A 115343-nucleotide genomic window follows, 5' to 3' on the forward strand; every position below is an offset into this window, starting at 1 on the left:
CGACGATCTTGTCGCCGGTCTTGACGGCAACCTTCTTGCCATCGACCAGAAGGCCGGTGCGGACCTCGGGGCCCTTGGTGTCGAGCAGGATGCCGACGGGCATACCGAGCTCCTTGGAAATACGACGGACGCGCTCGATGCGACCGTGGTGCTCGTCGTAGGAGCCGTGCGAGAAGTTAAAACGGGCGACGTTCATGCCCGCCTTGATCATCTCGCGGATGGTCTCGTCGCTATCGCAGGCGGGACCCATGGTGCATACAATCTTAGTGCGCTTGTACATTCAGACCTCCATCTGACATCGTCTTGCGCTGATAGATAAACCATAAGAAATAAAACTGAGTTGATTATAACGAAATGGCGACCGAATACCCCAAAAAATCGACCGTATGCCGAATTAGAAGTTCATTTTTTGCGGAAAAACGGTATATGCAAAAACTTTACCAACCGTTCTAACCGCTGCTATCTGGGCGATATTTCAATTTGATGATGCGCCGAAGAAAAAACGTTTTATCAATGTTGAGCATCACACGGCCTGCACCGTTGCTTATGGACCATATTTCCAAATGGATTGTTTTGGCTAGACGCGTTGCTTTGGGGTACCATAGCTCCACTATCAACTGCCGCTCAGCACGGCAGCCTTGATGAGCCCTTGCCCTTCTCCTGGGAATTATGATCGGGCATCAATCTGCTGAGTGGCCCGAATCCCAGGAGGGGACTCTATATGCAAAAGGAATACCTGTCCGCCGCGGCGGAGGTGCTCAGCGACCAAGGCGTCGATGAGAACCTCGGCCTGAGCACCGGTGAGGCGTCGTCGCGCCTCGCCAAGACAGGCCCTAACAAGCTCGAGGAAGCCGAGAAGACGCCGCTGTGGAAGCGTTTCTTTGAGCAGATGGCCGACCCCATGGTCATCATGCTGATCGTTGCCGCCGTCATCAGCGCGCTCACGGGCATGGTCAAGGGCGAGCCCGACTTTGCCGATGTCGTCATCATCATGTTCGTCGTTATCGTCAACTCGGTACTGGGCGTGGTCCAGGAAGCCAAGAGCGAGGAGGCCCTCGAGGCCCTGCAGGAGATGAGCGCGGCGCAGTCCAAGGTGCTGCGCGACGGCAAGCTCGTGCATCTGCCGAGCGCCGAGCTCGTGCCCGGTGACGTGATCATGCTCGAGGCGGGCGACTCCGTTCCGGCCGACTGCCGCGTCCTCGAGAGCGCCACGATGAAGATCGAAGAGGCCGCACTCACCGGCGAGTCCGTGCCCGTAGAGAAGCACGCCAACGTGATCGAGCTTGCCGCGGGCACCGATGACGTGCCGCTCGGCGACCGCAAGAACATGTGCTACATGGGTTCCACCGTTGTGTACGGCCGTGGCCGCGCCGTCGTAGTCGGCACCGGTATGGATACCGAGATGGGCAAGATTGCCGGCGCCCTGGCCGAGGCCAAGGAAGAGCTCACGCCGCTGCAAGTGAAGCTCGCCGAGCTCAGCCGCATCCTCACCATCATGGTGATTATCATCTGCGTCGTGATCTTTGGCGTTGACATCCTCCGCCACGGCGTGGGCAACGTCCTTACCGACCCGACCGCCCTGCTCGACACCTTTATGGTCGCTGTCTCGCTCGCCGTCGCTGCCATCCCCGAGGGCCTGGTCGCCGTCGTGACCATCGTGCTGTCGCTCGGCGTGACCAAGATGGCCAAGCGCCAGGCGATTATCCGCAAGCTTTCTGCCGTCGAGACCCTCGGCTGCACGCAGACCATCTGCTCCGACAAGACCGGCACCCTTACCCAGAACAAGATGACCGTCGTCAAGCACGAGCTCGCTGCGCCCAAGGAGAAGTTCCTGGCCGGTATGGCACTGTGCTCCGATGCCCAGTGGGACGAGGAACTGGGCGAGGCCGTGGGCGAGCCGACCGAGTGTGCACTCGTCAACGATGCCGGCAAGGCTGGTCTTACTGGCCTGACTGCCGAGCACCCGCGCGTGGGCGAGGCCCCGTTCGACTCGGGCCGTAAGATGATGTCTGTGGTCGTCGAGACCCTGGACGGCGAGTACGAGCAGTACACCAAGGGCGCGCCCGACGTGGTGATTGGTCTGTGCACCCATATCTACGAGGGCGATAAGGTCGTTCCGCTGACTGGGGAGCGCCGCGCCGAGCTCGTGGCAGCCAACAAGGCCATGGCCGACGAGGCCCTGCGCGTGCTGGCGCTGGCGAGCCGCACCTACACCGAGGTTCCCGCCGACTGCAGTCCCGCTGCGCTCGAGCACGACCTGGTCTTCTGCGGCCTGTCCGGCATGATTGATCCTGTCCGCCCCGAGGTCGCCGATGCCATCCGCGAGGCCCATGACGCCGGTATCCGCACCGTCATGATCACGGGCGACCACATCGACACCGCCGTGGCCATCGCCAAGCAGCTGGGCATCGTCACCGATCGCAGCCATGCCATCACCGGTGCCGACCTCGATCGCATGAGCGACGAGGAGCTCGACGCGCACATCGAGGACTACGGCGTGTACGCCCGCGTCCAGCCCGAGCACAAGACCCGCATCGTCGAGGCCTGGAAGTCGCGCGACCAGATCGTGGCCATGACGGGCGACGGCGTCAACGACGCCCCGTCCATCAAGCGCGCCGACATCGGCGTGGGCATGGGCATCACCGGTACCGACGTTACCAAGAACGTCGCCGACATGGTGCTCGCCGACGACAACTTCGCCACCATCATCGGTGCTTGCGAAGAGGGCCGTCGCATCTACGACAACATCCGCAAGGTCATCCAGTTCCTGCTTTCGGCTAACCTTGCCGAGGTGTTCTCGGTGTTTATCGCCACGCTCATTGGCTTTACCATCTTCCAGCCGGTGCAGCTGCTGTGGGTGAACCTGGTCACCGACTGCTTCCCCGCGCTCGCGCTGGGCATGGAGGATGCCGAGGGCGACATCATGAAGCGCAAGCCGCGCAACGCCAAGGACGGTGTCTTTGCCGGCAATATGGGCCTGGACTGTGTGGTCCAGGGCTTGATCATCACCGTGCTGGTGCTGGCGAGCTTCTTTGTGGGCGTGTACTTTGACATGGGCTACATCCACATCGCCGATATGATCGCCGGCAACGCCGACGAGGAAGGCGTGATGATGGCCTTCATCACGCTCAACATGGTCGAGATCTTCCACTGCTTCAATATGCGCAGCCGTCGTGCGTCGCTGTTTAGTATGAAGAAGCAGAACAAGTGGCTGTGGGCCTCTGCCGCGCTGGCGCTGGTGCTGACGGTGATCGTAACCGTACAGCCGACGCTTGCCGAAATGTTCTTTGGACCTGTGACGCTTGAGCTCAAGGGTGTTCTTGCCGCGCTGGGGCTGGCCTTCCTGATCATCCCGCTGATGGAGATCTACAAGGCGATCATGCGCGCGGTCGAGAAGGAGTAGGTCGAAAGGCCATCCTTCCCACCGGCCCGACCGCCTGCGGGGTTTCCACGGGCACGTCCTCGCGTTTCGCGCTGCGGGATGTGCCCTTAGGAAACCCCTCCCGGCGGGCGGGCCTTCGGATAACCTCTCGGGACCATTAGCTGAGGGAAAGTATGTGAGTCGGTCGAGCGTTTGCTCGACCGACTCTTTTTTGTGGGTAAAATACCTGCTCAGTTGTGATTTGTGGTGCTGGGAGGCGCTTGTGGGCAAGGCTAAGGCTAAGGCGAAGAAAAAGACGACGGGGGCGCGGGCTAAGCGCGATCGTCGTCGGAAGCTCGCGACCGAAGCTCCCGCGTCTGCCGAGGAGCTGCTGGCAAGCGTGCCGGGACTCGATGCGCTGCAGGATGTTCCGACGTTCGACGATCTGCCGGTCGATGATGCTCAGCGGGCTGCCTTCGATGATTTTTGTGCTCGGGCTGAGGAGCCCGAGCAGATGCAGCTTGGTGCCGTGGTGCGCCTGGATCGTGGGTTTCCGCTGGTGGCGACTGCCGATGACACCTTTCGTGCCGAGCATGCCGTGGGGTTTGCCAAGTCGCGTGGCGAGGATGAGGTTCTGCTGCCCGCCGTGGGCGACCGCGTTGCGGTGCGCCGTGCACCGGGGCATGACATGGGCGTGATCGAGTGCGTGCTGCCACGCCGCACGAGTTTTGAGCGTTGGCGTGGCCGTGCCCGCGGTGAGCGTCAGGTGCTTTGCTCCAACGTGGATAGCGTGCTGATCGTGCAGGCGCTCGGCGCCGGCGAGGTACTGCTCGACCGCGTGGCGCGCTCGCTGGTGTTGGCGCTCGACTGCGATGCCGAGCCGGTGGTGGTACTCACCAAGGCCGACCGCTGCGACGCCGATGAGCTCGAACGCGATCTGGACCGCGTGCACCGCTTGGTGGGTCCGGACGTGCGTGTAATCGTGACATCCTCTGCCGAGGGCCGTGGCCTGGACGAGGTTCGCGCCTGCGTTCCCGCTGGGAGCTGCGCCATGATCCTGGGTGAATCGGGTGCCGGCAAGTCGACGTTGCTCAACGCGCTGCTGGGCCACGATACGTTGGCGACCGGCGGCGTGCGCGAGCGCGATGACCAGGGCCGCCATACCACCGTCGCGCGCGTGATGGTGGCGCTTCCGGGTGATGCCGGTGTTATTGCCGACGCCCCGGGCCTGCGCAGCCTGCCGCTCGTGGGGCATGAGCGGGGCTTGGCACGCGCGTTTCCCGAGATCGTCGAGGCGTCGCGTGCGTGCCGGTTTGGCGACTGCACGCATACCCACGAACCGGGCTGCGCCGTTCGCGAGGCCGAGGATACCGGGCAGATCGACAGCCTGCGCCTGGAGACGTTCCAAAATCTGGCGTCATCCATGCGCGTGAGTGCACAGATGCTCGATCCCGATGTCCATCTGTAATCGAATCTACCTATGACAGCCGTCTCCCAATGGTACGGGAGGCGGCTTTTTTATTGCCGATGCGCCCCTAAACGTGCGTTTTGCCGACGTGCTGACCAAAACCTTGCCACGAGCTTGACGGGCCGGTCAGCTTTTGGTCGGCAATTGGTTTGACGCTCAAAACCAAGATCGCGATCGCGTCGTTTTGCTGCTTGCCCGCTCGGACAATGGTGGTACGGGCATCCGCCCGGTGCTACCTTGAGAGGAGCGGCCGTGAACAAGAGCAAGCGCATCGCCATCAGTCTGATCGCGGGCGTGCTCGCCGCGTTGCTCTGCATAGTCTACGCATCGTCGATCCGCTCGCGGGCTGAGCAGGCCCAGGCCGAGACGCTGGCCAAGTATGGCGGCGATCGCGTCGAGGTGTGCGTCGCGGCACGCGATATCGATGCGGGCGAGACGCTCGACGAGACCAATGTCATAACCCAGGAATGGCTGGCGAGTCTGTTGCCGCGCGATGCGGCGACCGAGTTGCGTCAGGTGCGCGGCGACGTGACGACCTCACGCATCCCTAAAAATGCCGTGATTTGCGATGCCTACACCAAGGCCGAAAGCCACAAGCTCGAGGTGCCCAAAGGCAAGGTCGCCGTTTCGGTGGCGGTCGATGCCGAGCACTCGGTCGGCGGCGCCACGGGCGTGGGCAGCTATGTGGACGTGTACGTGCAAAAAGATGGCGTGACCGATCGGCTGTGCGGCGCGCGCGTGATCGATACCAGCGAAGTGGCCGGCGCCACGCGCGAAGGCAAGATCGAATGGGTGACGCTGGCGGCCGACCCCGAAGACGTTAAGGAATTGCTGGGGGCCTCGGGCAAGGGGACGGTCAGTTTGACGATTCCCGCCACGGTGCGCGGCAAAAAGAGCGGAGGCGACGAGTGATGAAGGCGATCTGGCTTGCATGCTGCGCGTGTGGTGATTACGGATTGCTGCAGCGGGAAGTCGAGGGTCGCGATGCGGGCGCGCAGGTGCTTCGCGTGGGCGACCTGGATGGGCTGGTGTCCATGGCGCGGGCGTTTCCGTCGCGTCGCGGGGCGGCGATTATCGCGGCAGCCCTGTTCGATGCCGAAGACGTGCGAAAGACTGTTGCACGCCTGACGGCCGAGGGCCGTGTGAGCCGCGTGGTCGTACTGATAGAGACGCTCGATCCTTCGGATATCGAGGGGCTGTTTCGCGCGGGGGCGACCGAGGTTATCGCTGCGCGCAGCATATGCGGCAACGGGCGCGCGGGCGAGGGAACGGTTGATTACGACCGGTGTCTGACGATTGAGCCCGATGCTTTTGTTGATAGGGAACCCGGGGCGCCTCGCGCTACAAGAGGCCCGCGTGTTGATGATTGTGGAAAAGCGGAAGCCGAGCATGGTCGGTGCCCCCGGGATCCCCTTGCATACGATGATGCCGGAGAGCCGGTGCCGTATGGCGAGGAGCTTCTGGCTGTAGATATGGGATACGTGCATGGCGTGAGCCTGGTCGATGAGCTCGACGAGGTTGAGGGGCTTGCTGGGAACGACAATATTCGTGTCGATGCGACCGTGAAGTCTCCAGACTCGGTCCCGCAGACCGAGCAACCTGCCATGCCGGCTTGGGCGCAGCATATGAGCGCTGCCGGGGAGACGGGGACGTTGCCGTCCGTGCCCGCGTCGCCTGCCCCCGCGCCGCCGGCGGATGCCGCCGCTCCGTCGCATCGAGCTCCGGTTGTCTGCGCCGTCTCGGGTTCGGGCGGTTGCGGCAAGTCGACGATCGTCGCCGCCATGTCGCACGCGGCGTCGCTGCTGGGCCTGCGTGCTGCCGTGCTCGACTTGGACCTGATGTTTGGAAACCTCTACGACCTGTTGGGCGCCGATGCCCCGCATGACATGGCGACGCTTATCGAGCCATCGGCTGCGGGCGCACTCGCCGAATCGGACATCGTGGCCGCCTCGATGCGCGTGGCCCCGGGCGTCACGCTTTGGGGCCCGGTCGCCGCGCCCGAACAGGCCGAGCTCATGGCGCGTCCGGTGGAGCTGCTGCTTGACGTCTTGCGCCGCGAATCCGACGTGGTGCTTGTCGACACCTCGGTCTTTTGGGGTGACGCCGTGGCGGCCGCGGTGGCGGCAAGCGACCGCTGCCTGGTCGTGGGCGATCAATCGGTGTCATCTGCGACGTCCGCGGCACGCGTTATCGAACTGGCGAGCCGTGTGGGCGTGCCGCGTACGCGCATGAGCGCCGTATTCAACCGGTTTGGCGCGCGCGGCGCCGACGAGGATGTCGCCATGCGCTTTGAGATTACCTGCGCGTTGAGCTCCAAGATTCGCATTGCCGACGGCGGGCAGGACTTGACGGCGCTCATGGCATTCGGCCGTGCTGACGAGGCGGTGGGCCAGACCAGCGCTTTTGCCACCAGCGTGCGCGAAGCCACGCGCGAGATGCTCGTGGAGCTGGGCTGCGCCGTCGGTCCCTGGAGTGACATGGTCACCGACCGCGCGACGCGCACCGAGCGCCCACGTATCCGTCTTCCCTGGTCGCGCGAGGGTGATTCGCGATGAGCTTGCAAACAAGGATTAAGGAAGCCGGTGCGGCCGCGGCGGCGGCGCCTGTTGATGCGGGGCGCCACCGTGCCGTCAAGCGCCGCACCAAGCGCGCCGTGATGGACCGCATGGGCTATGACGAGGTGGCGCGTATCAGCGCATACATCGATCCGGCGCGCGCCCGCTCGGAATTGCGTCCTGCGGTGGAGGCGGCGCTCAACGTGGAGGAGCCGGGCGACCTGGCGACGCCCGAGCGCGAGACCATCATCGACGAGATCTTGGACGACGTGGTGGGCCTGGGCCCGCTGCAGCCGCTCATCGAGGACGACACCGTCACCGAGATCATGGTCAACGGTTGCCGCTCGGCTTTCTTTGAACGCGGCGGCGTCTTATATCCCATCGAGCATGCATTTGAGGATGACGAGCAGATCCGCGTGCTCATCGACCGCATCATCTCGCCACTGGGCAGGCGCATCGACGAGCGCAGCCCCATTGTCAACGCCCGCCTCAAGACGGGCTATCGCGTCAACGCGGTGATCCCGCCCGTGGCGATTGATGGACCAATCCTCACCATCCGCAAGTTCTCAGATCGCATCTGTTCGTTGGACGAGCTTGTGGGCCTGGGGTCGCTGCCGCTTTGGTATGCGCAACTGCTGTCGTGTGCGGTGTCGCTGCGTCAAGATCTGGCGGTTGCGGGTGGCACGGGATCGGGCAAGACCACGCTGCTCAACGCGCTGTCGTGCGAGATATCCACCGGCGAGCGCATCGTGACGATCGAGGACTCCGCCGAGCTCAAGTTTGCGCATCACCCGCATGTGGTTCGCCTGGAGGCGCGCGAGGCTTCAATTGAGGGCGAGGGCGCGGTGACAATCCGCGATCTGGTGACCAACGCCCTGCGCATGCGTCCCGACCGTATTGTGGTGGGTGAGGTGCGCGGTGCGGAATGTTGCGACATGCTGCAGGCCATGAACACCGGGCACGACGGATCGCTCACCACGCTTCATGCGGGCACCGAGCAGGAGACCGTGGTGCGTTTGACGCTGCTTGCGCGCTATGGCATCGATCTGCCGAGCGAGCTTATCGAGGAGCAGATTGCCATGGCGCTCGACGGCATCGTGATGTCCGAGCGTCATGCGGACGGCAGGCGTTTCGTGTCCTCCTATTCGGGGGTGCGACGCGGCACGTCAGGAGGCGTGGAGCTTGAGCGCTACGTGACGTTCGATGCCGCCACGCGCACCTGGACGCTCGATCGCGAGCCTCCGTTTATCGCGGAGGGCCTGCGCTCGGGAACGCTCACACAAGAGGAGGTGGACGAATGGAGATCGTTGTGCCCCTCGTCGTAGGGGGCTTGACAGGGCTTTCTGCCGCGGTGGCGTGCGGGGCGGAGCCTCGTGTGTCGCGCGTGCCGCCGGCGGAACTGGTCAGTCATGCGCTTGAGTCGGTTGCCGAGAGGCTGCCGCGCGAGTTGGTAGAAAACGACCTGCTAAAAAAGATTGCCCGCTCCTGGGCGGCGCTGGTTCCAGCACATCGCCTTGGCCTTGTTATCGAGGATGACGAGGCGCGCCTGGCATGCTTGCTGCTATCGAGTGGTGTCTGCGGCATTGCCCTGACTGTCGTATCGCTGTCGCCCATCGGCTTTGTCCTGGGGCTGCTCGCACCGTTTGGCGTAGGCGCCGCTCGCGACACCTTCGACCGTCGCCGCGAGCAACACGATGTGGAAGAAGCCATGCCCGAGGCCTTTACGGCGCTCTCTATGTCGCTCGCCTCGGGTCATTCGCTGGCCCAGGGCATGAGGTTTGTGGGAACTCACGCGCAAGAGCCGGTGCATACCGAGTTTTTGCGCGTGGCGACGGCGATCGACTGCGGCGTCTCGGCGACTGATGCGTTGGATGACCTACTCGACCGTATCGATGCCCCCGGCCTTTCGCTTGTCACCTTGGCGCTCAAGGTGTCGCAGCGAACCGGTGCCCCGCTTGCCGACCTGTTGTCCGAGGCGTCGAGCATGGTGGGGGAGCGCATTGAGCTCAAGCGCCGCTTGGACGTCAAGACATCGCAGGCTCGTATGTCGGCACACATGGTCTCGGCGATGCCGGCGGGTATGTGCGCGGTGCTGGCGCTGCTTTCGGCCGACTTTCGCCGCGGCCTTGCAACGCCGGCGGGTGCCGGTGCCGTGGTACTGGGACTTGCCCTCAACGCCGTCGCCCTGGTGGTCATCCGACGCATTATGCGGGTGGAGCTATGAGCGCCCTGGTCGGGGTCGCGGCATGCCTGTGCGCGCTCAGCGTGTTTATCGTGACAGGGCTCAATCGTGCGGACGTATGCAAGATCGCCCAGGTCTGCAAACGCGAGGCGCTGCTGGTTGTTGCGGCTGCCCGATCGGTGACCGATGTCCTGGTAGCACGGTTGAGGGTCATGCTCGGCACGGGTGGTACGGCGCAGGTGTCGCTCGGCGAGGTGTCCGAGATGATCGACGTGGTGCGTCTGGGGCTTTCGGCCGGCCTTTCGTTCGATGCGGCGCTTGAGGTTTTTTGCGCCAATCGCCGATCGACGTTGGCGCTCCGCCTTGAGCGAGCCTGCATGGCATGGCGGGTGGGCGTAGGGACGCGAGAGGATGAGCTTCTGGCGGCCGCGCGCGACCTGGATGTGCGGGCGCTCGAGACCTTTGCCATCACAGCGGGGCAGGCGCTTGCTCTCGGTGCCCCGCTTGCCGAGACGCTGGCGGCCCAAAGTCGCGAGATTCGCGCGGCCCATCGCGCCGCGGTCGAGCGCGAGATTGAGCGTGCGCCGGTCAAGCTGCTGATTCCCACCGGCACGCTCATCTTGCCGGCGTTGCTTTTGTCCATATTGGGCCCGCTGCTGGGGGCAGGCGGGATGATGTAGGGAGGAATACATGAATACGATGACTGACGTTGTTGACAAGGTCTGGAGCTTGGCGTTTTGCCAGTCAATTCACGCTCGCCAGCGTGCCGAAGAACTGCTGCGGGAGGAGAGCGCGCAGGGCACCACCGAGTACGCCATCCTAGTCGGTGTGCTCGTGGTGATTGCCATCATTGCCATCGTCGCATTTAAGGGCAAGGTCCAAGATTTATGGAGCGCTATCAGCGAGGGCATCAACAGCCTGTAGAGGGCGCCCGTCCCGTCGGCGCGTTGCTGGTGCTCGCCTGTGCGGTCGTGGCGGTGGCAGTGGCGGTTTGGGGGCTTAACGCAGCACGGCAACAACGTTTAGGGGCTGCCGCGGATGTGGGATCGGGTTCGGCTGCGGCGTCTCAAATAGACGATGCGCGAGACGTGGCCGATGCGAATGCCGCCGTTACGGCGCAAACGTTCTTGCAAGCACTCGACGAGCGAGCGGACGCTGCAACGGATTCATCTGCAAACAATGCCGTCGCTGTTCGTCTCGCATGGTCCGAGTGCCGACCGATGACCGAGGCGGCGGCGGATATGCTGCGTGCCTATCGCGAGGTGCCCACGGCGCAACTTGCTCTGAACGGCTATCTCGACATCAAGGGCAACGTGTGGGGCGCCATCGTGCGTGACGGACGCGGCTGGGTCGATATGGTGACGGTTGCCGCGGATGCTGGTGATACTTCGTGTTGCCTGCGCGTGGTCCGCCTGACCCCGCAGACAACGAACTCAAAGGAGGGGTCGTGAAATGCATTATGTCCTGCGCGAAGAATCTGCCCAGGCAACGGTCGAATACGCCATCGTCACGGTGGCACTGCTTTCCATCGTGCTGGCGATCGCAGGGCTTTGGCGTGCCGGTGCCGATGGGCGCTTGGCGGCGCTGGTCGAGCGGACGGCATCTCACGGCGTCACCTCGACATCGGTTGTCGACGCTGCTGCGGGTGCTAAGGACATCGTGCTGTATTGATGTTGCGCGCGAGGACCGGGCTCAGTCTACGGTCGAGGCGGCATTCCTACTGCCGACGTTTCTGACGCTCGTCCTGTTGGCGCTGCAGCCGGTGTGCCTGCTCTATACACGCGCGGTCATGGAGTCTGCCGCCGCCGAGACCGCGCGGCTCATGACCACGACGACGGTGGGGGATGACGAGGATATTAAGGAGTTTGCCCGCCGCCGTCTTGCCGCGGTTCCCGACGTTTCGATTTTCCATGCCGGCGGGCCCCTGTCGTGGGATATCGAGCTTGGTCGGGCCGATGCGGGCGGCGTCTCGTCCGTTTCCGTTACCGGCGAGGTTAAACCGCTGCCTGTGATCGGTGCGTTTGCGCAGGCTATGGGTGGTACCGCCGAGGGCGGCTACGTTGAGCTCAAGGTCGATGTCTCGTATCAATCGCGTCCCGAATGGCTGGAGGGAGATTATGATTCGTGGATTGCTGCATGGGATTAGGCGCTGCCTGTTGCGGGTGACGCAAGGGTTTGCGGCCCGCCGTCGACCAGGCGCTCTCCGCAAACGAGGCGGCTTTATGGGTCGAGCCGGTGTCGATCTGTTTATCGAAGACGGCGCCTATACCACGCTTTCTTCTGCCGTGGTCATCCTAGTGGTGCTCACATTGTTGTTTTCGTCGACCGCGGCGATATGGAGCATGTCGCGTGCCGGGGATACTCAGGTGGCGGCTGATAGTGGCGCGCTGGCGGGTGCCAACGTAGTGTCGTCCTATCACACGGCTGCCACGGTGGTTGATGCGAGCATCTTGAGTCTGGGGCTGGCGGGGTTTGCCACGATCGGGACGGGCCTGGTCGCCATCCTCATCCCGGGTGCCGAGCCGGTTGCCGGCAATATGGTCGACACCGGGATTGAGATCATTAAAACGCGCAACAAGTTTGCCAAAAGCGCATCGGAAGGCTTACAGAAAATCGAGACGGCTCTGCCGTATCTGATCGCCGCGCGTGCCACGCAGGCGGTGTCGGCGCAGGATACCGATAGTGTGACCTATACCGGTACGGCGCTTGCCGTGCCCAGGACATCCGAGTCTGACTTCGCTGCGCTCGAGGGGTCCGAGATCTCGACCGATGCCATTAAAGACACATCAGATGATTTAGAGTGTGCGGCCGAGGAGCTGCGGAAGGCTTCTGAGGACACGGCGAAGGCTAAAGAGCGTGCTTGGCTGGCGGATTGTGGTGGGTCTGACAAGGGCTCGGTCGGCAGCTGTTCTTGCATGTGGGAGCGTGCGAAAAGCCTAACGGATCTCTCCGGTGTTCAAAATCCGCATTACTCATCGAGCGTTACGTGGGAGCCCCAAGTTGCCCTTGATCGCGCGAAGGACTACTACCATTGGCGTCTGACAAATGAGAAGCCCCACGGCTCGAGTGTCGAGATGAAGGCAGAGTCTGCGGCGCGTAAGGCGTTTTATACCTATGCGAGCGCGGAGGTCGATCGGGCGCATATAACCGAGAACGGAGACAGGGTTTCCTCCTATATTCCGCTGCTGCCGCGCAACTCTGATGAGGTTCGGGCGACGGAACTCTATACCGATGCGGTGTGGCCGACTAGCGTGAACGATGACAAGGCGTATCTGCATTACGGGACGACCTGCCCTAACTATAAGAAAGGGACGCCGAGCGGATTTGCTTCGGTTGCCGATTACGATGGACAGGATAAATGCAGCAAATGCCATTTTGGCGTTTTGTCGCTTGGTGCTGTTGCGGCGCCTTCAACCTCTATCGAAAACGGCTTCGAATATCACTTCGACGAGTTCAAAAAGGCCTTGGAGGAATACGTCAAATGTCGGAACAAAGAGCTTGAGCTCATGCGTCAGACCGAGGATGAGGCCGACCGTGCGGGCAATGCGTTTGACGAGGCTATTAAAGCGCTTTCGGGCGAGCGTCCGCGTATCGCCCCGCCCGGTCGCAACGGCGTGGTCGCCTTTGCGGTTTCGGGTGCCATCTCGAGCCCCGATGAGCTCAACTCTTCGTTTAACACGACAGTCAGACTTGGTGAGCGCGGTGCGATCTCTGCTGCGGTGCTGGCACCCGATGACGCGACGGCGCAGAACAACGTTCTCTCGCGGTTTTTCTCGACGTTGGAGGAACGTTCGGGTGGCGTTGCCGGCGTACTCGATGGCGTCATGGATGTTTGGGGACGGCTACTTGTGGGATACGGAGACATCCAGGGCTCGGCCGACGAGCTTATGGATGAGATGATCGATGGCCTGGGAGGGAGCAGTGGCGCGCTGGGCTCCATTGCATCGTGGCTCGGCGATACCGTTTCGGCGTCCGTGGCGGCGCTGGGCTTGGAGCCGTGCGACTTGCGCCTGCGAAAGCCGGTGCTGACCGACACCGCCAATGTCATCAAGAGCCCTGGGTCTGACATCACAGGTCTTTCTAAAGTGCAGGACAAGCTACGAAGTATTCCGCTGGGCGTGACCGACCCCAAGGCGCTTTGCGAGGCGCTGGAATATCAAGTCGAGCGCACCATCAGCGGCACGGTGTTCACGCTTGCGGAGATTCCGCTGCCCGGCGGCGGTTCCATTCCACTCACCGTCGATGTCGCCACGCTGGCGGGTGCCCTGGGCGGTGGGTCGTAATGAGCATCCGCAAGCGCCTGCGCGAGGAGCGCGCCCAGGCGACGGTCGAGATGGCCGTGGTCACGCCCGTCCTGCTGATTCTGGCGCTCATCGTGTACAACGTCATGGTCTTTGCCGGCGCGGTCGCGCGCTTCGATCGCGTGGTGCCCGATATCGTGCTAGCGCATGCCGTGGCGCCGAGCGGGGAGGGCGATGGCAGCTCCATCGATGCCTCCGCGACCGTTCAGGCTCAGATCCAACATGCCATGGAAGGCTATGACTTGCAGATTGAGGTCTCGAGCGAGCAGGGTGCGACGACATCGGATGGCGGTCTGCTTTCGCTCTCCGGCACGTTTAGGACCTATACCTGTACCATGCGCTACGAGCCGTGGCCGAGCTCGCTCAGCATCGCCGGCGTTTCGCTGGGGGCACCGGCAAAGTTGTCGCACGAGCGCGCGGTGACGGTCGATCCGTGGCGTCCGGGGGTGGTTATGTGACCGCGGCCTCATCCTACATTGCCTACGCGCGGGCGCTCAACAGGCTGGGTTGGACGCCTGCCGAGTTTGTGGTGGCGGAGTCGTTTGCCGTGCGCCTGCGCGGCATGCTGGGACGGTCTCCGATTGCCGCCAACGGGTTGCCGCTCGTCATGGCGTTCCCACGCTGCTCTTCGGTCCACACCTGCTTTATGGCCTACCCCATCGACATTGCTTTTATCGACCGCAACGGCAGCATCCTCGCATGCTACGAAAACGTCCGTCCTTGGCGCATGTGTTCCTGTCCCGGTGCCTGGGCGGTGCTGGAACGCCCTTCAATCCTCGCTACACCTCCCACCCTCCAACAAGTGCCGGCGTAAGAATTGGCGACAGCGGACTTTCGTCATACGAAACTGGGTAAGATGGAGGAGAAATTCTGGCAAGAGATCGAGCGAGCTCGGCAGAGGGGTCGATGATGAGCAAGGCGTATACGGCTGCCAATGGTCAGGTTGTAACGGATGAAATGATTGACACGTGGTGCGAGTCGTACGAGCATGGCGAGTTTCCGGACGGCGAGCATACCGTTGGGGGGATCGTGCACGGGCGGCCTCCACTTTCAAGCGAAGGTACGGCAACGCTATCGGTCAAGATTCCCCTAGGGATGAAGGAGGCGATTCGTCGACGGGCGGCGGCTGAAGGAATGACGCCAAGTGAGTTTGCCCGTGCAGCCCTGAGCGAAAAACTTCTTGCGGCGGGTTGATATCTCTAACGTGCTGTTCTATAGGATCGGACTTGTGGCTGACGCCGTGCTCAAAAACTTTTTTTAAATTCTCGGTTGACCGGAGCGCGTCCTTGGTTATACTAATCAAGCCTTGAAACAAGGCACACCTCAAATGGCTGGGTAGCTCAGTTGGTAGAGCAGAGGACTGAAAATCCTCGTGTCAGGGGTTCGATTCCCTTCCCCGCCACCTTGAATTGACTAGGACCTCTGCAAAGGGGTCCTTTTCTTTTATATAGACCCTGCACGGAATCGAACCCCGTGAGGGCGCGGAGCTGAGGAAACGCGTTAGCGTTTGCCAGCGTAGCTCGCAAGGCGCGCAAGCGCCGCAGCGGTCCGTCCGCGCAGCGCGCGGACGCGATTCCCTTCCCCGCCACCTTGAATTGACTAGGACCTCTGCAAAGGGGTCCTTTTCTTTTATGTGGACCCGCGGAAATGCATCCCGTTATTGAACGAGAAAACGGCATGCGCTTTCCGGCGCTTGCTTCCGACGTGCGTGCACATCTCGGCGCACTAGCTCGGGCCCGCCCCAGACATTCCTCCCGCTTTTGCGCCACTTTACAGACCGTTCGGTCGTCTGTCCGCACGCGCGGGTATACTCAAAACGATACTTTTCCTATGCAATACGATGCAGGCTCGGCCTGCACGATCCGAAGGGGGCAGTGATGGAGAGGACACTCGGCGTTAATCTCTCTGGCTGGTTTATTCCCGAGCCTTGGGTGACCCCGTCGCTATACGCGGCGACCGGTGCATCCAACGCGGCCGAGCTGCAGGAGGCCATGGGCACCGCCGCCTATAACGAGCGCATGCGCCGTCATTACGAGACGTTTGTGAGCGAGGACGATTTTCGCCGCATGGCGCAGATCGGTCTCAATGCCGTGCGCCTGCCGGTGCCCTGGTATGCCTTTGGCTCGCAGGAGTCCGATGCGTCCTACATCTCGGTTGTCGACTACATCGACCGTGCAATTGAGTGGGCTGCCAAGTATGACATCCGCGTGCTGCTCGATCTGGCGACGGTGCCCGGTGGCCAGGGCGATTCCAATGATTCGCCCACCACGCCGGAGGCTGTTGCCGAGTGGCATTCGTCCACCAACGGCCGTCATGTCGCACTCGACGTGCTCGAGCGCTTGGCCGATCGCTACGGCGAGGCCGAGAGCCTGCTGGGCATTGAGCTGCTGGATACGCCACAGATGAGCGTCCGCAAGAGTCTCTTTACCATGACGGATGGCATTCCGGCCCACTACTTGCGCAATTTCTATCGCGATGCCTACGAGCTCGTCCGTTCGTATATGCCCGAGGATAAGATTGTCGTCTTCTCGTCTTCGGGGCATCCCAGCGAGTGGAAGCATTTTATGCGCGGCGCCAAGTACAAGAACGTCTACATGGACCTTCACCTGTACCATTACCGCGACGAGCATGCGCTCGACATCACGAGCCCCCGCGGGCTGACGACGGCGATTTCGCGTAACAAGCGCGAGCTTAAAGAAGCGATTTCGACTGGGTTCCCCGTGCTGGTGGGCGAATGGTCGGGTGCGGCGATCTTTGCCAACTCGTCGGTTACGCCCGAGGGCCGCAATGCCTACGAGCGCGTGTTTATCGCCAACCAGCTGGCTTCGTTTGCGCCGGCTGCCGGTTGGTTCTTCCAAACGTGGAAGACCGAGAAGCGCATTGCAGCATGGGACGCTCGCGCGGCGCTCGGTACGCTCGAACGCGGCATGATTGAATAGGTTGATATGACGCAAAACAGCGCCCACACGGGCAAACTCTATGTGGTCGGTACGCCCATCGGTAACCTGGGCGACCTGTCCCCGCGCGTTGGCGAGGCGTTTGCCGCCGCCGATGCCATTTGCTGCGAAGACACGCGTGTGACGTCAAAGCTGCTGATGCACCTGGGAATTTCCAAGCCGCTTGTCCGTTGCGACGAGAATGTGATCGCCAGCCGCGCCGCCGGCCTGGTCGACCGTCTGCTGGCGGGGGAGACCCTCGCCTTTGCCTCGGACGCCGGCATGCCGAGCGTGTCCGATCCCGGCCAGGCGCTGGTCGAGACGGCACGTGAGGCCGATGTGCCCGTCGAAGTTATCCCCGGGCCCTCTGCTTGCGTCACGGCGCTCGTTTCGTCCGGCATTCCCTGTGAGCATTTTTTCTTCGAGGGCTTTTTGGGCCGAAAGCACGGCGACCGCGTGCGTCGTTTGCAGCGCCTTGCCGTGGTGCCCGGCGCACTCATCTTCTACGAGTCTCCACATCGCATCGTGGCGACGCTCGAGGCCGTGGCGGAGGTCTTTCCCCAGCGTGAGGTTGCCGTCTGCCGCGAACTCACCAAGCTGCACGAGGAGGTCTTGCGCGGGCCCGCCGCCCAGCTCGCCGAAGAGCTGCGTGCTCGCGGCGAGGTAAAGGGCGAGATTGCGCTGGTCATCGCGCCGCCGAGCGAGGACGAGGAGGCCGGCATCGTGCCGGTTGGCGCCGCGGCAGCGGATCCCGATGAGGCCCTGCGCGAGGATATCCGCGCCGCACTCGAGGAGGGGGAGCCCGCCTCTGCGGTGGCCAAGCGCCTGTCTCAGAAGTATTCGCGCCGCAAGCGCGATGTCTATGCCATGGTGCTCGATATGCAATAGATGGAGGATATCCAGCCCTTGCGCTAGAATCATCCCCTGTATGCAACGTTTTTCTGGAGGACAAACCCCATGGATCAAAGCAAGCCTTCGTTCTTTATCACGACGCCCATCTACTACGTCAACGCCGATCCGCACCTGGGCACGGCTTATTCCACCATCATCGCCGACGTTCAGGCTCGCTATCGCCGCTCCGCCGGCTATAACGTCAAGTTCCTGACCGGCATGGACGAGCACGGCGAGAAGGTCGCCGAGGCCGCAGCCAAGCATGGTATGACGCCGCAGGAGTGGACCGACAGCCAGGCCCCGCACTTCAAGGAGCTTTGGAGCAAGCTCGAGATTTCCAACGACGACTTCATCCGCACCACCGAGCCGCGCCAGCATCATGCCGTGCAGTACCTGTGGGAGCGCATGAAGGAGTCCGGTTACCTGTATAAGGGCAGCTACGACGGCTGGTATTGCGTGCCTGACGAGACCTACTTCACCGATACGCAGGTCCAGAAGGGCGACGAGGAGTACGGCAGCGTCGGCCAGCACCTGTGCCCCGACTGCCACCGTCCGCTTGAGCGCGTGCAGGAGGAGTCCTACTTCTTTAAGCTTTCCGCCTTCCAGGACAAGCTGCTCAAGCTCTATGACGAGCACCCCGACTTTGTCGAGCCTGCGTTCCGCATGAACGAGGTACGTAGCTTTGTCGAGGGCGGTCTTAACGACCTTTCCGTGAGCCGCACGAGCTTTGACTGGGGCATTCAGGTCCCGTTTGACGAGGGCCACGTGACCTACGTGTGGTTCGATGCGCTGCTCAACTATATGACGGCCGTCGGTTACGGTGTCGACACCGACGAGGCGCGTGCCGAGCTGGCCTATCGCTGGCCCGCGCAGTTCCACATCGTGGGTAAGGACATCATCCGCTTCCACTGCGTCATTTGGCCCGCCATGCTTATGGCCATCGGCGAGGCCCTGCCCGAGCACGTCTTTGCCCACGGTTTCCTGACCGTGCGCAATGCCGAGACCGGCAAGGCCGAGAAGATGTCCAAGAGCCGCGGCAATGCCATCGCTCCGCAGGACGTTATCGACATGCTGGGCGTCGAGGGCTATCGCTACTACTTTATGACCGATGTCGTCCCCGGCACCGACGGTGCCATCAGCTTCGATCGCATGGAGCAGGTCTACAACGCCGACCTGGCCAACAGCTGGGGCAATCTGATCTCGCGTTCGCTCAACATGAGCGGCAAGTACTTTGACGGTTGCGCGCCCGCCAAGCCCGCATCGTTCGATGCGTTTGACAACCCGCTGGCAAAGATCGCCGACGGTCTGGTCGAGCGCTACATGGCCAAGATGGACGTGCTCGATTACGGTGGAGCCAAGGACGAGGCCATGGAGCTCATCCACGCCGCCAACCACTACATCGAGGACTCCGAGCCTTGGGCGCTTGCCAAGGACGAGACCAAGGCTGACGAGCTGGCATTTGTGATCTACAACCTGCTCGAGGCCATCCGCATTGCCGCTCACCTGCTGATGCCGCTCATGCCCCAGACCTCTGCCGAGGCCCTGCGCCGCCTGTCCTGCGAGGACGAGGCCGCGAGCGACGACCTCAAGGGCATTTGTGCTTGGGGCCTGCTTGCTGGTGGTCAGCCTGTCGAGAAGGGCGAGCCGCTGTTCCCGCGTCTGGGCTAAGACGCCGCGCGCCATATCGGCAATTTGCTGTTTAGATGTAAGGGCATGGCCGCAACGGTCCATGCCCTTTTGTTTCAAGACGCCGCCACCATGCTAAGGAGGCAACTATGACAACTTCGCCTTTGGCAAACCCCACGGCAACAAGGGAACTGCTGGAGGAGTTTGGCCTTGCGACCAAGCATCGCCTGGGCCAGAACTTCCTGATCGACAACCATGTAATTGAGCGCATTTGCGAGCTTTCCGAGCTCACGGGCGATGAGCGCGTGCTCGAGGTTGGCCCGGGCGTTGGTACGCTCACGCTCGCGCTGCTGCAGGAGGCGGCGTGCGTCACGTCGATCGAGGCCGACCCCGAGCTCGAGCCGGTGCTCGATGCCCACGCCGCCGACTACGCCAACTTCCGCTTTATCATGGGCGACGCGCTCAGGGTGACGCCGGGACAGATTGAGCAGGCTGCGGGCGGTAAGCCGACGGTATTTGTCGCGAACCTGCCCTATAACGTGGCGGCGACGATCATCCTGCAGTTCTTCCAGACGATGCCAGCGCTCAAGCGCGCCGTCGTCATGGTTCAAAAGGAGGTTGCCGATCGCATTGCCGCAGTGCCGGGTAACAAGACCTATGGCGGCTATACGGCAAAGCTCGGCCTGTATGCGCAGGTGACGGGTCGTTTTGAGGTGCCGCCGCGCTGCTTTATGCCGGCGCCGCACGTGGACTCGGCCGTCGTGCGTATCGACCGTGTTGACGGCGTGGTGCCCGAAGGACTCGATCGCGAGTTTGTTGCCCGTGTGATTGATGCTGCATTTGCTCAGCGTCGCAAGACCATCCGCAACTCCATGAGTGCCAACGGCTTTGCCAAGGACGTGCTCGACGCCGCCTTTGAGGCTTGCGGTATCGCACCCACTACGCGCGCCGAGACGCTCGATGTTGCCGACTTTGTCCGTCTGGCCCAGGAGCTCATCCATGACGCCTAATGCCGAACGCGTGACGTTTACCAAGAAAAAGAAAACGGTTGCGTGTCCGGAGCCGCTGGCGCCGCTTGCCGATACGCATGCACACCTGCTCTCGTTTTGGGGCAAGGAGGTGCCCGAGACGCTCGTGCGCGCCAAGGCGGCGGGCGTCGACCTGTTGGTGACGGTCTTCGATCCCATTGCCGACAAACGAAGTGTGACGGACTATAACGACTGGCTGACGCACGAGATCCTGCCGATGCAGGATATTCCACAGATCAAGTATCTTGCCGGCGTGCACCCCTATGGCGCGCCGGATTATACCGACGACATTCACGCGCAGGTTGTGGCTGCGCTCGACGATCCGTTGTGTGTTGGCATCGGCGAAATTGGTCTGGACTACCACATGGACTATGACGACGATGTCGCGCCGGCGCCTCATGACGTGCAGATTGACTGCATGGCGCGTCAGCTCGAAGTTGCCGTGCGTCGCAACGTGCCAGTGGAGCTGCATCTGCGCCACGAGGACTCGGATGGGGAGCGTACCTCGCATATGGATGCGTACAACGTGCTGCGCGAGGTGGGTGTGCCTCAGGCCGGTTGCGTGCTGCACTGCTTTGGCGAGGATCGAGCCACGATGGGGCGCTTTGTGGATTTGGGCTGCTATATCGCCTATGGTGGCGCGGCCACCTTTAAGCGTAACGATGGCGTGCGCGAGGCATTCGCGGCAACCCCGCTCGATCGCATTTTGTTCGAGACGGATTGCCCGTATATGGCGCCGGAGCCCATTCGTGGTCTTGAGTGCGAGCCGGCAATGATTTCCATCACGGCAAACACGCTGGTCAACGACCGTGTCGATCGTACCGGCGAGGATGCTGAGGCAATCGCGCGAGCAGCTTGGGAAAATGCCTGCAAACTTTTTCAAAAATAGTTCTTGCGTTCGCGGTGGTGCTCCGTTATTCTAATTCCTGCACGCGGGCGTGGCGGAATTGGCAGACGCGTACGGTTCAGGTCCGTATGGGGGCAACCCCATGAAGGTTCAAGTCCTTTCGCCCGCACCATTGATTGAAAGAGCTCCCAGCAATGGGGGCTTTTTTGCTATGTGCCCATCGCAGGGACTTGAACCTGTGAAGGAGCGAGCGTCAAGAAAACGCGGAGCGTTTTTAGCGAGCTGGCGAGTCCGCCGGCAGGCGGGCGAAGCCGGTGCGGATCCGCGAAGCGGATACGCGGACGTCCTTTCGCCCGCACCATTGATTGAAAGAGCTCCCAGCAATGGGGGCTTTTTTGTTATGGGCCTCCTGTTGGTGTCACGTGGCTGCTTCGTGCGGGTATCCTAGTGCTAACGTGTGCCTATCAGAGGAGAGACCATGCTGTTGTCCGGTATTATCGCTGCTCTTACGAGCCTTCTGCTTCCCATCATCATTTTGTTGCTGCTGCTCCCCAACGCCTGCTATGTCGTTGAACAGCAGCATGCCGTGATCATCGAGCGTCTGGGCAAGTTTAACCGCATCGTCAACGCGGGCTTCCACGTGAAGGTGCCCGTGATCGACCGCAAGGCCGCCACGGTGAGTCTGCGCACCATGAAAAACGGCTTCGGCATCGACGTTAAGACCCAGGACAACGTGACCATCGGCCTTGAGGTATCTGCTCAGTACCACGTGAGCTATGACATGGGCGCCGGCCCGGCAGATTCGGGCATCTACAAGAGCTACTACATGCTGCAAGAGCCCGTCGACCAGATGCGCGATTTCATCACCGATGCCCTGCGCTCTTCCATCCCTGTCTACACGCTCGATGAGGTCTTTGCCAAGAAGGATGACATCGCCAAGGACGTCAATGCCACCGTGTCCGAGCAGATGGCTGCCTACGGCTTCACCCTCGTGTCGACACTCATCACCAAGATCGCGCTGCCGACCGAGGTCGAGAACTCCATGAACGACATCAACGCCGCCCAACGCAAGCGCGCTGCTGCGCAGGAGCTCGCCGAGGCCGACCGCATCAAGCGTGTCACCGAGGCGACCGCCGAGGCCGAGGCGATGGAAAAGGCAGGCGAAGGCATCGCCAACCAGCGCAAAGCCATCGCGCTGGGCATCAAAGATTCGCTCGAGATTATCCAGGAGACGGGCGTCGGCAACGACGAGGCTAACCAGCTGTTCATGTTTACGCAGTGGTCCGAGATGATGACGGAGTTCGCTCGCACGGGAAAAACCTCGACGGTCGTGCTGCCGAGCGATTTCTCGCAGTCGGCCTCGATGTTCGAGCAGATGCTGACCGCCGGCAAAGTTCAAAACGACTCGAAGGAGTAGACGCGCGTGAAATACACCGTCGTTTGCGTCGGTAAGCTCAAGGAGCGCTTTTGGAAGGACGCGTGCGCCGAGTACACCAAACGCCTGGGCGCCTATGCCAAGGTGGATATCCGCGAGGTGGCCGATATCGACCCGGCTAAGGCGGGCGGCGTGGATGCCGCGCGCGACAAGGAGGGGGCGGCGATCCTTGCAGCCCTGCCGCCTCGAGCGCATGTGATCCTGCTTGCCATTGAGGGCAAAGAGCGCTCGAGCGAGGAGCTTTCGGCGCGGCTCGACGATCTTATGCTGCGTGGTAACAGCGACATCGCCTTTGTGATTGGTGGATCGGACGGCGTGAGCGATGATGTGCGCACACGAGCCGACGAGATGCTCAGCTTTGGACGTATTACCTTGCCGCACAACTTGGCGCGCGTGGTGCTGCTGGAGCAAATCTACCGCGCCTGCAAGATCAGCCGTGGCGAGCCGTATCACAAATAGGTCGGCAATACGAAACAATGCCGTGGGACAATAGCCTTCGTTTTGAAGAGCGTGTCTGAGAGGACTATGAGATATGAAGATCGGATTTGTCGGTTTTGGCAATATGGCGAGCGCTATGGCCGATGGCTGGATCGCCGCCGGTGCGGCTGCGAGCGACATGTGTGCTTGCGCGGGCCGCTACAATGCCCTGGTCGAGCGCTGTGAGGCGCGTGGGATGGTTGCCTGTCGTGATGCGGCGGAGGTTGTCGCCGCATCTGATATCGTGGTCGCTGCGGTCAAGCCGTATATGATCGAGAAGGTCTTCGCTCCGCTCAAGGATGCCCTAGCCGACAAGGTTGTCCTTTCGGTCGCCTGGACTTGGGATAGCGCCAAGTGGGAAAAGGTCCTGCCGGGTGTCGCGCATATCTCGACGGTGCCCAACACGCCGGTTTCGGTGGGCGAGGGTGTTATCGCCTGCGAGAAGGCTTCCACGCTTAGCGATGAGCAGCGTGCCACGGTGCTCGGCCTGCTCGGAAAGCTTGGCACCGTCGTCGAGCTCGATTCGAGCCTGCTGTTTGTGGGCGGTACCGTGGGCGGTTGCGCACCGGCATTTGTTGCCATGGCGATTGAGGCCTTGGGCGATGCAGCCGTCAAGCACGGTATCCCGCGCGCCGATGCCTATCGCATTGTGAGCCAGATGGTGCTGGGCACGGCAAAGCTGCAGCTTGCGACTGGTCAGCATCCTGCGGCGATGAAGGATGCCGTATGCTCGCCCGGCGGCGCCACCATCAAGGGCGTCGTCGCGCTCGAGGACGCCGGTATGCGCAGTGCCCTGGTCAAGGCCGTCGACGCCACCCTCCAGTAAAACCTGCCATTTAGGGACAGGTTTATTTTGGCAGGTTTTTCCTGCGGTTTTGTCGTATATGCGAAAAGCGCCCCGCAACTGGCTCAATTCCAGTTGCGGGGCGCTTGCGTTTGCCCAGATAAAACCGACCAAAATAAACCTGTCCCTTTTTGGCGGGTTAGTCCCAGAAGCCGTCTTGATCGTCCTCGGATTTGGGTCCGCGGTCGACGTAGAGCTTATGGGTGCGCTTCTCCATTACAAAGGCAAGAATCGCAAACAGTAGGATGCCGCCGGCGAAAAGGATGGCAAAACCGGTGCGGGTGCCAAACAAAAAGGAAAAAACTGCGTCCATTGGGTGCCTTCTTGCGTAGTTGGGTTGGGTCGTAAACGCTCATAAGTATATACTTGCCCATACATGTACAAGGTTGCAACCTAAATGGAATGTATATCGCCGGAGGATCTAATGCTTGATATCAAGTTTGTTCGCGAGAACCCCGATGCCATCGATACCGCCATGGCCAACCGCCAGACGTCTTGGGATCGAGAGAAGTTCTTCGAGCTCGACGACGAGCGCCGTGCCGTCATCACCGAGGTCGAGGAGCTCCAGGCCACGCGTAATGCCGAGTCCAAGAAGATCGGCGCCCTGATGAAGGAGGGCAAGAAGGACGAGGCCGAGGCCGCCAAGGAGGCCGTGCGCACCGTCAACGAGAAGATTGACGGTCTGGCCGAGCGCCGCACCGCTCTCGAGCAGGAGCAGTACGACTTCATGGCTCACCTTCCCAACATCCCTTGCGAGGCCACGCCGTACGGCAAGGACGAGGACGAGAACATCGAGCGCCGTCGTTGGGGCACCCCGCGCGAGTTCGACTTCGACTTTAAGCCGCACTGGGACCTGGGCACCGACCTCGACATCCTCGATTTCGAGCGCGGCAACAAGCTCTCCGGTAGCCGCTTTACCGTTCTCGGTGGCGCCGGCGCCCGTCTTGAGCGCGCCCTCATCAACTTCTTCCTTGACACGCACACCAGCCGTGGCTTTAAGGAGTGGTGGCCGCCCATCGTCGTCAAGCGTCAGACCATGTTTGGCACGGGTCAGCTGCCCAAGTTCGAGGACGATGCCTATCACGTCTCGGGCGACAACTTCCTGATCCCCACCGCCGAGGTCGTACTGACTAACCTGCACGCCGGTGAGGTTCTGGACGCCGACACTCTGCCGCGCCGCTACACTGCCTTCACCCCCTGCTTCCGCGAGGAGGCCGGTTCCGCCGGTCGCGACACCCGCGGCATCATTCGCCAACACGAGTTTGACAAGGTCGAGATGGTCAAGTTTGCCAAGCCGGAGGAGTCCGACGAGGAGCTCGAAAGCATGACCGCCGAGGCCGAGTTCCTGCTTCAGCAGCTGGGCCTTCCGTATCGCGTGATTAGCCTGTGCACCGGCGACCTGGGCTTCTCTGCCCGTCAGACCTACGACATCGAGGTTTGGCTGCCGAGCTACAACGCCTACAAGGAGATCAGCTCCTGCTCTAACTGCGGCGACTTCCAGGCCCGTCGCGCCAACATCAAGTATCGCGACCCCGAGAACTTCAAGGGCTCGCGCTACCTGCACACCCTCAACGGTTCCGGCCTGCCGGCTGGCCGTACCATGGCCGCCATTCTGGAGAACTACCAGAACGCCGACGGCACCATCACGATCCCCGAGGTTCTTCGTCCCTACATGGGTGGCCTCGAGAAGATCGGGCCGGTCGCGTAGGTTGGCTGCATAAGCGATTTGCGAGGGCGCCCCTTTCCAGGGCGCCTTTTTTGTGCGCAAAGCCTTACCATATCGTGCGGACAGCTCAATAGAAAATACACGAACAAACGTTCTGTATACAGCTATCTACCTGCTATGCTTTTGTCAAATAGAAGCGAGAGGAAGGGGATGCGATGGAGCTGTTTGATGAGCGGGTAGTTTTGTTTGAGAGCGATGAAGGTGGGGAACGTCTAGCGGTAACGTGTGAGCCATCGGGCATGGGCGGTTTGGTAGTGCGGCAGACGAGTGAGGGTCCGTTGACCCAATGGTGCTTTGAGGAGTCGCCGCATGTGGTCGAGACCTTTGTGACGCACGAGGGGCTTGTGGCGCTTGAGCAGTTCTATGGAGTTGGGACTTCTAACCAGGTCGCACGCATGCTGAGCATCTCGTTTGCCGATTATGACTGTGCCCAGCGGGTGCGCTTGCTTTTGAGGGAACTCGGTGCTGGGTTCGATGTAGTTGAAAAACCGATTGATCGCATGGGGGACGTTGGCGTATGCGGAGCTGCGTGAGGAACATATTCTCGAAAAAAGTTTGAGATTGTGCTTGACTCCAACTAGCTAAAGTGGTTTTATATGTCTTGCGCTGCGGCGTTACCTCAGCTGGATAGAGGGTCTGACTACGAATCAGAACGTCATAGGTTCGAATCCTATACGCCGCACCAATCGAACTTAAAGCCTCCGGCAACGGGGGCTTTTCTTTTATGGCAACCATGCATGGATTCGAACCTCGGTCGGGGTGTGAACAGCCCAATCACCACTCCGTAAAATTTTTTCAAATTGTCGCTTGACCCATCGGGGGCTCGCGTGCATAATAATCCGTGCGTTGCGGCGTTACCTCAGCTGGATAGAGGGTCTGACTACGAATCAGAACGTCATAGGTTCGAATCCTATACGCCGCACCAATTGACTTTAAAGCTCCCGGCAACGGGGGCTTTTCTTATATGGGAGCATTGCGGAGATTCGAACCTCGGTCGAGGCGCGAGCGTCAAGAAAACGCGGAGCGTTTTCAGCGAGCGGGCGAGCACGCCGGCAGGCGGGCGAAGCCGGCGCGGATCCGCGAAGCGGATGCGCGGAATCCTATACGCCGCACCAATTGATCTTGAAGCTCCCGGCAACGGGGGCTTTTCTTATATCGCGATACGTCGAGGATCGCGCCAAGTGCTCCAAATGAGTAAAAATCAAATTCGATAACTTTTTTTGAAAAAACGCTTGACCATTATTCAGTCCATGTGCATAATAATCAACAAGTCGCGGCGTTACCTCAGCTGGATAGAGGGTCTGACTACGAATCAGAACGTCATAGGTTCGAATCCTATACGCCGCACCAATTGAACTTGAAGCCTCCGGCAACGGAGGCTTTTCTTTTACGCCGGCATCCCATGGATTCGAACCTCGGTCGAGGCGCGAGCGTAAAGCGGACGCGGAGCGTCCGTAGCGAGCGGGCGAGCACGCCGGCAGGCGGGCGAAGCCGGCGCGGATCCGCGAAGCGGATGCGCGGAATCCTATACGCCGCACCAATTGATCTTAAAGCTCCCGGCAACGGGGGCTTTTCTTATATGGGAGCATTGCGGAGATTCGAACCTCGGTCGAAGCCGGAGCGGATGCGCGGAATCCTATACGTCGCATCAATAGACTTTAAAGCTCCCAACAACGACTGCTCTTTTATATCGCGGTGCGTTGAAGATCGCGCCAAGTGCTCCAAATGAGTAAAAATCAAATTCAATAACTTTTTTTGAAAAAACGCTTGACCACTATTCAGTCCATGTGCATAATAATCAACGAGTTGCGGCGTTACCTCAGCTGGATAGAGGGTCTGACTACGAATCAGAACGTCATAGGTTCGAATCCTATACGCCGCACCAATTGAAATCGAAAGCCTCCGGCGACGGGGGCTTTTCTTTTACGCCGGCACCCCATGGATTCGAACCTCGGTCGAGGCGCGAGCGTGAAGCGGACGCGGAGCGTCCGCAGCGAGCGGGCGAGCGCGCCGGCAGGCGGGCGAAGCCGGTGCGGATCCGCGCAGCGGATGCGCGGAATCCTATACGCCGCACCATTTGAACTTAAAGCCTCCGGCGACGGGGGCTTTTCTTTTACGCCGGCACCCCATGGATTCGAACCTCGGTCGAGGTGCGAGCGTCAAGCGGGCTATTTCTTATCGACTCGTGTAAGATTCCGAGTAGGTGTCGCGGTCCATCCGCGACCACTCCTTCTTTCAACGACTGATCAGGGTGATATTTCGTGGCAGAGCGTCCGACATACAAGCTCAGGTTTCTCGACCCCAAAAAGCGTTTTCCATCGATGCCAGAGCAGCCTGCGGGGCGCTCGTATGGTGTTGTCTGGAAAGCTTTTGGCGAGGACCCCAAAGAGTCATGCTATGTCGTCGAATTCGTCGGCAAAAGCCACATATCGCTCTTGGGCTACGTGAGCGTGTCGGGCAAGGTCTATAAGGTTGATCGTCCTGTTCGGGAAGTACCGTTGCCCGAGGACCCCGACATGGAGCTGGTCCTTCACGAGTCCGATTCCAGTATTGGCGAGATTATGGTGAGGGAGGCCAACGGAGCAATGCACGCGTGTGCACGAACAGCCGGCTCTCCCGAAGGCCCCATGCGCGAGCAGTCCGACCACGAGACATGGAATTCGACTCGCGCCCTTCCTTTCGGCGAGTTTATGGCATCGATGTTCTTGCGTTACGTGATATTCGCCAACCCCGAAAGCGCTATTGCGAACACGGCGGGCATCGACGGTCTCGATGCAGACATGCAAAACGCTGTCGACAAGATCAAACTCGTAAAGTTGCCCGAGCCGGTCGAGGTGTTTTTGGGCTTTGACACGGCACCGCTCCCCGATGCTATCGAGACGCTGCTTTACCGTGTCGACCATGCCGAGAATCCGAGCGGTATCGAGCGTTACGCCGCCGCCCTTATGAGCGAGATCGACTTGCCCCGCCTGCGCACCATTGCTGCCAAGTCCGAAATGAGCCTAGCGCGCATTGACCGCTCAAAGCTGTTCTATCTCAATTTTGATCGTAGTCTGCTGGATCAGGACGAGATTGACATGCTGCTTGCCATCGAGTGCCGTCTCAACCGCCTCTCCGGCATCCTTGAGCGCATCGGGGCCGGATTGGTCCCGGCGGCATCCTCGCCGAGCCTTGAGGGCTGCGCGCTCTTTGACGCGTGGCATATCGCCAAGACGACCAACGATGTTCCCCGACTGCTCGATACGGCCTCGAGCGACAACCCGTGGGCAAAACCTGGCACGGTCGCGTGCCAGCCGGGCGGAGAGTGGGACGTGCGTACCCGCTTCGCGCGTATTGTCGAGGCGCTTAACGTGATCACACGGCTTGACTATACCTATCGGGCAAACGTTGCCGAGGGGATTATGCTCGTTCGGTTTGGGCGCTCTGTCGTGGACGCCATGCCGCAACGTGAATACGATGCCCAGGATGATGTCTGGCGCGAGTTGGACGAGGACGTGCGCGCGATTTGGGCCGCCGAGCACGACGCGCGCGTGGCACTCACGCTGGCGGCGGCTTGCTTTGCCGCAGGTGCCTGCATTACGCGCTGCTACGTTCAGATTGCGGCTCCCGACGGCGAGCAGGGCGAGCGCATTATTGCAACATATTCCTTTGGGCGTGCGGCCTATCTGGCCAATTGCGTGCCTGTCGCCAAGGATCTCGAGAGCATGGATATGGACGATATGCCGTGCAAGCGCATGCTTGAGGCATATGAGTCAGACGCGCCGGATGCGATTGAGCCCGCTGAGGTTCACGCTCGCCCGCGTGACGATCATCGTTCGCTGCCGCCGGCGTTGCGTGACCTGCTGCTTGCCGATACGGCTGATGAGCTTGAGGTCATGGAGGAGGACGATGACCCGTATGTGGCGCGCGTCGTTGAGTTGCGCGAGCAGGCCAAAGTTGACCGTGCACGTGCGTTTGAGGGCTTTTCCCGTCTTGTTGAGGAGCTGGAGGCCAAGTGTGCCGTCGCCGAGCTTTTGGCGACGGGTCCGGTCCAGACACAGTTTTGCGACAACCAGCTGGTACGTATGGTGCTGCCGGTAATGGAGGAAGACCGCTCCGTTCGTATTTTGCGAGCTCCAGATGCGCTGTACTTTGCCCAGCACGAGATTTGCAGCTTTTACGCCGAGCAGGAGGATTTTGAACGGGCATTGCCCGAGGTGCGTCATCTTTACGATCTGGCTCGCTCGTCCATGCAATCGCACTTTGCGCTCATCAACGTGCTGGCTCGCCTGGAGCGCTATGACGAGATTATCGAGGTGGCGCGCCACGGCTTGCGCATTGCCAGCGACCGCCCCTCAATCGGTTATCTGTTCTATCGCCTAGCGTTTGCCTATTGGAACTGCAACCAGCTCGAGCTCGCGTTGGCGTGCTATCGCCTCGTGCCGCGCGGCGAGGAGTCGGGTAGCAGCGCGCTGGAGGAAATGCAGGGCCTTATGAACGAGATGAGTGTCAGTGAGCCGCCGACGTTCGAGGAAGCGGTTGAGACCATCCGTAAGGCCGGGCTCGAGCTACCGCCGGTGCCCGCCGTGACCAACCAGCTGGCGGATGCTGCCGTGCAGTTGGTCGATAACGGCTTCTTTTTCCTGGCGCGTGGTTGCATCTTCCAAATGTGGCGCACCATGGGTAACGATGAGCTCGGCTCCCTCAATCGCTCGCTGGGGTAGGAGCGGCATAGAAGGGCTGGACCGCGCTTGTCATCCCATTTGCTCGCCATGCCGACAAAACGAAGGGGTTACTGCTACCGGCGGTACCGGGAACATTTGCGTATAGATAAGGTATAACGAATTAAGTCGTAACGAATTAAAGTACGAATTACTGTATCGAGCAGGTTGCCGACAAATTGAATGGAGCCATTTGTATTGGCTCAAGTGGGTGGCTCCAGCAGGACCGGTAAGGTCAAAAGCGGCTAGGTCTGCTAAACCTGTTAAACTCTGCTAAAGTTGCTAAACTTTGTTAAAGTTGTTAAAACTAGCAGAGGAGGGTCGAATGTCGAAAGCCATTAATCCCTTTAAGCCAACGGCGGGCATGAATCCGCCTGAGCTTATCGGACGTGACGCTGTTTTGGATGATTTTGCCGAGGCCCTTGAGAATGGTCCTGGTGCTCCCGATCGACTCATGCGCATCTCGGGCGTCCGAGGCACAGGTAAAACGGTGCTTCTCAATGCATTGGGTGATCTTGCGCGAAAAAAAGGATTCGAGGTTGTTGACGTCGCCTCGAATGCCGGTTTTTGCAGTAGAATCCTCGAGGCTCTACAGCGAAATGTTCGTCTTGAGTCAATGTCGATTTCCCCATCAATTCTAGGAGTCAGCCTTGGCTCCGTTGAGGTATCGAAGTCGGCATCTCATCTGGGCGAGGCAATGTACGATGCCGCGAAGCGCGGAGGTCTGCTCATTACGCTCGACGAGATTCAGGATGCCTCAACTGAGGAAATGCGCGAGCTGGGCAATGAGATGCAGCTTTTGATTCGCCAAGGGGCGAATGTCGCTTTTGCATTCGCTGGCTTGCCAACATCGGTGGATGGCGTGGTGGTTGATGATACCCTTACGTTCCTTCAGCGGGCAAAACATATCGAACTCACTCGTCTCTCTGATTTTGAAGTCGGCGGATCGTTTGAGGATACAATGAGACGAGCGGGCAAGGAGCTCGATGAAGACGCCGCTGAGCTATTAACAAAGGCTTCAGCAGGCTATCCCTTTATGGTCCAGTTGGTCGGATATTACGCTTGGCAGGTTGCTGCGCGCAGCGGGGCGGAGAGCGTGAACGAAGTGTCCGCGCGTAAGGGTATCCAAGCAGCTCTTGATAGCTTTAATGCTATGGTGATTGCCCCGGCGCTGCGCAGGGTTTCAGAGCGACAGTTTCAGTATCTCGCGGCAATGGCTCAATGCGAGGGCGATGAGATTGCCAACGGTGATATCGCCAAAAAGATGGGGCTGTCGGCGAACAAGGTCGGCTCGTATCGTAAACGTCTCATCGATGCGGGGTTGATTGAGCCTGCGGGCTATGGCTGTGTTTCGTTTGCAATTCCGTATATGCGCGACTATTTGTTGGAGGCGGTGCGGGAAAGGTAAAAATGGAATCGTTCCAAATTCCCTCTTGCTCAACCTCGGCTGTTTGGTTACTATAGAACGGCTGTTACGGAGAGCTGACCGAGAGGCCGAAGGTGCTCGCCTGCTAAGCGAGTATGCCCCAAAAGGGCATCTGGGGTTCGAATCCCCAGCTCTCCGCCAGTAAGACTTTAAAGAGGGGTTCCGAAAGGGGCCCTTTTTTAGTTGAACCACGTTAGCTGGGGATTCGAACCCTCAAAAAAAGGAGGCATCCTTTCGGACACCTCCTTTCAGCGAGCGTATTGTTCTTTAACCTTACACCTCGGGTGCCTTGGCTACGGTTTCGCTTTCTGCCGTAAGCGGGCGGTTGTCGATGCGGCGGCCCAGGCGGTCGAGTTTTACAAGGAGCCACTCAATGGGATTCGGCCCTGAGCCTTCCTCGTCGGCAACCAAATCCATGACGGCGATCTTGGTGCCGTCTTGCTTGAGCGTCACGCTACCCACCTTGTCGCCTACATGTACCGTGCCCGAAAGGTCATCATAGGTAACCTTCTCGGTCACCTCTCCGGCAAGCGCAAAGACGGTCGCCTGAGCTGCGGGATCGGCGAGCGTGGCATCGATCGTCTTGTCCGTCCAATCGGTCTGGCCAATGCGCGCGATGAGCGGATTGCCGTTGGCAGTCTTTTCCTGCGTGTTGGCGATCGCAACCGTCACCTTGTGGTCGTAGTACCAGTTGGCAAGGGCGGCCGTGTCGGCAAAGCGCTGATCGGTGGTGCTGGAGTTCAAGACGACGGTGTAGGTCTCGTCGCCATCGCGGTTGTAGGCTGCCGTAAAGCAATAGCCGGCATCGTCGGTGGTGCCGGTCTTACCGCCGATATTGCCGTCCTGCCCCAGCAGCTCATTGTGCGTATCCATGGAATGCGAATGGTCGGAACCGTCGGCGCCCGTAACCTCAATCCAGGAATCATCGCTCGCCACGATTTCGCGGAACGTATCGCTCTTCATTGCCTCCTGCATCATCAGGGCTACATCGTGCGCGGTAGAGTGCATGTCACCGGTCCACTCATCAAAGTCCAGACCGTGCGGATTCTCAAAAAGCGTTCCCGTGCAGCCGAGCTTTTTAGCGCGCTCGTTCATGGCCTTTACAAAGGTGGCCACGGCGTCCTTGGTCTTGGGGTCGATCTTTTTGCCCACGTGCTCGGCAAGCGCGATGGCGGCATCGTTGCCCGAGGGGATCATCAGACCGCGCAGAGCTTGCTCCACGGTGAGCTCGTCGCCTTCGAGCAGGCCGGCGGTCGAGTTGCCTACGGTGGCGGCAGCATTGCTCACCGTGATCTTCTCGTCCATCTTGCAATTCTCGACGGTTAGGATTGCGGTCATGACCTTGGTAATTGAGGCAATCTTGACCTGCTCGTCGGCACTTCGGGCGTAATAGACGGAACCGTCCTTGCTCATGACGATGGCGTTGGTCGCATCGATATCGGGCAGATTCTCGGCCGTGATGCCGCGGGCGTCGGCGGTCTTGCCGCAAACGATATCAGTCGTAAGCACCTGGGCGTTGGCGATAGACGGCACGCCGGCAGCAAGGGCGAGAGCGCAGGCAATGCCGGCGGTCAGTTGCGCGGAGCGCTTTACAAGAGAACTAAGGGTCTTCACAGATTTCGCTTTCGACGGGATGGTCTCTTTAGAGTTCAAAGTATATCGTTTACCGGCGCGGACAATCAGTGCGCGGGCGTGCGCGGCCCATGTCTGCGCCCGAACGGACATATAGGTGCTTAAGGTCGACTTAAACGACCGCGCTTGTTGTGTGTGGCGCGCGCTGCCTCGGGCATAATGGAGCGCGAGAGGAGCACGCATGAACGAGCGCATTTTGGTAGTTGATGACGAGAAGGCCATCGCTGACCTGGTCGGTATCTACCTTACAAAAGAGGGCTTTGATGTTCAGATTGCCTATAGCGGAGCAGATGCTGCCAAGGCGATTTTGGAGCAGGAGTTCGATCTGGCGCTGCTGGATGTCATGCTGCCCGATATCGATGGTTTTGAGTTGCTGCGTACGATCCGTTCCAGCCATACCTATCCCGTGATCATGCTGACGGCGCGTGATGCCCAGCAAGACAAGATCGAGGGCCTTTCGCTTGGCGCGGACGATTACGTGGTTAAGCCGTTCCGTCCGCTGGAGCTCATCGCGCGCGTGCACGCTCAGCTTCGCCGCTACACCAGCTACGGTAGCCGCTCGCAGACGGCCGAGTCGCCGACCATCCAGCTCGACGGCCTGGAGATCAACCGCGATGCTCGTTCCGTGGCAGTGGACGGTTCGCCGGTTCGCCTCACGCCCATCGAGTATTCCATCTTGCTGTATCTGGTCGAGCATCATGGCAGCGTGGTGGCCGTTGAGGACCTGTTCCGCGCGGTGTGGAACGAGGACTTTATGCCCGGTTCCAACAACACGGTGATGGTGCACATTCGCCACCTGCGCGAAAAGATCGGCGACGACGCACAAAAGCCGCGCTTTATCAAAAACGTCTGGGGCGTCGGCTACATAATCGAATAACGCCTTTGATGGTGGGGACGTGGATATGACAAAAGACGATAGGCGGGCATTCGAGGTGCCCGATCGGCTCTTTGAATACGTGAGGTCGGTCGTCGACAACCGCGCGCTTGCAACGGTGCTGCTCTTTTTGCTGAGCCTGCTGCTGATTGGCATCGACAACATCGTCGGAATCTTGGCGGTGCTGCTTGTCGGCTTTTTGCTGATCGATCGATTTGAGATCGTGCGCCGCTGCGTGGTGATTGGCGGCGCCGCGTGGGCCATGACGTTGGCGATTGGCGCCATGGCGCTCGGCGGCATCGAAGGGCCGGTGTTGTTCGATGCCGGCTTTGTATTCAACATGCTTGGCTTTGTGCTGGCGCTTGCCGTGTGCGTGCTGTTCTTGTGCGGCCGCGCCCTGTACTACCAGGGCTACGAGCAGGGCGAGCAGCATGCCGATTGTGTGCTGGCTGCTCGTATTCAAGATCGCCTGATCGATCACCCCGACACCTGGGACAACATCGACGGCGACTTCTTGGAGGTCGAGGGCGCCCTTAACCGCGTGCGTGACCGTGAGCGCAAGGTGCAGCAAGCTCTGCGTGACGAGTCGCATCGCAAGGACGATCTGGTCACGTACTTGGCACATGACCTACGCACCCCGCTTGCCAGTGTGGTGGGCTATCTTTCGCTGCTGCAAGAGGCTCCTGAGCTGCCGGTTGAGCAACGTGTGCACTTTACGGGCGTGGCTCTCGACAAGGCGCACCGGCTCGATGCGCTCATCGAAGAGTTCTTCGATATCACGCGCTTTGACTTCCACGATATCGTGCTCACGCGCGGCTATGTTGATCTGGGGTTGCTGCTGGCGCAGGTCGCCGATGAGTTCTATCCCATTCTCAACGAACAGCATAAGGAAGCACAGATTGATGTGCACGAGGACCTGACGGTGCTTGTGGATGGCGACAAGATGGCGCGCGTGTTCAACAACATCATGAAAAACGCCGTCGCCTATAGTTACGAAGGCTCGACCATTACGATCGAGGCCCGACGCCAAGATGACGGCGGCGTGCGCGTGCGCTTTATTAACCATGGTGACCCGATTCCCGCGGCTAAGCTCAAGGTGATCTTTGAGAAGTTTTATCGCCTGGATGCAGCGCGTGCGACCAATCGCGGCGGTGCTGGGCTGGGCCTCGCCATCGCCAAGGAGATTGTATGCGCGCATGGCGGTACCATCGCGTGCGAATCGACGCCCGAGCATACCGTCTTTACCATCGAGCTGCCTGCCGCGTAGCGTAGGCGCCCTTACAAACACCTGACAATGCGCTCACGTGCATATGAGCCGCGATTTCTACTATCGATACTGCTGAATTGATATCGATGTGGAGGTATGCGGTATGACGGCTGCTGCGGCTATGGAGCCCACGGAGCTCGAGGAGCTAATGGAGGCGCAAGCCGAGGCTGCGCACGAGCGCGAAGTCGGGGACGCGACTCGTCCCACGGCGCAGGATCTTGCCGCCTCGTCGACGCGCATCGACGTCGAGGGCCTCGATCTGTTCTATGGCGACCACCACGCGCTCAAGGACGTATCCATCAAGATTCGCGACAAGCAGATCACCTCGTTTATCGGTCCTTCGGGCTGCGGCAAGTCGACGCTGCTGCGTTGCTTTAACCGCATGAACGACGACATCAAGGACTGCCGCATCGAGGGTAAGATCGCGCTCGACGGCCAGGATATCCTGGGCGACTACGACATCTGCCGCCTGCGCCAGCGCGTGGGCATGGTGTTCCAGCGCCCCAACCCGTTTCCCATGAGCATCTACGACAACGTCGCGTATGGTCCACGCGGCATGGGCGTGCGCGACCGCGCCGTTCTGGATGAGTTGGTCGAGGACTCTCTTCGTCGCGCTGCGCTATGGGATGAGGTCAAGGACAAACTCAAGGAGTCGGGGCTGGGCCTTTCGGGCGGGCAGCAGCAGCGTCTGTGCATCGCCCGCGCGCTTGCCGTGCAGCCCGATATTCTGCTGATGGACGAGCCCACGAGCGCTCTCGATCCCGTGTCGACGCTGGTGGTTGAGCAGCTGGCCTGCGAGCTCAAAGAGACCTGTACGCTCGTGGTCGTTACGCACAATATGCAGCAGGCGGCGCGCATCTCCGACTCGGTCGCGTTTTTCTTGCTGGGTGAGTTGGTGGAGCACGCACCCACCGCTCAGCTCTTCAAAAATCCCACCGACCCGCGCACGGCGGATTATTTAACGGGACGTTTTGGCTGATACCATCTAGTAAAGGTACCTTTAGGGTTAAGATGCGGTCATGCCGGCCGCAAAGGGGTTCAACATGATCTATTACGTCGAGGACGATGACAACATCAGGGATTTGACGGTCTATGCACTGCGCAAGCAGGGAATCGAGGCCGAAGGCTTTTCGTGCGATGGCGAGTTTAAGGCCGCCGTGGCGCGACGGGTACCCGATGCCGTCCTGCTCGACATCATGCTGCCCGATACCGACGGTTTGGCAATTATGCGTCGCCTGCGCGCCGACCGCCTGACGGCGACGGTGCCCATCATGATGCTCACTGCCAAGGATACCGAGCTCGATAAGGTGATGGCGCTCGATGGCGGTGCCGACGATTATCTGACCAAGCCGTTTTCGCTCATGGAGCTTGCCAGCCGTTGCCGTGCGCTGCTGCGCCGCGGCGGCATGGTCAAACAGGCAAGCGATGTGCTCAGCGTGGGCGATATCGTGCTTTCGCCCAGCCATCGCGAAGTGACCGTTGCCGGCGAGCCGCTCAAACTCACCTTGCGCGAGTTCGATTTGCTCGAATATCTTATGCGCAAGCCCGGCGTGGTCTTTACCCGCGAGTCGCTGCTGCAGAGCGTGTGGGGCTGGGACTTCGATGGCGGCTCGCGTACCGTCGACGTGCACGTGCAGACGCTTCGCCAAAAGCTCGGCGAGCGTGCCGGCGCTATCGAGACGGTGCGCGGCGTGGGCTATCGCCTGGCGGAGCCTTCCGCCGGTAGCGATACTGAAGATGCCGTCGCTGCGGCAGCAGCATCGGAGGAGTAGTCCGTGGTCTTTGCCCCTCAGGGAAAACACACGCTCTCGCATCGCGTGTTTGCGACGATATTTGTCTGCGCTATGTCCGTCATTTTGGCGTTTACGGTGCTGGGCGCGTTCTTCGTGCAAAACACCTTGGCAGATGCCACGAGTGCCAACCTTTCGCAAGAAACCGAGCTTATTGCCGCCGCCTTAAACGAGCAGAAGGAACCCATCGCATTCTTGCGAAGTCTCGATCGCGAGGACCTTCGTATCACGCTGATCAATAAGGATGGATCGGTCGCCTACGACAACGAGGCGTCTCCTTCCACGTTGCCCAACCATGGCGATCGCCCCGAGGTCGTTGAGGCCCTTGAGAGCGGTTCGGGCTCCGCGGAGCGCTCGAGCGCCACGCTCGACGAGATTATGCTATATCGCGCCGTCGCCCTTGATAACGGTCAGGTCGTTCGTTTGGCACAGGCTCAGCCTGGCGTTGCGGCGATTTTGCTCTCGTTGGTGGCGCCGATGCTGCTTATCGCGGTGGCGGGCGCGGTGCTCTCGTTTTTCCTTGCGCGTCGCGAATCCCGTGCCATCATTGCGCCGCTGCAGGAGGTCGATTTGGACCATCCGCGCCGTAGCTATGAACATGCCTACGCCGAGATGGTTCCCATGCTCGAGCGCATTGAGTCGCAGCGCCAGGAGCTTAAACGCCAGATGGCGGTGCTGGCCGATAACGACCGCATGCGTCGTGAGTTCACGGCCAATATCACTCATGAGCTCAAGACCCCGCTTACCGCGATTTCGGGCTACGCCGAGCTTATTGCAAACGGCATGGTTGAGGGCGAGGACGATCTGCGCAACTTTGGCGGTCGCATCTATCGCGAGGCGGGCCGCCTGGCAGCGCTCGTTAACGACATCCTCACGCTTTCCAACTTGGATGAGGCGGAGCGAGCATCCGAGGGCGAGGCGGTGCCTATTGGGTCCACAGAGCCCATCGAGCTCTCTCGCGCCATTTTGACGGTGGAACAGCGTCTTGAGCAGGTTGCCCGGCAGTCGAATGTGACCATTGGGCACGAGACGAAGCCCGTGGTGATCGAAGGTGTGTCGCGCCTGATCGATGAGCTGATTTATAACCTGGCCAGTAACGCTATTCGCTATAACCAGCCCGGTGGCACGGTTACGCTTCGATGTGGGACCAATGATGAGGGCCATCCGTACCTGACGGTTGCCGATACAGGTATCGGCATCGCGCCCGAGGAGCAGGGCAAGGTGTTCGAGCGCTTCTATCGCGTGGACAAGAGCCGCTCCAAGGCACGTGGCGGAACAGGCTTGGGTCTGGCCATCGTTAAGCATGCCGCCGTGTATCACCATGCTTCGCTCGACCTATCGAGCGAGCTGGGTGTGGGGACTACCATCACGGTGACGTTTCCCGTACGGCAGGACGAATCATTTGCGTAGCAATGCAGCAAACGTGTTGTTTTGACGCCGCACCGGGGTTGCCGATGCGGCGTTATTATTGCGCAACATTGCCGTATGTGCTGTATCTTATGTATAAAGTTCGGACTTGGCAGAAAGATGCGATATCATACGAGCAGTTTTGTCGATACGAACTAGGGAAATGAAAGGCAAGCTGCATGACCCTTCTTGAACTGTTCCAGCTGCTTAAAAAGCACCTCAAGCTGGTCATTGCCCTTCCGGTGGTCTGCGCGATCGCCATGGGCGTCGTCTCCTTCGCTATGATGGATAACACCTACACCGCCACGACGAGCATGTACGTTCTCGCCAAGACCGACGATAGCGGTCAGATGAGCTACAACGATCTTTCGGCGAGCCAGATGCTTTCCAACGATATCGCCACGCTGCTCGATAGCGATAGCGTTAAGGGCGGTGCTGCCAAGGATCTGGGCCTCGCCGATCTGGACGACTACAAGATTTCCGTTTCCTCCGAGACCACGACGCGCGTCATCACACTTTCGGTGACGGGCACCGATGCCGAGGAGACGGCAGAGGTGGCAAGGGCCATGGCCAGCTCGGTGAGCACGGTCGCCCAGAATGTCGGTGCCGCTCAGAGCATCAACGTTATCGATAAGGCTAAGACCCCCGAATCCCCCAGCGGCCCCAAGCGCACGCTGTACGTCGCCGTTGCGTTCCTCGCCGGTATCTTTATCGCAGTTGCCTATGTCGTTTTGGCAGACATGCTCAATACCCGCATCCGCGGTGCCGAAGAGGCAGAAGAGCTCCTGGGTATTCCCGTTGTTGGCCGAATTCCGGCTATGAAAGGTGGTAAATAGGCATGGCTAAGGCAAAGAACACCGATAAGCTCGTTGTACAGAATGCCGCCAAGACCCTTCTGGCCAACATCCGCTTTGCGAGCGTGGACGACCCCATTCGCACCATCACCGTTACCTCCTCGATTCCCAACGAGGGCAAGTCAACGGTTGCCATTAACCTTGCTCAGGCAATCGCCACGAGCGGCAAGTCCGTGCTCCTGGTCGAGGCCGATATGCGCCGCAGGTCCCTTTCCGATATGCTCGGCGTTCGTTCGCGCGGCGGACTCTATGCGGTCCTTTCCGAGCAGATCTCCATTGACCAGGCAATTGTCGAGACGGGTCAGAAGAACTTCTACTTCCTCGATGCCGAGCCGCATATTCCCAATCCTGCAGACATCATCGTCTCCCATCGCTTTTCCAAGTTGGTCAAGGCACTGTCTGCTAAGTTCCAGTACGTCATCTTCGATGCTCCTCCGGTCGGCACCTTCATCGATGCTGCCGAGATTGCCAGCCTGACCGACGGCACGCTGTTCGTGGTGCGCGAAGACTTCACCAAGCGCGAAGAGGCGCTCAACGCTATCGCCCAGCTTAAGAAGTCCGAGAAGGTCAAGCTCATCGGTACCGTCATGAATTACTGTGAGACCGAGACCAGCGAGTACTACTATTCTTACTACACCAAGGACGGTAAGAAGGTTAAGAAGGGCTCCGCTGATCAGGGCACTTCCAAAAAGGGCATCTTCACCAACCGGGCAAACGTTTAGTTGATTAAGGCCGACCTATGCGTGACATTCATTGCCATATCTTGCCGGGTGTAGACGACGGCGCCGCCGATCTCGATGAGAGCTTGGCGATGCTCGAGGCTGCCAAGCGGGCCGGTGTAACCAGAATCGTTTGCACTCCTCACTGCCGTGATCCCTATTTTGATTACGACAAGATGTGGGATGCCTTTGAGCTATTGCAGGATAACGCAGATGGTTTTCCGCTTCAGATGGGCTTTGAGGTCAACCACCGAAAGCTTGTCGAGCTGGGCATCGACGCCGCGGAGTACCTGCATTTCGATGGCACCAATGAGTTCCTGCTTGAGCTTTCGACGCATGCTGATCCCTATGCGTTTAGAGAGTACGAGAGTACGATTTACGATTTGCAATGCCGCGGCTACCAGGTGATCATCGCTCATCCCGAGCGATATCGCGCTGTTCAAAAGGATGTGAGTGTGGCCGAGCGTCTGGTCGATATGGGTTGCAAGCTGCAGGCTTCGGCTGATTTTATTGCCGGCGGGCGCTTTGGTCGCGAGAAAAAGCCGGCGCAGCGCCTGTTTGACGAGGGCTTGTACAGCTTTATCGCAAGCGACGCCCACAATGTTCGTCACTACGATTACCTTGCAAAGGCGCGAGCCAAGTTTAGCGTGCGAGGCGCTCACTTTCGCTAAAATCTGTCCCTAACGTTTGCTTTGAACGGAGGGGCGACCATGGATATTCAAATTAAGACGGGATGCTTTGAGGATGCGGCGCTGGTGCGCCGCGCCGTCTTTATGGACGAACAGGGTTACGAAATCGAGTTCGACCAGATTGATGAGTCTTCTGACTGCATTCATGTGACGCTGTATGTTGATGGTCAACTCGCCGGCTGCTCGCGCGTGTTTCCCGAGGAGCTGGAGCGCGCGGCAGATGCGGAAGCCCCGGTGTCGCCGGCATGTGACATGGACGAAGACGTTGCGGCGGGGGAGACCTACATTATGGGGCGCGTCGCCGTGCTGCCGGCTATGCGTCGTCGCGGACTGGCGAGTGTGATCGTCGAGGCCAGCGCTGCGTGTGCACGCGATGCCGGCGCTAAACTTATTAAGCTGCATGCGCAGGAATACGTGTTGCCGCTCTATGCAAAGGCGGGCTACACGCAAATTGCCCCGGTAGACTACGAAGACGAGGGACAGCCCCATGTCTGGATGGCCAAGCGCGTTGATGGCAGATAGGGACGTTCCTTTTCTGCCGGCAGTTGGGGCACTCCTTGGCAATTGGCGCATCAGAGCGCTCTGACATACAGTTTTTCGATTCCGTATGTATATATGCGCGCTAATGGGTTATAAAATCTAAGTCTGAACATAGCAGGTCTGCGATGCGGCTCGGGCAACCGGGCCGTTTTTGCGGACGGGGGTAGCGCGAAAGGACTGCACATGCGTCAATTTAAGACCGAGAGCAAAAAACTGCTCGACCTTATGATCAACTCCATCTACACCAATAAGGAAATCTTCCTGCGCGAGCTTATCTCTAACGCGAGCGACGCCGTCGACAAGCTCAACTTTAAGAGCCTGCAGGACCCGAGTGTCAAGCTCGATCAGGGCGACCTGGCTATTCGCGTCTCCTTTGATAAAGACGCCCGCACCATTACCATCTCGGATAACGGCATTGGCATGACCGCCGAGGAGCTCGAGCGCAACCTGGGCACCATCGCCCATTCCGGCTCCGAGGAGTTTAAGACCGAGAACGCCGAGCAGCAGGGCTCCGATGTGGACATTATCGGTCAGTTTGGCGTGGGCTTCTACTCGGCCTTTATGGTCGCCAGCCATGTGAAGGTCGTGAGCCGCGCCTATGGCGAGGATACCGCCCACGTTTGGGAGTCCGACGGTCTTGAGGGTTACACCATCGAGGATGGCGAGCGTGCCGAGCACGGTACCGATGTCATTCTGACGCTGCGTGAGAACGAGAAGCTCGACGCCGACGGCGAGGCCGAGACCTACGATCGCTTCCTGACCGAGTGGGGCCTCAAGAGCCTGATTCAGCAGTACAGCAACTATGTGCGCTACCCGATTCAGATGATGGTGAGCAAGAGCCGCCAGAAACCCAAGCCCGAGGACGCCGGCGACGATTACAAGCCCGAGTACGAGGACTACCAGGAGCTCGAGACCATCAACTCCATGACGCCAATCTGGAAGAAGCGCAGCTCCGACGTTGAACAGAAGGATTACAACGAGTTCTACAAGTCCACGTTCCACGACTTTGACGATCCGGCGCGCACCATCAGCTTCCATGCTGAGGGCACGCTCGAGTATGACGCCCTGCTGTTTGTGCCGGGCCGCGCGCCGTTCGATCTGTACAGTAAGGACTACGAGAAGGGCCTGGCGCTCTACAGCTCCAACGTTCTGATCATGGAGAAGTGCGACGACCTGCTGCCCGACTACTACAACTTTGTGCGCGGCGTCGTGGATTCCGCCGACGTGACGCTCAATATTTCGCGTGAGACGCTGCAGCAGAACCGTCAGCTCAAGGCCATCGCCAAGCGTGTGGAAAAGAAGATCACTGCCGACCTTGAGGATATGCGTGACAACGACCGCGAGGCCTACGAGAAGTTCTTTGAGAACTTTGGCCGCGGTCTTAAGTACGGCATCTACTCGAGCTATGGCATGAAGGCCGATGAGCTCGCCGACCTGCTGCTGTTCTGGTCTGCCAAGGAGCAGAAGATGATTACCCTGGCCGAGTATGCCAAGGGCATGCCCGAGGATCAGAAGGCCATTTACTACGCCGCCGGCGACTCGCGTGAGCGCTTGGCCAAGATGCCCGTGGTAAAGGGCGTGCTCGACCGCGGCTATGACGTGCTGCTGCTGACGCAGGATGTGGATGAGTTCACGTTCCAGGCCATGCGTGAGTACGTTGCCGCCGATATGCCCAAGATCTACGAGGACGATGCTGCCCGCGAGGCTGCCGAGAAGGCCGTTGCCGACGGTGCTGAGCCCGAGGTCGAGGATCGTCACTTGGAGCTCAAGAACGTCGCGACCGGTGATCTTGACCTGGCGACCGAGGACGAGAAGAAGGAGGCCGAGGACGCCACCAAGGAGAACGAGGACCTCTTTAGCGCCATGAAGGAGGCGCTCGGCGACAAGGTCGAGAAGGTCGCCGTCTCTGCGCGCCTGACCGATGCTCCCGCGTGCATCACCACCGAGGGCCCGCTTTCGCTCGAGATGGAGAAGGTGCTCCAGAAGGGTCCCGAGGGCGCGCCCGACGGTATGCCCAAGAGCCAGCGCGTGCTCGAGCTCAACGCCAAGCACCCGGTCTTTGCCAAGCTCGTCGCTGCCCAGAAGGCGGGCGACACCGACAAGATCAAGCAGTACTCCGGCCTGCTCTATGACCAGGCCCTGCTGGTCGAGGGCGTTTTGCCCGAGGACCCCGTGGCCTTCGCGGCGGCTGTCTGCAACTTGATGTAGTTAGGTAGTTACGCGGTTTTACCAAACCGCGTAACAGCTCGACGCTGCAAACGCCCCTAAGCGGCAATCTGACGTTCAATCGTCGGTCGCGTACCGAAGTACGCTTCCCTCCTCTTTCGCGTCACCTTGCTCGCTTAGGGGCGTTTTCGCTGACTTATGCTCAACCAGCGACGCTTTCGTGGTCCTAAGTAGTCATTGGGGGCGTTTTTGTTTGACTAGTCGTTTAAGAACGTCCCCGATGCTATTTGAATTGCTAATTTGTGCGGGTTGTGGTTTTGTGACCTGCTGAAATTTAAGATACTGTACAACTGTACGTTAATTCGTCTTCGTAGTATATTGCTACCCGCAAAACTCAATACCATTGTGCTCTGAGACGCTAAAGCGCCTACGTACAATGGTTGTCGATAGTACGATTTGATTCAACGACAGGATGGATGGTCCAAGCGTGAGTCTCGGCAGCAAACTATCCAATGCAAAGGTCTCCTTTGCGATATTTAAGCGCGACATTAAGCGACTGCTTGTGAACCCCGTCGCCTTGGTGGTTACCCTTGGCGTGTGCGTTATTCCCTCGCTGTATGCCTGGTACAACATCGTGGCCAACTGGGATCCGTACGGAAACACCCAGGGCATCAAGATTGCCATCGCCAACAACGATCGGGGCACCCAAAACGACCTGGTGGGCGAGCTCAACGCGGGCGATCAGGTCGTCGATCAGCTCAAGGAGAACGATCAGCTGGGCTGGACCTTCGTCGATTCTGCGGCCGATGCCAAAGAGGGCGTCGAGAGCGGTGAGTACTATGCGGCCATCGTAGTCCCCAAGAACTTCTCGGATAACCTGGTTTCGATGCTCGACGGCAACTACCATCAGCCCAAGCTTACGTACTACGTCAATGAGAAGAAGAGCGCTATTGCGCCCAAGGTTACCGACACCGGTGCAAACACCATCGAGGAGCAGATCAACTCGGAATTTGTCTCCACGGTGGGCGAGACCGTTGCCAGTATTGCCAAGGATGCCGGAGTCGATTTAAAGGACAAGGCAACCCAGACTCAGGATTCGTTGGCCGGTTCGGTATCAGAGGCTTCCGATACGTTGGGCGAAGTGCGTGATTCGATTGGCGACATGAATGCCGCCATCGATAAGACGAGTGGTTCCATTGCCTCGGCAGATGCGGCACTTGCCGGTCTGCAGGGTCAGGCGCCGTCGCTGACGCAGGCGATCTCCCAGGGCAATGACCTGCTGGGCGAGGCTCGCGCCACGGCGGGCAACTCTGTCGCCTCGCTCTCCAAGGCGCTCTCGGAAGGCAGCCTTGCGCTCACCAAGACGTCAGCCTCTGCGAACGCTGCCATCGGCAAGCTGACGGGCACGGTCACATCTACGACCACCCGTATCGACAACTCGCTCGAGTCTCTCCAAGCGACGATCGACCACAATAAGGCCGTTATCGGGCACTTAGAGATTCTCGCCAATGACACGTCGACAGGTTCCGAGGAAATTGACGCGCGCATTGTATCGACCATCGATTTGCTTCGAGAGCAGAATGAAAAGCTTCAGAGCATCAAGGACGGTCTGTCCGCGCAGTCGAGCGCCATGGCGAATGACGCAGCGGCTGTTTCGGGTGCCAGTGACGCTATCAATAACGCAATTCATACCGGTGCGACCAACCTTGGCCAAGCCCAGACGGACTTGGGCCAAAACGCGCTGCCGAAGGCCTCGAGCGCGCTCGACTCTTTTGCTGCCGTTTCGGGCGACCTGACCGGTATCGTCTCGGGTATGACACCTACACTTGCAAATGCGCGCGGCACGTTGGCGCAGCTTAGCGCTACGCTCGGCCAGGCCAAGACCACGCTGTCCCAGACCGATTCCTCGCTTGCCAAGGTCCAGGACAAGCTTGCAACCGCCGCCAATGACATCGCGGCGCTGCAGACCTCCGAGTCCATGGGCGAGCTGGCCGATCTGATGGGCGTCGATGTCAATGACGTGGCAGATTTCATGGCGTCTCCGGTTGAGTTGACGTCCAAGTCAATCTATCCGGTCAAGAGCTTTGGCTCGGGCATCGCTCCCTTCTACACCAATCTGGCGCTTTGGGTGGGCGGCTATGTGCTCATCGCCATTTACAAGCTCGAGGTCGACCGTGAAGGTGTTGGCAGCTTTACGGCGCGCCAAGGCTACTTTGGCCGCTGGTTGCTCCTGGTGATCCTGGGCGCGTTGCAGGCCATTATCGTTACGGTGGGAGATCTGGTCATTGGCGTACAGTGCGTCAGTCCGCTCCTATTTGTGCTGGGCGGCATCGCCATCTCATTTACGTACGTCAACATCATTTACGCGTTGTCCACTACGTTTAAGCATATCGGCAAGGCAATCGGCGTCATTCTTGTCATCGTGCAGATCCCGGGTTCGTCGGGCATGTACCCCATCGAGATGATGCCCGGCTTCTTCCAGTGGCTGCACCCGCTGCTGCCCTTTACCTACGGCATCAATCTGCTGCGCGAGACGGTCGGCGGCATGTATTCGTTCAACTACCTGTTTAACCTGTGCATTCTGGGCGTGTTCTTGATCGTGGCGCTCTTTATCGGCCTGCAGCTGCGTCCGCTGCTGCTCAACCTTAACCTGCTCTTTGATAAACAGCTCTCCACGACCGGTATGATGATTTGCGAGTCCAACGACCTGCCGCGCCAGCGCTACTCGCTGCGCACGGCCATGCGCGTCATGCTCGATTCCGATTCGTACCGTCGCGAACTGCTCGATCATGCGGTCGCCTTTGAACATCGCTACCCGTACTACATCAAGGGCGGTTTTGCCGCCGTGGTGGGCGTTCAGGTCCTGCTCTTTGTCCTGTCGACGGTTCTCGATATCGACAATAACGGCAAGATCATCCTGCTTGTCATTTGGATCATCTCGGTTATTGCCATCTGCGGCTGGCTTATCAATATCGAATATATCCGAGCGAGCCTCAATACCCAGATGCGCATCTCGGCGCTTTCGGATGAGGACCTGCGTCGCGAGATGCGCGAACACACGGCCGCCATTCCTGCCGCCCGCCACATGTTTGGCCTCAACGCCAGCGAGCGTGGTGCCAAGGGCGGCGATCAGTCCACGGGCCGCTTGCCGCATATCGGCTCGCACCATAAATCTCAGGGCAGCGACAGCACAGCCACAAATGATGGAGATACCACCGCGCTTGGCAAGCACTCCAAAGGAGGTGAGGCATAAATGAAGAACATCCTGCATCTGTTTAAGCGCGATGTCCAAAACGTGTCTCGCTCCGTGATCGGCTTGGTTGTCGTGATGGGCCTCATTATCGTACCGTGTCTGTACGCGTGGTTTAACATCGCCGGCAGCTGGGATCCGTACGGCAACACCGGCAATCTTAAGATCGCCGTGGTCAACACCGATGAGGGTTACGAGAGCGATTTGATCCCCGTCGAGGTTAACGTGGGCGAAAACGTGACCGCCACCCTACGCGGCAACGAGAGCTTCGATTGGGTTGTGCTCAACAATCGCGAAAAGGCTATCGAGGGCGTTAAGTCGGGCGCGTACTATGCTGCCGTCGTTATCCCCAAAACGTTTAGCGCTGACATGATGACGCTTTTCTCGACCGACGTGAAGCATGCCGATATCGAGTTCTACGAGAATCAGAAGGCCAACGCCATTGCGCAGATCGTGACCGAGAAGGGTTCGAGCGCCGTCCAGAGCCAGGTTAACGAAACTTTTACCGAGACCATTACGAGCATCGGTCTTAAGACGGTGTCCAGCCTGCTCGATTACATGAGCACCGACCAGGTCAGCAACTTTATCGCCAACCTGTCCTCGACGCTCGGCGATTCGATTGAGGACCTGCGAGACGTTCAGGCAAATGCTTCGTCGCTGGCGGGCATTTTGAGCTCCACGTCCGATTCGCTGACGTCGGCGAGCGGCATGCTCAAGCAGACCGGTGCCGTCGATGAGTCGACAAAGCAGCTCATGGAACATGCCAAAAGCGGCATCGATGATTCCAAAGAAGCGCTTAAGGCGGCAAACGATGCCATCGATGCCGCAATCGATGGAAGTGCTGGTTCGTTCGACAATGTGTCTGCCGAGCTCGCGAAGGCGTTCGACACCGCAAACCAGCATGTCGACCTTACGGTGTCCCAACTCAACGATGCCGCTGCGGCCCTCAATGCGCGCGCCAAGGATATCGATGCGATGGCCGATCAGCTCCGCGGCTTTGCCGAGCAGGTCAGTGACGAAAAGCTCCAGGAGAGCCTCAAGTCTGTGGCAACATCGCTGAGCAGGATCGCGGTGGAGTATCGAAACAACGCCAAGGACCTAACGGCAACCGCTAAGTCCCTTTCTGACAGTATGGCAGAGGTCAACAGCATGCGTGCTGAGGTCGACCAGGCCATCGCCGATGCCAAGGCGGGCATTTCGGGAGCCAAGTCCGACTACGATTCCACGTTCTCGGTTAAGGCCAAGGAGCTCAAGAAGACTATTTCGGGCGTTTTGGATTCGCTCAACGGTATCTCGGGCGACCTGGATAGTGCTGTTGCCGGCCTGACCGACGCATCCGGTTCGCTGGCAAAGGGCCTCTCCAAGGCTGCAAAGCTGGTCAACAAGGCTTCCGATCAGCTGGGTGAGGCGTCGGACAAGATCAGCGCTTTCAAGGACGAGCTCGACGGCGCCTTGATGTCGGATGACCTCGCTACGATCAAGACGATGATCGGCAACGATCCCGAGGGTCTGGCCGTGTCGCTTTCCGGTCCCGTCGCGCTTGACCGCAAACCGGTCTATCCGATCCGCAACTACGGTTCGGCCATGGCACCGTTCTACACGATTCTGTCGCTGTGGGTCGGCTCGATTGTACTGGCGGCCATGATGAAGGTCTCGGTTGACGATGAGCTTATCAACGAGCTCGTCCCCGTACGCCTGCACGAGATCTATCTGGGCCGTTACCTGTTCTTTGGCGGTTTGGCTCTGCTGCAGGCAACGCTCGTGTGCGCGGGCGACATTCTGTTCTTTGGCATTCAGTGCGACAACCCGCTGCAGTTTGTGCTGGCGGGCTGGGTCGCGAGTCTCGTGTTCTCCAATATCGTCTATACGCTTACGGTTTCGTTTGGCGATATCGGCAAGGCGCTCGCTGTCGTGCTGTTGGTCATGCAGGTCGGCGGTTCGGGCGGCACGTTCCCCATCGAGATGACCGGCCCCGTGTTCCAGGCAATCTATCCGTTCCTGCCGTTCACTCATGGCATCAACGCCATGCATGCCGCCATGGCCGGCGCCTACCATATGGAGTACTGGGTTGAGCTGGGCATTCTGGCGAGCTATCTGATTCCGTCGCTGGCCTTGGGCGTCGTCTTCCGCCGTCCGGTCATCAAAGCCAACGACTGGATCATCGAAAAGCTGGAGTCGACAAAGCTTATTTAGTGTAACAGCGTGACGTTGACGAAACATCGAGGTTATTCAAGTCGGTACTTTAGTGGGCTGGATTGCGTGGGCTGCTTGATTGTTGCTACAGTAGCGGGGCGTGCCGGGGGTCCGGTGCGTCCCGTTTTTATTTGACCATGAGGCGGCACGCAGCCATACGCGTGCGGACACCACGCCCAGATTGAGTGCGAGGATGTTCCATGGCCCAATACGCTGCCAACGAAATCGAAAACATGCCCGATAGCCCTGTGGCCCGTGAGGATTTGGGCGCGGGCGGTATTCCCAGGGGTGCCGGCGCACGCTCTCCGCTGTTCTGGAAGGTTTTGCTACTTTCGGTGGCGGTCACCTGGGGCTACTCCTTTACCACTATGAAGGACGCCCTCGACACCATTCCGGTGTTCGAGCTGCTCTATGTACGCTTTCTGCCTGCAGCGTTGGTCATGTTTGCCGTCTTCCACAAGCGCATCACTGCACATTTCAACGCTCGCAATCTGATTGTTGGCCTGAGTATGGGCGTGCTTATGTGGGCGGCCTATGCGTTGCAGACGGTCGGCCTGGCGCATACTACGGCAGGCAAGAATGCTTTTTTGACGGGCACGTATTGCATCCTTGTGCCGTTCGCGAGCTATTTTCTGAGCGGCGAAAAACTCACCCGCTATAACCTGGGTGCAGCACTGCTGTGCTTGGCGGGCATTGGCCTGGTGGCGCTCGATAGCGTCGAGTTCAACATCGGTGACGCCATTACGCTGGCGGGTGCGGTCTTCTTCGCCATCCAGATGGCGGTGACCGCCAAGTACGGTCGCAAAATGGACATCAACGTCATCACGTTTTGGATGTTTGTGGGCAACGGCGTGCTGAGCCTGGTATCGTCGCTGCTCTTCGAGACCCAAGCGCCTCTATCCGTGTGGACGCCGAGCTTTATCGGTGTGATGGCGTTTCTCTCGGTGGGCTGTACGTGCGTGGCCCTGCTCATCCAAAACGTCGGCCTGGCGCATGTCCCGGCCTCGACGGGCTCGCTGCTCCTTTCGATGGAGTCGCCTTCGGGTGTGCTGTTCTCGGTGCTGCTGATGGGGGAGGCGCTCACCTCGCGTCTGCTCGCCGGCTTCGCACTCATCTTCCTATCGATCATTTTGAGCGAGACGCATTTCGACTTTTTGCGCAAAAAGCCGCGAGCGCGATTGTAAACAAATTGTTGCGCCGCCCTCCCAGGGCGGCATTTTTTATGTCATGCCCTTACAGTTGTGCCTTGCACTTTACGCTATCAAAGTGCTTGCTGCAAAAACGTTACTGGAGGGCATTTATGGCACCAGCTCTGTCCGATCTTCAACCGCAACCAGCGCCTCAGACCACTACGGTGGCGCAGGCCGCTATCGGCAATGGCCTGGTCACAGAAGCTCGGGCTTTTGCAGACGAGCTCGCTGCGTGGCGACACGATCTCCATCAAACGCCTGAGCTCGGTAACAACCTTCCACAGACGTCCGCCTTTATCCAGGCACGTCTCGACGAGATGGATATTCCCTATGCCGTGCTTGTTGACGGCTCCTGTGTCGTTGGCCTTATCGGTGCCGGCGCGGCAGCTGCTGCTCGGGATAACGGTACGTGCACGGACAAGCAGGCCGGTACGGTTATCATGCTCCGTGGCGATATGGATGCCCTGCCTGTTGCCGAGGAGTCGGGAGAGTCTTTTGCCTCTATCAATGGCTGTATGCACGCATGCGGACACGATATGCACGCGACGGCGCTGCTTGGTGCGGCGCGCCTGCTCAAGGTCCGCGAGGCCGAGCTTGTCGACGCCAATGCTACTGTCAAGCTGCTGTTCCAGCCGGGCGAGGAGACCTTTGAGGGGGCACGCGCTGCCATCGCCGATGGCTTGCTCGAGAACCCGCGTCCTCAGGCGGCTTTTGCCATGCACGTTAACAGCCAATCGCCACTCGGCCTGGTGCTCTATGGGAGCCCGGCGCTCTCGGGCGTGTACGGTTTCCGTATCACGCTGCAGGGCAAGGGTGGCCACGGTTCCAGCCCCGAGATCTGCATCGATCCCATCACGGCCGGCGTGCATGTGCACCTGGCGCTTCAGGAGCTTATCGCTCGCGAAGTGCCGGCGGCCAAGGAGGTCGCACTGACCGTGGGCAAGTTTGCCGGTGGCCAAGCGGCCAACGTCATCCCAGACACCTGCGTGCTCGAAGGCACGTTGCGCGGCTTCGACGTCGAGCTCATGGAGCACCTCAAGACCCGCATCGCCGAGGTCGTCAACGGTGTGGCCGCAACGTATCGCACGCCGGCGACTATCGAGACGCTTTCGGATGTTCCGCCGCTGGTACTCGACGACGGCATGACGCAGGCGTCGCTTGGCTATGTGGGTGCGACGCTGCCCAAGGCCGCCTTCCTGCCGTTGTTCCACGCCATGGCGAGCGAGGACTTCGCTTTGATCTCGAGCGAGATCCCGAGTGCGTACTTTACCGTGGGCGCCGCTGTAACCGATACGGATGAGCATTTTGCCCAGCACCATCCCAAGGCGCGCTTTAACGATGCCGAGCTGCCGCTCGGTGCCGCGGCTTATACCGCCGTCGCTTTGGGCTATATCGCCGACCACAGGGAGTAACCAATGCCCCTGCAACGCAAGTTCTTCCCCGGCTGGCTCGTGGTGGCCTCTGGCTTCGTGATCATGGCCACGTGCTACACGATTTTCGTCAACTGCATGAGCCTGTTCCAGCCGCTCATCGTCAGCGACCTGGGCATTTCCCTTGCGCAGTACACCATCTCCAACGCCCACGATCGCTGCGTCTAAGCAGTTTGGCATGGCCGACCTGGGCAAGGTCACGGGCACCATTACCTCGCTCGAGATGGTCGGTGGCACCGTAGGCGCCATCGTCTCGGGTGTGCTGTTCGACGCTACGGGCTCCTTTGTGAGCACCTGGATTGTCTGCTTGGCGTGCTCGGTAATCATGCTGGCGTTCTTGCGGGCGTCTGAGCCCATCGCCGCCAAGCTGCGCGCAAGCGTGGCGGGGGAGTAGACGTCCGTCGCTCTTTTCGTTCGCCCTGTTCTGTCCGTGGCTGTCCTGGAAGCCGAATGGATGCTCGTACCATCATTCGGTTTCCAAGGCGGCCACGGGCCTACGAAATGATCCGTTTTCCTCCGTCCCCAACAGATCACGTGATCCGAAGGGGACGGAGGAAAACGGATCACAAACCGCGGCGGCGCATCTGGCCGAACGAGTCCCCATACCCTCGTTCGGTCAGACGCGCCGCCGCGTTGCTGCTTTGTGCCGTATAATGTCCACTACCTATGACGCGATACAAAAGAAAGGTGTTTGCCCATGCAGGCACAGAAGGCGGAGGGAACCCGCGACCTTATCGGCGCCGAGATGCGCGCCTGGCAAAAGATGCAGCAGATCGCTGCCGGCGTGTTCGAGCCGTTTGGCTTTAAGCCCATCGAGACGCCCGCGATCGAGCAGGTGGACGTCTTTGTCCACGGCATCGGCCAGTCGACCGACGTCGTGCGCAAGGAGATGTTCCGCGTGTTTAGCGGCGCCAACCTGGAGCGCGTCTTTACCGAGGGTACCGATACCAAGCTCAAGCCCAAGCAGCGCCTGGCCCTTCGCCCCGAGGGCACGGCCGGTGTGGTGCGCGCCGTCGTGGAGAACAACCTGGTGCCCCAGGGCTCCACGCCGTTTAAGGCCTACTATGCCGAGGCCATGTTCCGCGGCGAGCGTCCCCAGAAGGGTCGTCTGCGTCAGTTCCACCAGGTGGGTATCGAGTGGCTCGGCGCTCCCGATCCGGCGGCAGACGCCGAATGCATCATCATGCTCATGGAGTTCTACAAGCGCCTGGGCTTCGATCTTTCCAAGCTTCGTCTGCTCATTAACTCGATGGGCGACGCCCAGTGCCGTCCGGCCTATCGCGAGCAGGTCAAGCAGTTCATTCTCGATCACGCCGACGAGATGTGCGATGAGTGCCGCGAGCGCGCCGAGCTTAACCCGCTGCGCGCCTTCGACTGCAAGAACGACCATTGCCGCGAGATCATGGCCGAGGCTCCGTTGATGGGTGACAACCTGTGCGACGAGTGCCGTGAGCACTACGAGCAGGTCAAGCGCTATCTGGATGCCGCCGGCATCGAGTATGTCGAGGATCCCACCCTGGTGCGCGGCCTGGACTACTACACCCGTACCGTCTTTGAGGTCGAGGCCCCCGGCGCCGGCGTCGGCTCCATCGGCGGCGGCGGTCGCTACGACGGTCTGGTCGAGCTCGAGGGCGGCAAGCCCACGGCCGGCGTCGGCTTCGCCGTCGGTTTTGAGCGCGCCCTGCTGGCCCTGCAGGCCTTTGGCAGCGACCTGGGCGCCGATGAGGCCCCGTGTGTCTACGTCGCCAACGCCGGCAAGGAGTTGCGCCAGAACGTCTTTGCCATTACGCAGGAGCTTCGCGCCGCAGGTATCGTGACCGAGGCCGACTATCAGGGCCGTTCGCTCAAGGCCCAGTTTAAGCAGGCCGATAAGGTGGGCGCCAAGCTCATCTTGGTCCTGGGTGGCGACGAGCTTGCCGCCGGCAAGGTCAAGGTGCGCGACATGGAGAGCCATGACGAGGCCCTCGTCGATCTGGCCAACGTGGTCGAGGCGGTTCGCGAGCGCCTGTAGCGCATGATTTTTGAGCTGTAGTGCCGCTGAGGTGCCCAGCTCATTGCGAGCGATTGTTACGGGGGTGTTTCGCTTTTATGCGGAATGCCCCTATTTACGTATGCCGCCCACCGAGAAATACGACCATTTAGGGCAAAAACCCTTGCAATGCAGAAAATACTTTTGTGTGGTAAAGTGCAATCAGCGCCGAAAGTTTTTGCCGAGTGCCTATAATGAATACCGCATGTTACGTGCATAGAAGGAGGAATGGGAGGAAACGTGGCTGAGAACCTAAGCAACCAGTCTGTACCCGAAGCCGCGGCGCGCGTCGCTGCCGTGGTCAACCGCCTCGTTAACCGAATCGGCTCGAATGCCGAGTCCAGGGAGCGTCTCGCCGAGATCGAGATCCCCGAGGAGCTGCGCGACAACTTGGCGCTGTTCTTGCGCCTGGAGCGCCGTGTGCTTAGCGAGTATGATCCCGAGATCGCGGACCTGTTCGACAAGATCCTGACGGCCGAGATTGTGGCCAATGCCGGAAACCCCGGCGCCCGTGCTGCCGACGAGTCCGTCGACGAGCAGGGCGTGCCCACCGCCGACGAGCCTACTGCTGTGGCGTTTCGTGAGGTCGTCGATCTTATCGACAGCCTGCCGCTCGATAAGCAGCAGGTTATTGTCCGCGCCTTTACGAGCTTCTTCCATCTGGCAAACCTGTCGGAGGAGAACTACCGCGTGGCGCAGCTGCGCGAGCGCGAGGCAGGTGCGTCGACCGATACCGAGGTCGATCCCGCCAACGAACTCACCGTCGCCTATCACCAGTTGGTAAACGAGATGGGTGTCGAGGGCGCCAACGAGCTGCTCGACAAGCTCGAGTTCCACCCTGTCTTTACCGCACATCCCACCGAGGCCCGTCGTAAGGCCGTCGAGGGCAAGATTCGCCGTATCTCCAACCTGCTGGAGGAGCGTCCGCGCCTGGGCGGCTCCGACCTGGTGGAGAACGAGCGCCATATGCTGCAGGAGATCGACGCCCTGGTGCGTACGAGCCCCATCGCTCTCAAGAAGCCCACGCCGGTCGAGGAAGCCGATACCATCATCGACATCTTCGATAACACGCTGTTCGACGTCATTCCCGTTATCTATCGTCGTTTTGACGACTGGGTGCTGGGCGACAAGGCCGGCACTGTGCCGCCACTGTGCCCGGCGTTCTTCCACCCCGGCAGCTGGATCGGTTCCGACCGCGACGGTAACCCCAACGTCACCGCTAAGGTGAGCCGTGAGGTCGCCGCCAAGTATTTCATCCATATGGTGCTCAAGCTCGAGGACAAGTGCCGCCGCATCGGCCGCAACCTGACGCTCGAGGCCACCTACAGCAAGCCGTCTGCCGAGCTCATCAACCTGTGGAACCATCAGGTCGAGATGAGCACCCAGTACACGGCCCGCGCCGAGCTGATCTCCGAGCACGAGCCGCATCGCGCCGTCATGCTCGTCATGGCAGACCGACTCAACGCAACCGTGCGTCGCATCACCGACACCATGTACCACAGCGCCGATGAGTTCCTGGATGACCTGCGCGTCGTCCAGCGCTCGCTAGCCGCCTGCGGTGCCGTCCGTGCCGCCTACGGCCCGGTCCAGACCATCATCTGGCAGGTCGAGTCCTTCGGCTTCCACATGGTCGAGATGGAGTTCCGTCAGCATTCCGTGGTGCACGCCCGCGCCCTCAAGGATATCCACGAGAACGGTATCCATGGCGACCTGCAGCCCATGACGCGCGAGGTCATCGATACCTTCCGTGCCATCGGTTCCATCCAGAAGCGCTACGGCAAGAAGATGGCGCACCGCTACATCATCTCGTTCACCAAGAGCGCCCAGCATGTGGCCGACGTCTTTGAACTTGCCCACCTGTCCTTTGCACACGAGGAGGACGTTCCCGAGCTCGACGTGATCCCGCTGTTCGAGCAGCTCGAGGACCTCGAGGGCTGCGTCGACGTGCTCGACCAGATGCTCACGCTGCCCGTGGTGCAAAAGCGCCTTGCCCAGACCAACCGCCGCATGGAGGTCATGCTGGGCTACTCCGACTCCTCCAAGGATGCCGGTCCTACCACGGCCATGCTCGCGCTGCACTCCGCGCAGGAGCGCATCGCCAAGTGGGCCGAGAAGAACGATATCGACCTGGTGCTCATGCACGGTCGCGGCGGTGCCGTGGGCCGTGGCGGCGGCCCGGCCAACAAGGCCGTGCTGGCGCAGCCCAAGGGTTCGGTTAACTGCTTCTTTAAGCTCACCGAGCAGGGCGAGGTCATCTTTGCCCGTTACGGCAACCGCACGCTGGCTCAGCGCCATGTTGAGTCCGTTGCCGCCGCAACGCTTTTGCAGTCGGCCCCGAGCGTCGAGAAGACCAACACCGAGACCACGCAGAAGTTCTGGGACATGGCAGAGAAGCTCAACGCCGTAAGCCACGAGCGCTATCTGGACCTGCTGAACACCGAGGACTTTACACCGTGGTTCTCGACCGTGACGCCGCTGACCGAAGTCGGTCTGCTGCCGATCGGCTCGCGTCCCGCCAAGCGCGGTCTGGGTGCCAAGTCGCTCGACGACCTGCGTACCATTCCGTGGATCTTCAGCTGGAGCCAAGCGCGCATTAACCTGGCCGCTTGGTACGGCCTGGGCACCGCTTGCGAGCAGTTGGGCGACCTTGACCAGCTTAAGGCTGCCTACCAGGAGTGGCCGTTCTTCCGCACGTTCATCGACAACATCGAGATGTCGATCGCCAAGACCGACCAGCGCATCGCCAAGATGTATCTGCACCTGGGCGATCGCCAGGATCTGTCCGAGAAGGTCTTCACCGAGATGCAGCTCACGCGTAAGTGGGTCCTTGCCATCGTCGGTGACGAGTGGCCGCTGCAGCGTCGTCGCGTGCTTGGCTGCGCCGTCCGCGTGCGTAACCCCTATGTCGACGCCCTGTCCATCGCCCAGGTCCGCGCCCTTCGTGAGGTGCGTATGAACCAGGACGAGATGGCCGAGGAGAAGAAGGCCGAGTACATGAGCCTGATTCTTTCGACTGTGACCGGCGTCTCGGCTGGATTGCAGAACACGGGGTAATCGATAGCCCTGTAGTCGCTGTCCGGGGCCGCCGTATGTTTACTTTCCGGCGCGTCCTCGGACATGCAAGAAGCCCTCGCTGCGCACTTCGTGCGGCGAGGGCTTCTTGCGTCCTGCGGAGTGCGCCGGAAAGTAAACATACGGCGGCCCCTGCGATGTCCGGTCTTCGGCGGATTACTGGCTGGGGGAATAATGGCGCGCTTCGCGCGTTTGGAAAAGGCTTCGTGCTGCGGAATGCATTCAGAGGGAGACCCATCGGGCCCTTTTGTCCTCGGTCTTCGGGGATTGGGGCTGATGAGAATTAAGTGCGCTTCTCGCCTTACGACTGTAGCAGCCACGGTCCCGGTTGGGGTCGCGGCCGTTTTGTTGTGGGTCAAATATGAACGTTGTGTTAATGACTCGGTGTACGGTGGAGTTTTTCGGTGAGCGGCGTATCCTTCCAACGGTTTATCTAGTGTGTTAGATGAAAGGAAGAGGGCGCTCGTCATTGTTTGAATGTGAACTGCCGTTTGACCACAAGACGTTGCATCTGGAGCTCGAGGATAAGAACTTCGCGGGTGTGATGGAAGGTCATCAAAACGAGTTTAAGACTACAAAATCGCAGGAAGAGCTGGTAGAGGAGTCGCTTGCCAACCCTTATGGCTCGCCTTCGCTCGAGGAGCTTTGTGCTGGCAAGAAGGATATTGTCATCATTAGCTCCGATCATACGCGTCCCGTTCCCTCGCGTGTGACGATGCCTATTCTGCTGCATCACATCCATTCCGCTGCGCCCGAGGCTCGCGTGCGTATTTTGGTTGCTACGGGTATGCACCGTCCGTCGACACACGAGGAACTCGTCAACAAGTATGGCGAGGAGATCGTTGCCAACGAGGAAATCGTTATGCACGTCGCGACTGACGACAGCATGATGAAAAAGATCGGTACCCTGCCTTCTGGTGGCGAGTGCATCATCAACAAGATTGCCGCCGATTGCGATCTGCTGCTTGCAGAGGGCTTCATTGAGCCGCACTTCTTTGCCGGTTTCTCTGGCAGCCGCAAGTCCGTGCTGCCCGGTATCGCCAGCTACAAGACCATCATGTACAACCACAACGGTCAGTTTGTGAACGATTCCCATTCGCGTGCCGGCAACCTGTGCCACAACCACGTGAGCGAGGATATGTTCGCCGCCGCCGAGATGGCCCACCTCGCCTTTGTGCTTAACGTGGTGCTCAACGGCAAGCACGAGGTCATCGGTTCTTTTGCCGGTGACATCCACAAGGCGCACGAGGCTGGCTGCGAGTTCGTGAAGAGCCTTGCCGGCGTTGAGCCCGTTGAGTGCGAGATTGCCATCACCACCAACGGCGGTTACCCGCTCGACCAGAACATCTATCAGGCCGTGAAGGGCATGTGCGCTGCCGAGGCCACGCTTCCCGAGGGCGGCGTGATCATCGATGTCGCCGGTTGTGCCGACGGCCACGGCGGCGAGGGCTTCTATCACAACATCGCCGACAACGATCCGGCAGAGTTTGAGCGCGCCTGCATCGACCGTCCTAAGGACGAGACCCTGCCCGATCAGTGGACGAGCCAGATCTTTGCCCGCATCCTGGCGCATCACCCTGTGATCATGGTCACCGACCTGTGCGATCACCAGATGCTCAAGGATATGCACATGACGCCGGTCAACACTATCGAGGAGGCGCTCAAGCTCGCCTTTGAGATGAAGGGTGCCGATGCCAAGGTTGCAGTCATTCCCGATGGCCTGGGCGTTGTCGTCGCGCAGCACTAGTGCGTGGCCCAAACGAATCGTTTATAACCGACAAGAAAGATAAGGTTTTATGCTTACCAAACTCCTCTGCGAATTCGGCGCAACGGCCCTCATGATCATCTTTGGCGTGGGCGTGCACTGCGATACCGTGCTCAAGGGCACCAAGTATCAGGGCTCCGGCCATATGTTTGCCATCACCACCTGGTCTTTTGGCATCTCGGTCTGCCTGTTTGTCTTTGGCGGCGCCGTGTGCATGAACCCCGCCATGGTGCTTGCCCAGTGCATCGTAGGCCTGGTGCCGTGGAGCAGCTGCATCCCCTTCATGATTGCCGATATGCTCGGCGGCTTTGTGGGCGCCGTAATCGCTTGGCTTATGTATGCCGATGAGTTCAAGGCTTCCGAGGGCGTCGTCGACCCCATTGCCCAGCGCAACATCTTCTCGACTAACCCCACCACCGAGGGCACCAACTATGCCCGTAACTTCTTCTGCGAGGCTATCTGCACCTTCGTGTTCATCAGCGCCATCCTTGCTGCTGCTAACCGTGCTGGCGAGAACGTCCTGATGCTCGCCATCTGCGTCGGCCTGATCGTTTGGGCCGTTGGCATGGGCATGGGCGGCATCACTGGCTTCGCCATGAACCAGGCACGTGACCTTGGTCCTCGTATGGCCTATCAGGTGCTGCCGATCAAGAACAAGGCTGACAACAACTGGAAGTACGGCCTGCTTGTTCCTGGCATCGCTCCGTTTGTCGGTGCTATCGTGGCTGCGCTGTTTGTGCATGGTTTCTTGGGCATGTTCTAGGCTAAGGCTACATAGTTGTCCGCTGGCCGCATGGGGTAACTTCCCAGCGCGTCCTCGGACATGAAAGAACCCCCGCTGCGCACTTCGTGCGGCGGGGGTTCTTTCGTCCTGCGGAATGCGCTGGGAAGTTACCCCATGCGGCCAGCTGCGGGGTCTTTGTTGCGTTCGTACAAGCAACCAACATATATATCTGAATTTGGATGTTGCGGGCACTTTGTTGTTAGGCGCTTTGAGGTGTGAGTGGCACTTTGGGATGCGTGGCGCTTTGGGTTGGGGCGATGCTTTGAGATGAGCTTCTTACTTAGTTGAAGAGGGGTTTTATGGCTGATAGGTAGTCTTTGGCTACATCCTCTTTTGGGGCTTGGAAGTTGTGCCAGGCCCACCATTGGACCATTCCTACGAAGCTTGAGGCTATGTGGTGTAGTAGGAAGCTGCGGTCCATGGTGGCGGCGGGGCCGTTTGGGTCGGTGGGGACGGTTTCGGCTGCTCGTGACATGATGGTCTTACGTAAGCAGTCGGCGAAGACGCGTGAGCCGGCGCCGGCTACCAGCGCTCGGACGCCTTGGCGACGTTCCCAGAGGTTGTTGAGGATATGCTCGACTTGTACGAGCGGATCATCGAGCGGTGTGCCATCGTCGTCGAGGGCATGGGTGCAAATGTCGCTCACGAGTTCGGACAGTAGGTCATCTTTGCTCTTGAAGAGGCCGTAGAACGTGGCCCGACCAACATGGGCGCGAGCGATGATGTCGCCGACGGTGATCTTGCCGTAGTCCTCCTCGCGCAGGAGCTCGGAGAATGCTGCGACGATGGCGGTGCGGCTTTTTGCCTTGCGGGCGTCCATGGCTATGCGTCCGCGTGAACGAGCAGGCAGCGGAGCGTGCCGGAGCAACCCTCGTAGGGGCGTTTGCCGGCGCCGTAGCCGACGGCTTCGATGCGGTAGCGTGAGGGCAGTTGGTCGGACGTGCGCAGCGCGGTGACGATGGCGGCGCCCGTGGGCGTCACGAGCTCGCCGGCGACCGGTGCAGGCGTGAGGGCGATATTGCCCGCCTGACACAGGTTGACGACAGCGGGGACGGGAATGGGCATGAGGCCGTGGGCGCAACGGATGGTTCCGTGGCCCTCGGAGAGAGACTCGACCACGATATCCTCAATACCCAGATCGTCGAGGCAGATGGCGACAGAGCAGACGTCGACGATGGAGTCGACGGCGCCCACCTCGTGGAACATGACGGTCTCGGGCGTTTTGCCGTGAGCCTTTGCCTCGGCATCAGCGAGTACGGAAAAAATGGCGAGGGCACGACGCTTGGCACCATCGCTTAGCTGTGAGCCGTCGATGATGGCGGTGACATCCGCCAAAGAACGGTGGTGATGGTGGTGGGCGTGGTGATGGTCCTCATGGCCATGACCGTGGGCCTCATGGTCATGATCGTGGCAGTGCTCGTGTTCGTGCTCGCCATGGTCATGATGGTGGTGCTCATGCTCGTGCGTGTGCTCGGCAGCTGCTTCGTTGCCGTAGAGCCAGGCCATATCGTGATCGTGGTTCTCGAGCTCCTCTGCCAGCTGAACGTCAAAGTCGCAGGCGTCGATGCCATACTTGTTTGCGCGCGTGACGGCGATCGTAAAGCCGTCGACCGGCAGCGTGGCGAGCTGTTCGCGCAGGTGCTCCTCGCTGGCGCCCAGGTCGAGCAGGGCCGCGACGGTCATATCGCCGCTGATACCCGAGGTGCCGTCGATGATAAGCGTGTGCTGATGGTTGAACATGGAATGCTCCTTAACGGGCGCGAGGTGTGCCGGCGCTCAGATGATTGATAAGACTTGCCTGGTAGGCGGCACCAAAGCCGTTGTCGATATTGACGACCGAAACGCCGCTGGCGCAGGAGTTGAGCATGGCGAGCAGCGCGGCTACGCCACCAAAGCTCGCGCCGTAGCCCACGCTGGTGGGAACGGCGATGACCGGACAGCTCACCAGACCGCCGACAACGCTCGCCAGTGCGCCCTCCATGCCGGCGATGGCGATGACCACCTGTGCCTGAGCAAGTTCCTCGGCATGCGCGAGCAGACGGTGCAGGCCGGCGACACCCACGTCGTAGAGGCGGTCGACCTCGTTGCCATAGAACTCGGCCGTCAATGCGGCTTCCTCGGCGACGGGCAGGTCGCTCGTGCCGGCGCAGGCGACGACGATGCGTCCGTTGCCAGTGGGGGAGGGCTTGCCTCCCACGAGGGCGAGCTGTGCGTCCGGGACATATCCCAGGTCGATGCCGTTGTCGAGGAGCTCCGAGGTGCGGGCTGCCTTTTTGGCGTCCAGGCGCGTGACCAGGATGCGCTCCTGGCCGGCATCGTGCAGCGCTTCGATAATGGCGGCAATCTGCTCGGCGGTTTTACCGGCGCCGTAGACAACCTCGCCGGCTCCCTGGCGCACCCCGCGCGAAAGATCGAGCTGCGCAAAACCCAGATCGGCGGTCGGCGCCGTCTGGATGCGCGTAAGCGCGTCGGCAGGGGCGACTGATCCGCCGGCAACATCGCTCAGCAGCTGCTCAAGATCTCGCTTATCCATATATGTTCCCTTCGACGGCGCAAAGTCTAGCACTCAAAGGGTATGTTTCCGAACACTAAGACAAAATTGTTCGGAAACTATAGGACAGACTGATTCAATTGTTAGATGGATCGGCTAGTCGCGCAGGATGATGTCCATGGCGAGCATCAGGTTGCGCTCGTCGATGGCAAACGGGGCGGCCTCGCGCGTCTTGGGCTTGGCGCAAAACGCGATGCCCGTGCCCGCGGCCTGAATCATGGGGATGTCGTTGGCGCCGTCGCCGATCGCGACGGTATGGGCCATATCGACACCGCACTCAACTGCCCAATCCAGCAGCTGGATGAGCTTGGACTCCTTGATCACAATGTCTGCCGCCAGCTTACCGGTGAGCTTGCCGTCCACGACCTCCAGGCGGTTGGCCAGGCAAAAATCGATGCCCGCGGCGGCCACGATCTTGTCGGCGACCTCGTGAAAGCCGCCGCTTACCACGCCGACCTTCCAGCCCTTGCTGTGCGCCGATCGCACAAGCTCCAGCGCGCCGGGGGTAAACGTCACGCGCGCAAAGGTGCGCTCGAACACACTCTCATCCAAGCCGGCAAGCAGCCCCACGCGTTCCTCGAGCGCCTGCTTAAAGTCAAGCTCGCCGCGCATGGCGCGTTCGGTGATCTGTGCAACTTGCTCGCCCACGCCGGCCTCTTCGCCCAACAGGTCGATGACTTCCTGGTTGATGAGCGTGGAGTCGATATCCATAACGATGAGGCGTGCGGTCATGACGGGCCTTTCCGAGTGCGGTTGTATTGGGGCACATTGTCGCACGCGGCGCGCCTTGGCGACGGCCAGGCCGCGTCAATTGTTTCGTCTCCGTCAAGTCTTTGAACAAGAGCTACTTTTTCGCGGCACATCGACGCGGGTGCGATAAGATAGAACGCCATGTCCGGCTGCGCGGTTTACGCAGGCTGGGCAAATCTGTACGACGCCGCCCGGAACGACACGGGGCGGCACAGATCCATAAAGGAGGATCACTGGTATGAGCCAGACCCGTCCCATCGATGAGCATTCCATGCACACCCGTACCTGCGGCGAGCTTCGCTTCGAGAACGTGGGCGAAGAGGTCACCCTCACCGGTTGGGTGAGCCGTCGCCGCGACCACGGCGGCCTTATCTTCTGCGACCTTCGCGACCGCGAGGGCATCACGCAGCTCACCTTCGACCCCGAGCACTCTGACGGCGACGCCTTTAAGATCGCCGAGACCATGCGTCCCGAGTGGCCCATCAAGATCCACGGCGTCGTGCGCGCCCGTGGCGAGGAGACCACCAACGCAAAGCTCGCGACCGGCGAGATCGAGGTTCTGACCGACCACGCCGAGGTGCTCAACACGTCCGTCACCCCGCCGTTCCAGATCGAGGACGGTATCGAGACCAGCGAGGACACCCGCCTGCGCTATCGCTATTTGGACCTCCGCCGTCCCGAGATGATGGCCAACCTCAAGCTGCGCTCCGACTTCACCTTTGCCATTCGCGAGGCGCTGCACAGCCGTGAATTCATGGAGGTCGAGACGCCCTCCCTGTTCAAGTCCACGCCCGAGGGCGCCCGCGACTTCATCGTCCCCAGCCGCATCCAGCCGGGTAACTTCTACGCCCTGCCGCAGTCCCCGCAGCTCCTGAAGCAGCTGCTCATGGTCGGTGGCGTTGAGCGCTACTACCAGGTCGCCAAGTGCTTCCGCGACGAGGACCTGCGTGCCGACCGTCAGCCCGAGTTCACCCAGGTCGATATCGAGATGTCCTTCGTGGACCAGAATGATGTCATGAGCGCGCTCGAGGAGGTCCTGGCCGATGCCTTCGGCCGCATGGGCGTCGAGATGCCCACGCCGCTGCGTCGTATGAACTACTGGGAGGCCATGGACACCTATGGCTCCGACAAGCCCGATACCCGCTATGGCATGCACCTGGTCGACCTGACCGACATCTTTGCCAACTCCAAGTTCAAGGTCTTTGCGACCGCCGCAAACGAGGAGGGTTCTGTCGTCAAGGCCATCAACGCCAAGGGCGCCGGTGCCTGGGCACGTGCCAAGATCGATAAGCTCTCCGGCGTGGCCTCCACGTTTGGCGCCAAGGGCCTGGCATGGATCGCCTTCCGCGAGGACGGCTCCATCAACAGCCCCATCGTCAAGTTCTTCTCGGACGAGGAGATGGCGGCTCTGCGCGAGCGCATGGACGTCGAGCCCGGCGACCTTGTGATGTTCGCCGCCGGCCCGCGCCTGCTCTCTGACGAGATTCTGGGCGGCATGCGTTCTCACATGGCCAACGCACTCGAGATCAAGCGCGAGGGCCACGACTTCCTGTGGGTCGTCAACTTTCCGCTGTTCCATTGGGATGAGGACCGCAAGGCCTATGCTGCCGAGCATCAGCCCTTTACCCTGCCGACCGAGACCGACATCGCCAAGATCGAGGCCGATCCTTTGGCGGCCGGTTCTTGCACCTACGACTTTGTCATGGACGGCTTTGAGGCCGGCGGCGGCGGTATGCGTATCCACAACGCCGAGATGCAGATGTCCATGCTCAAGCTCCTGGGCTTTACCGAGGAGCGCGCCGAGTCTCAGTTCGGCTTCCTCATGGAGGCGCTCAAGTTTGGTGCGCCCCCGATGGGCGGTTTCGCTCTGGGCCTGGACCGCGTGTGCATGCTGCTCACCGGCTCCGATTCCATCCGCGACGTCATGGCATTCCCCAAGACGGCCAGCGGCTCCGACCTCATGTCGGGCGCCCCGAGTGCCGTTTCTGGCGCCCAGCTCAAGGACGTCAGCCTGCGCCTGATGTAGGCGAGCGGCTACCTATTGTCTGTAACGAGGGAAGGACATGTGCCTTCCCTCGTTTTTTATGTGCCGAGGTTGTGGGGGCATAGGGTGACTGGGCGTCGCGGAAACTGCGGCCCAGAATCCAGCCAAATAACGGGACGCACTTTCCGGTCGAGCTTCTGGCGGGCCTCGACAAGCATCTAACGCTACAATAACTACCACGTGGCTGGGTTTGCCGGCCGAATGTGCGATGCCGCGGGAGGGGACATGGTCGAGTTTACAAAGACGATTAAAGATCCGTTGGGACTGCATGCCCGCCCGGTTGCGCTGCTTTACGACATCATTGCCAAGCATCGTAGCAACGTATCGGTCAGTATCGGCGATCGCCATACCGACGGCCGCGATGTAATGGGGCTCATGGCTCTCTACGGCGAGTGCGGCGAGGACATCATCTTCCGCGTTTCGGGCGTAGACGAGGCTTCCTGCGTTACGTCGATCAGAAACCTCTCGCTTTAACCGCAATAATGTGGCAAAGGGGCAGTCCCCTCTGTTGCATAAATTGGTATGACAAGACACCGCAAAGAGATGGTCTTTGCGGTGTCTCTTTTGTTTCGTATAGGAAACTTTTTCGAAAACTGAATAGGGACTCTTTCCAAAAAGTTAACCACGTGCTAGTTTACTAAAGCGAACATAGATGTGGTTAACTTTTACCGCGTCGATGTTGAGGACGAACCGACGTTAGGAGCTCACTCATGTCTTGCGGACCGCAGATGCCGGCAATGCCGCTTTCGATGGTAAAAGCGGGCGAAACCGTGCGTGTGTCTCGTGTAAAGGGCAATGAGGATATGAAGCACCACCTTAAGGACCTCGGCTTTGTCGAGGGGAGCGAAATCCACGTGGTGAGCTCGAGTGGCGCCAACATCATCGTCACGGTGCTGGGCGCTCGCTTTGGCATCGATTCCAAGGTTGCCATGCACATCATGACCGTCGGTTAGTCCGCAGCATTTAAAAACTGAAAGGGGGACAAGTAAATGAAGACGTTGGGTGACGTTAAGGTGGGCGAGAGCTCCACGATCGTCAAGCTTCACGGTGAGGGCGCGCTGCGCCGCCACCTTATGGACCTGGGGCTCATCAAGGGCACTTCGTTCAAGGTCGTAAAGGTTGCACCGCTCGGAGATCCGGTCGAGATCAACGTGCGTGGCTACGAGCTCTCCATCCGCAAGGAGGAGGCTGCCGTCGTCGAGGTCCAGTAAGGGCCGGCGGCACATATTTCTGCAGATAAAGTTAGGTTTTTCTAACTCAATAATGCAGTGTTGAAGCACATTATCCAGCCTGCGCGGAGAAAGCAGCGCAGGCACACAAGGAAGAAGGATTGAATGGCGGATTCTCAGATCCATGTCGCGTTGGCGGGTAACCCCAACTGCGGCAAGACCACGCTTTTCAACCTGATCACCGGCGCCAACGGCTACGTTGGCAACTGGCCCGGCGTCACGGTTGAGAAAAAGGAGGCCAAGCTCCTAAGCGACAAGAACGTTACCATCACGGACCTCCCTGGCATCTACTCGCTTTCCCCCTACAGCCCCGAGGAGCAATGCTCGCGCGATTACCTCATGAGCGGCGAGCCCGATGTTGTCGTCCAAGTTGTCGATGCCACCAACCTCGAGCGTAACCTGTACCTGGCGCTTCAGGTTATCGAGACCGGCCTGCCCGTGGTCGTTGCCCTCAACATGGCCGACCTGGTCGAGAAGAACGGCGATAAGATCGACACGGACAAGCTCTCCAAGAAGCTCGGCTGCCCGGTTATGATGATCTCCGCTCTTAAGAACAAGGGCATCAAGGAGCTGTTCGAGCAGGTCAAGAAGTCCGCAGCTTCCAAGGGCCAGGTGCCGGAGCACAAGTTCGACTCCTCCATCGAGGACGTTCTGACGCACATCGAGAACAACCTGCCGGCAAGCGTCCCCGCCAACAAGCGCCGCTATTACGCCGTCAAGCTGTTCGAGCGTGATGCAGACGCCTGCAAACTCATCAACCTCACCAAGGAGAAGGCCGCTCGCGTGGAGGAGCTGGTCGCCCAGTGCGAGCAGGACTGCGACGACGATGCCGAGTCCATCATCACCGGTGAGCGCTATGGCGTCATCGCGCACATCATCGACGAGTGCATGACCAAGGCTCCGGCCAAGATGAGCACCTCCGAGAAGATTGACCGCGTGGTTACCAACCGTATTCTGGGCCTGCCGATCTTTGTCGTTATCATGTTCTGCGTGTACTACATCGCCGTTTCCACCCTGGGTGGCACGGTGACCGACTTCACCAACGATCAGCTCTTTGGCACCGACGGTTGGTATGTGCTCGGCCAGGGTCGCGACGCCTACGATGCAGCCGTCGAGGCTGCGGGCGACAACGCCGATTCGGTCGACCCGGCGCAGTACGGCCCCTATGTCCCCGGCATCACCACCGTGGTGCACGACGCCCTTGTGGCGGGTGGCACCGAGGACGGCGGCCTGGTCGATTCGCTGGTCTGCGACGGCATCGTCGGCGGCCTGGGCGCCATCTTCGGCTTTGTGCCGCAGATGTTCCTGCTCTTTGTGATGCTGTCCTTCCTGGAGGACTGCGGCTACATGGCCCGCGTCGCCTTCATCATGGACCGCGTGTTCCGCCGCTTTGGCCTGTCCGGTAAGTCGTTCATCCCCATGCTCGTGTCCTCGGGCTGCGGCGTCCCCGGCGTCATGGCCACCAAGACCATCGAGAACGAGAAGGACCGCCGCATGACGGTCATGACCACCACGTTCATTCCCTGTGGCGCCAAGCTGCCGATCATCGCCCTGCTCATGGGTTCCATCATCGGCGATTCTTCCACCACCGCGGCGTGGATCAGCCCGCTCTTCTACTTCCTGGGCGTCTTTGCCGTCATCGCCTCGGGCCTCATGCTCAAGAAGACGAAGCTCTTCGCCGGCCGCCCGACGCCGTTCGTTATGGAGCTTCCTGCCTACCACTTCCCGGCGATCCGCTCTTGGGCGCTGCATGTGTGGGAGCGCTGCTGGGCCTTTATCAAGAAGGCCGGCACGGTCATCTTTGCCTCCACTGTCGTGGTTTGGTTCCTGTCCAACTTTGGTAGCTACAACGGCGCCTTTGGCTTCCTGCCTGCCATGGAGGGCATCCCCGAGGAGTTCATGGACTACTCCGTGCTCGCCATGCTCGGCAACCTGGTCGCCTGGATCTTCGCCCCGCTCGGCTTTAGCACCTGGCAGGCAACCGCGCTGACCGTCTCTGGCCTCGTTGCCAAGGAGAACGTCGTCGCCACCGCCGGCTCACTGCTCTCCGTTGCCGACGCCGCCGAGACCGACCCGAGTCTGTGGACCGCGTTTGCTGGCATGTTCCCGACCATGGGCGCTTGCGTTGCCTTTGGCGCGTTCAACCTGCTGTGCGCTCCGTGCTTTGCCGCCATGGGCACCATCCGCAACCAGATGGACTCCGGCAAGTGGACCGCGATTGCCATCGGCTACGAGTGCGCCTTCGCTTGGGTGATCGGCCTGTTCATCAACCAGTTCTACAACCTGCTTGTCCTTGGGCAGTTTGGCTTCTGGACGGTTGTGGCTATCGTGCTGCTGGTCGCAATGCTCTTCCAAATCTTCCGTCCTATGCCCAAGCACGCTTGGACCGACGAGGACGAGACCAACACTGCTTCCGCCGCGGTTTCCGCCTAAGTCCGAATAAGGATTAGCCCCTTTTCACGAGCCCGGGTGTCCCAGCGACACTCGGGCTTTTTGGTGCAATGGGGTCAGGTTTGTTTGCGCCAATCTTAGGAGATGTGGCGTTTCCGCAGATAAAACCGACCAAAATAAACCTGTCCCTTTTTGGCAGGTGGAGAATGGAGTAAAGTAAGTGGTGGTTAACTAGAGGAGGCTTGCTATGGCACCTATCGATATTGTTGTACTGGCTGTTATCGGCATTGCGTTTGTCGCCGTGTGCGTGCGCATCTACCGCAAGGGCACCTGCGCCGACTGCGCCCAGGGTGGCGTTTGCACGGGGCATTGCTCCAACAAAAAGGCGTGCGCCGCACTTAAGGGCGTGGACAAAATCGCCGAAGACTTGGGCCGCGGTATCAAATAAGGCCTGACATCCAAACACCCCGCGAGCATCCGCTCGCGGGGCACTTTGCGCATTTGGGCGCGAGCGCGGCGAGTTGAAGAGTATTTTTGGGGTATCGCTAACTATGTGGTCAACGGCCCGCTCACCGTGGTTCATGCCGTGGCAGGCGCTAAGCTCGCCGTCGAAGGCATGACCAACTACCTGGGCCTCTAACTCCATCCCATCCATTAGTTGCGGTGAAATACGGACTGTTTTGGCTGCCAAAAGCCTCATCTACTCCGTATTCCACCGCAACTTTTTTTGTGAGGTGGGCTAGAGACGCTGCATGCGGTACCCGACACCCATGTGCGTCTGAATCATCTTGGGGTGAGAGGGGTCTGCCTCGATCTTCTTGCGCAGGGTGCGCATGAACACGCGCAGGCTCGCCAGATCGCTGTCCCAGCTCGTGCCCCATATCTCGCGGGTGATGAAGGTGTGGGTGAGCACCTTGTCGACGTTTTTCGCCAGAAGGACGAGCAATTTGTACTCGGTTGGGGTGAGCGAGAGCTCGCGTCCGTCTTTCGTCGCGTATCCCGCGGCGTAGTCGATATGCAGCGGACCGTTGTCAAACGTGCTCGCTTCTGTCGACTCGCTCGACGCCATCGAGGAGCGCCTCAAATTCGCACGGACGCGCGCGAGCAACTCATCCACAGAAAAGGGCTTGGTGAGGTAGTCGTCTGCCCCTGCGTCAAGTGCTGCAATCTTGTCGGAATCTTCGGTGCGCGCCGAAATGACGATAATGGGGACTGCCGACCAGCTTCGGATCTTCGTGATGACCTCGATACCGTCAATGTCAGGAAGGCCGAGGTCGAGCATGATGAGGCTGGGGCCGTGCGACACCGCATCCATGATGGCGGCCTGGCCGTTGCAAACCTTGCTCACGACATAGCCGTGGAGGTCAAGCGCGGTCGAAACGAGGTTTTGAACGGTCAGGTCATCTTCGACCAGGAGGATGCGTGGCTTAGCGGCATTATTCATGAATCTCGATCTCCTCGGCAGGCAGGGTAAAACGGAAGACGGCCCCATGGGGGTGGTTGTCGCGAACTTCGATGACGCCGCCATGCGCCTCCACGATGGAGCGGCAGAGCGACAGCCCAAGGCCGATGCTTCGACGCGAATCCACGGGCCGCGTATTGCTTGAGGTGAAGAAACGCTCAAAGATATGAGGCTTGTCGCAGTCTGCTACACCCGGCCCATCGTCTGCGACGTCCACCACGATGAACTCACCCTCGCGACGTGCGCTGATGGTGACAGTCGAGTCCTCGGGCGTGTATTTGAAGGCGTTCATGATGAGATTCGTAAGCACCTGCATGATGAGATGGACGTCGATGCGTACCAGCAGGATGTCGTCAGTGTGCTCGATGGTGACGGCACGTCCATGCGATGCTTGGGCGACATGGCTGAGGGCGGCCTCGATGACCTCGTCGATGAGCTCGGATGTTAAGTTGAGGCGAATGGTGCCGTCCTCGACGCGTGTGATGGCGAGGAGGTTTTCCACGGTATCGATAAGCCAGAGGGAATCGTCGTAGATGGCATCGGCAAGATCGCAGCGCTGTTCGAAGCTGAGCTTCTCGTCGCTCTTCCGAAGGATTGCCGCAGATCCGGATATAGCCGTGAGGGGTGTCCTCAAATCGTGGCCGATGGAGCGCAAAAGGTTGGCGCGCAGCTGCTCGTTTTTCGCCAAGACCGCAGCCTCTTCGCGCTCTTGCGCCGCCCGGTCGCTTTCGAGCGCCAAGGCGCATTCACCTACGATAGATAGGACGATCGAATGCTCGAAGGCTTCGATCTCGCGCCCCTCCAGGGCGATGCCGATGACACCGAATACCTTGTCGCCGGTGCGAACCGCGAGGTAGAGACAGTGTGCCTCAGGCAGGGTCCGCGTGCTTGCGCCCGCGCGCTTGTTGTTGGTGTAGGTCCAGGTTGCAACGGCGCGCTCGTAGTCGGTGAGCAGCGACGCGGATCGGTTTTCGGTGCCAGCGGACTCATAGAGCGCTTTGCCGAGCGTGCCGTGTTCGGCGGTGTAGAAGACCACGTCGAGTTTTAGCAGTTTGATGAGTTGGTTCATGGCGACGCGGGCGCACTCCTCCGCGCTATGGGCTTGCTGCAAGAGCTGGTTCGTTTCGAGGAGTACGCGCGTTTTGAATGCGTTCTCGGCGGAGGTACGGGCGTTGTCGGCGATGCGCGCAGTTAACTCGCCGGCGACCATAGCGGTAGCGAACATGATGCCGAACGTGACCAGATAGCTTCGGTCGTAGCTGGCGAGCGAAAACAGAGGCGTGACGAAGCAGAAGTTGTAAAGCACTACAGAGAGCACGCTCGATACGATCGTGCAGATACGCCCCGTCGTGGTGACGGCGGTCAGCAGGGCCGTGAGGATATAGAGGGATATGATGCTGGAATCGGCAAATCCCAGATGGCGGAAAGCCGTGCCGATCGCCGTGGCGACAAGAGAGAGGGCCAGCGTGCGAAGCACGTTTCGGCTGTTGGGCGGCTGCAGGGCGAGCGTACGGCGGCGTCCTTTGGGCCGGGAGGGCGGAGTCGACTGGTCTGGAATGATGTAAATGTCGAGGTTCGGGGCGAATGTTATGAGCTGTTCTACGAGAGATTTGCGGCCAAAGAGGGCCTGACGGACGCTGCTGCGCTCGCCCGTGCGCCCCATGACGATCTTCGAAATACCCGACAGGCGCGCGAACTCGGAGATCTGAAACGCGATGTCGTCGCCATAGACGGTTTCCATATGTGCTCCGAGCTGCTCGGCTAGGGCGATATTGGCTGCAAGCTTGGTACGCTCATTATCGCTCATGGCTTGCGTGTGCGGGCTCTCTACGAACAGGGCGACGAGCTCGCTGCGAAACGCTTTCGCCATGCGCGCGGCGGCACGGACGATGCGGGGATTGGTCGGCGCCGGGGAGACACAGACTAAGATACGCTCCCTGGTGTAGTAGTCACGGTTTCCCAGCACGCGTGCGGCGTCTGTGAGGTGGCCGGTGCGATCGGCGCAGCGGCGCAGCGCGATTTCTCGGAGTGCGGTGAGGTTCTCGACGGTAAAAAAATGCTGTTGCGCTCGGGCGGCTTGCGCGGGACGGTAGACGAGGCCGGCGCGAAGGCGCTCAAGTAGGTCTTCGGGCTCTATGTCGACGAGCTCGACCTGGTCGGCATCATCGAAGATACGGTCGGGGATTCGTTCGCTCACGACAACGCCGGTGATGGATGCAACCATGTCGTTTAGGCTCTCGATATGCTGAACGTTCACGGTCGTATAGACGTCGATGCCCGCATGTAGAAGTTCCTCGACGTCTCGATAGCGTTTGTCGTGGCGAGACCCCGGCGCATTCGTATGGGCGAGCTCGTCGACAAGGATGAGCTGAGGGGCGCGTTCGATAGCCGCATCTAGATCGAACTCGCTGAGCGCAATGCCGTTGTGCTCGATGAGTTTACAGGGCACTTTCTCAAGCCCTTGTGCAAGATGGGCAGTTGCCGGACGTTCGTGCGGCTCAATGTACCCCGCGACGACGTCAACACCTCGCCGCTTGGCGGCGTGGGCGGCTTGAAGCATCGCATAGGTTTTGCCTGCGCCGGCAGCGTAGCCAAAGAAAATCTTGAGGTGTCCCCGGCTGGTTCGAGCGTCATCGGCGACCTCGTCTTTCTCAATTGCCTTGAGGATGAGGTCTGGATTGACGCGAGTGTCCGATGCGTCGCGCTGCATAGCGTAGCCTTTCTGAAGCGTTGTCCATGCGTGCATACGCGGTGAGGACGCCACTGTATGCTCGCGAGGTCGAGTATAGGCGCACTGCAGCCGCAATAGTGCTTTCTACCTGCATCTTTACGGCATCTTAAGGACGTGGGCCCCGGCCCTCACGCCTCTTTAATCCCTAGAAGCGTTTACTGTCCCCAGACGCTTGCGAGAGCAGGCGTCCGAGACATCGGACCGCGCGTGAAAGGGGCGGTAAATGGACATCCTCAGTCCCATCATCGGAGTCGTCTGCATTGGACTCTTTATCTATTACATCTACATTCTGATGAGGAGTGATTCGTAAACTATGGATGCTGCGATTCAGTACATCTTGTACTTTGCCGTGCTCGTCGTCTTGGCCGTTCCGCTCGGTCGGTTCATGGCCCATATCATGGATGGTGAGCATACGTTCCTGTCGCCTGTGTTTGCTCCTGTGGAGCGTGGCGTCTATCGTCTGCTTCGCATCGACGCGGCAGAGCAGATGGGGTGTAGGCGCTATCTGGCGAGCGTGCTGGTCTTTTCGGGGATCGGCCTCGTGGCTCTTGTGGCACTCCAGGTGCTTCAGTCTTTCTTGCCAGGCAATCCCCAGCACCTGCCGAGTGTGTCATGGGACCTGTCGTTCAATACGGCTGCTTCCTTCATAACCAACACCAACTGGCAATCCTATTCCGGTGAGACCACCCTGTCCTACTTTGTGCAGTTCATGGGCCTCACCGTGCAAAACTTCTTGTCCGCCGGCACCGGTATTGCGGTCATGTTCGCGCTCATCCGCGGTTTCCGTCAGGTCAAGGAGCAGGGTCTGGGTTCCTTCTGGGTCGACCTCACCCGCACCGTCCTGTATGTGCTCATCCCGCTGAACCTCGTGTTCGGCATCTGCCTGGCTGCCGGTGGCGTTATCTCCAATTTTCAGCCGGCTCAGAAGGCTGAGCTCGTAGAGCCCGTTGCTGTCCAGCCTAATGCAGACGGCGGTTGGAGCGTCATCGACGGCGCCCAGATCGAGGGCGACACGGTCAAGGTCGACGGCAAGGTCGTCGAGGGCGCCCGCGTGGTCACCGAGCAGTTTTTGCCCCAGGGTCCTGCGGCCAGCCAGGTTGCCATCAAACAATCCGGCACCAACGGCGGCGGCTTCTTTGGCGCGAACTCTGCGCATCCGTATGAGAACCCCAATGCCTTCACCAACATCATCGAGATGACCAGCTTGCTGCTGATTCCGGTCGCCTGCTGCTTCACCTTCGGCATCGGTGTCAAGAATGCCAGGCAGGGCAAGGCCATCTTCGCGGCGATGTTTATCCTGCTCGTGGTCTTTACCGGCATCATCGCCGTTAACGAGCATATGGGTACGCCGCAGCTGGCAGATGGCGGCGCGGTCAACATCGAGATGACCGATGGCCAGGCGGGCGGCAACATGGAGGGCAAGGAGAGCCGCTTTGGCATCGCCTCCTCTTCTACCTGGTCCGCTTTCACGACGGCTGCTTCCAACGGCTCGGTCAACTCCATGCACGACTCCTACACCCCGCTCGGCGGGTTTGTCCAGATGCTCCAGATAGCGCTGGGCGAGGTGGTGTTCGGCGGCGTGGGCTGCGGCCTGTACGGCATGATCGGCTTCGCCATCCTCACGGTATTTATCGCCGGCCTTATGGTCGGCCGCACGCCCGAGTTCCTGGGCAAGAAGATCGAGCCGACCGAGATGCGCTGGGCGGTGGTTCTGTGTCTCGCCACCCCGTTCGCCATTCTGGTGAGCTCCACTATCGCCTGCATGGTGCCCGGTCTTGTCGACCAACTCAACAACGGCGGGGCGCATGGCTTCTCCGAGGTCCTGTACACCCTTACTTCGGCTGGCGGCAACAACGGCTCCTCATTCGCCGGCATGAACTGCAACATCCCGTGGATCAACGTGCTGCTGGGTATCGAGATGCTGTTCGCGCGGTTCCTGCCGATTGCGGGCACGCTCGCCATCGCGGGCTCGCTGGCCGGGAAGGGCAAGGTCGCCGAGGGCGCCGGCACGCTTTCCACCACCAATGCCATGTTCGTGTTCCTGCTGGTATTCGTCGTTCTGCTGATTGGCGCCCTGAGCTTCTTCCCGGCGTTGGCGCTTGGTCCCGTTGCCGAATTCTTCCAGATGGTTGCGTAAAGGAGTCGCAGATTTATGGCTATGCAAAAAGACATGATGAGCCGCGCGGTGCGCGATTCATTTGCCAAGCTTGACCCCCGTGTCCAGGTCCAAAACCCGGTCATGTTCCTGGTGTGGCTGTCGGCCGCCATGACCTCCATTCTGGCTATCGCCTCAATTATTGGGGTACAGGACGCCGACGTCCCCACGTACTATGTGATCGCCATTGCCGTCATTCTCTGGCTGACCGACCTCTTTTCAAATTTTGCCGAGGCGCTTGCCGAGGGCCGCGGTAAGGCGCAGGCAGATTCCCTGCGCGCGGCGAAAAAGGACGTCGAGGCCCATCGCATCGAGTCCGTCGAGGATAAGGACCGTTTCACGGTCGTTCCCGGTACCAAGCTCTCACGCGGGGATCTGGTGGTCGTGCGCGCCGGCGAGCAGATTCCGGGAGACGGCGATGTCATCGAGGGTGCCGCCTCGGTTGATGAGTCGGCCATCACCGGCGAGTCTGCACCCGTGGTTCGTGAGGCTGGCGGCGACCGTTCTGCCGTCACTGGCGGCACTACCGTGCTTTCCGATTGGATTGTGGTGAAAATTACCAGCGAGCCTGGCCAGAGCTTCCTGGATAAGATGATCGCCATGGTCGAGGGCGCCGCCCGCAAGAAGACCCCCAACGAGGTCGCGCTCGAGATCTTTCTGGTTGCTCTGTCCGTCATCTTCATCCTCGTGACGATCGCACTGTATTGCTACTCGAGTTTCTCTGCAGGGCTCAACGGTATGGCGAATCCCACCGCTGTGACCACGCTCGTTGCCTTGCTCGTCTGTCTGGCGCCCACCACCATTGGTGCGCTGCTGTCCGCCATTGGCATCGCCGGCATGAGCCGACTGAACGAGGCCAACGTGCTGGCCATGTCCGGCCGCGCCATCGAGGCCGCCGGCGACGTCGACATCCTCATGCTCGATAAGACCGGTACCATCACCTTGGGCAACCGCCAGGCCGCTGAGTTCATTCCGGTCGACGGTGTCGATCCGGCAGAACTCGCCGATGCCGCGCAGCTGTCCTCTCTGGCGGATGAGACCCCCGAGGGCCGCTCCATCGTCGTGCTCGCCAAGGAGCAGTTTGGGCTGCGCGGCCGCACACTCGAGGATAAGGGCATGGAGTTCATCCCCTTCACCGCGGCGACCCGCATGTCCGGTGTGAACTACGCCGACAGCGAGATTCGCAAGGGTGCGGCCGATTCCGTTCGCGCTTATGTGGAGGCTGCCGGAGGAGTGTTTTCGAAGGAGTGCGACGAGGCCGTCGAACGCATTGCGAAGGTGGGCGGCACCCCGTTGGTCGTGGCAAAGGACCGACGTGTGCTGGGCGTCGTCTACCTTAAGGACATCATCAAGTCCGGCGTGAAGGAGAAGTTCGCCGACCTGCGCCGCATGGGTATCAAGACCATCATGGTGACGGGTGATAATCCGCTGACGGCCGCCGCCATCGCAGCCGAGGCGGGCGTGGACGACTTCCTGGCCGAGGCCACCCCCGAGGGCAAGCTCGAGAAGATCCGCGCGTTCCAGCATGAGGGCCATCTGGTCGCGATGACCGGCGACGGCACCAACGACGCGCCGGCGCTGGCGCAGGCGGATGTCGCCGTGGCCATGAACACGGGAACCCAGGCTGCCAAGGAGGCCGGCAACATGGTCGACCTCGACTCCAGCCCCACCAAGCTCATCGATATCGTGCGTATCGGCAAGCAACTGCTCATGACCCGCGGCTCGCTCACGACCTTCTCGGTCGCCAACGACGTCGCCAAGTATTTCGCCATTATCCCGGCGCTATTCTCGCCGATCTACCCCGGGTTGGACACCCTCAACATCCTGGGGCTCACCAGCCCGTTGACTGCCGTGCTGTCCGCCATTATCTACAACGCGCTGGTCATCGTCGCGCTGATTCCTGCCGCCCTGAAAGGCGTGAAGTACCGCGAGCTTTCGTCCGGCCAGCTGCTGACCCACAACCTGCTGGTGTGGGGTCTGGGCGGTATCGTGGCGCCGTTCGTATTCATCAAGATTATCGACATGCTGCTGGCCTTGTTCGGCATTGGCATGATGTAGACGGAGGTTTGTATGTTCAAAGGTATCGCATCGCGCGCACTTGGCGTGTTCGCGCTGTTTACCATCGTCTGCGGCCTGGGATACACGCTCGTGGTGACCGGCGTCGCGCAGCTTGCGTTTCCGTACCAGGCGAACGGATCGCTTATTACGGTCGACGGCAAGGTTGTGGGTTCCGAGCTCATCGGCCAGAACTTTGATGACGAAGCCCACATGTGGGGTCGTATCCAGAACGTGTCAATTGTCGAAGGCGAAGACGGCGAGCTCATGGCGTATGGTGTCCCGTCCAACCTGTCCCCGGCGAGTGAGGAGTATCGGCAGCTGATAGATGCGCGCGTGAAGAAGATCCGCGCCGCCAACCCCGATGCCGATATGGACGCCGTGCCCGTCGATCTGGTGACGTGTTCGGGGTCCGGTCTCGACCCGGAGATCTCTCCGGATGCCGCCGAGTACCAGGTTCCGCGCCTTGCCAAGGCCACGGGCAAAAGTGAGGACGAGGTGCGCGACATCATCGCCGCGTGCACCAAGGGCCGTTTCCTCGGCGTGTTCGGCGAGCCCACGGTCAACGTGCTCAAGGTGAACCTTATGCTGGACGGCGCGCTGTAGGTGAGGAAGTGGCGGATGAGGGCATGACTGACTATCTGAGCCCTCAATTCCACCCCGCCCATCAGTTGCGGTGAAATACGGACTGTTTTGCCTGTCAAAAGCTTCATCTACTCCGTATTCCACCGCAACTTTTTTATGAGGGTCGGGATTGAAGGTGGGGAGTGCGAGCGAGTGCGAATGCGGCGGTTACTGATACGATAGGTACGTTAGCAACTGCCGCCGAGCGGCTCAAACGAAAGGAAGCCTGCATGGAGTCATCCGCCTACCCGATGCTCTTTAGTCCGATCAAGGTCGGTACGACCGAGGTCAAGAACCGCGTCTTTATGCCGCCGGTGTCTACCAACCTGGCCGACCACGGCTATGTGACCGACGACCTGGTCGACCACTACCGCGCCCGTGCCAAGGGCGGCGTGGGCCTGATCATCACCGAGGTCGTGACGGTCGAGCCCACCTATACCTATCTGCCGGGTGACATGTGCTGCTACGACGACACGTTTATCCCCGGCTGGGAAAAGCTCGCCGCCGCCGTCCACGAGTATGGCTGCAAGATCATGCCGCAGCTCTTCCACCCCGCCTACATGGCCTTTAACATTCCGGGCACGCCGCGCCTCATCGCCCCGTCCTTTGTGGGCCCGTCCTATGCCCGCGAGGCGCCGCGCCCCATCACGGTCGACGAGATCCACGAGCTCACGCATCAGTTCGGCGACGCTGCCGTGCGCATGCAGAAGGCCGGCGTCGATGGCGTCGAGGTCCATGCGGCGCACGCCCACGGTATGCTCGGCGGCTTTTTGACCCCGCTCTACAACAAGCGTACCGACGAGTACGGTGGCTCGCTCGACGCCCGCATGCGCTTCTTGCTCGAGGTTATCGCCGAGATTCGTGAGCGCTGCGGCCAGGACTTCATCATCGACGTCCGTATCTCGGGCGACGAGTACACCGATGGCGGCCTGACCCTCAACGACATGATCTACGTCTCGCGTCGTCTGGAGAAGGCCGGCGTCGACATGATCCATGTGTCGGGCGGCACCACCATCAAGCGCGGCTCTGCGATTCCCGCCGCCGGCACGCAGCAGGCCTCGCACGCCGCCTGCTCGCGCGAGATTAAGAAGCATGTGAACATTCCCGTCGCCACCGTCGGCCGCATCAATGAGGCATGGATTGCCGAGGAGCTGATCGAGGACGGCGCTGCCGACATCTGCATGATGGGCCGCGCCAATCTGTGCGATGCCGAGTTCTGCAACAAGGCCGCTGCCGGCAATGCCGATGATATCCGCCCCTGCATTGGCTGCCTGCGCTGCCTGAACGGCATCATGTTTGGCAAGCGCATCTCCTGCACCGTCAACCCGGACGTGGAGCGCGACGAGGCCGGCTACGAGCCTGCCGCCGAGGCCAAGAATGTACTGGTTGTGGGCGCTGGTCCTGCGGGTATGGAGGCGGCCTACATTGCCGCCAAGCGTGGCCATAACGTGGTGCTCGTGGATAAGCAGGACGAGCCGGGCGGCGAGATGCGCATCGCGGCCGTTCCGCCGGCAAAGCAGGAGCTCACGCGCGTGATCAAGTATCAGTACCGTCGCCTGGCCGAGGCCGGCGTCACGTGCGTCTTTGGTACCGAGCTTTCCGCCGAGGACATTCAGCGCGACTACGCGGGTTACGAGGTTGTCCTGGCTTATGGCGCCGAGCCCATCGCTCCGGCCTTCATGCAGGGCTTTAAGCAGGTTATGACGGCCGACGACCTGCTGGGCGGCAAGGCTTTCCCGGGCAAGAAGATCGTCATCGTGGGCGGCGGTACCGTTGGCTGCGAGACGGCCGATTACCTGGCCCCGTTGGTCAACGACCTGTCGCCGGCCAACCGCGATGTCACCGTTATCGAGATGACCAAGACGCTCGCCGCTAACGAGGGCGGCGCCGGTCGCGCGGTGCTCATCACGCGCATGCTCTCCAAGGGCGTTCACGTGCTGACCGAGGCCAAGGTGACCGAGATCACCGAGGACACCATCAGTTACGAGAAGGACGGCGAGGTCCACACTATCGCCGATGCCGACACGCTGGTGCTTGCCATGGGCTACCGTCCCAATACCAAGCTGGCCGATGACCTTACCGCTGCCGGCGTTGCCGCCCACGTGCTGGGTGATGCCCAGAAGTGTGGCAACATCCGCGATGCCATTGGCGACGGCTACAAGGTTGCCTGCGAACTCTAGTCAACGCTCTGGTGCAAGAGGGACAGGTTGCTTTGCACCAACTTGGTGCATCGGCACCTGACCCCTTCGCACCATTCGATAGCAAAAAGCGGCGGCCGCCCCGGGTTTCGGGGCGGCCGCCGCTTGCTTTTACGGCACTGGTGACGCGAGCGGTCTCTATTTCACCGCAACCGAGGGGATGGGGGATGCGATAGTATTACGTGATGAATTTCGATAAACAGTGGGCTTCATCCGAGGGCTTTATGGAACAACACCAGCATTATCAGAGCCTGCAAGATCAGGCATATAACGCATTGCGCTCCAAGATTATCTATGCCGAGCTCAAACCCGGCACGCGCCTTTCGGCGATTGGTCTGGAAAAGGAGACAGGAATCGGGCGCACGCCCATTCGCGAGTCTTTTGTGCGCCTGCGCGAGCAGGAGCTGGTGGAAACGCGTCCCAAAAGCGGCACCTATGTCTCAAAAATCAGCATGGAGCACGCCGAGAACGCCTGCTTTTTGCGCGAGAAACTCGAGAGAAGCGTGCTTATTAAATGCTGCTCTGCCGCCACGCCCGAGCAAAAGCAGCGGCTTGAGCAGATTCTTGCCGAGTCCGAATCGCTCGACTATCGCGAAACGCGTCGCTTTTTCGACTTGGATAACCTGTTTCATGAGACGTGTTTTGAGATTGCCGGCCGCCATATGTTGTGGGATTGGATGAAGAGCGTCAACACGCATTTTGAGCGATACAACTGGTTGCGTATGGTGTCGCAGGATCTGGATTGGGAACCGATTCGTCGGCAGCATCGCCGGATTCTCGAGGCCATTAAGAAGGGCGACACCGACACGGCGAGCTATTTGGCAGAGACGCACTTGCATCTGATGCCCGAGGAGCAGGGCCCGGTTATCGCCTTGCATCCCGACTATTTCGAGCTGCCCAAAGACTCGGCTATCTAACTCGCGCCCTTTATTAGCTGCGGTGAAATTAAGATCGTTCTGCGGGTCTGGTGGCGTAGGCAGTTCGCATAAATGCCTAAAATGGCTCAGACTGCCGACAATTGGGAAACGGGGTGCGCTATGGCGCAGATGAGAATCAAGGACATTGCCGCCGAGGCAGGCGTGAGCCCGGCCACGGTTTCGCGCTATCTCAACAACCGCCCCGGGCAGATGACCGAGGAAACCCGTGCTCGCATCGCGGCGGTTATCGAGCGCACCGGCTATCGTCCACGTGCCGCCGCGCGCAATCTGCGCAGCTCGCGTACCAACCTCATCGGCGTGATCTTGGCCGACATTGCTAACCCGTTCTCCAGCGCCATGCTCGAAGGGCTTTCCGCCAGTGCCGCCGCGCGCGGCTGCTCGCTCATGACTGCCATTAGCGGCAATGATTCCGCCAAGGAAGCAGAGTCACTCACCAGACTTATCGATGCCGGTGTGGACGGCCTGGTCGTCAACACCTGTGGCGGCAATGACGAGGCAATCGCCGCGGCCGCGGGGCGCCTGCCCGTCGTGCTGCTCGACCGCGATGTTGCCGACGGCGGCATCGACTTGGTGACATCTAACAACCGTGAGCTGGTCGCTGGCTTGGTAGACGAGCTCGCCGCTGCGGGCTGTGAGCGCCTGTGCATGCTCACCGAGGCAAGCGACGACAGCCCCGTGCGTCGCGAGCGCGCCAAGGCCTTTACTGACGAGCTTTCGCACCGTGGCCTTGCGGGCGAGGTTATCACCTTGGCCGACGGGGGCGCCACGGGCGTCAGCCGCCTGGACGAGACCATCCGCGACTATGCGGGCAAAAAACTCGGCCTCATTGCCGTCAACGGCCTGGTCTTCCTGCGTCTGACCGAGGCGCTGGCGCAGCTTGGTCCCTCGCTGCCGGCGGGGCTCAAGATCGCGACGTTTGACGATTACCCCTGGAACCACGTGCTCTTTGGCGGTGTGACCACGGCCGCGCAGGACACCCTCACCATTGCCGAGCGTGTGGTCGAGCGCCTGTTCGAGCGCATCGACGTTGTTACCACCACCGTGGGCGAGGCCGCAAAGCTGGCGCCCAAGTGCATCGAGATCCCCGGCCACATCGAACACCGCGCCTCGACCTCGCGCTAGCCGTTCGTTCGCAACTGCCTGTTCGCGCACGTTTTTTGAGCGCTTGATACGCTTTAACCCTGCGGAAACATTTTTCTGCGATAGTATCTGCGATATAGACCAGTCGAAACCCGCCCGAAAGAAAGGGGAGCGACATGAACCAGCAGAACATCGATTACGTACTCCGCTCCGTAGAGCAGCGTGACATCCGCTTTGTGCGTCTGTGGTTTGTCGACATTCTCGGCCGCCTCAAGAACTTTGCCATTAGCCCCGAGGACCTCGAGGTCGCTTTTGAGGAGGGTATTGGCTTTGACGGCTCCGCCATCGAGGGCTTTGCCACGCCCGAGGAAGCCGACATGCTGGCGTTTCCCGATGCTTCGACCTTCCAGATCCTGCCGTGGCGCCCGAGCCACAACGGCGTCGCCCGCGTGTTCTGCGACGTGTGCACTCCCGATCGCAAGCCGTTTGCCGGCGATCCGCGCGATGCCCTGCGCCGCATGTTCCGCAAGGCCGAGAAGGCCGGCTACCTGCTCAATGTGGGTGCCGAGCTGGAGTATTACTACTTCCCCGACGAGCACACCCCCGAGCCGCTCGACAACGTGGGCTACTTCGATCTTTCGGTGAGCGATGCCGCTCGCGACCTGCGTCGCAACACGGTCCTCACGCTCGAGAAGATGTCCGTGCCCGTGGAGTACACCTTCCACGCTGCCGGTCGCTCGCAGCACGGTATGAGCCTGCGCCATGCCGAGGCCCTGAGCATGTCCGACGCCATCACCACGGCCAAGCTCATCATTAAGCAGCAGGCCTACGAGAGCGGTTGCCACGCCTCCTTTATGCCCAAGCCGTTGGCGGGTGAGGATGGCAGTGCTATGTTCCTGTGCCAGTCGCTGTTCGACCACGACGGCAACAACGTCTTTTGGGGCGAGGACGACGAGAAGTACCACCTCTCCGATATCGCCAAGCACTACATGGCCGGCATCCTGGCGCACGCGCGCGAGATCAGCGCTATCACTAACCCCACGGTCAACTCGTATAAGCGCATCACCACGGGTGGCGACTCCGTGCCGCAGTACGCCACGTGGGGCCTGCGCAACCGCGCGAGTATGGTCCGCATTCCGGTCTACAAGCCCGGCAAGCAGCTGTCCACGCGCATCGAGCTGCGCAGTCCCGATCCCATGGCCAACCCGTACCTGGTCAACGCCGTCACGCTAGCGGCCGGTCTGGACGGCATCGAGCGCAAGCTGGAACTCCCGCCCGAGGCAACTGCCGAGACGCTCAAACTTACCGACCGTCAGATGGTCGAGGCCGGCTACACGCCGCTGCCGCGCTCGCTCAAAGAGGCGCTCGACGTGTTTGAGGACTCGCAGTTTATGAAGGATGCCCTCGGCGAGCACATCCACAGCTTCTTCCTCAAAAAGAAGCGCGCCGAGTGGCATAAGTTTGAGTCTACGATCACCGAGTGGGAGATCAAGCACTACCTGGCGAACTCCTAATCACGCTGGCTTGTTCCAGTACGATTGAGCTCATTTCTTTGGAGGCCGATATGTCCGAAAAGAGTGCCCTGTTCATGGCGCGCACGACGCGCTTCCACGAGTTTGCCCGCAGCTTGACGACCACCCTGGGTGTCGAGGTGAGCCTGGCAACCCCCGATTCGCCGACTGCGGCGCACGACTTTGACCTGCTGATCCTCGATTCCGATGGCATCCGCAGCGACCGCATCGATCAGATTGCCAAATGGCTCGACGACCGCGGCGGCGTTCCCATGCTGGTGATCGTCGACGACGAGGCGCTCGGTACCTTGCGCCTGCCCAATCACGCGCATGCCGACTTTGTATGCCCCACGGCGACGCCCAACGAGCTCAAGGCTCGCGCGCAGCGCCTGATGGGCGAGGAGGAGACCGTCACCGCCGACGATGTGCTCAACATCGATAACCTCGAGATTAACCTGGCCACCTACCAGGTGACGCTCGATAACGAGCCCATCGACCTGACGCTGATGGAGTACTCGCTGTTGAGCTTTTTGGCGACGCACCCCAACCGCGCCTACAGCCGCGAGGTGCTGCTGCACCGCGTGTGGGGCTTTGAGTACTGCGGCGGCACGCGCACCGTCGACGTGCACATTCGACGCATCCGCTCCAAGGTGGGCCCGCAGATCGCGGCACACATCACCACCGTCCGCGGCGTGGGCTATCTGTTTAAGGACTAGATTTCCGCCACAAAGGGGACAGGCACCTTTGTGGTGGTTTTGACGCGGGTGCGGGTTCCTCTCGAATCTGCAGCAGAACTTAAGCCTTCCTAAAAGATTGCGTTCTCATACACTTGCGCCCGCATATTGGGGTACAACTCAACGTGAACAATGATGGCCCGCCACATGTTTGGCGGGCCTTTGGTTATTTGACGAAAGGATCGCAGCTATGAGCGAGTACGATTCCCAGCGTCCCCAGGATGCGGGCAACGCCGGCGAGACCCAACAGCAGCCGCGTGTGCAGGTAGAGTCGACGCCTGCCGATGGCAACAACATTCCTTACGTGCAGGCCTACGACACGCAGACCGGCCAGCCGCTGGGTGGCCAGCAGGTCGTGAACAAGCACACGGTGGTCAAGACCAAGACCAAAAAGCTGCCGATCTTTATTACGGCACTTGCCGGCTGCGCCTGCGGCGCCCTGCTGGTCATTGCGCTCATTATGAGCGGCACGCTCAACATTGGCGGCGGCAAGAATGCCGTGACGGCGGGCGCTTCGGGTTCATCGACGCAAAAGATCACGATCGACTCCGAGGACACCACGCTGGCCGAGGCCGTTTCTGCTAAGGCCCTGCCCTCCGTGGTTTCCATTACCGCCACTTCGAGCGGCGGCCAGAATGGCTCGCTTTCGCAGTCTGCTGACGAGTCGGACAGCTCGGGCAGCGTCGGTTCGGGCGTTGTGCTCGATACCGAGGGCCATATCCTCACCAACAACCACGTGGTCGATGGCTATGACCAGTACGTGGTTACCATGGACGACGGCACCACCTACGAGGCCGAGTTCGTGGGCAACGATGCCTCGAGCGACCTGGCCGTCATCAAGCTCAAGGATGCTGACGCCTCCAAGCTCACGCCGATTGAGATCGGTGATTCCTCCAAGCTCAACGTGGGCGAGTGGGTCATGGCGATCGGTTCGCCGTTTGGCAACGAGCAGTCTGTCTCCACGGGTATCGTCTCGGCGCTCTATCGCTCCACGGCCATGAGCTCTACCAACGGTAACACCATCTATGCCAACATGATCCAGACCGATGCCGCCATCAACCCGGGCAACTCCGGCGGCGCGCTCGTTAACGATAACGGCGAGCTTGTGGGTATCAACTCGCTCATCGAGAGCTACTCGGGCTCCAGCTCGGGCGTGGGCTTTGCCATTCCGGTCAACTATGCCAAGAACATTGCCGACCAGATCATCGACGGCAAGACGCCGGTGCATCCGTACCTGGGCGCTACGCTTTCGAGCGTCAACGCGCTCAACGCTCGCACCAACAAGCTGAGCACCGATAGCGGCGCGTACGTGGCGAGCGTCGTCGAGGACGGTCCTGCCGCCAAGGCTGGCATCCAAGAGGGCGATGTCATTACCAAGCTGGGCGATGACGAGATTACGAGCGCCGATGGCCTGATCATTGCGCTGCGCAGCCACGAGGTGGGCGAGAAGGTCGAAATCACGCTCATGCGCGGCAAGGAGGAGAAGAAGGTCACTGTCGAGCTGGGCTCCGACGAGGAGCTGCAGAACCAGCAGCAGGACGACAGTTCGACCGACACCGGCAACGGCGGTATTACCGACGAGCAGCTGCGCCAGTACCTGGAGGAGCTGCTCGGCCAGCAAGGCCAGGGTCAAGGCTACGGTCAGGGTTACTAACGAGCTTTTCGCACATATCGAGGCCAGAGGGGCTGTCCCATCAACACGGGGCAGCCCCTTTTTTCTTATTGATCCGTTGGGGACGGAGGAAAACGGATCATTTAGAACTGGCAAGAGCATGGTTTGATCGCGTGATCCATCCCGGTCCGGTGGCTGCCGATTCGGTGCGGTTCGAAAGGGTTATTCGGCGGCATGGTGACCGGTGGTACTCTTGTATCCGTTTGAAATCGAGCGAAGGAGTGCCGCTATGGAGCAATCGAGCCTGTTTGGTGACGGCGTGGACATCGATACCGAAACGCCCGCGAGCACGGATACCGCTGCGCCGGCCGATGCCCGTGCCCAGGCGGCAGCGCGTGCGGCCGAGCTGCGCCACGAGCTCGACTACCACGCCTATCGCTACTACATGCTCGACGCGCCCGAGATCACGGACGCCGCCTTTGACAAAATGCTTGTTGAGCTCCAGCAGATCGAGGCGACCTACCCCGATTTGGTAACGCCCGACAGCTACACCCAACGCGTGGGTGGGTACGTGAGCGAGCAGTTTACGCCGGTCACGCATATGGCGCGCATGTATTCCATGGACGATGCCATGGATCTGGACGAACTTGACGCGTGGCTCCAGCGCGCCGAGGATGCGCTCGGTGCCGGCAGCGTCACCTATACCTGTGAGCTTAAGATCGACGGTCTGGGCGTGGCGCTTACCTACCAAAACGGCACCTTTGTGCGCGCCGCCACGCGCGGTGACGGCACCACGGGTGAGGATGTGTCGCTCAACGTGCGTACCATCAAGGATGTGCCCATGCATCTGTCCGAGGCAGCGCTCGCCCACATGGGCGCCGACCGTGAGCGTACCATCGAGGTGCGCGGCGAGGTCTACATGCCTAAGGGCAGCTTTGTTCGTCTAAATGAAGAGGCCGATGCCGAGGGGCGCGACCCCTTCGCCAACCCGCGCAACGCTGCCGCCGGCAGCCTGCGTCAGAAGGATCCCAAGATCACGGCGCGCCGCGACCTGGCCACCTTTATCTACGCCATCGCCGATACCGACCCGCTGCACGTCCACAGCCAGCGCGAGTTTCTGGACTGGCTGCGCAGTGCCGGCTTTAGCGTCAACCCCAACGTGGCCCGTTGTGCTACGCCGGCCGAGGTCCACGAGTTCTGTGCCAAGGCGCTCGAGCACCGCGGCGACCTGGATTACGATATCGACGGCGTGGTCGTAAAGGTTGACAGCTTCCAGCAGCAGCTCGACCTGGGCTTTACCGCCCGCGCACCACGCTGGGCCATTGCCTTTAAGTTCCCGCCCGAGGAAAAGCAGACCGTCCTGCGCGTGATTCGCATCCAGGTGGGTCGCACCGGTGTGCTCACGCCGGTCGCCGAGTTCGACCCGGTGACGGTTGCCGGCTCCACCATCGCGCGCGCCACGCTGCACAACATCGACGAGATCCGTCGCAAAAACGTGCGCGAGGGCGACACCATCATCGTGCACAAGGCGGGTGACGTGATCCCCGAGGTCGTGGGCCCGGTGCTCGATAAGCGCCCGGCCGATTCGGTTGACTGGCACATGCCCGAGGCCTGCCCCGTGTGCGGCAGCCCCGTGGTTCACGAGGATGGCGAGGTTGCCTACCGCTGCGTCTCCATCGATTGCCCCGCACAGCTCAAGGAGCGCCTGCTCCACTGGGTGAGCCGCGGCTGCATGGACGTCGACGGCCTGGGCGATGAGATCGTCGACAAGATGATCGCCGCCGGCCTGATCCATGATGTCGCGGACTTCTACCAGCTTACGGTGGACGATATCGCCGGCCTGGACACGGGCCGCACCTATGCCAGCTCCAACAGCAAAAAGGGCGTCAAGAAGGGCGACCCCATTCCGGTAGGCCTCAAGACGGCCGAGAAAATCATCGCCGAGCTCAACAAGTCCAAGAGCCAGCCGCTCGGTCGCGTGCTGTTTGCCCTGGGCATCCGCCACGTGGGCAAGAGCGTGGGCGAGGTCATCGCCGAGCGATTCCTGTCGATTGACAAGCTCATCTTGGCGAGCGAAGAGGATATTGCCGAGTGCGAGGGCATCGGTCCCAAGATTGCGGCGAGCGTCAAGCAGTTCCTGGCCGTGCCCGAGAACCTTGCCGTGCTGGAGCGCCTGCGCCAGGCGGGCCTGCCGCTCGAGGTTGACCTAGGCGCCGCTCATGCGCAGGCCGCAGCCAACGCTGGCGTGGCGGGTGAGCTTGCTGACGCACAGCCGCTTGCGGGTCTGACCTTCGTGCTCACCGGCACGCTCGTCAACCGCACCCGCGACGAGGCGGGTGCGGCGCTCAAGGTGCTCGGCGCCAAGGTTTCGGGCAGCGTGTCAAAGAAGACAAGCTATCTGGTCGCCGGCCCCAAAGCGGGCTCCAAGCTCACCAAAGCCGAGCAGCTGGGTGTGCCCGTGCTGGACGAGGACGCACTCGAGCAGATTTTAGCTACCGGTGAGGTGCCCCAGGCTTAAGGCACCGATAACCAAATTGAGAAACCTCCCGGAAAGTTCGATGCTTTCTGGGAGGTTTTTATTTGGGTGCGGTGACGGGCACCGTGATCTGCGTCATGTAGGTTGCTGAGGGTGATCCTGCGGACCGGTGCCGTCCCGGAGCGATAAGAGATTCATGCAGAGCAGAGGGGCCCATAATGGTTGATTGCCTCCATTGTGGTGATTTTTATACACGTTAACATTAACATTAACGTGTATACTAAGCAGTGAAGATATATGTTGAGAGGAGCCGCTATGGTTACCGTCGCGTTTTCGGAACTGCGCCAAAACCTTACGCAGGTGGCCGAAAAGGTTGCCAATGAGGGCGAGGAGGTTGTGGTCTTCAAGCGGAGCAAACCGTTGTTCAAGATCGTGCCACTCGACTATAAAAGCCCAGTTGCGGTGGAATATGACGCTGCTCAGGAGCGTGGGGTCGCAAAGCCGGCGCGCGACGCGGGCAGGCCCAAGCGCGATGTGGGTACGATGTGGCATCCCAAGATCACCTGGAAGGAGATTCGCGAAATGCTCGCGGAGGATGAGGACTACCAGGAGTATCTCGATATCGTGGCCAAAATGCCAAAAGGAACGCCGCTCGATACGATGACGGTTGAAGATGAAAAGCGCGTCGCGAGGGAGCGCTACCTATGAGAGCATTTCTCGATACCAATTTTCTGCTCGATTGCGTGCTTTCGGGTCGGCCGGAGCATGGGGCGGCGCAAACCATCAAGGGGCTTGTTGACGTGGGGCTTATCGAGGGCGTTGTTTCGGCCTGCTCTCTCAAGGACGCGTATTACATTCTCACTAAACAGGCCGGCGAGGCGCGCGCCCGCGATGTGGTGCGCGACTGCCTTAAGAGCTACTCGCCAGAGCCTCTCGACCAAGAAGCTTGTTTTACCTCTGCCTATTCCGATGAGCCGGACTTTGAGGACGGCTGTATCCGTGCGATGGCCGAGCGTGCCGGCGTGGACTTTATCATCACGCGCGATCGAGCCGCTTTTGTGCGCTCGACCATCAAGACCTTCTCGCCCGCAGAGTTCATCCGGGCGTTTCCGATTCCGGAGGAGTAAAACCACCACGCCGGGGCGTGTCCCCGACGTTTAGCGAGCTTGTTGGGAGGCTCTCGGCCCAGTGACTGTTACAAAAAACGGCTATAGCAAATTTGTCGTACTTCGATCCGAGGACTACGAGCTCATGGTTCAGGAACAGGCTAAGGCTCGTCTGATGGCTCGTATAGCTGTGGCCGAACGGGAGCGTGCTGCTGGCACGGCACGTGATGCCTTTGAGACTCTCGATGACCTTGAGACAAAATATGACCTATAACGTTAAGATTCTGCCTACAGCTGAACGTTTTCTAGGCAGTTCTTATTTGGACGGAGCGACCGGCACCGTGATCTGCGTCACGTAGGTTGTGGGATCATCGCTGATGATGTCGTCGATGAGGGCGATCTCGCGCGAGGGGCCGGCGGGCGTCAGGTTGTGTTCGTGCATGTAGCCGAGCAGCTGCTCGTAACGTGGGACTGCTTGCCCATGTGTACCGCGGAAGCTTAGGGTCAGGCAGCGCGCGGCAGGTCGCGTCTCGACATCGCCCAGGTAATCATCGGTGTCATCGAGCAGCAGAAAGACCTCGTCGTAGCCATCAAAATCGCCGGCGGCCAGACGCTCGGCGCTGATCCCGACGCCCAGATTGCCCAGATAGGCAAAAGTTTCGTGCTGTCCCTGCTGAAGCTGGCGGATATGCCATCCCAGCGAATAGGCGTCGGTGGGATTGACGCGCTCGTGCAGCGTGGCGCAGCGAAGTTCGGGTTCCTCGATTTCGCTAATGGTGTCGAGATCGGCATTCAAAGCGCCACGAAGCAAGGCAAGCCGCTGGTCAATCTTGCGCGACATGCGCTCCAACTCACGCCGCCTGTGCTCAATTAACTCCTGCTGCTTGGTCAGTTGCCGTTGCATCAAATCCATATCGCGCGTAGTGGCAAACTCGCGAATTTGCGTCAACGGCAGGTCGAGAACGCGCAGGTTGCCGATGGTGTTGAGGGTGGAGAGCTGCCGCGATCCGTAGTAGCGGTACCCACTTGCCGGATCGACATATGCCGGCTCCAACAGCCCCATCTGCTCGTAATGGCGCAGCGTGCCCACGCTCAAATTGAGCAAGCGCGCCACCTCGCCAATGCGGAGCAGGCCCTCGGTGTGTTCACTTGGCATGTCGGTCACAGGACCGCTCCTTTCGGTAAAAACAGGGGAGAGGCGCTAGGCATGTGTCGCCTCGCTACGCCAACAGCTTGTCAAAAGCCCCGCGCCGGTTGAGCACGGTAAACGCGATAACACAGATGACTGCCGACAGAATCGACCCGCACGGAGAGGCGATGCCCATGGGGAACAGCGTGTCGGAATAGGCGTTCGACAGCAGCCATGCGCCGGGCACGCGAATGAGCACCACGGCCAGCACGTTGTGCGCAAAGCCGATGTAGCTCTTGCCGTATGCAGCGAAAAAGCCGCTAAAGCAAATGTGGATGCCGGCAAAGATTGCGTCGAAAATATAACTGTGCATATAGCCGGTACCGGCCGCGACCACCGCGGGGTCCTTGGCAAAAAAGCCGATAAACGCCGGCGCCACCAGCCACATCAGCACCGTGATCAGACAGCCGTACACCACCGAGATGGTCATGGCGTCCCTGAGTACCTGACGCGCGCGGTCGCCCTTGCCCGCGCCGGCGTTTTGCGCCGTGAGCGCGCTGACGGTAGCGCCCATGGAACTCGGCACGATAAACAAAAAGCTGATCATCTTTTCGACCAGGCCCACGGCGGCGGCGTCGACCAGGCCGCGATGGTTGGCGATGACGGTGATAAACATAAACGCCACCTGGATGCAGCCGTCCTGCACGGCCACGGGCACGCCGATCTTAAGGATGCTACCGAGCACTTCGGGCTGGGGGCGCAGGTCGCTGCGCTTGAGGTGAATGTGCGTACGGCGGCTCTTGAGCCACACGAGCGCGAGGGCCACGCTCGCCGTCTGCGCGATGACCGTGCCGAGCGCCGCGCCCACGGGACCAAGCCCCATGTGACCGATAAACAGAAAGTCGAGCGCGATGTTGATGATGCACGCCACGCCAATCACGTACATGGGCGAGCGTGAATCGCCCAGGCCGCGAAAGATGGCAGAGAGGATGTTGTACGCGGCGATAAACGGAATGCCGACAAAGCAGATGCGCAGGTAGGCGGCGGTGGCTTCGACCGCTTCGGCCGGCGTGCCAATGAGTGCCACGATCTGCGGGCACAGTGCGAGCAGGACAGCGGCCAGTACCACCGAGACGCCCATAAACAGCGTGATGGTGTTGCCGATGGCGGTCTCGGCGCGGTCGAAGCGGCGTGAGCCCACGGCGTGGCCGACGATGACCGTCGTTCCCATGGCCAGGCCCACGAGCGTCACGGTAATGATATAGAGCGTCTGCGCGCCGTTGCCCACGGCGGTGATGCCGGCGGCGCCGCTAAACTGCCCCATCATGTACAGGTCGGCCATGCCGTAGAGCATCTGCAAAAAGTACGAGAGCATATAGGGCAGGGCAAAGACCGCGATGGTCTTGAGGACATTTCCGCGTGTGAGGTCGTGTTCCATGGTCGGGGCACTTTCTGGCTTGGGTCGTTTACGTACCAGTGTAGTGAAAACCCTACAACGATTGTAGAGTCAAGGTTTGTGTTGGCGGCGGGGCGAAAAAAGTTGCGTGCGTAGGCATGCCTCATTGAATATGGACGGCCGAGCCAGATCGTGTTTGCGCTTGGAAATGCCGTTCACCTGCGTCGTGTCGTACACATGTCGACCCATTCCTCCCGTGCGGTACTATATTCCCCGAAGAATAAAGACCGGCGTGAGGGGAGGGCTGCGTGGACGGGCACGTGCAACATGACGGCTTTGGTCGCGATATCAACTACCTGCGCATTGCCGTTACCGACAAGTGCAATTTCCGCTGCATTTACTGCATGCCGGCCGATGGCGTGGCACCCCGCGCGCACGACGAGCTGCTCAGTGCCGAGGAAATCGCCCGCTTTGTGCGCTTGGTGGCGGGGGAGGGCATTCGCCGCGTGCGCCTGACGGGCGGCGAGCCGCTGGTCAGTCGCCGTATCATCCCGCTCATTCGCGACATCCGCGCGATTCCGCGGATCGAGGATATCTCGCTTACCACCAACGGCGCCCTGCTGCCTAAGCTGGCACCGCAGCTCAAAGATGCCGGGCTTAACCGCGTCAACATTTCGCTCGACACACTTGACCCCGCGCTGTTTGGAAAGATCACGCGCCTGGGTCGACTCGAGCAGACCATGGCTGGCATCGACGCGGCGCTGGCTTGGGGCTTTGAGCCCGTTAAGGTCAACTGCGTTGTTGTGCGCCGGCTCAACCAGGATGTGGCGGCCCTCGCACGACTGACCGTCGACCGCCCCATCCACCTGCGCTTTATCGAATACATGCCCATCGGCGACGAGCGCACGAGCTCGCATTGCGCCGTGGACCCTCACGCACCCACGCTCAACCCCGAGTTGTGGGATGCGAGCGACAGCGTGCCGAGCGACGAGCTGCGGGCGCGCGTCAATGCCGGGGCCGCCGCGATGGGTCTGGGCGAGCTCGAACCGCTTGACATCACCGACGCTCCTGCCGGCGCGGGCCCCGCGCGCTATTGGCGCTTTCCGGGCGCGGCGGGAACGGTCGGCTTCATCAGCGCCATGTCCAACCATTTTTGCGCGAGCTGCAACCGCCTGCGCCTGACGGCCGATGGCAACGTGCGTCCGTGCCTGTTCAGCGATGCCGAGTATTCGGTGCGCGAGGCGTTGCGCCGTGGTGATGATATGCAGGTACTTTCGATTTGGCGCGATGCTGTGGCCCACAAACCGCAGGAACACGCGATAATTGAGGGCACGCAACGATTTATGTCCCAAATCGGAGGATGATCATATGGCCAAGAGCAGGTACGCCGATGCCACCAAGGCCGCTCGCAGGGCCGCGATGTCTGCCCATAAAGCCACGGCTGCTGCCAGCAACACCGCTGGGTCCGCGGCGGTACAGCCGTCCGCCGGCACTGTTGCCGAGCCCGCCCGCGACGCCCGCCGCGACGAGCTGACGCACGTGGATGCCAAGGGCGAGGTGCGCATGGTTGACGTGTCCGACAAGGCCGAGACCCATCGCATTGCCATCGCCGAGGGCACGATTCTTATGCACCCCGAGACGCAGGCCATGGTGCTGCAGGATGGCGCTAAAAAGGGCGACGTGCTCGCTTGCGCACGCGTTGCGGGCATCATGGCCATCAAACGTACGAGTGACATCATCCCCATGTGCCATCCGTTGCTCATTACCAAGAGTAAGTGCGATATCGAGCCTATCGCGCCGGCGGGGACGCCTGCCGAGGACGTGCCCGAGGGCTGGGCGCCGCCGCGCGCGGACGGGCAGGTTGGCTTTCATGTGTTGGTCACGGCGGGCGTGACGGGCAAGACGGGTATTGAGATGGAGGCCCTGACCGGCGCGAGTGCCGCGTGCCTCACGATCTATGACATGTGCAAGGCGGTCGACCGCGGTATGGAGATCGTCGACGTGCGCCTGCTGCACAAGGAGGGCGGCCGCTCGGGCGTGTGGGATCGCGCAGGGCGTCAGGCCGCTGCTGTTGAAGCCGTGGCCGCTGACGGTGCCGCGCCCGCGAGCGCATCCGTCGCCGTCGCGCCCGCAGCTCCGACACCGGCCGTCCCCGCGATCGCGTTTATCGGCTACCAAAACTCGGGCAAGACCACGCTCGTCGAGAAGGTCATTGCCGAGCTCACCCGTCGCGGTCTGCGCGTGGGTTCGCTCAAGCATCATGGGCATCATGGCTTTGATATCGATGTGCCCGCTAAGGACACCTGGCGCCATCACCAGGCCGGATCCAAGCACGTGGGCCTCATCTGCGCCACGCGTTGGGCGGAGTACGCCGACACGCGCGAGGAGAACGAGATGACCGCGCGCGAGCTGCTGTCGCGCTACAACGATGTCGACGTGGTGATCATCGAGGGCTACAAGACCGAGGGCTTCGACAACATCGTCGTCGCGCGATCTGGTGTCGACCGTCTACGCGGCAAGAGCTCGCTCGACCTGGTCGACGGTCACACGCTGGCCCTTGCCTGCAACGAGGCCCTGGCACGCCAGGCCTTCGACGCCGGCTTTGCGACCCGAGCCATCAACATCAACGACGCTCGAGCCATCTGCGACCTTATCCAAGATCACCTTTAAGGCTTGACGCTGCGCTGTCATAACGTGCCAAAAAGGGACAGGTTTATTTTGGCAGGTTTTATCTGGGCAAACGTCATTCCACCACAAAGGGGACAGGCACCTTTGTGGTGGTTTTTGCTTTGGTAGATTATCGGGACATGCCTTACAATCTACCAAGTAGTTCATGACGGGCGAAAAACGGAGAAAAGGGGCTCGATGCGTCCTTAATGTTTCATGCGGATAGATTGATTTGACAGACGGTGGCGAATGCCCACCGCCCGTATTCGTATGAAACAAGGAGTCTCCATGCTCGCATCTCTTTTCTCAAAGCCTCAATCGTCGCTGTCCGTGCAGGCCAAGCGCCTGGTGGCAATGCGCTTCCTCATCTACACCGGTTTTCAGACCAGCTAGTTTATCGGCGTCATCGGAACGCTCACCTATGCAGACGATGCCTCAGTCGTGGCGACATCGCTGGCCGTCCTGTTTATGAATGTATTTGTGATCCTGGGGTCCTTTGCGGGCGGCGCGGCGCTCGACGCCTGGGGTCCGCGCCGCCATTTCTTGCTGAGCATCATCGGCGCTCTCGCAACTGGCGCGGCAATCATCGCCTTTGGTAGCGCGACCGGCGTCGTCCTGCTCGGCGCGGTGTTTCTGGGCTTTACGATGGGATTCGCCCAGCCCATCGCCACGTCCTATCCGGCCTACCTCACCGACGATCCTGTCGAGCTCAAAGACATCAACTCCGCCATCGCCATGTTTTCAAACGTGAGTATCATCGTTGGCCCCACGCTGGGCGGCTTTGTCGCGGCGGCTGCGTCGTCGCGCGCGGTGTTCGTGCTTATGATGCTCTTTACCGTGCTGGCGTTCGTCGTCGGTTGGGGCTTTAGGCCGCAGACCAGCCATATCGCCGGGCATGCGGATACCGATTCGACAGAGGAAGGGGAGCGTGCGGGACGAAGCTCCAACCCTAGCACGTCCGCCCGCGCCACCTTCGCAGCCAGCATCAAGACGGTCTTCACCAACAGCGTCCTCGCGCTACTTTTCTGCATCATTTTTCTTTCGAACTTTGGCTACGGTGCCTTCGATCCGCTCGAGTCGTTTTTCTATCGCGATGTTCTGCACGTTGGCGTTGAGTGGATGGGCTGGCTCTCGTCTGCCTGCGGTGTCGGCGCGGTGCTGGGTGCCGTGCTCGCGCTCCGCTTGCCGCCGCACCTGGTCAACCTTAAAACGCTGCTCGTGGCGCTTATGTCCGTGGGCCTGGGAAGTCTGCTCTATGTGTGGACACCGTACGTGGGCGTGGCCCTTGTCGGCCAGATCGCCCTGGGTATAGCTTGGGGTGTCGTCAACCCGCTCCACAACACCATTGTGCAGACGACGGCTCCGCTCGAGCAGCTTGGTCGCGTCAATTCGGTCATGGGCTTTGGCAATATGTTCGCTGGTGTGGCCCCTCTGGCGATTGCCCCGTGGCTGGCGGCAACATTTGGCGTACAACGGACACTCGTGGGGGCAGGCATGGTCGTGACGGCGGTTCCCGCGGCACTGCTGCTGTTTGGACGCAATCACTTGGAACGTGCCGTAAAGCAGTAAGAAACCATCACAACATTCGGTAAAAATCGCGATTCTGCCGAAAAACGTCGAATGTTGTGATGGTTTGGCCCGTAGACGCCGCGATCACCACAAAGGGGCCAGGCGCCTTTGTGGTGGTTTTTGCTTTGACAGGCCGCGCCTGCGCCTTGGTATACCATGTACACCATTTCTGACCTCATCCAGCACCGCCGCACAACCCAGAAAGGCCCCCATGGACACCACCTTCAGCCATATCAAAGCCGTGTTCTGCGATATCGACGGCACACTGCTCACGAGCCAGCACACGGTGTCCCCGCGCACCGTGGCGGCGATCCGCGCCCTGCGCGAGCGCGGTGTGCTCTTTGGCCTGTGCACCGGGCGCGACGCCCACGCGACCGAGGCCATGTACGAGCTCTGGGGCATCGAAGGCCTGGTGGACGTGCTGGTGGGCTGCGGTGGCGCCGAGGTCATCGACCGCGCGCACGACATCAACGAGCTGAGCTATCCGCTGCCGGGCGAGACCATCGCGCGCATCTGCAAGCACATGGCGGACCTTCCGGCAACACCCGTCTGCCCCCGAGACGGCGTGTTCTACGTGCCCGAGAGCAACGCGTGCGTCGAGCACCTGTCGCGCGTCGACGGCGTGCCCTACCAGGTGGTTGATTTTGCCGAGTTCTTGCGCGAGCCGCAGCCCAAGGTGATGTTTACCATGGCGCCCGAGGTGATGCCGCGGGTGATTGAACGGGCGTCGACGTTTGCAGATAACACTGTTAAGGCGGCGGCCCTGCAGACCACGCAGCGGCTCTACGAGTTCATGGATCCGCGCGTGTCCAAGACGCGCGGCCTTGGGCGCGTGGCGGAGCTCAGCGATATGGAGCTCCAGGACATCTGCGTGTTTGGCGATGCGGACAACGACACCTGCATGGTGGCCGACGCCGGCGTGGGCGTGGCTATGGCAAACGGCAGCGACGCCACCCGTACCGCCGCGGACTTTGTAACCGCGAGCAACGACGAGGACGGCATCGCGATCTTTATCGAGGAACATCTGCTGTAGTGCCGGGGCAGAATCACCACAAAGGGGACGGGCACCTTCGTGGTGGCCTCAGGCGATTTGGGCGAGTTGATGCCTACAATCTGCGCGCAAATTCAAATTTGGTTGTCTGAACATTACGCTTCCAACCACCGATGGGCTAAAGATATTCTCATCAGCTTGGCAGGGTATTACTCCCGGTAAATGACCTACCGCTCATGGTCGATTTTCGACTGTTTACAGGATGTTTACTCTTGAGCAAAATGTTGTGCAAATAAATCTAATGCCATTAAAAAATTATTGACAACTATATTACCAGCAGAAACAAAAAATAGATAGCGAATAAACGAAGGTAAATCTGAGCAAATGTCAAGAGAATTGAGAATTCGCTACAAAACAATCGGTTATCTTGTTCAGATGTTCAAACAATCGCTACAATATGGATCACTAAGCGAGCGCAATTACAGGTTGCGCAGATACGTTTGATAGTGAAAGAGCAAGATCGCGGTCTCTTGGGGAGGAGACATCGATGAAAGCGAATTCGGACAAATCTAAGCAGAGTAATAAAGCGACGCGCCGTGTGCTGGCAGGCGTTTTGTGCGGAGCCTCCGTGTTGAGCCTGGTACTGTCGCTCGTCATGCCCCCGATCTCGCAGGCTATTGCCAACGATGCCGAGGCGGTTTCTACCGAGGAAACTGTGATGGGGGGGGGTTCCTCAAGTGAGTTTGCTGGTGTAGACAACACTGCTAACGAGGATGCCGTAAACCAGGATAGTGATGGTGCCGTGGCCGACGACGATGTTCAGTCGGAGGAGCAGTCCAAGGACGAGTCACAGGCAGAAGATAATGAAGCGATCGACGATGGTGCTGGTTCGTCAGCCGAGGAGGCTGTGGCGAGCGAAGAGACAGCCACGGCCATCAATAATGCCGATGATTTGCAGAGAAAGCTTTTAGGCGTTGTGGAAAATAAAGCCGCCAGCTTTAAGCTTTCGGCTGATATTGACTATGCTGGCGAAATCACACTTAACAAGAACGGCAGCATGATAACGCTGGACCTAAACGGCTTCAAAATCACGCATTCAGGCGACAATTCAAACAAGCCGCTCTTCAATATCGCCAATAACGCTGCGCTTACCCTCAAAGATTCTAAACAAGGGTCTGATCAAAAGCAGGATTCGGATGGCGACAATAACGGGCGAGTTGCCTTGATGGGATGCGACAGTTCTGGCATTCCGACTAAGCTGACGTATTACGTGACCGAATCGACGCCGAACGGTACAGGGACAACCGAGACTCTCTATAGGCACGAGGTCAGCATCAAGGGTGCCATCGTGGGTACCGCTGCTGGCTCCACGATGAAGCTCATCAACGTTTATGCGGGCGGTACGTTTAATCTCGATAGCGGCGTACTTACCCAAAAGAAAAATTGCAACGTCGGCAACCTCATCTATGCCGAAAACGGCTCTACCGTCAACATGAGCGGCGGCTATGTGTGTGGCGCTTCTAGCTCGGGCGCGGGCGCGGGCATTATGGTGTCCAACGCGAATGGCGGCGCTTCGACCCTCAATTTGACCGGTGGCGTAATTGCAGGCAACTATGCCTCCAATGGCGGCGGCGTGTACGCTAACGGATCCACAATTAATATGACCGGCGGCACGATTTCCGGTAACGGTACGTTCAAAGATCGATCAGGCTACGGCGCCGGTGTTTGTGCCGTTGGTTCAACAGTAGTCATTTCAGGTGGTTACATTACCAACAACAACTATCAGTTCTACAGCGACAATGAAGGCTCTACGAAGCATATCGGCAACGGATGTCACGGCGGTGGTGGTATTGCTGCCTTCAATAACGGCAGTCTCACAATTAACGGTGGCTACATCACCGGTAACTATTCTGCCGAGGCCGGTGGCGGTATTTATGCTGGCGCTTGGAATCAGGCCCTCTCCTTGTTTTCGTTCTCTGGTGGAAGCATCGCCAGCAATGTGGCGCAAAACTCTGAGGGCGGCGGCATCCGTATCGCTGCGCCTACAGTTGGCGAATTTAATGTGATCGGCAAGAAAGCCTACATAACTAACAATACGACTAATACCCCCAATGACTGGGGCGGCGGCGGCGTGTTTGTCCAGGGAGGCAACAGTGCCGAAGGCGTTAATTCGGCGTGTCTCAAGATATCCAACGCCCTGATTACCAAAAACTCGGCCAAGGGCTATGGTGGTGGCTTCGCGGCCTGCCCGAGCGGCAAGACGGCGATTACAGATGCCAATGGTATTGCGATTTTCGGAAACACCGATGCAAACGGTGAGAATCTATCAGGCGGCACCAATGGTAAGAATGAAGACCAGCCTTCAAGTGTTGATGGCGGTGAGATTACTGATGACTTCAAGAGGCGTGGCCATGAGGACCTCTTCCTTATCCGCAAGTCGGATAACGCTGACTATATCGCAGCCGTAACGGGCCAGATGCTCGGCGGTGGTGCTGCAAATTGGTCGGGCACGATTGACGGTCAGCTTGCGACCATCGGTAAGTATGACGGAGCCCAAGCCAAGTACATGATTGGCCTAAAGTCCAAACCGTCCGCTGAAGATCAAAATGCTGCTATAGGGCTGGCTACGTTATATATCACGGGCAACAGCTCCAATATCCACGGTGGCGGAATCATGACCAACGGAGACGTTGTCGCCGGTTCCACTCGAGAGGTCAAGGTTTACCCCAAGATGAAGCTCAACGGCACCAAGGTGCTTGAGGGCGGCAAGCTTAAAGGAAATGATTTCGATTTCCAGCTTCTCAGGCAGAACAAGATTATTAACGAACTAGGCGAGATCTCATATACGATTCCGAGCTTTGACTCCAATGGTGATCTTCAGCTCAATCGCTGCTCGGTGGTCGATACGGTGAAAAACGATGAGAACGGAAATCTCACCTTTGATCTGGGTGAAGTTTATGCCGATGACGATCTTGTTTACTACTTGGTAGAGGTTCCGGGCACGGACAAGGACAAGGGCGTGACTTACGACAAAACGATCTACAAAATTGATCCTGAGGTTGTGAAGGATGAGGGCAAGTCGCACAACGTGCTTGACATTAAATACACGTATTACAAAGTCAAGAGCGTTTCGGTAACAAAGGTAAAAAATGACGGCGCTGGCGCAAGAACGCCAGAAACAGAACCAGCAGCCGTCACAGAAGCTGAAGGCGAAAACGCTGTTATCGTTGCGCTTACTAGTGGTGCAACTTTCACCAACAAGTACACTCCGTACACCTCCAGCGGTTCTTGGACTCCCAAGGCGACTAAGGTCGTTGAGGGTGGCGAGATGAAGGAGTTTACGCTTCAGCTTGCGACCGATGGCAGTTTTCAGCACATTATTCGTGAGGCCAATACTACTGGCGATAACAAGAAGCAGACGCTTTCGTTCTTAGATGACTCTGATAAGGGGATTGAGTACTCGCTCTCTGATATCACGAAGGAGCCTGACTCCACGGGCCGTGGCGCTTCCAAGACCTTCACGTACTATGTGCGCGAGAAAGACAACAGTTCGCTGTTCTCGCACTACAAGTTCGATAATTCGGTCTACAAGTTCACAGTTGTTGCAACGGACAATACCAGTGGGACCATCAGCTGTAAGGTGACCTACAGGAGGGGGACCGTTGACCCCGGCGGTACGTGGGTAAACGCCGATACTGCGGACCACGAACTCACCGACAGTTCCACCCCCACCTTCACCAACACCTACTCCACCTCTTTGCCCCTTTCTGGTATGTCGGGCGTCACTCTGACGTACCTTGCCGGCGCGGCGGTGCTTTGCGCTGCTGCGGCCTGGATGCACATTCGTCGCAAGGCGAATGCGAAGGGAGGCGAGCGTCGTGAATAAGAAAGTTTGCTCCTTCCCGATCTTGTTTGCGCTGCTTGCCCTCCTGATCGGCACCTGCGCGGTTGTGTTCCCCGCATCCGCGCAGGCCGCGCCGACCTCGACCGGTTCCATCACGGTGAGCGGTACCGTGGCGAGCAGCTACAACGCCTACCAGATCTTTAGCGCCAACGTCGTCGACGGCGACAGCGACGCCAAGATCGCCACCGACCTTGTCTGGGCAAGTGGCGCCGTGCGCGACGCCGCGCTGCCCGTGCTGCACAGCGCCGGCATGCCCAATTCCCAGACCACCGCGCAGGAAGCTGCCGAGTGGCTCAACACCGATTCCCACCTTACGAGCGCGCTGAGCGCACAGCTCGCTCGTTCCCTTCAGAGCTCTGGCGCCGTGTCCGTGGCCCTTAACGCGGGCACGACGGCCGAGCTGTCCTGTGGCTACTGGCTCATCGTCGCCAAAGACGACGCCATCTCCCAAAACGAGGCCGGCACCGCGCCGATCATGGCCCTGGTCGGCGGCAGCGCCGTCACCGTCAAGCCCAAGGCCGCGACCCCCAAGGTGGCCAAGCACGTGCTGGAGGACAGCACCGCCGCATGGCAGAAGGCCGCCGACGCCACGGTCGCCGACGACCTGTACTGGCGGCTCTCGGCCACGGTCCCGGCGGGTCTTACCGTCTACGACACCTATACGGTGCAGTTCGTCGACACCATGGGCGCGGGGCTCGACCCCTCCAAGGTCGCCGAGAGCATGCATGTGTACGTGGCGACGGGCGCGGACGGCGGCTTCGACGCCGTCGCCGCCGGCAAGGACGGACGCGCCGGCACTAAGGCCGCGAAGGGCTGGACCGACATCACGGCCCAGTGCGCCACCAAGGTAGCGGCGGACGGCAAGACCTTCACCGTGCGCACCGGCGACCTGATCGCCGCGCTCGGCGGGGCCGACGCCTTTACCGCGGGCGCCCGCGTGGTCGCCGTGTACAATGCGCCGCTCAACAGCGCGTGCAACCACGGCATCGCGAAGGGCAACCCCAACGAGGTCTACCTGCGCTACCCGCGCTCTCCCTTTGCCGACCAGTCCGGCGACGCCGGCTTCACCCGCACGCCGAGCGACGATGCGTGCGCCTACACCTGGGATCTCGCGCTCACCAAGCGCGGCAGCGACGGCGACAAACCGCTGCCCGGGGCGGTCCTGAGCATCGCCGACGACCGCGGCCGCACGCTAGCGGCCGACGGCACGTGGGATGCGCAAGGCAAGGCCACCGTCACCACGGGCGAGGACGGCCGCGTGACCGTCTCGGGCGTGGACTCGGGCAAGCTGGAGGTCTGCGAGCCCAAGGCGCCCAAGGGCTACACCGCCTTCGAGGGCACGCGCTGCGTGACGGTCAAGGCCGAGGGCCTGGACGTCGACCAGGTGGCCGCCGCCAAGCCCAAGCTCACCATCACGGCCGAGTCGCCCCTGCGCGCCGACAGCGCGGACGGGTCGACGGGCAGCCTGGAGGCGTCGCTCATCAACGCGCCCACCGGCACACCCCCTAGCATTACCACCGGAGGCTTTATGCCCTCGACTGGCGATATGGCAATGTACGCCGCGGCCGCCGCAGCGGTCGCCGGAGCCGCGCTCATTGTGGTCGCGCTCCTGGTCAAGCGGGGAGGTGGCAGCCATAAAGAGTAGCTGGCAGCCCCACAGAGAGCGGGGCGAGACGTAGCGAAGCAGATGCTAAGACACAGACAGATGATGACCGATCGAATGAGAATCAAACGGAAAACGGAGGAAAAGAAGATGAGCATGAGCAAGAACATCGCACGCCTGGCAGTAACCGCCGGCCTCACAGCAGCGCTGAGCTTCGGCGGTGTCATGGCCCCGGTGACCATGGCGTTTGCTGAGGATGGTGCGACGGGCAGCATCACGATCAACCAGGTCAATGGTAACGAGAGCACCAAGTTCAAGGCGTATCAGATCTTCAAGGCAACGGTGACCGACAAGACGGAGGGCAAGATTGCTCAGAACATCGAGTGGACTAACTCCGATCTTGGCAACAAAGTGATTAGTGCCATCGAGGGCTGGAGCGGCTACAATGCACCCAGTGTGACTAAACTTCCCACGAAGCCCACGGCTCAGGATGTCGCCGAATTCCTTATGGCGAACGCGGGTGGTCCGATTGCGGGTTCAGCTGACGGAACTACTAAGGGGACGCGAGTCGCTACTGATAATGTTCTCTACGCAGTCGCGAATGCCGTAAAGAATGAGACTCCGACCGCTTCTGGTATTTCAGCTGGACAGCCTTGGAATGCTACCGCCGGATCTGGTTATTACTTGTTTGTGACCGACGATAGTAGCCTGGTGGCCAGCAATAAGAACACCGGCACGTCTCCCATCTTTGCAGTCGTGGGTGGTAGTGCCGTGACCGTTTATGAGAAGACCAACATCCCAACGGTTGAGAAAAAGGTCCTCGACGATTCTAAGGTGACGGGCACTGCCATTACTGGGGAGGACGAGGCCAATTGGAAGGATGCGGCCGACTCCCAGATCGGTCAGGTAGTGAACTATAAGCTAACCGGTACGATCGCAGATAACTACGCCAGCTATGACTCTTATTCCTATAAGTTTAAGGATACGCTGGAGAAGGGTCTTGACTACGTCGATGGCTCGCTTAGCGTTTATGCACTGAACGGTGATGCATATACCGAGATTGCTCCGGCTAGCTACGGTGTGACTAAACCCTCTGATTCCAGGCGTGACCTGGTAGTCGATTTTAGTAAGGGCGAAAAGGGTCTGAAGTCGGCCACCGCGAAAGATGACGGACCGCTTACGATCGATGCCAACACCAAGATTGTTGTCTTCTACCAGGCAAAGCTCAACGCAAAGGCGGTTATTGCAGGGGCCAACAACGGGCTGGAGGGCAACCCCAATACTGTTACGCTCGAGTATTCTAACAACCCCATGGTCGCAGGCACTGGCACCTCGGCGCCCGACACCGTCGTGGACTATACCTACGGCCTTCAGATTAATAAGGTTGACTTGGGCACCGAAGCAGCTCTCGAGGGCGCGCAATTTACCATCACGACCACAGGTGATGAGAATAACGGGGTGAAATACGTCGCGAAGAACGGTACGTTGAGTGATGACGAGGTTGTTTTAACGACGAACGAGAAGGGCCTCATTCAGCTTACCGGTCTTGATGCTGGTACCTATACTGTGACCGAGAAAAACGCCCCCAATGGCTATACCGCGGTTTCGTCTTTCGAATTTACGATTGATCCGACAATTAATGATGAGGAGGGCCAGGGCTACAAGCTGACAAAGCTTGAGGGAAGGCTTGATAACAAGGGTCAGAACGACAACGTCATCTCTGGCCTCACCGACGGAAATTCTGGCGACAACAAGCTGACGAAGAAGGACGGATCGGAGAAGAATGCCGATGGTACCTTCAACATCACCGTTGGCGATACCAAGCAGGTTGGCCTCCCGCTGACCGGTCTCAACGGCGTGACCTTCACTTGGATCGCTGGTGGCGCGGTTCTGTGCATCGGTGTGGCGCACCTCATCCGCAGCCGTAAGCAGGCCGAGGAGTCCGAGCAGGAGTAACGCTCACCCACCCATCCCTTTGGCAGGTGGGATGTGATGGCCATGAGACTTGCGGACACTTTTCTCGTCCATCGACGTTCTTGCTTTGCCATTCTCTTTACGGGGCAGACTCCGCACTGGAGTCTGCCCCGTTCTTTTTGGACAACGCAGGCAGCCTCCATCGTCCGATGCGGGCTCGATCGTCATCGCGTTTCTTGACTCGTATGAGGTTCGGTTTAGGGTCCGTAGGCGCACGCGCGGTGCGGACGGTAGAAGGCATTTGCGCCGTAACAAGCGCAAATAAGAATGCCCGGGGTTCGGAGCCCGGGCATTTAACAACGTCGGAAACTGGTCGCCCGCGCTCCTAAGTACTTACGCGGGGTGCGTCGTTTCCTGTAGCTATTGTATCCCGAATCGCCCCGCCGATTCGGGACATTTTGAAAACTCAAATGCAGGCCCATGCTCGCGCTGCGCAATGCTGCCAAGCTGCGTTGTCCGGCGTGGAAGCTCGCAATTCGGCTATTATTTGTTTAGACAACTTGAGTTGTAGAGGAGTGACCGGCGATGGTGCAGGGCGCCAAACATATGAAGAGCAATAACGCCGCGGTCAACGGCGGCTCAAGCCCTCAGCCCAAACCTCAACCAAAGCCCAAGCGCCGTCGCAAGCGGCTGCCGCGCTGGGCCGACCGCCTCATCACCATCGTCATCATCCTTATTGGCGTGGGCCTTATGACCTGGCCGTGGATCTTGGACCGGCTCGAGGCCTCGGGCGTGTTCAACCAGATCAGCACCGTGTCCAGCACCGTGGACGCGCTGTCTGCCGAGGAGCGCGAGCGCATCCTGCTCCAGGCGCGCTCCTTTAACGAGCAGCTGGCGGGCGAGGCCACCGAGCTTCCCGCCGACCAGATCGAGCCCTATGCCCAGCAGCTCATCTTTGACCGCGACCCCATGATGAGCTGGGTCGAGATCCCCTCCATCGACGTGAGCATGCCCATCTACCACGGCACGAGCGAGGAAGTCCTTATGGCGGGCGTCGGGCACTTGGAAGGCACGAGCCTGCCGGTGGGCGGCACCTCGACGCATTGCGTGCTCACCGCGCACTCGGGCATGCGCAACTTGAGCATGTTCGACGACATCCATTCGCTGGAGCCCGGCGACCTGGTGCTGCTGCACACCATGAACAAGACACTCGCCTACAAGATGGTGGACTCCGAGGTGGTGCTGCCCGAGGAGATGGAGTCGCTGACCATCGAGCCCGGCGCCGACAAGGTGACGCTCGTCACCTGCACGCCCTACGGCGTGAACGACCACCGCCTGCTGGTGCATTGCGTGCGCACCAAGTACAACAAGAAGGACGTCGACAAGCAAAAGTCGCTGGCCGGTCGCCACTGGGGCAAGCGCGAGTTTGCCGTGCTCATCGTGGTCGTGGCCATTGTGCTGTTGCTGCTGGACATCGTGATCCACGCGATCCGCAAGCGCCGCAAGGCCAAGGCCTCGGCATAGGACATTCTTCAGAACCACCACAAAGGGGACAGGCACCTTTGTGGTGGTCGGGGCTTCCAAACCATCGCAACATTCGATGAAAATCGCGATTTTGACGAAAAGCGTCGAATGTTGTGATGGTTTTCATTATGGACGGCGCGGTTTTCATTGTGGGCGGGACGGTTTTCGCTGTGGGCGGTGCGGTTTCGCTGCAGAACCGCCAGCCTGCCGCCTGCCAACCGCCGCCCTCGTTACGTTTTCGCTGCATTTGGGTAAAGCGCCTGCTCCAAGCCGGCGTTGCCTTGTATACTAAAGCGGTTTAACTGTTATGCGGAAGGGAGCGCCTATGGCACTCAGCGAGAAAGACGTGCGCGGCATCGCCGAGTACGCAAAGATCGCACTGACCGATGACGAGCTCACCCAGATGACGTCCTACATGAACGACGCCGTCCAGATGCTCGAGCCCGTCTTGCAATATGACTTGCCCGACGTGGAGCCCACGTTCCATCCTATTGGAAGCCTGTCCAACGTGATGGGCGACGACCTGCGCGAGCCCGAGCGCGACCTGCCGCTCGACGTTGCGCTCGAAAACGCCGGCAGCGCGCGCGAGCGTTACTTCCGCGTGCCGTCCATTTTGAGAGAGGGGGAGAGCGAGTAATGGCGCTAAGCTTCGATTCCCTTACCGCCGCCCAGATTGCCGCGGGCGTTGCCGCCGGCGACTTTACCGCTACCGAGGTGGCCCAGGCCTCCCTTGCCGCCATCGAGGCGCGCGAGGGCGGGGTCCAGGCATTCCTGCAGGTGGCGCCCGAGCTCGCGCTCGAGGCCGCCGCGCGCGTGGACGCCGACCGTGCCGCAGGCAAGCCGCTGCCCCCGCTCGCGGGCGTGCCGCTGGCCATCAAGGACAACATGAACCTCGTGGGCACGCGCACCACCTGCGCTTCCCGCATGCTCGAGAACTACCAGAGCGTCTACACCGCCACCTGCGTCCAGCGCATGCTGGATGCCGGCTGCCTGCCCATGGGCAAGGCCAACATGGACGAGTTTGCCTTTGGCAGCTCCACCGAGAGCTCGGCGTTCCACCGCACCAACAACCCCTGGGATACCGAGCGTGTGCCCGGCGGCTCCTCGGGCGGCTCCGCTGCAGCCGTCGCCGCGGGCGAGGTCGCGCTCTCGCTGGGCTCGGACACCGGCGGCTCCATTCGCCAGCCGGCGTCGCTGTGCGGCGTGGTGGGCTTTAAGCCCACGTATGGCGCCGTGAGCCGTTACGGCGTGGTTGCCTTTGGCTCGTCGCTCGACCAGGTGGGGCCCTTCGGCCGCACGGTCGAGGATGTCGCGCTGGCCATGAACGCGCTTACCGGCGCGGGCCACGATCCGTACGATTGCACCAGCCAGGATTGCGCTGTCGACTTTACCGAGCATCTCAACGACAACATCGAGGGTAAGCGCGTGGGCATCATCCCCGCGTTTATGGAGGCCGAGGGTCTGACGCCCGAGGTCAAGGCCGCTGTTCAGCGCGCCGCCCAGGAGCTGCAGAACCAGGGTGCCGAGCTCGTGGAGGTCGACCTGCCGCACCTGGATGCCGCCATCGCCGCTTACTACGTCATCGGCCCGGCCGAGGCGTTCTCCAACTTGGCCCGTTTCGACGGCATTCGCTACGGCTATCAGGAGGAGGGCTGCGCCAACCTGTCCGACCAGAGCTCGCTCTCTCGCGCCCACGGCTTTGGCGCCGAGGCCAAGCGCCGTCAGATGCTCGGCGCCTACCTGCTGAGCTCGGGCGTGTACGACAAGTACTACTACGCTGCGCAAAAGGCCCGCACGCTCATCACGCAGGACTACGACGCCGCGTATGCCAAGGTGGACACCATCCTCATGCCCGCCTCGCCGCGCACGGCCTTTAAGTTTGGCGAGATCAGCGACCCCACGCAGATGTACCTCTCCGATCTGTACACCATCTCGCTCAACATCTGCGGTAACGGTGGCATCTCGGTGCCGCTGGGCCTGGGCGAGGATACGCAGCTGCCCGTTTCTGCCCAGCTGGTGGGTCCGGCCTTTAAGGACCGTCAGCTGCTCACGTTTGCCCGCGCCCTGGAGCGCGGCTTTGCCGATACCGCCACGGGTGCGCCCGCGCTATCCGTCGCGCCCGATTTTGCCGGGAAGGGAGGCGAGCTGTAATGAAGGAGCTTTCCGAGGTCCTGCAGGATTGGGAGGCCGTGATCGGCCTGGAGATCCACACCGAGCTCACCGCACTCGACACCAAGATGTTCTGCAACTGCAAGCTCAGCCACGATGACGAGCCCAACGCCAACGTGTGCCCGGTGTGCCTGGGCCTGCCCGGCGCCCTGCCGGTGCCCAACAAGCGCGCCATCGAGAGCATCGTCAAGGCCGGTCTGGCCACCAACTGCGAGATCCAGCGTCACTCGATGTTCTACCGCAAGCACTACTTCTATCCCGATATGGCCAAGAACTTCCAGACCACGCAGGGTCCGGTCGCCTTTGCCATGTACGGTCACCTAGATCTGGACGTGACCGGTCGCGGTGCCGCCGAGCGCCCCGACTGCGCGTTTGGTGAGGCCGAGGCCCAGAGCCTGGCGAGTGCTTCGGCCAACGCCGAGGGTCTGTCCACGTCCATGACGTCGACCATGCGCGAGGGCAACCAGCGCGCCGGCCATCTGGCCAGCTACGACGCGTCCAACCTACAGATGCCCGAGCGCCGCGAGGATGGTTCCTACACGGTGCCCATTCGCATCCTGCGCATCCACATGGAGGAGGACGCCGCCAAGATGGTCCACGTGGGCGGCGCCGAGGGTCGCATTACCGCCGCGGCCGAGTCGCTCGTCGACTACAACCGCTGCGGCACGCCTTTGATTGAGCTCGTGACTGAGCCCGATCTGCGCACGCCCGAGGAGGCTCGCCTGTTTATGGAGAAGCTCCGTCGCATCTTTGTGACACTGGGCATTTCGGACTGCTCCATGGAGAAGGGTTCCATGCGCTGCGACGGCAACGTGTCGCTGCGCCGCCGCGGCGAGACCAAGCTGGGTACCAAGACCGAGCTTAAGAACCTTAACTCGTTTAAGAGCCTGCATGATGGCCTTGCCTACGAGATTTGCCGCCAGGCCGAGGTACTCGAGGAGGGCGGCATCATCTACCAGGAGACCCGTCACTGGGAGCCCAGCCGCAAGCGCACCGTAGTCATGCGTGTGAAGGAGACGGCCGACGACTATCGTTTGTTCCCCGACCCCGATCTTGCGCCGTTCGATCTGGACGATGAGTTCATCGACCGCTGCCGAGGCGAGATCCCCGAGCTGCCCGATGCCAAGCGCGCCCGCTTTGAGGCCGACTTTGGCATTAAGGCTGCCGATGCCGAGCAGATTGCTGGCGACCCCGAGTTTGCTGACTTCTTTGAGGCCGCTGCTGCCGGTATGGCTGGCAAAGAGGCCCAGACGGTCGCAAACCTGCTGGTAAATGAAATGATCGCCTACCTTAAGGGCGCGGGCGTTTCGCTGGCCGAGTCCGGTATTGCACCGGCTCAGGTGGCGGCACTCGCCAAGCTGCTGGCGACCGATGCCATCAGCTCCAACCAAGCGCACGAGGTCTTTGAGGCCATGGCTCAGACCGGCGACGACCCCAACAAGATCGTCGACGAGCGCGGCATGCGTCAGGTGAGCGACGCCGGCGCGTTGCAGCCGATCGTGGACGAGGTGCTGGCTAACTGTGCCGAGCAGGCGCAGCAGTACCGCGACGGCAACCAGAAGGTCATCGGCTTTTTGGTGGGCCAGTGCATGAAGGCGAGCCGCGGCAAGGGCAACCCGAAGCTCTTCAACGAGTTGCTGAGAACGTCGCTCTCGTAGCTGCGAGGCCGGGGAAGCCCCGAGTCGCCGGGGTGTTTCCTCCAAATTTCAAACAGTCCTATGCAAGACGAAGGCCACATTTAGTGGCCTTCTTTGCATGCGGAACTCATTTGGAGCAAACACCCCGGCGACTCGGGGCTTCCCCGGCCAGACGACTCGGCCGTTCGGGTCAGGCGGGGCTGAATGGAATAGAGTGAATGGGCGCGCCGTTGGCGCGCCCATTTTTGTGCGGGTGACAAAGGGGCAGTCCCTTTGTCACATTGCAAATGGTCTTCCCTGCTTGTGGGACTTATGGGCCGTCCCTTTGTCGCCTCTTTATTGATGCTGGGAGCGCCAAGCGGTGGGGGTGGTGCCGGTGTGTTGCTTGAAGGCTTGGGCGAAGGCGGCCTGCTGAGGGTAGCCTAGACGCTCTGCCACCTGCGCTATCGTGAGCGCGCTATCGGCCAAAAGGTCCTGTGCTCGCTCCATACGGCGTCTGCGAATGTAGGCGCCCAGGGACTCGCCAGTTTGGGCCTTAAAGGTGGCGCATAGTTTGGAGCGGCTTGTGTAGAGCCTCTCGGCCACCTCGTTGATACCCACGCGTCTGCCTTTGTCGAGCGTGCGCTCAATCATTGCCGTTGCTTCTTCGGCAATGGTTATGCTGACACGTGTGTCTGCCGCCTGCCGCGCCTGCTTGTGGGCCGCGCGCGAACAGGCGAGCTCCGCGACCATGGTCTCCACGATGCCTTGCATATAGACGTGTCCGCCTACGGTGCGGGCGCGGTCCTCGTTAATCCGGCGCAGCGTGTGGCAGATGGCAGACGTCGCCTCCTCGTGCCACGACTCGGCAAACGCTTCAAAGACTCCCACGAACTCAGTGGGATACCGATGCTCCAGCTCGTCAAAATACCCGGGCAAAAAGAGCACCGAGCGCGAGTGATAAAGCTGCCCTGCAAACAGCGGACTTAGTTCCTCGCCGCAGCTATCTTGGATAAAGCTGCACACCGCGCTGTTCGGCCACGGTCCATGCAAGGGTTTAAGGTTCGCAGGCGTTATGCCAGCCTCGGGCATGCATATAAGTGTGGGCGCGCTGACCTCGCTCACGCAGGCGTACGGTTCGGGTGTGTATTCGGCCAGGTACATATCGTGCATCGGGGTAATGAAATGCTCCATAACGATGCAGGCGGGGGAGAGAGGCATGATCCATGCGCGTCCGTGCGCCCGATCGTTTGCCACCTCGCCGGTAAAGACGGCGCCCCTGCCGGTAAGCTCCAGGCCAAACTGCTCAAACTGCGGTGCGTAGAGCTCGGTTATGTCGGTCGCTGCCCGCCGTATTTGCAAAAGCGTCCCTTTCCTTTGCAGAAACGTCCCTTTCCTTTGCAGAAACGTCCACGCCTGGCTCGATTGTGAGCCATGGCTAACACATCAATGATAAGTTCATTACGGTTAACTTTCAAGCCGTTAGAAAGGAATCTCATGGCAAAGGGATCAAAAAAGGAAGGCGGCGGTATCGGCGAGCTGCTTGCATATGCCGGCGACCGTAAATTCCTAACATATTTGGGCATGGCCCTCTCGGCGCTCTCGCAGCTGCTGAGCTTTGGCCCGTACGTGTGCATTTGGCTTGTCGCGCGCGATCTGATCGCCGTGGCACCTAACTGGAGCGAAGCCTGCGATATCGCGATGTATGGTTGGTGGGCCGTCGGTTTTGCCCTGGTGAGCATCGTGATTTATTTCGTGGGGCTCATGTGCACACACCTGTCCGCGTTTCGCTGCGCGTCCAATATCCGCAAGGCTACGAGCGAGCATCTGCTTAAGCTGCCGCTCGGCTACTTTGACACGCACGCCACCGGTGAGCTGCGCCGTATCGTAGACGGCTGCGCCGCCTCAACCGAGACACTGCTCGCGCACATGCTGCCCGATATCGCCGGCGCCACCGCCATGGTCGTGGGCCTGCTCGTGCTGCTATTTGCCCTCGATTGGCGTTTGGGCGCGGCATGCTTAATCTCGGTCGTCGTTTCGTTTTGCGCCATGGCCACCATGATGAGCGGCAAGGGCGCCGAGTTCATGAAGGCCTACATGGGCGCGCTGGTCAAGATGAACAAGACCGGTACCGAATACGTACGCGGCATTCCCGTGGTCAAGGTGTTTCAGCAGACGGTCTATTCCTTTAAGGCGTTCCACGACGCGATCGCCGAATACGCCGACATGGCGCAAAACTATGCGGGCACGTTTTGCCGGGGTCCGCAGGTACTCAACCTTACCGCGCTCAATGGTCTTGTGACATTCCTGTTGCCCGTGGCGTTGCTGTTGGCGCCGGGCGAGACGGACTTCGCGCACTTTATGGCCAACTTCACGTTTTACGCGATTTTTTCGGCCGTGGTGCCGACGGCCATGACCAAGCTTATGTTTGTGGGCGAAGCATCTCAGATGAGTGCCGATTCGCTGGCGCGCATCCGAAGCATCATGGATTCCAAGCGGCTCTCCGTGCCCGAGCAACCCAAGCACCCCGCTGGCAGCGATGTGCGCTTTGAGGACGTGAGCTTTACCTACGAGGGCGCCGAGGCGCCTGCCGTCAACCATGCGAGTTTTAGCGTTCCCGCAGGTAGCACCCTCGCGCTGGTGGGTCCTTCGGGCGGCGGCAAGTCAACCTGCGCAAGCCTGATTCCTCGTTTTTGGGATGTTTCCGCAGGTCGAGTGCTCGTAGGTGGTGTGGACGTTCGCGATATGGATCCGCACGAGCTTATGGACCAGGTCGCCTTCGTGTTCCAGACCAACCAGCTGTTCCGGCAAACACTTGCCGATAACGTGCGTGCCTCCAAGCCTGCAGCCACTGACGACGAAGTGCGTGCGGCTCTCTCCGCGGCCCAGTGCGACGATATCGTAGCCAAGCTTCCGCAGGGTATCAACACGATGCTCGGCGCCGGCGGGGCGTACCTTTCGGGCGGTGAGGTCCAGCGTGTGGCGCTCGCCCGCGCAATCCTTAAGGACGCGCCTATCGTGGTGCTCGATGAGGCCACGGCGTTTGCCGACCCCGAGAACGAGGCACTCATCCAGCGCGCCTTTAGCAAGCTGGCGGCGGGTCGCACGGTCATTATGATTGCGCACCGGCTTTCGACCGTGGTGGGTGCAGACCAAATCGTGGTGCTCAACCAGGGCAGCGTGCAGGAGTCGGGTACCCATGCCGAGCTGCTGTCCCAAAATGGCCTGTATGCCAAGATGTGGGCTGAGTACGAGCAGGCCGCGAGTTGGAAGATTACTGCTGTGGCCGCGGATGCCGCCGTCGCGAAGGGAGGCGAGGCCTAAATGTTCGCCTCATTCCAAAAGAAGTATTTCCTATCCGATAAAGGCATCGCCGGCGTAAAACGCGGCGTCTTCTGGACCGCGCTCACCAATCTTATTACCATGGCCGGCATGGGCTTTCTATTCCTGGTTATGGCCGGCTTTGTCGAGCATCTTGCCCGCGGGGCCGACCTGCCGGATGCCCTGCCGATCGTGGTCGGCCTCCTGGTCTTTTTCGTGTTGCTCTTTGCCTCTAACTGGCAGCAGTATTACTACACCTACTGCATTTTTTACGAGGAGTGCGGAAAACAGCGCATGGAGATCGCCGAGCGCTTGCGCAAACTGCCGCTGTCGTTTTTTGGTCGACGTGATCTGGCCGATTTGACCGAGACCATCATGGGCGACGTTCAGACCATGGAGCATGCCTACAGCCATGTGCTGGGAGAGCTCTGGGGCGCCATCATCGCAAGCGCCATCGTGTTCGTGGCGTCGCTGTTCTTTTGCTGGCAGCTGGCGATCGCGGCGTTTTGGAGCGTTCCCATGGCCTTTGCCGTGCTGTATCTAACACGCGGCCCCATGGCCCCGGTGTTCGACCGCGTGCGCGCCGAGAAGGTCAAGGTCACCGAGGCGATCCAGGAGACGCTCGACTGCGTGCGCGAGATTCGCGCCACCAACCAGGAGGCCCATTATCTTGAGGGGCTCAACGCCGTGATCGATGCCGAGGAGCGCGAGACCACCAAAGGCGAGCTCGCCAACGGGCTTTTGGTCAACTCCGCCTTTGCCATCCTGCGCCTGGGGATTGCCACCACGTTGGTCACGGGCGCTGCGATGGTCGCCTCCGGCCGGGTCGACTTTTTGGTGATGTTTGCCTTCCTGCTCATGGTGAGCCGCATCTATGCGCCCTTCGATCAGGCACTGATGCTGATGTCCGAGCTGTTTGCCGCCGAGTCGTCGGCCAAGCGCATGCGCTCCATCATGGAAGAGCCCGTGGCGCGGGGCAGCGAGCAGTTTGAGCCCGTAGGTCATGACGTGGTGTTCAATCACGTGGCATTTGGCTATGGTGCGGGCGAGGACGGCCGCGCCGGCGAGAAAGTTCTTACCGATGTGAGCTTTACCGCCAAGGAAGGCGAGGTCACGGCACTGGTCGGTCCTTCGGGCTCCGGTAAGTCTACGGTGAGCCGCCTGGCCGCGCGCTTTTGGGATGCCACCGCGGGCACGGTCACCGTGGGCGGCGTGGATGTTGCGAGCGTGGATCCCGAGGTGCTGCTGCGCGACTACGCCATTGTGTTCCAAGACGTGCTGCTCTTTGACGACACGGTGATGGGAAACATCCGCCTCGGGCGTCGTGGCGCCACCGATGAGCAAGTGCTTGCGGCTGCGCGTGCCGCCAACTGCGACGAGTTCGTGAGCCGCATGCCAAAGGGCTATGACACCATGATCGGCGAGAACGGCTCCAAGCTGTCCGGCGGCGAGCGCCAGCGCATCTCCATCGCCCGCGCACTGCTCAAAGACGCGCCGATCGTGTTGCTGGACGAGGCGACAGCGAGCTTGGATGTGGAGAACGAGACCGTGGTGCAGCAGGCGCTCTCCCGCCTGCTCGCAGGCAAGACGGTTATCGTGATCGCCCACCGTATGCGCACGGTAGAAAATGCTGATAAGATCGTTGTGCTCAAGGACGGCGTGGTAGCCGAGCAGGGCACTCCGGCGCAGCTCAAGGCGGCAGGTGGAGAATTCGCCCGCATGGTGGCGCTGCAAAAGGAAGCAGCTACCTGGCAGTTGTAAGAAGGGGCAAAGGGACAGTCCCTTTCTCACATTGACAATCGGTTACTCCGCATCGCTAATTTTCAAAAGGTTAGCCATGGCTGACCTAGATAGTTAGATAAAATTGAGATATTTCAAAAGCGTGCTCGAGCAAACTTGTTTACTCGGGTGCTGAGGCACCATGCCGCGTCCAATGCGGCAAAAGGGAGAAGCAACATGAAGAAGTCGACGTTTAACACCCTGCTTGTCGGTGGCGGTTTTCTGCTCGGTACGGCCGGCATCAAGCTGCTCACCAGCGCTCCGGTAAAGAATGCCTGCGTGCAGGGTATCGCGTGCGGCATGCGCATCAAGAACGGCTACCAGGACATGGTCGAGCAGGCCAAGGCTAATGTCGACGACATGGTTGCCGAGGCTGCTTACATCACCCAGAGCGAGGCCGCTGCTGACGAGGCAGCCGAGTAACGCTCCCAGGCACAAACTATGAGATTCTCGATTATCAGCGAGATCCCCGGCAGGACCCGCCTCCAGTTGGCGGGTCCTGTGCCAGAGAGCGATCTCGATGCGCTTCTTAAACTCAGCGGTGACATCGACGGCGTGCGCAAGGTGCGCGTCTATGGCCGTATTGGCCAGATGGCGCTGGAGTACGACGAGCCGCGCCGCGATGCCGTGCTGGCCGCCGTCGGTGCGCTCGATGCTCAG

94 protein-coding genes, 7 tRNA genes and 1 pseudogene (2 of these 102 running past the window's edge) are annotated in these 115343 nt (G+C 60.2%); 90 read left to right on the forward strand and 12 right to left on the reverse strand.

What is annotated here, in order from left to right; genetic code table 11:
* Nucleotides 1-280, reverse strand: partial view of a pyruvate kinase gene (gene pyk / locus OGM60_01605; protein ID UYI99516.1) — the 5' portion only. The gene continues 1181 nt to the left of window position 1, outside the view; only the first 280 of its 1461 coding nucleotides appear in the window; the start codon lies at nt 278-280; its stop codon lies beyond the left edge, outside the window.
* Nucleotides 281-721: 441 nt separating this feature from the next.
* On the opposite strand from pyk, the gene OGM60_01610 reads away from it, so the two are divergent.
* From OGM60_01610 to proC, 25 genes are all read left to right on the forward strand, one after another.
* On the forward strand, nt 722-3403 hold the full coding sequence (locus OGM60_01610) for a cation-translocating P-type ATPase (GenBank protein ID UYI99517.1): 2682 nt from the start codon (nt 722-724) through the stop codon (nt 3401-3403).
* 346 nt (nt 3404-3749) lie between these two features.
* Nucleotides 3750-4829 carry a ribosome small subunit-dependent GTPase A gene (gene rsgA, locus OGM60_01615; protein UYJ00138.1) on the forward strand — a complete coding sequence of 360 codons (1080 nt, stop codon included), beginning with the start codon at nt 3750-3752 and terminating at the stop codon, nt 4827-4829.
* A gap of 252 nt (nt 4830-5081) precedes the next feature.
* Nucleotides 5082-5741, forward strand: a complete 660-nt coding sequence (gene cpaB / locus OGM60_01620) for a Flp pilus assembly protein CpaB (protein UYI99518.1) — start codon at nt 5082-5084, stop codon at nt 5739-5741.
* Nucleotides 5741-7384, forward strand: a complete 1644-nt coding sequence (locus OGM60_01625) for a P-loop NTPase (protein ID UYI99519.1) — start codon at nt 5741-5743, stop codon at nt 7382-7384. Before cpaB ends, OGM60_01625 begins: the two co-directional genes overlap by 1 nt.
* Complete coding sequence (locus OGM60_01630) at nt 7381-8709, forward strand: CpaF family protein (protein UYI99520.1); 1329 nt, start codon at nt 7381-7383, stop codon at nt 8707-8709. The genes OGM60_01625 and OGM60_01630 overlap by 4 nt, the downstream gene beginning before the upstream one ends.
* A complete protein-coding gene (locus OGM60_01635; GenBank protein ID UYI99521.1) occupies nt 8682-9608 on the forward strand; it encodes a type II secretion system F family protein in 927 nt (308 codons plus the stop codon). The genes OGM60_01630 and OGM60_01635 overlap by 28 nt, the downstream gene beginning before the upstream one ends.
* Nucleotides 9605-10246, forward strand: a complete 642-nt coding sequence (locus OGM60_01640; protein UYI99522.1) for a type II secretion system F family protein — start codon at nt 9605-9607, stop codon at nt 10244-10246. Before OGM60_01635 ends, OGM60_01640 begins: the two co-directional genes overlap by 4 nt.
* Nucleotides 10247-10256: 10 nt before the next feature.
* Nucleotides 10257-10490, forward strand: coding sequence for a hypothetical protein (locus OGM60_01645; GenBank protein ID UYI99523.1), 234 nt, complete (start codon nt 10257-10259; stop codon nt 10488-10490).
* Nucleotides 10454-11017 (forward strand): hypothetical protein, encoded by a 564-nt coding sequence (locus tag OGM60_01650; protein ID UYI99524.1) that lies wholly within the window; start codon nt 10454-10456, stop codon nt 11015-11017. Before OGM60_01645 ends, OGM60_01650 begins: the two co-directional genes overlap by 37 nt.
* Before the next feature lies 1 nt (nt 11018).
* Nucleotides 11019-11237 (forward strand): hypothetical protein, encoded by a 219-nt coding sequence (locus OGM60_01655; GenBank protein UYI99525.1) that lies wholly within the window; start codon nt 11019-11021, stop codon nt 11235-11237.
* Complete coding sequence (locus tag OGM60_01660; GenBank protein ID UYI99526.1) at nt 11212-11712, forward strand: pilus assembly protein; 501 nt, start codon at nt 11212-11214, stop codon at nt 11710-11712. Before OGM60_01655 ends, OGM60_01660 begins: the two co-directional genes overlap by 26 nt.
* Nucleotides 11713-11788: 76 nt before the next feature.
* Nucleotides 11789-13849, forward strand: coding sequence for a hypothetical protein (locus tag OGM60_01665; protein UYI99527.1), 2061 nt, complete (start codon nt 11789-11791; stop codon nt 13847-13849).
* Nucleotides 13849-14325 carry a hypothetical protein gene (locus OGM60_01670; GenBank protein ID UYI99528.1) on the forward strand — a complete coding sequence of 159 codons (477 nt, stop codon included), beginning with the start codon at nt 13849-13851 and terminating at the stop codon, nt 14323-14325. Before OGM60_01665 ends, OGM60_01670 begins: the two co-directional genes overlap by 1 nt.
* Entirely contained in the window at nt 14322-14681 is a 360-nt protein-coding gene (locus tag OGM60_01675; protein UYI99529.1) for a DUF192 domain-containing protein, read from the forward strand. The genes OGM60_01670 and OGM60_01675 overlap by 4 nt, the downstream gene beginning before the upstream one ends.
* A gap of 95 nt (nt 14682-14776) precedes the next feature.
* The gene (locus OGM60_01680; GenBank protein ID UYI99530.1) at nt 14777-15061 is read left to right on the forward strand and encodes a ribbon-helix-helix domain-containing protein; all 285 of its coding nucleotides are present in this window, start codon (nt 14777-14779) and stop codon (nt 15059-15061) included.
* A gap of 135 nt (nt 15062-15196) precedes the next feature.
* Nucleotides 15197-15269 (forward strand) — tRNA-Phe (locus OGM60_01685).
* A 475-nt stretch (nt 15270-15744) separates the two neighbouring features.
* Nucleotides 15745-16806 carry a cellulase family glycosylhydrolase gene (locus OGM60_01690; GenBank protein UYI99531.1) on the forward strand — a complete coding sequence of 354 codons (1062 nt, stop codon included), beginning with the start codon at nt 15745-15747 and terminating at the stop codon, nt 16804-16806.
* A gap of 6 nt (nt 16807-16812) precedes the next feature.
* Nucleotides 16813-17691, forward strand: a complete 879-nt coding sequence (gene rsmI, locus OGM60_01695; protein UYI99532.1) for a 16S rRNA (cytidine(1402)-2'-O)-methyltransferase — start codon at nt 16813-16815, stop codon at nt 17689-17691.
* A gap of 69 nt (nt 17692-17760) precedes the next feature.
* Nucleotides 17761-19362: a methionine--tRNA ligase gene (gene metG, locus OGM60_01700; protein UYI99533.1), complete on the forward strand. Its 1602-nt coding sequence runs from the start codon at nt 17761-17763 to the stop codon at nt 19360-19362.
* Nucleotides 19363-19469: 107 nt separating this feature from the next.
* Nucleotides 19470-20330 (forward strand): 16S rRNA (adenine(1518)-N(6)/adenine(1519)-N(6))-dimethyltransferase RsmA, encoded by an 861-nt coding sequence (rsmA, locus tag OGM60_01705; GenBank protein UYI99534.1) that lies wholly within the window; start codon nt 19470-19472, stop codon nt 20328-20330.
* Complete coding sequence (locus OGM60_01710; GenBank protein ID UYI99535.1) at nt 20320-21237, forward strand: TatD family hydrolase; 918 nt, start codon at nt 20320-20322, stop codon at nt 21235-21237. The genes rsmA and OGM60_01710 overlap by 11 nt, the downstream gene beginning before the upstream one ends.
* A 43-nt stretch (nt 21238-21280) precedes the next feature.
* Nucleotides 21281-21367: transfer RNA gene (locus OGM60_01715), tRNA-Leu, on the forward strand.
* 306 nt (nt 21368-21673) lie between these two features.
* Nucleotides 21674-22612, forward strand: coding sequence for an SPFH domain-containing protein (locus OGM60_01720; GenBank protein UYI99536.1), 939 nt, complete (start codon nt 21674-21676; stop codon nt 22610-22612).
* A 6-nt stretch (nt 22613-22618) separates the two neighbouring features.
* A complete protein-coding gene (rlmH, locus tag OGM60_01725) occupies nt 22619-23089 on the forward strand; it encodes a 23S rRNA (pseudouridine(1915)-N(3))-methyltransferase RlmH (GenBank protein UYI99537.1) in 471 nt (156 codons plus the stop codon).
* 73 nt (nt 23090-23162) lie between these two features.
* Nucleotides 23163-23933 carry a pyrroline-5-carboxylate reductase gene (proC, locus tag OGM60_01730; GenBank protein ID UYI99538.1) on the forward strand — a complete coding sequence of 257 codons (771 nt, stop codon included), beginning with the start codon at nt 23163-23165 and terminating at the stop codon, nt 23931-23933.
* Nucleotides 23934-24090: 157 nt separating this feature from the next.
* Here the strand turns inward: proC and OGM60_01735 are convergent, their stop codons facing one another.
* Complete coding sequence (locus OGM60_01735; protein ID UYI99539.1) at nt 24091-24264, reverse strand: hypothetical protein; 174 nt, start codon at nt 24262-24264, stop codon at nt 24091-24093.
* A gap of 111 nt (nt 24265-24375) precedes the next feature.
* Between OGM60_01735 and serS the strand changes: the two genes are divergently transcribed.
* From serS to OGM60_01780, 9 genes are all read left to right on the forward strand, one after another.
* Entirely contained in the window at nt 24376-25659 is a 1284-nt protein-coding gene (gene serS / locus OGM60_01740; GenBank protein UYI99540.1) for a serine--tRNA ligase, read from the forward strand.
* 173 nt (nt 25660-25832) lie between these two features.
* Nucleotides 25833-26210, forward strand: coding sequence for a hypothetical protein (locus tag OGM60_01745; GenBank protein UYI99541.1), 378 nt, complete (start codon nt 25833-25835; stop codon nt 26208-26210).
* A gap of 75 nt (nt 26211-26285) precedes the next feature.
* Nucleotides 26286-26362 (forward strand) — tRNA-Arg (locus OGM60_01750).
* 163 nt (nt 26363-26525) lie between these two features.
* A tRNA-Arg gene (locus tag OGM60_01755) sits at nt 26526-26602 on the forward strand.
* Nucleotides 26603-26950: 348 nt separating this feature from the next.
* Nucleotides 26951-27027 (forward strand) — tRNA-Arg (locus tag OGM60_01760).
* Between the two features lie 458 nt (nt 27028-27485).
* Nucleotides 27486-27562 (forward strand) — tRNA-Arg (locus tag OGM60_01765).
* A gap of 376 nt (nt 27563-27938) precedes the next feature.
* Nucleotides 27939-30380 carry a hypothetical protein gene (locus tag OGM60_01770; protein ID UYI99542.1) on the forward strand — a complete coding sequence of 814 codons (2442 nt, stop codon included), beginning with the start codon at nt 27939-27941 and terminating at the stop codon, nt 30378-30380.
* A 322-nt stretch (nt 30381-30702) separates the two neighbouring features.
* On the forward strand, nt 30703-31785 hold the full coding sequence (locus OGM60_01775; GenBank protein ID UYI99543.1) for an AAA family ATPase: 1083 nt from the start codon (nt 30703-30705) through the stop codon (nt 31783-31785).
* Between the two features lie 68 nt (nt 31786-31853).
* Nucleotides 31854-31944: transfer RNA gene (locus OGM60_01780), tRNA-Ser, on the forward strand.
* A 132-nt stretch (nt 31945-32076) separates the two neighbouring features.
* On the opposite strand, the gene OGM60_01785 is transcribed toward OGM60_01780, so the two are convergent.
* Nucleotides 32077-33417, reverse strand: a complete 1341-nt coding sequence (locus tag OGM60_01785; GenBank protein ID UYI99544.1) for a D-alanyl-D-alanine carboxypeptidase — start codon at nt 33415-33417, stop codon at nt 32077-32079.
* 199 nt (nt 33418-33616) lie between these two features.
* Here OGM60_01785 and OGM60_01790 point away from each other — a divergent pair, with 199 nt between their 5' ends.
* The 20 genes from OGM60_01790 (at nt 33617) to OGM60_01885 (ending at nt 59433) form a co-directional block, all read left to right on the forward strand.
* On the forward strand, nt 33617-34312 hold the full coding sequence (locus tag OGM60_01790; GenBank protein UYI99545.1) for a response regulator transcription factor: 696 nt from the start codon (nt 33617-33619) through the stop codon (nt 34310-34312).
* 25 nt (nt 34313-34337) lie between these two features.
* Nucleotides 34338-35576 (forward strand): HAMP domain-containing histidine kinase, encoded by a 1239-nt coding sequence (locus OGM60_01795; protein UYI99546.1) that lies wholly within the window; start codon nt 34338-34340, stop codon nt 35574-35576.
* 103 nt (nt 35577-35679) lie between these two features.
* Nucleotides 35680-36555 carry a phosphate ABC transporter ATP-binding protein PstB gene (gene pstB, locus OGM60_01800; protein UYI99547.1) on the forward strand — a complete coding sequence of 292 codons (876 nt, stop codon included), beginning with the start codon at nt 35680-35682 and terminating at the stop codon, nt 36553-36555.
* A gap of 64 nt (nt 36556-36619) precedes the next feature.
* On the forward strand, nt 36620-37348 hold the full coding sequence (locus tag OGM60_01805; protein UYI99548.1) for a response regulator transcription factor: 729 nt from the start codon (nt 36620-36622) through the stop codon (nt 37346-37348).
* A 3-nt stretch (nt 37349-37351) separates the two neighbouring features.
* Entirely contained in the window at nt 37352-38776 is a 1425-nt protein-coding gene (locus OGM60_01810; GenBank protein UYI99549.1) for an ATP-binding protein, read from the forward strand.
* 176 nt (nt 38777-38952) lie between these two features.
* Entirely contained in the window at nt 38953-39609 is a 657-nt protein-coding gene (locus OGM60_01815; protein ID UYI99550.1) for a Wzz/FepE/Etk N-terminal domain-containing protein, read from the forward strand.
* 2 nt (nt 39610-39611) lie between these two features.
* Entirely contained in the window at nt 39612-40349 is a 738-nt protein-coding gene (locus OGM60_01820; protein UYI99551.1) for a CpsD/CapB family tyrosine-protein kinase, read from the forward strand.
* Between the two features lie 17 nt (nt 40350-40366).
* On the forward strand, nt 40367-41017 hold the full coding sequence (locus tag OGM60_01825) for a phosphoesterase (protein UYI99552.1): 651 nt from the start codon (nt 40367-40369) through the stop codon (nt 41015-41017).
* Nucleotides 41018-41056: 39 nt separating this feature from the next.
* Nucleotides 41057-41557, forward strand: a complete 501-nt coding sequence (locus OGM60_01830; GenBank protein UYI99553.1) for a GNAT family N-acetyltransferase — start codon at nt 41057-41059, stop codon at nt 41555-41557.
* 201 nt (nt 41558-41758) lie between these two features.
* Nucleotides 41759-43783, forward strand: coding sequence for a molecular chaperone HtpG (gene htpG, locus OGM60_01835; GenBank protein ID UYI99554.1), 2025 nt, complete (start codon nt 41759-41761; stop codon nt 43781-43783).
* A 445-nt stretch (nt 43784-44228) separates the two neighbouring features.
* Entirely contained in the window at nt 44229-46994 is a 2766-nt protein-coding gene (locus OGM60_01840) for a YhgE/Pip domain-containing protein (protein ID UYI99555.1), read from the forward strand.
* Complete coding sequence (locus tag OGM60_01845; GenBank protein ID UYI99556.1) at nt 46995-49184, forward strand: YhgE/Pip domain-containing protein; 2190 nt, start codon at nt 46995-46997, stop codon at nt 49182-49184.
* A gap of 200 nt (nt 49185-49384) precedes the next feature.
* Nucleotides 49385-50368 (forward strand): DMT family transporter, encoded by a 984-nt coding sequence (locus tag OGM60_01850; GenBank protein ID UYI99557.1) that lies wholly within the window; start codon nt 49385-49387, stop codon nt 50366-50368.
* A 116-nt stretch (nt 50369-50484) separates the two neighbouring features.
* Nucleotides 50485-51786: a M20 family metallopeptidase gene (locus OGM60_01855; GenBank protein ID UYI99558.1), complete on the forward strand. Its 1302-nt coding sequence runs from the start codon at nt 50485-50487 to the stop codon at nt 51784-51786.
* 3 nt (nt 51787-51789) lie between these two features.
* On the forward strand, nt 51790-51972 hold the full coding sequence (locus tag OGM60_01860; protein UYI99559.1) for a hypothetical protein: 183 nt from the start codon (nt 51790-51792) through the stop codon (nt 51970-51972).
* Nucleotides 51973-51982: 10 nt separating this feature from the next.
* Nucleotides 51983-52198, forward strand: a complete 216-nt coding sequence (locus OGM60_01865) for a hypothetical protein (GenBank protein ID UYI99560.1) — start codon at nt 51983-51985, stop codon at nt 52196-52198.
* A gap of 303 nt (nt 52199-52501) precedes the next feature.
* Nucleotides 52502-53815, forward strand: a complete 1314-nt coding sequence (gene hisS, locus OGM60_01870; protein ID UYI99561.1) for a histidine--tRNA ligase — start codon at nt 52502-52504, stop codon at nt 53813-53815.
* A 339-nt stretch (nt 53816-54154) separates the two neighbouring features.
* On the forward strand, nt 54155-56887 hold the full coding sequence (locus OGM60_01875) for a phosphoenolpyruvate carboxylase (GenBank protein UYJ00139.1): 2733 nt from the start codon (nt 54155-54157) through the stop codon (nt 56885-56887).
* Between the two features lie 487 nt (nt 56888-57374).
* Nucleotides 57375-58652 carry a nickel-dependent lactate racemase gene (gene larA, locus OGM60_01880; protein UYI99562.1) on the forward strand — a complete coding sequence of 426 codons (1278 nt, stop codon included), beginning with the start codon at nt 57375-57377 and terminating at the stop codon, nt 58650-58652.
* 49 nt (nt 58653-58701) lie between these two features.
* A complete protein-coding gene (locus tag OGM60_01885) occupies nt 58702-59433 on the forward strand; it encodes an aquaporin family protein (protein UYI99563.1) in 732 nt (243 codons plus the stop codon).
* A 301-nt stretch (nt 59434-59734) separates the two neighbouring features.
* Here OGM60_01885 and OGM60_01890 read toward each other — a convergent pair whose 3' ends face one another.
* The 4 genes from OGM60_01890 to serB form a co-directional block, all read right to left on the reverse strand.
* Nucleotides 59735-60274 (reverse strand): TetR/AcrR family transcriptional regulator, encoded by a 540-nt coding sequence (locus tag OGM60_01890; GenBank protein UYI99564.1) that lies wholly within the window; start codon nt 60272-60274, stop codon nt 59735-59737.
* A 2-nt stretch (nt 60275-60276) separates the two neighbouring features.
* On the reverse strand, nt 60277-61194 hold the full coding sequence (locus tag OGM60_01895) for a LarC family nickel insertion protein (GenBank protein ID UYI99565.1): 918 nt from the start codon (nt 61192-61194) through the stop codon (nt 60277-60279).
* Nucleotides 61195-61204: 10 nt separating this feature from the next.
* Nucleotides 61205-61987: a nickel pincer cofactor biosynthesis protein LarB gene (larB, locus tag OGM60_01900; protein UYI99566.1), complete on the reverse strand. Its 783-nt coding sequence runs from the start codon at nt 61985-61987 to the stop codon at nt 61205-61207.
* Between the two features lie 114 nt (nt 61988-62101).
* On the reverse strand, nt 62102-62737 hold the full coding sequence (serB, locus tag OGM60_01905) for a phosphoserine phosphatase SerB (GenBank protein UYI99567.1): 636 nt from the start codon (nt 62735-62737) through the stop codon (nt 62102-62104).
* Nucleotides 62738-62993: 256 nt separating this feature from the next.
* Between serB and aspS the strand changes: the two genes are divergently transcribed.
* The 7 genes from aspS to OGM60_01940 all read left to right on the forward strand — a co-directional run bounded on the left by aspS (nt 62994) and on the right by OGM60_01940 (nt 69059).
* Nucleotides 62994-64781 (forward strand): aspartate--tRNA ligase, encoded by a 1788-nt coding sequence (aspS, locus tag OGM60_01910; GenBank protein ID UYI99568.1) that lies wholly within the window; start codon nt 62994-62996, stop codon nt 64779-64781.
* Between the two features lie 243 nt (nt 64782-65024).
* Nucleotides 65025-65273: an HPr family phosphocarrier protein gene (locus tag OGM60_01915; GenBank protein ID UYI99569.1), complete on the forward strand. Its 249-nt coding sequence runs from the start codon at nt 65025-65027 to the stop codon at nt 65271-65273.
* Nucleotides 65274-65509: 236 nt separating this feature from the next.
* The gene (locus OGM60_01920) at nt 65510-65752 is read left to right on the forward strand and encodes a ferrous iron transport protein A (protein ID UYI99570.1); all 243 of its coding nucleotides are present in this window, start codon (nt 65510-65512) and stop codon (nt 65750-65752) included.
* Nucleotides 65753-65788: 36 nt separating this feature from the next.
* Entirely contained in the window at nt 65789-66010 is a 222-nt protein-coding gene (locus OGM60_01925) for a ferrous iron transport protein A (protein ID UYI99571.1), read from the forward strand.
* 123 nt (nt 66011-66133) lie between these two features.
* Nucleotides 66134-68461 (forward strand): ferrous iron transporter B, encoded by a 2328-nt coding sequence (locus OGM60_01930; protein UYI99572.1) that lies wholly within the window; start codon nt 66134-66136, stop codon nt 68459-68461.
* Between the two features lie 205 nt (nt 68462-68666).
* On the forward strand, nt 68667-68867 hold the full coding sequence (locus OGM60_01935; protein ID UYI99573.1) for a hypothetical protein: 201 nt from the start codon (nt 68667-68669) through the stop codon (nt 68865-68867).
* A gap of 45 nt (nt 68868-68912) precedes the next feature.
* Nucleotides 68913-69059 (forward strand): hypothetical protein, encoded by a 147-nt coding sequence (locus tag OGM60_01940; protein ID UYI99574.1) that lies wholly within the window; start codon nt 68913-68915, stop codon nt 69057-69059.
* A gap of 99 nt (nt 69060-69158) precedes the next feature.
* Here the strand turns inward: OGM60_01940 and OGM60_01945 are convergent, their stop codons facing one another.
* Nucleotides 69159-69863: a response regulator transcription factor gene (locus tag OGM60_01945; protein ID UYI99575.1), complete on the reverse strand. Its 705-nt coding sequence runs from the start codon at nt 69861-69863 to the stop codon at nt 69159-69161.
* A complete protein-coding gene (locus tag OGM60_01950) occupies nt 69856-72591 on the reverse strand; it encodes a sensor histidine kinase KdpD (GenBank protein ID UYI99576.1) in 2736 nt (911 codons plus the stop codon). The genes OGM60_01945 and OGM60_01950 overlap by 8 nt, the downstream gene beginning before the upstream one ends.
* Before the next feature lie 334 nt (nt 72592-72925).
* On the opposite strand from OGM60_01950, the gene kdpA reads away from it, so the two are divergent.
* The 13 genes from kdpA (at nt 72926) to OGM60_02015 (ending at nt 89375) form a co-directional block, all read left to right on the forward strand.
* Complete coding sequence (gene kdpA / locus OGM60_01955) at nt 72926-74749, forward strand: potassium-transporting ATPase subunit KdpA (protein ID UYI99577.1); 1824 nt, start codon at nt 72926-72928, stop codon at nt 74747-74749.
* Nucleotides 74750-74764: 15 nt separating this feature from the next.
* A complete protein-coding gene (gene kdpB, locus OGM60_01960) occupies nt 74765-76825 on the forward strand; it encodes a potassium-transporting ATPase subunit KdpB (protein ID UYI99578.1) in 2061 nt (686 codons plus the stop codon).
* 12 nt (nt 76826-76837) lie between these two features.
* Nucleotides 76838-77428, forward strand: coding sequence for a potassium-transporting ATPase subunit KdpC (gene kdpC, locus OGM60_01965; GenBank protein UYI99579.1), 591 nt, complete (start codon nt 76838-76840; stop codon nt 77426-77428).
* Between the two features lie 248 nt (nt 77429-77676).
* Nucleotides 77677-79626 carry an NAD(P)/FAD-dependent oxidoreductase gene (locus OGM60_01970; protein ID UYI99580.1) on the forward strand — a complete coding sequence of 650 codons (1950 nt, stop codon included), beginning with the start codon at nt 77677-77679 and terminating at the stop codon, nt 79624-79626.
* Nucleotides 79627-79829: 203 nt separating this feature from the next.
* Nucleotides 79830-80561, forward strand: coding sequence for a GntR family transcriptional regulator (locus tag OGM60_01975; GenBank protein ID UYI99581.1), 732 nt, complete (start codon nt 79830-79832; stop codon nt 80559-80561).
* Nucleotides 80562-80681: 120 nt separating this feature from the next.
* Nucleotides 80682-81704, forward strand: a complete 1023-nt coding sequence (locus OGM60_01980; protein ID UYI99582.1) for a LacI family transcriptional regulator — start codon at nt 80682-80684, stop codon at nt 81702-81704.
* Nucleotides 81705-81838: 134 nt separating this feature from the next.
* On the forward strand, nt 81839-83176 hold the full coding sequence (locus tag OGM60_01985) for a glutamine synthetase family protein (protein UYI99583.1): 1338 nt from the start codon (nt 81839-81841) through the stop codon (nt 83174-83176).
* 50 nt (nt 83177-83226) lie between these two features.
* Nucleotides 83227-83889, forward strand: a complete 663-nt coding sequence (locus OGM60_01990; GenBank protein UYI99584.1) for a response regulator transcription factor — start codon at nt 83227-83229, stop codon at nt 83887-83889.
* 208 nt (nt 83890-84097) lie between these two features.
* On the forward strand, nt 84098-85561 hold the full coding sequence (locus OGM60_01995) for a trypsin-like peptidase domain-containing protein (protein ID UYI99585.1): 1464 nt from the start codon (nt 84098-84100) through the stop codon (nt 85559-85561).
* A gap of 247 nt (nt 85562-85808) precedes the next feature.
* Nucleotides 85809-88037 carry an NAD-dependent DNA ligase LigA gene (ligA, locus tag OGM60_02000; GenBank protein ID UYI99586.1) on the forward strand — a complete coding sequence of 743 codons (2229 nt, stop codon included), beginning with the start codon at nt 85809-85811 and terminating at the stop codon, nt 88035-88037.
* 273 nt (nt 88038-88310) lie between these two features.
* Nucleotides 88311-88703 (forward strand): type II toxin-antitoxin system prevent-host-death family antitoxin, encoded by a 393-nt coding sequence (locus tag OGM60_02005; GenBank protein UYI99587.1) that lies wholly within the window; start codon nt 88311-88313, stop codon nt 88701-88703.
* Entirely contained in the window at nt 88700-89122 is a 423-nt protein-coding gene (locus OGM60_02010) for a PIN domain-containing protein (protein ID UYI99588.1), read from the forward strand. The genes OGM60_02005 and OGM60_02010 overlap by 4 nt, the downstream gene beginning before the upstream one ends.
* 61 nt (nt 89123-89183) lie before the next feature.
* Complete coding sequence (locus tag OGM60_02015; protein ID UYI99589.1) at nt 89184-89375, forward strand: type II toxin-antitoxin system Phd/YefM family antitoxin; 192 nt, start codon at nt 89184-89186, stop codon at nt 89373-89375.
* 42 nt (nt 89376-89417) lie between these two features.
* On the opposite strand, the gene OGM60_02020 is transcribed toward OGM60_02015, so the two are convergent.
* Both OGM60_02020 and OGM60_02025 read right to left on the reverse strand, forming a co-directional pair.
* Nucleotides 89418-90257: a MerR family transcriptional regulator gene (locus tag OGM60_02020; GenBank protein ID UYJ00140.1), complete on the reverse strand. Its 840-nt coding sequence runs from the start codon at nt 90255-90257 to the stop codon at nt 89418-89420.
* Nucleotides 90258-90321: 64 nt separating this feature from the next.
* Nucleotides 90322-91668 carry an MATE family efflux transporter gene (locus tag OGM60_02025; GenBank protein UYI99590.1) on the reverse strand — a complete coding sequence of 449 codons (1347 nt, stop codon included), beginning with the start codon at nt 91666-91668 and terminating at the stop codon, nt 90322-90324.
* Nucleotides 91669-91934: 266 nt separating this feature from the next.
* Here OGM60_02025 and moaA point away from each other — a divergent pair, with 266 nt between their 5' ends.
* The 12 genes and pseudogenes from moaA (at nt 91935) to gatB (ending at nt 109625) form a co-directional block, all read left to right on the forward strand.
* The gene (gene moaA / locus OGM60_02030; protein ID UYI99591.1) at nt 91935-92990 is read left to right on the forward strand and encodes a GTP 3',8-cyclase MoaA; all 1056 of its coding nucleotides are present in this window, start codon (nt 91935-91937) and stop codon (nt 92988-92990) included.
* A 199-nt stretch (nt 92991-93189) separates the two neighbouring features.
* Nucleotides 93190-93663: pseudogene (locus OGM60_02035) on the forward strand (cyclic pyranopterin monophosphate synthase MoaC).
* Between the two features lie 42 nt (nt 93664-93705).
* Entirely contained in the window at nt 93706-94296 is a 591-nt protein-coding gene (gene mobB, locus OGM60_02040) for a molybdopterin-guanine dinucleotide biosynthesis protein B (protein ID UYJ00141.1), read from the forward strand.
* 402 nt (nt 94297-94698) lie between these two features.
* Nucleotides 94699-95862, forward strand: coding sequence for an MFS transporter (locus OGM60_02045; GenBank protein UYJ00142.1), 1164 nt, complete (start codon nt 94699-94701; stop codon nt 95860-95862).
* Between the two features lie 211 nt (nt 95863-96073).
* Nucleotides 96074-96895: a Cof-type HAD-IIB family hydrolase gene (locus OGM60_02050; GenBank protein ID UYI99592.1), complete on the forward strand. Its 822-nt coding sequence runs from the start codon at nt 96074-96076 to the stop codon at nt 96893-96895.
* Nucleotides 96896-97400: 505 nt separating this feature from the next.
* Complete coding sequence (locus OGM60_02055; protein ID UYI99593.1) at nt 97401-100739, forward strand: hypothetical protein; 3339 nt, start codon at nt 97401-97403, stop codon at nt 100737-100739.
* On the forward strand, nt 100732-102402 hold the full coding sequence (locus tag OGM60_02060; protein ID UYI99594.1) for an isopeptide-forming domain-containing fimbrial protein: 1671 nt from the start codon (nt 100732-100734) through the stop codon (nt 102400-102402). Before OGM60_02055 ends, OGM60_02060 begins: the two co-directional genes overlap by 8 nt.
* A gap of 114 nt (nt 102403-102516) precedes the next feature.
* Nucleotides 102517-104316, forward strand: a complete 1800-nt coding sequence (locus OGM60_02065; GenBank protein UYI99595.1) for an isopeptide-forming domain-containing fimbrial protein — start codon at nt 102517-102519, stop codon at nt 104314-104316.
* A 564-nt stretch (nt 104317-104880) separates the two neighbouring features.
* Nucleotides 104881-105798 (forward strand): class C sortase, encoded by a 918-nt coding sequence (locus OGM60_02070; protein UYI99596.1) that lies wholly within the window; start codon nt 104881-104883, stop codon nt 105796-105798.
* Between the two features lie 325 nt (nt 105799-106123).
* On the forward strand, nt 106124-106435 hold the full coding sequence (locus OGM60_02075) for an aspartyl/glutamyl-tRNA amidotransferase subunit C (GenBank protein UYI99597.1): 312 nt from the start codon (nt 106124-106126) through the stop codon (nt 106433-106435).
* A complete protein-coding gene (gatA, locus tag OGM60_02080; protein UYI99598.1) occupies nt 106435-107949 on the forward strand; it encodes an Asp-tRNA(Asn)/Glu-tRNA(Gln) amidotransferase subunit GatA in 1515 nt (504 codons plus the stop codon). Before OGM60_02075 ends, gatA begins: the two co-directional genes overlap by 1 nt.
* Entirely contained in the window at nt 107949-109625 is a 1677-nt protein-coding gene (gatB, locus tag OGM60_02085) for an Asp-tRNA(Asn)/Glu-tRNA(Gln) amidotransferase subunit GatB (GenBank protein UYI99599.1), read from the forward strand. Before gatA ends, gatB begins: the two co-directional genes overlap by 1 nt.
* Nucleotides 109626-109940: 315 nt before the next feature.
* Here gatB and OGM60_02090 read toward each other — a convergent pair whose 3' ends face one another.
* Nucleotides 109941-110945, reverse strand: a complete 1005-nt coding sequence (locus OGM60_02090; GenBank protein ID UYI99600.1) for a helix-turn-helix transcriptional regulator — start codon at nt 110943-110945, stop codon at nt 109941-109943.
* Nucleotides 110946-111080: 135 nt separating this feature from the next.
* On the opposite strand from OGM60_02090, the gene OGM60_02095 reads away from it, so the two are divergent.
* The 4 genes from OGM60_02095 to OGM60_02110 form a co-directional block, all read left to right on the forward strand.
* A complete protein-coding gene (locus tag OGM60_02095) occupies nt 111081-112907 on the forward strand; it encodes an ABC transporter ATP-binding protein/permease (protein UYI99601.1) in 1827 nt (608 codons plus the stop codon).
* Nucleotides 112908-114665: an ABC transporter ATP-binding protein/permease gene (locus tag OGM60_02100; protein UYI99602.1), complete on the forward strand. Its 1758-nt coding sequence runs from the start codon at nt 112908-112910 to the stop codon at nt 114663-114665.
* 195 nt (nt 114666-114860) lie between these two features.
* Nucleotides 114861-115106, forward strand: coding sequence for a DUF6110 family protein (locus tag OGM60_02105; protein UYI99603.1), 246 nt, complete (start codon nt 114861-114863; stop codon nt 115104-115106).
* Between the two features lie 78 nt (nt 115107-115184).
* Nucleotides 115185-115343: the beginning of a heavy metal translocating P-type ATPase gene (locus tag OGM60_02110; protein UYI99604.1), read on the forward strand. 1857 nt of this gene lie beyond the right edge of the window; 159 of the gene's 2016 nt are visible here — the first part of the coding sequence; its start codon is at nt 115185-115187; the stop codon falls past the right edge of the window.

This window comes from Coriobacteriaceae bacterium (assembly GCA_025757745.1).
Taxonomy (GTDB): domain Bacteria; phylum Actinomycetota; class Coriobacteriia; order Coriobacteriales; family Coriobacteriaceae; genus Collinsella.

What these genes read in the sequence shown, in the direction of transcription:
- OGM60_01610 (UYI99517.1), top strand. Translation starts at nt 722, where the DNA reads ATGCAAAAGGAATACCTGTCCGCCGCGGCGGAGGTGCTCAGCGACCAA.
- OGM60_01625 (UYI99519.1), top strand. Translation starts at nt 5,741, where the DNA reads ATGAAGGCGATCTGGCTTGCATGCTGCGCGTGTGGTGATTACGGATTG.
- OGM60_01630 (UYI99520.1), top strand. Translation starts at nt 7,381, where the DNA reads ATGAGCTTGCAAACAAGGATTAAGGAAGCCGGTGCGGCCGCGGCGGCG.
- OGM60_01635 (UYI99521.1), top strand. Translation starts at nt 8,682, where the DNA reads ATGGAGATCGTTGTGCCCCTCGTCGTAGGGGGCTTGACAGGGCTTTCT.
- OGM60_01640 (UYI99522.1), top strand. Translation starts at nt 9,605, where the DNA reads ATGAGCGCCCTGGTCGGGGTCGCGGCATGCCTGTGCGCGCTCAGCGTG.
- OGM60_01645 (UYI99523.1), top strand. Translation starts at nt 10,257, where the DNA reads ATGAATACGATGACTGACGTTGTTGACAAGGTCTGGAGCTTGGCGTTT.
- OGM60_01650 (UYI99524.1), top strand. Translation starts at nt 10,454, where the DNA reads ATGGAGCGCTATCAGCGAGGGCATCAACAGCCTGTAGAGGGCGCCCGT.
- OGM60_01655 (UYI99525.1), top strand. Translation starts at nt 11,019, where the DNA reads ATGCATTATGTCCTGCGCGAAGAATCTGCCCAGGCAACGGTCGAATAC.
- OGM60_01665 (UYI99527.1), top strand. Translation starts at nt 11,789, where the DNA reads ATGGGTCGAGCCGGTGTCGATCTGTTTATCGAAGACGGCGCCTATACC.
- OGM60_01670 (UYI99528.1), top strand. Translation starts at nt 13,849, where the DNA reads ATGAGCATCCGCAAGCGCCTGCGCGAGGAGCGCGCCCAGGCGACGGTC.
- OGM60_01680 (UYI99530.1), top strand. Translation starts at nt 14,777, where the DNA reads ATGAGCAAGGCGTATACGGCTGCCAATGGTCAGGTTGTAACGGATGAA.
- OGM60_01690 (UYI99531.1), top strand. Translation starts at nt 15,745, where the DNA reads ATGGAGAGGACACTCGGCGTTAATCTCTCTGGCTGGTTTATTCCCGAG.
- rsmI (UYI99532.1), top strand. Translation starts at nt 16,813, where the DNA reads ATGACGCAAAACAGCGCCCACACGGGCAAACTCTATGTGGTCGGTACG.
- metG (UYI99533.1), top strand. Translation starts at nt 17,761, where the DNA reads ATGGATCAAAGCAAGCCTTCGTTCTTTATCACGACGCCCATCTACTAC.
- rsmA (UYI99534.1), top strand. Translation starts at nt 19,470, where the DNA reads ATGACAACTTCGCCTTTGGCAAACCCCACGGCAACAAGGGAACTGCTG.
- OGM60_01710 (UYI99535.1), top strand. Translation starts at nt 20,320, where the DNA reads ATGACGCCTAATGCCGAACGCGTGACGTTTACCAAGAAAAAGAAAACG.
- OGM60_01720 (UYI99536.1), top strand. Translation starts at nt 21,674, where the DNA reads ATGCTGTTGTCCGGTATTATCGCTGCTCTTACGAGCCTTCTGCTTCCC.
- proC (UYI99538.1), top strand. Translation starts at nt 23,163, where the DNA reads ATGAAGATCGGATTTGTCGGTTTTGGCAATATGGCGAGCGCTATGGCC.
- OGM60_01735 (UYI99539.1), bottom strand. Translation starts at nt 24,264, where the DNA reads ATGGACGCAGTTTTTTCCTTTTTGTTTGGCACCCGCACCGGTTTTGCC.
- serS (UYI99540.1), top strand. Translation starts at nt 24,376, where the DNA reads ATGCTTGATATCAAGTTTGTTCGCGAGAACCCCGATGCCATCGATACC.
- OGM60_01745 (UYI99541.1), top strand. Translation starts at nt 25,833, where the DNA reads ATGGAGCTGTTTGATGAGCGGGTAGTTTTGTTTGAGAGCGATGAAGGT.
- OGM60_01775 (UYI99543.1), top strand. Translation starts at nt 30,703, where the DNA reads ATGTCGAAAGCCATTAATCCCTTTAAGCCAACGGCGGGCATGAATCCG.
- OGM60_01790 (UYI99545.1), top strand. Translation starts at nt 33,617, where the DNA reads ATGAACGAGCGCATTTTGGTAGTTGATGACGAGAAGGCCATCGCTGAC.
- OGM60_01795 (UYI99546.1), top strand. Translation starts at nt 34,338, where the DNA reads ATGACAAAAGACGATAGGCGGGCATTCGAGGTGCCCGATCGGCTCTTT.
- pstB (UYI99547.1), top strand. Translation starts at nt 35,680, where the DNA reads ATGACGGCTGCTGCGGCTATGGAGCCCACGGAGCTCGAGGAGCTAATG.
- OGM60_01805 (UYI99548.1), top strand. Translation starts at nt 36,620, where the DNA reads ATGATCTATTACGTCGAGGACGATGACAACATCAGGGATTTGACGGTC.
- OGM60_01815 (UYI99550.1), top strand. Translation starts at nt 38,953, where the DNA reads ATGACCCTTCTTGAACTGTTCCAGCTGCTTAAAAAGCACCTCAAGCTG.
- OGM60_01820 (UYI99551.1), top strand. Translation starts at nt 39,612, where the DNA reads ATGGCTAAGGCAAAGAACACCGATAAGCTCGTTGTACAGAATGCCGCC.
- OGM60_01825 (UYI99552.1), top strand. Translation starts at nt 40,367, where the DNA reads ATGCGTGACATTCATTGCCATATCTTGCCGGGTGTAGACGACGGCGCC.
- OGM60_01830 (UYI99553.1), top strand. Translation starts at nt 41,057, where the DNA reads ATGGATATTCAAATTAAGACGGGATGCTTTGAGGATGCGGCGCTGGTG.
- htpG (UYI99554.1), top strand. Translation starts at nt 41,759, where the DNA reads ATGCGTCAATTTAAGACCGAGAGCAAAAAACTGCTCGACCTTATGATC.
- OGM60_01845 (UYI99556.1), top strand. Translation starts at nt 46,995, where the DNA reads ATGAAGAACATCCTGCATCTGTTTAAGCGCGATGTCCAAAACGTGTCT.
- OGM60_01850 (UYI99557.1), top strand. Translation starts at nt 49,385, where the DNA reads ATGGCCCAATACGCTGCCAACGAAATCGAAAACATGCCCGATAGCCCT.
- OGM60_01855 (UYI99558.1), top strand. Translation starts at nt 50,485, where the DNA reads ATGGCACCAGCTCTGTCCGATCTTCAACCGCAACCAGCGCCTCAGACC.
- OGM60_01860 (UYI99559.1), top strand. Translation starts at nt 51,790, where the DNA reads ATGCCCCTGCAACGCAAGTTCTTCCCCGGCTGGCTCGTGGTGGCCTCT.
- OGM60_01865 (UYI99560.1), top strand. Translation starts at nt 51,983, where the DNA reads ATGGCCGACCTGGGCAAGGTCACGGGCACCATTACCTCGCTCGAGATG.
- hisS (UYI99561.1), top strand. Translation starts at nt 52,502, where the DNA reads ATGCAGGCACAGAAGGCGGAGGGAACCCGCGACCTTATCGGCGCCGAG.
- OGM60_01885 (UYI99563.1), top strand. Translation starts at nt 58,702, where the DNA reads ATGCTTACCAAACTCCTCTGCGAATTCGGCGCAACGGCCCTCATGATC.
- OGM60_01890 (UYI99564.1), bottom strand. Translation starts at nt 60,274, where the DNA reads ATGGACGCCCGCAAGGCAAAAAGCCGCACCGCCATCGTCGCAGCATTC.
- OGM60_01895 (UYI99565.1), bottom strand. Translation starts at nt 61,194, where the DNA reads ATGTTCAACCATCAGCACACGCTTATCATCGACGGCACCTCGGGTATC.
- larB (UYI99566.1), bottom strand. Translation starts at nt 61,987, where the DNA reads ATGGATAAGCGAGATCTTGAGCAGCTGCTGAGCGATGTTGCCGGCGGA.
- serB (UYI99567.1), bottom strand. Translation starts at nt 62,737, where the DNA reads ATGACCGCACGCCTCATCGTTATGGATATCGACTCCACGCTCATCAAC.
- aspS (UYI99568.1), top strand. Translation starts at nt 62,994, where the DNA reads ATGAGCCAGACCCGTCCCATCGATGAGCATTCCATGCACACCCGTACC.
- OGM60_01915 (UYI99569.1), top strand. Translation starts at nt 65,025, where the DNA reads ATGGTCGAGTTTACAAAGACGATTAAAGATCCGTTGGGACTGCATGCC.
- OGM60_01920 (UYI99570.1), top strand. Translation starts at nt 65,510, where the DNA reads ATGTCTTGCGGACCGCAGATGCCGGCAATGCCGCTTTCGATGGTAAAA.
- OGM60_01925 (UYI99571.1), top strand. Translation starts at nt 65,789, where the DNA reads ATGAAGACGTTGGGTGACGTTAAGGTGGGCGAGAGCTCCACGATCGTC.
- OGM60_01930 (UYI99572.1), top strand. Translation starts at nt 66,134, where the DNA reads ATGGCGGATTCTCAGATCCATGTCGCGTTGGCGGGTAACCCCAACTGC.
- OGM60_01935 (UYI99573.1), top strand. Translation starts at nt 68,667, where the DNA reads ATGGCACCTATCGATATTGTTGTACTGGCTGTTATCGGCATTGCGTTT.
- OGM60_01945 (UYI99575.1), bottom strand. Translation starts at nt 69,863, where the DNA reads ATGAATAATGCCGCTAAGCCACGCATCCTCCTGGTCGAAGATGACCTG.
- OGM60_01950 (UYI99576.1), bottom strand. Translation starts at nt 72,591, where the DNA reads ATGCAGCGCGACGCATCGGACACTCGCGTCAATCCAGACCTCATCCTC.
- kdpA (UYI99577.1), top strand. Translation starts at nt 72,926, where the DNA reads ATGGATGCTGCGATTCAGTACATCTTGTACTTTGCCGTGCTCGTCGTC.
- kdpB (UYI99578.1), top strand. Translation starts at nt 74,765, where the DNA reads ATGGCTATGCAAAAAGACATGATGAGCCGCGCGGTGCGCGATTCATTT.
- kdpC (UYI99579.1), top strand. Translation starts at nt 76,838, where the DNA reads ATGTTCAAAGGTATCGCATCGCGCGCACTTGGCGTGTTCGCGCTGTTT.
- OGM60_01970 (UYI99580.1), top strand. Translation starts at nt 77,677, where the DNA reads ATGGAGTCATCCGCCTACCCGATGCTCTTTAGTCCGATCAAGGTCGGT.
- OGM60_01975 (UYI99581.1), top strand. Translation starts at nt 79,830, where the DNA reads ATGAATTTCGATAAACAGTGGGCTTCATCCGAGGGCTTTATGGAACAA.
- OGM60_01980 (UYI99582.1), top strand. Translation starts at nt 80,682, where the DNA reads ATGGCGCAGATGAGAATCAAGGACATTGCCGCCGAGGCAGGCGTGAGC.
- OGM60_01985 (UYI99583.1), top strand. Translation starts at nt 81,839, where the DNA reads ATGAACCAGCAGAACATCGATTACGTACTCCGCTCCGTAGAGCAGCGT.
- OGM60_01990 (UYI99584.1), top strand. Translation starts at nt 83,227, where the DNA reads ATGTCCGAAAAGAGTGCCCTGTTCATGGCGCGCACGACGCGCTTCCAC.
- OGM60_01995 (UYI99585.1), top strand. Translation starts at nt 84,098, where the DNA reads ATGAGCGAGTACGATTCCCAGCGTCCCCAGGATGCGGGCAACGCCGGC.
- ligA (UYI99586.1), top strand. Translation starts at nt 85,809, where the DNA reads ATGGAGCAATCGAGCCTGTTTGGTGACGGCGTGGACATCGATACCGAA.
- OGM60_02005 (UYI99587.1), top strand. Translation starts at nt 88,311, where the DNA reads ATGGTTACCGTCGCGTTTTCGGAACTGCGCCAAAACCTTACGCAGGTG.
- OGM60_02010 (UYI99588.1), top strand. Translation starts at nt 88,700, where the DNA reads ATGAGAGCATTTCTCGATACCAATTTTCTGCTCGATTGCGTGCTTTCG.
- OGM60_02020 (UYJ00140.1), bottom strand. Translation starts at nt 90,257, where the DNA reads ATGCCAAGTGAACACACCGAGGGCCTGCTCCGCATTGGCGAGGTGGCG.
- OGM60_02025 (UYI99590.1), bottom strand. Translation starts at nt 91,668, where the DNA reads ATGGAACACGACCTCACACGCGGAAATGTCCTCAAGACCATCGCGGTC.
- OGM60_02050 (UYI99592.1), top strand. Translation starts at nt 96,074, where the DNA reads ATGGACACCACCTTCAGCCATATCAAAGCCGTGTTCTGCGATATCGAC.
- OGM60_02055 (UYI99593.1), top strand. Translation starts at nt 97,401, where the DNA reads ATGAAAGCGAATTCGGACAAATCTAAGCAGAGTAATAAAGCGACGCGC.
- OGM60_02065 (UYI99595.1), top strand. Translation starts at nt 102,517, where the DNA reads ATGAGCAAGAACATCGCACGCCTGGCAGTAACCGCCGGCCTCACAGCA.
- OGM60_02070 (UYI99596.1), top strand. Translation starts at nt 104,881, where the DNA reads ATGAAGAGCAATAACGCCGCGGTCAACGGCGGCTCAAGCCCTCAGCCC.
- OGM60_02075 (UYI99597.1), top strand. Translation starts at nt 106,124, where the DNA reads ATGGCACTCAGCGAGAAAGACGTGCGCGGCATCGCCGAGTACGCAAAG.
- gatA (UYI99598.1), top strand. Translation starts at nt 106,435, where the DNA reads ATGGCGCTAAGCTTCGATTCCCTTACCGCCGCCCAGATTGCCGCGGGC.
- gatB (UYI99599.1), top strand. Translation starts at nt 107,949, where the DNA reads ATGAAGGAGCTTTCCGAGGTCCTGCAGGATTGGGAGGCCGTGATCGGC.
- OGM60_02095 (UYI99601.1), top strand. Translation starts at nt 111,081, where the DNA reads ATGGCAAAGGGATCAAAAAAGGAAGGCGGCGGTATCGGCGAGCTGCTT.
- OGM60_02100 (UYI99602.1), top strand. Translation starts at nt 112,908, where the DNA reads ATGTTCGCCTCATTCCAAAAGAAGTATTTCCTATCCGATAAAGGCATC.
- OGM60_02105 (UYI99603.1), top strand. Translation starts at nt 114,861, where the DNA reads ATGAAGAAGTCGACGTTTAACACCCTGCTTGTCGGTGGCGGTTTTCTG.